Here is a 112352-nt window from a genome sequence, read left to right as displayed (position 1 = left end):
GCGGGTCGGCACGCGCAGCGGCCATTACATGCCCGCCACGCTGGTCGAGAGCCAGTTCGCCGCCCTCGAACCGCCGGCAGCCGACGAGGCGGCGCTGGTGCTCGATGCCACTGCCTCGCGCGATGCGCTGGTCCAGGCGGCGCTGTCGCGGCTGGCGGCCGGGCGGCGCTAGGGCACGTACTCAATAAGTGTATTTCCGTTTGTAGCGTGTTATGATTCACTTCTGCCAAAAGCGGAGGGTTTCATGGCGCGGTACGATCTGAGCGACGAGGAGTGGCAACTGGTGGAGCCGCTCATTCCGAAGCCTGGCAAGGGCAAGCGTCGGGTTGATGACCGGCGGGTGGTGAACGGGATATTTTACGTGCTGCGGACTGGCGCACCTTGGCGCGATCTGCCGGAGCGATATGGCCCATACACGACCGTCTACAACCGGTTCAACCGCTGGGCCAAGCGCGGTATCTGGCTGAAAGTGTTCGAGGAACTGGCACAACGATCGCCGCAGTCGCTGCAGTTGATCGACAGTTCCATCGTCCGCGCCCATCAGCACGCCGCAGGTGGAAAAAAGGGGGCGAGGCTCACGCCATCGGCCGTTCTCGTGGCGGACTGAGCACCAAGATCCACGCCGTGGTCGATCAGGACGGCTTGCCGGTCCGGCTGCACATTACGGCCGGACAGGCCTCCGACAAGACGGTGGCTCCGTTGCTCTTGGACGACCTGCCCCCCGGCATCGTCGTCGCAGACCGAGGATACGACAGCCTGGCCTTGGTAAAGCGCGTGGCGGCGCGGGGTGGCGAAGCACATATCCCGACCCAGAGCCGCGTCCGCCTGCAACGCAGCGTCCCGCCCGATCTCTACCGCCGCCGCAATCTCGTTGAACGATACTTCTGCAAAATCAAACAGTTTCGCCGCATCGCCACACGCTTCGAAAAGCATGCGGTCAACTTCCTCGCAGCAGTCGCCCTCGCCTCAACAAGGATCTGGTTGCGATCAATTGAGTACGTGCTCTAGCCGGGAAAGATCCGCACGCATCCGCTCCGCAGCGACGCGCCCGCGGCACCCGGCAGGTGCAGCAGCGCCTCGAGCCCGTCGTTGTCCTCGATCAGATCCTGGAGGGTCATCCCGTCGAGCACGCCATAGAACGCGTCGAGCGCCGCCTGGAGCGCGCCGCGCAGGCGGCAGGCGACCTTGAGAGGGCAGGTATTGTCCACGCCCGAGAAACATTCCGCGAAGGGAACGCCCGCCTCGAACTGCCGGAACACCTCGCCGATGGAGATCTCGCCGGCCGGGCGCGCCAGCACGAGCCCCCCGGCCCGGCCGCGGGTCGTCTCGATATAGCCGCTGGTCGCAAGCAGGTGCACGACCTGCGCCAGATGGTTTTCCGATGCGTTCGCCGCCTGGGCGATTTCCGCGCGGCGCACCATGCGGCTATCGTTGACCGCACAGGCCATGAGCACCCGCATCGCCAGATTCGTTCGGATCGTCAGTCGCATGTCACCTTCGCCCTCCCGGCGCCCTCCCGGTCCTTTCCGGCCAGCCTACAGGTCGGCCCTGCCCGCCTGCGTTGATCTGGATCAGAAAAGAGACATCTCAGATGGCGAAAAACCCCGGTGCAAAGGCCGTGGCGGCGCTGCGCCCCGCCGCATCGGCGGCGACGAGCCGGCCGGAGGCGAGCACGACCTCCGTCACCGGGCCGAATCCTTCGGGCGGGTCGAGCACGGCGATCGCGTGGCGGATCCTGTGCTGCCGGCCCTCCGCCAGCACGAGGCCCGTCGCCACGCCCTCGCGGGCGACGGCGGAGCCTCCTTCGGCGGCGGCGCGGTGGCCTTGCGCCCCGGCCGTCACGCCGTCCTCGACCGCGAGCACGCCGGCATGCCGCCCGTCCCAGGGCGCGTGATCCCGGCCGCCGTCGGAGATCCAGAGCATCGTGACCGGCAGGATCCGCGCCTCCTTGAGGATCACGAGGAGATCGCCGGCCTGCCGCCGCAGCAGCGCGGTCCAGCCGAGCCGCGCGCCTTCCGCCTCGACCAGGGTCACGAAATCCTCCTCCCGGCCCGCGTCGGGATAGCGCGTGAGATCCCGCGTCCCGCCGGCGGCCGCGGGAAAGACACGCGGATCCGCGGTCCGCGCCGGATAGGCGAGGCCATGGCGCGCGGCGAGCGGCGGGCCGGCGGTCAGCGCGGCACGCTTCGGGGAAAAGGTGATCGCGTCGCCGGGCGCGAGGCGGAACATCGGATGATGGGCGACGGGAAGCACGCCCGCCCCGTCCGCGATCCCGTGGCACTGGTAGAGCACGCTCTCGCCGCTGCGCAGCCGCACTTCCTTCGTCACCCGCGCGCCCATCACCCGCGCGCCGAGCGTGAGGCAGAGCACGGCAGACCCCGCGTCCTGCGCCCGCGAGGTGACATGCCAGGGGGAATTCGCGCTCCAGCCGTGCGGCGGATCGTCCAGAAGATCGGAACTGCCGAAGGGCGCGGCGAGGAAATCGCCGGCGAGCCCGGCATCGACGGCGCTGTCCGCCTGCTCCGCGGCGGGCGTGCCGACCCAATGGGCGGTATGGAAGATCTCGCGCCCACGGACACGGAACCTGCGGATATTGCCGATCGCCGGATCGAGCGCCACCTCCGAGGCGCCCGCGGCGATCCTCAGCCAGCCCTCCTGCCCGGCGCCGCCCATGGCTCAGCCCCGAAATCCGGTCGCCACGACGAATTTCTCCGAACTGTCGGCGCGCGAGGCGGGCGGTTTCACATTCACGACCTTCTCGAATTTCTGCTTCAGGAGCTTCTGCAACTCTCCCTCCGCCCCGCCCGCGAGCACTTTCGCCACGAAGGTTCCGCCGGGGGTGAGCACGTCGAAGGCGAGATGCGCCGCCGCCTCGCACAGCGCGATGATGCGCAGGTGGTCGGTCTGCTTATGGCCGGAGGAGGCCGCGGCCATGTCCGACATCACCACATCCGCCTCGCCGCCGAGCCAGCCCTTCACCTTCTCGTCCGCGCCGTCCTCCATGAAATCGAGCTGGTGGGTTTCCGCCCCCGCGATCGGCTCGACCTCCTGGAGATCGACGCCGAGGACCGTGCCGATCTGCTTGCCGGATTTCTCGCCAAGGGCGTTCACCCGCTTCACCGCGACCTGGCACCAGCCGCCGGGCGCACAGCCGAGATCGACCACCCGCGCGCCGGGCACGAGAAAGCGGAACCTGTCGTCGAGCTCGAGGATCTTGAAGGCCGCGCGGCCGCGATAGCCCTCGAGTTTCGCGCGCTTCACATAGGGATCGTTCAACTGACGCTCGAGCCAGCGCGTCGAGCTGAGCTTGCGCCCGCGGGCGGATTTCACCTTCACCCGCAGATCGCGCTGGCCGCGTCCGGAGGTCTTCTTCGTGCTCATGTCGCGCATCCCCTTGATCGGGAGCCTTATAGCAGCGCGCGCGGGGAAGGGTAAAGCGGGCAAGGCACCCCGTGGGGAGACGGGAGGCCCTGCCCGGCCCGGCACGGTCAGTGCGCGAGCATCTCCGCGACGACCTCCTCGCCCGACAGCGACGCCGGATAGTAGGTCGGCCAGTTGCTCAGCTCCTCGAGCAGCGCCGCGCGGTCGTCGCCCCAGTAGAGGTGATAGTGATCCGCCTTCTGCGGCGCGATGATATGGTCGCTGAACTGGATGAACTCCGGTGCCTCCGCATCGCCCCCGGCCTTCTCGAAGACGAAGCGCACGCCGCGATTGCCTGCCTCGTAGGTCAGAACCTCGTAGCCGTCGCTCTCGTAGCGCCCACCATAGGAGGTGTCGCCCTCGTGGAAGGTCACCCTGTCGCCGGCGATCTCGATCCGGTCCACCCCGGTCGCATAGCCGGTTTCGTAATAGGCGCGATACTCCGCGGCACTCTTCTCGCCGCTTTCGGCCTTGTGCGCCATCACCGGGTCGAGCGTGCCGTCGGTGAGATAGGGATAGACCGACTGCCACTCGCCCTCCCAGTCGGAGAGCGGGCGCGGTGCGATCCAATCGTCTTCGAAATGGCCGCTGTAGATCTGTTCGGCGCGCGGATCGTCTCCATGGCTGTGGCTGTGGGTGTGGGTGTGGTCATGGCCGTGATCATGGTCGTGGTCGTTCGCGACCGCGCCGGTCGCGGCCAGCAGGGCGGCGCCGAAAATCGCGCCGATCGGTCCGGGTGTCGTCAACCTCATGTGTTTCTCCTGTTCCTGTCCTGCGGCGTCGCGCGCCGCTGATTCCGTAATGTTATATCATAACACATCCCTCCTAGAGAAAAGCGCCGGGCGGTGCAACCCCGCCCGGCCGGGGTCAGCCGAGCGCCTTCAGCCGTGCCAGAAGGCTCGAGGTGTCCCAGCGCCCGCCGCCCATGGCCTGCACATCCTTGTAGAACTGGTCGACCAGCGCCGTGACCGGCAGGGCGGCGCCGACCTCGTCCCCCGCCTCGAGACAGATCTTCAGATCCTTGCGCATCCAGTCGACGGCAAAGCCGTGCTCGTAGTCGCCCGCGAGCATCGTCCGGTGGCGGTTCACCATCTGCCAGCTTCCCGCCGCCCCGCCGGAGATCACCTCGACGAGCGCCTCTCCGTCGAGCCCGGATCTCTCCGCAAGGTTCAGCGCCTCCGACAGCCCCTGCACGAGCCCCGCGATGCAGATCTGGTTGCACATCTTCGCGGTCTGCCCCGCGCCGACCTCGCCCAGGCGCTTCACGATCCTGCCATAGGCGGCCATCACCGGCTCGGCCTGGGCGAAATCCCGCCCGGAGCCACCGCACATCACCGACAGCACGCCGTTTTCCGCGCCCGCCTGCCCGCCCGACACGGGCGCGTCGACATAGCCGATCCCCGCCTCCGCCGCGACGGCGGCAAGCTCCCGCGTCACCTTCGCCGAAACCGTCGTGTGGTCGACGAAGACCGCGCCGTCGCCCATCCCGGCAAAAGCCCCCTCCGGCCCGAGGCAGACCGCGCGCAAATCTTCGTCATTGCCCACGCAGGCCATCACGAAATCGCATCCGTCCGCCGCGGCGCGCGGCGTCGGCGCATCCTTGCCGCCATGCGCGCGCACCCAGTCGCCGGCCTTTGCCGCGGTGCGGTTGTAGACCGTCACATCGTGACCCCGTGACGCCAGATGACCGGCCATCGGATATCCCATCACCCCGAGCCCCAGAAACGCGACTTTTGCCATGGCTTTTCCCTTTCCCTGCAATGTGCTTTAAGGCGAGGCCAGACGGTAAGGCCTTGTTCTGCGCCGTCAACGGATAACTCCGCATAGCTGACTTCACGGGGACAGGCCCTTTCATGGCGCGTATCTTCTCGATCCTTCTGAAACTCGTCTCCGGCCTCGTGCTGCTCGGCGTGCTCGGCATCTGGCTGACCTACTGGCTCGCGGCGCGCTCCCTGCCCGATTACAACGCCGATCACGACGTGGCCGGCATCGGCGCGGAGGTGGAGATCGCGCGCGACAATGCCAATGTGCCGCATATCTTCGGCAGCAGCGACGAGGACGTCTATTTCGGCCTGGGCTTCACCCACGCGCAGGACCGGCTGTTCCAGATGATGCTGCTGCGCCGCACCGCGCAGGGGCGGCTGTCGGAGGTCTACGGCCAGCGCACCTTCGCGACCGACACGCTGATGCGGCGGCTCGGCCTCTATCAGGCCGCCCAGGCTTCCGTGGAGGCACAGTCGGAGGAGACGCGCGCCGCCCTCGAGGCCTATGCGCGCGGCGTCAATGCCTGGATCGCGGAGGTGAACGAGGACGCGCTGGGGCGCGGGGCGCCGGAATTCTTCCTCTTTCCGACCGAGATCGCCTATTGGCAGCCCGCCGATTCCCTCGCCATCCTGAAACTCACCGCCGTCTCCCTGTCCGAACAGATCCCCGACGAGGTGCTCCGCGCGCGCGCCTCGCTGCTGCTCTCGCCCGAACGACTCGCCGACCTCATGCCCGATGCGCCGGGACGGGGCACCGCGCTTCTGGACGATTATGCCGCGCTCTTTCCCGATGTCCCGCCCGGCGCGCCCGGCACGCAGACCGACTACGCCATGGCGCCCTTCCCCGAACGCGGCCTCGCGGGGGCCTCGAACGTCTGGGCGGCCGCTCCCGGCCGCTCGACGAGTTCCGCCACGCTGCTGGCCAACGACCCGCACCTCGGGTTCACCGCGCCGGGGGCCTGGTATCTCGCGCGGCTCGAGCTCGAGAACGGCGGCGTGATCGGCGCCTCCATTCCCGGCGTTCCGGGCATCGTCTCCGGCCGGCGGGAGGATTTCGGCTGGGGCATCACCGCCTCCTATCTCGACGATGCGGATCTCTATGTCGAACGGCTCAATCCCGACAATCCGCAGGAGGTGCTGACGCCCGACGGGTTCAGCGCGATGCGCAGCCGCCCCTCGATCGTCCAGATCAAGAACGCGAAACCCGTCACGCTCACCCTGCAATGGACGGACAACGGACCCGTCCTGCCGAAGGAAGCCTTCGACGTCGGGACGATCACCCCGCCGGGGCATGTGATGTCGGTCGCCTGGACCGCCCTCCTGCCCGACGACCGCTCGATGAGCGCGCTCGTGGCGCTGAACCATGCCCATACGATCGAGGCGGCGATGACGGCGGCAGAGGAGTTCGCCGCCCCCTCCCTCAACCTCGCGCTCGCCGATCCCTCCCGCGTCGCGATGAAGGTCATCGGCCGCGCGCCCGCCCGCGACCCCGCCCACCAGTCCCGCGGCCGCATCCCCTCGCCCGGCTGGATCGCCACGAACCGCTGGCAGGGCTGGCGCCCCTTCGCCGACCTGCCGCTGTTCGAGGCCGGCCGCGACGGCATCATCGGCAACACGAACAACAAGACGGTGGAGGCACCCTTTCCCGATCACCTGTCCTACAACTGGGGCGACACGCAGCGCATCCAGCGCTGGCGACGGCTGATGCAGGCGCGCGAGGTCCATACGCGCGAAAGTTTCATCGAGGTCCAGAACGACGTCGTCTCCCCCTCCGCGCGCACCCTCCTCCCGCTCGTCGGCGCCGACCTCTGGTTCACCGGCGAGGCCGCCCCCGAGGGCACGCCGGAGCGGCTGCGCCAGCGCGCCCTCACCCTGCTCGCGGAATGGAACGGGGAGATGAGTGAACACCTGCCCGAGCCGCTGATCTACTACGCCTGGATGCACGCCCTCCAGGACCGGCTGATCCGCGACGACCTCGGCCCGCTCGCCCATGAGTTCACCCATGTCGACCCGATCTTCATCGAACGCGTCTTCCGCGACATCGACGGCGCCTCCGCCTGGTGCGACGTGATCCAGTCCGCCGCCGTGGAGAGCTGTACCGACGTGGCGCGGATGGCGCTCGACGATGCGCTCGTGTGGATCGGGGAGCAGTATTCCACCGATCTCGAATCCCTGCGCTGGGGCGACGCCCATGTCGCCACCCATACCCATCCCGTGCTCGGCAACACGCCGTTTCTCAAATGGGTGGTGAACATCCGCCAGTCGACATCGGGCGGCGACAACACGCTGATGCGCGGCGTCACCTCCGGCGAGGGCCCCAATCCCTTCGCCAATGTCCATGGCGCGGCCTATCGCGGGGTCTATGATTTCGCCGATCCCGACAGTTCCGTCTTCATCATCGCGACCGGACAGTCCGGCCATCCGCTCTCCCGCCATTACGACGACCTGGGCGGCTTGTGGCGGCGCGGGGAATATGTGCCGATGAGCCTCGACCCGGAACTCGCCCGCGCGGCAGGCGTCGGGGTCACGCATCTGCGGCCCCGCTGAGGCGCCCCGGCCTTCGCCCGGAAAACAGGCGCTCTCCGATCCCGCGCCTTTCCTGGTGAGAATATTTATTTCATGCCTCTTGCGCCCGGTCCCGCGGCGCAGCATCCTGAGGCAAAGGTACCGGACAGGGGTACCGGACAAACCCACGGGGAGACGGCACATGGCATGGATCTATCTCACGGTCGCGGGGCTGCTCGAGGTCGTCTGGGCCTATTCCATGAAACAGTCCGACGGGTTCTCCCGCCTCGGCCCCTCCGTCTTCACGATCCTGACCATGCTCGCCTCCTTCGGCCTTCTCGGCCTCGCCATGCGCCACCTGCCGCTCGGCACCGCCTATATGGTCTGGACCGGCATCGGCGCGGTCGGCGCCTTCGTCGTCGGGGTGATCGTGCTGGGCGAAACCGTCAACCCGATGCGCCTCGCGGCGGCCGGGCTGATCGTCGCGGGCATCGCGGTGATGAAGGCGGCGGGATGACCCGTTCCGGCACGGACGTCCGCGGCCAGGTCCCGCTCAGGCCTGGCGCGTGATCTCGTTGCGGTAGACGAGGAAGCCCGCGCCCTTCGCGAGGGCGGTGCGGGCGGTCCGGTCGAGATCGGCATCCTTAAGCCGTTTCCGGCCGGTGATGTCCATCTGGTGCTTCAGCTCCGGATCCTCCCAGCCGGTCATCCCGAGGCCCTTGAGCGCATTGGCGATGGCGATCTCCCTGCCGGGCGCCACCATGAAGACGGCGATGGCATGCAAGGCCCCCGGACGCAGGCGGGTCTTCGCCCCGGCCCTCGCCTCGAACAGCATCATGAACAGCCGCATCCCGTCCTTCGGCATCGCCTGTGCAGGCGCGCGGGCGGCGGCGGGTTTCCCCGGCTTCGGATCGCTCATGTCATCTCCCGGAACTGCTTTTCCTGACGCGGGGTCCAGAGGACCTTCAGGTCATACCCGTCCTGCGTCATCTCCTCGTTCAGCACAACCCCTTCCTCGAACAGCCAGGCGCGTTTCCGGCCCTCGGCATAGGGAAGCACGAGGTCGCGCTCGATCTTGTCCTCCTCGAACCACGCGGAGACGGCGGCGAGCAGCGCGTCGATCCCCTCGCCCGTGACCGCGGAGATCGCAAAGACATTCGGCTCCCGCCCCGCGCGTTCGAGCCGCGCGGCACGCGCCTCCTCCGGCAGCAGGTCGATCTTGTTCCAGACCTCGAACATCGGCGTGTCCTCCCGGATCCCGAGATCATGGAGGATCTTCAGCACGTCTTCCTTCTGCTCCTCCGTCTCCTCGGCGGCGATGTCGCGCACATGCAGGATCAGATCGGCGTCGAGCACCTCCTCGAGCGTGGCGCGGAAGGCGGCGACCAGTTGCGTCGGCAGTTTCGAGATGAAGCCCACCGTGTCCGACAGGATGATCTCCCGGTCGCCGCCATGGGCGTTCGGGATCGACAACTGCCGCATCGTCGGGTCGAGCGTGGCGAAGAGCATGTCCTTGGCGAACACGTCCGCACCCGTCACCTTGTTGAAGAACGTGGATTTCCCGGCGTTCGTGTAGCCCACGAGCGCGACGATCGGAAACGGCACCTTGGCGCGCGAGGCGCGGTGCAGCTCGCGGGTCTTCACCACCTTGTCGAGCTGCCGGCGCAGGCGCACGAGCTGCTCGTCGATGGCGCGGCGGTCCGCCTCGATCTGCGTCTCGCCCGGACCGCCGACGAAGCCGAGCCCGCCCCGCTGGCGCTCGAGGTGGGTCCAGGCCCGCACGAGCCGGGTGCGCTGGTAGCTCAGCGCCGCCATCTCCACCTGCAACACGCCCTCGCGGGTGCGCGCGCGGTCGGAGAAGATCTCGAGGATGAGGCCGGTGCGATCGAGGATCTTCACCTTCCACTCCTTCTCGAGATTGCGCTGCTGAACCGGGCTCACCGGCCCGTCGATCAGCACGAGTTCGACCTCCGCGGCCTTCATCCGCTGGTTCAGCTCCTCGATCTTGCCCGTTCCGAACAGGTGGCCGGGCTGGATCTTCGGCAGGCGCACGATCTCCGAGCCGACCACCTCGAGGTTGGGCAGCGCCTCGGCGAGCGCCACGGCCTCCTCCAGCCCCGCGACCGGATCGCGCCGGTCCCGGTCGGAGGTGATGTCCGGGTGGAGAACCCAGGCGCGCGTCGGCAGGATCTCGTGTTCGTGCAATTCGGCCAAATGCCGCTCCTTCAACAGACGTGGGCACCCGCCGCGGGATGCGGGGGGTGCGCGTCACGTAATCGGTGCAGGACGGAATGCAAGGGGCGCGGCCCCCTCACTCCTCGCTGTCGTAGAGGTTGATCGGCTGGGCCGGCATGATGGTGGAGATCGCATGCTTGTAGACAAGCTGGCTCTGACCGTCCCGGCGCAGCAGGACGCAGAAATTGTCGAACCATGTGATCACGCCCTGAAGCTTCACCCCGTTGATCAGGAAGATCGTGACGGGAACCTTGGTCTTGCGGACGTGATTGAGGAAGGCATCCTGGAGATTCTGTTTATCGGCGGCCATGAGAAAATTGCCTTTTTCTTGCGCTTTATGATGCGAACTGTCCCTCGGGCGACAGCACTTGCGCTCACGTTCGCAGGAGTTCTTGAGGAATGTCAAGATTGTGCATGGAAAATCGCGACGCGATGCCGCGGCGCGGCGCAAAATTACGTCATTTGTAGCGCTAACGCCTGTCGGCCCCGTCAGCGGCGCCAGAATTCGGGGTTGAGCAGCGCGATGATCGCCAGCATCTCGAGCCGTCCGAGCACCATCGTGCCGGCGAGGACGAGCTTCATCGGATCGGTCAGCGCGGCATAGCTCATCGGGTCGGTTCCCGCGACCCTCACCAGCGGCCCCGTCGTCGTCAGCGCGGAAATGGTGAAGATCGCCGCCCGCTCGAAATCGAGCCCGAGCAGCGCGAGCAGCATCATCACCCCCGCGATGGTGAAGGCGAAGACCATGAAGTAAACCCAGGCCACATAGGCGCCTTCGCGCCTTATCCGCCGCGCGTTGGCCCCGGCCCCGCCGACCGAATGGGGCGAGACCAGCTTCTCGATCTCCCGCTCGCCGTGCCGCACGAGGGCATAAAGGCGCAGGAGCTTCACGCCCCCCGCCGTGGTCGCCACCCCGCCGCCGAAGATCGCAAGCCCCATCAGCAGCACGCCCGGCGCCTGGAGCCCGGACCAGAGCCGCGCCTCCTCCCAGCCCATGCTCTCGAAGCCCGCGGTGCTGAGGAAGGAGAGCACCATGAACATCGACCCCCAGAGCGAGGACAGCGCGCGGCCGAAGGTCCAGTCGCCCGAGACCTCGAGCACCGCGACCCAATGTCGCAGGAACAGCAGCAGCGGCACCGCCACCATGAGCGCGAGCCCGATCTTCATCTCCGGGTCGCGCCAGAGCGGCGGTGCGTCGGGGCGCGGGTTGTCGGCGGTGAAGGTCTTGCGCGACAGGGCCAGAAAGAGGAAGGCGAAGATCAGCAGCTCCCCGACGAAGCCGGTGCGCGTGTTGGTGAGCCCGCCCACCGGCGAGATGCCGGAGGTGGACATGACCGACATCGCGTGGATCAGCGCGACGAAGGCGGGAGAGCCGACCATGGCGAGCGCGAACCACAACGCGAGCGTGAGGCCGATGTAGATCGGAAAGAGCTTCGTCGTGAACCGCGCCATCCGCTCCGGCGCGGCGGCGATGCGGGTGATCTGCGAGGCGCGCGCATCGCTCTGGCCGGGCTGGCGCGAGGAGATCACCTCAAAGCCGCCGAGGTTCAGCGGCGCGAGCACCGCGACCGCCGTCACCCAGGCGAAGAGCCCGCCGAGCCAGGCGACGAGCGCGGTCCAGAGATGCTCCGGGCGGCTCAGACGCGCCGGATCGTCGAACAGCGTCGCGCCGGTGGTGGTGAGCGCCGAGACCATCTCGAAATAACCGTTGAGAAAGGTCGTGTCCTGCGTCGCCTCGACGAAGGGCACGGCAAGCACGAGCGGCAGCGCCGTATAGGTGCCGAGCAGCGTCAGGAGCTGGTTGCGCCCCTCCCGGTCGCGGTCGCGCCGGCCGTCGCGGGCCTCCGTCGCCTCAGGCCGGAACAGCGCGATGGCGATGAAGCCCGCGAGGGAGCAGACCAGCACCGAGGGATAGAGAAAGGCCCGCGCGTCGTCCCATTCGCGCAGGATGAGCGCATAGAAGGCCGGGACCAGCATCGCGCCCCCCGAGACCAGCATCAGCTGGACAAAGAACGGCATGCGCGAAAAGCGGTTCATCAGAAGAAGTCGATCGAGACTTGCAACAGCCGCTCGACCTCCGGCACGTCGGCGGTGAGCGAGAAGATGGAAATCACGTCGCCCTCGTCGATCCGCGTCTCCCCGGTCGGCTTCACATAGACGTCGCCCTTGGCGATCGCGCCGACCAGCACGCCCTCGGGAAAGTCGATGTCGCGGATGCGCTTGCCGGAGATCGGCGAGGTCGAGAGCACCTGCGCCTCGATCACCTCCGCCTCGCCGTCGCCCACCGAATAGACGTTGCGCACCCGCCCGTGGCGGATATGGCGCAGGATCGAGGAGACGGTGGTCGCGCGCGGGTTGATATAGGCGTCGATGTCGAGCGCGGAGAGGATCGGCACGAGCGAGGGATCGTTCACGAGACAGATCGCCATCGCCGCCCCCGCCTGTTTCGCACGCACGGCGGCGAGCATGTTCACCTTGTCGTCGTCGGTGACGCAGAGCACGGCATCCGCCCGGCTCACCCCTGCCTCGGACAAGAGCTCGGGATCGAGCGCGTCGCCGTTCAGCACGATGGTGCGCTCGAGACTGTCGGCGGCCCGCTCCGCGATCCTGCGGTCCTTCTCGATGATCTTCGCGCGCACCCGCTCGGTGCGCGTCTCCAGCGCCCGCGCGACGCCGAGCCCGACATTGCCGCCGCCGAGGATCACGACGCGCTCCTGCTTGGAGTGGGGCTTGCCGAAGATCTCGAGCGTGCGGGCGATGTCGTCGGAATTGACGAAGACATAGACCGCATCGCCTGCAAAGAGCTGGTCCCCCGGCTCGGGGGCAAAGAGCTTGCCGTCGCGGCGCACGCCGACGACGGTGGCGCGCAGGGTGGAGAAGAGTTCCGTCAGCTCACGCAGCGAGGCGTTGAGCACCGGGCAATCCGCCTCGAGCGCGATGCCCAGCAGATGCGCGCGCCCCGCGAGGAAGACCTGCGTGTCGAAGGCCGCAGGCGCGGCGAGCCGCCGGAGCGCCGCCTCCGCGACCTCCTTCTCGGGCGAGATCACCACGTCGATCGGCATGTGGTCGCGCCGGTAGAGGTCGGAATAGATCGCGGTGAGATAGCTCTGCGCCCGCAGCCGCGCGATCTTGCGCGGCACGGCAAAGACCGAATGCGCCACCTGGCAGGTGACCATGTTCACCTCGTCGGAATAGGTGGCGGCGATGATCATGTCGGCATCCCGCGCGCCCGCCTTTTCAAGGATGTCGGGATAGGAGGCATGGCCCTCGATCCCCTGCACGTCGAGCGTGTCCGTCGCACGCCGCACCAGCGCGGGATTGTTGTCGACGACGGTCACGTCGTTCCTCTCGCCCGAAAGCTGCCTGGCGATCTGCCATCCGACCTGCCCGGCGCCGCAAATGATGACTTTCATTGCATCATCCCCTTTCGCTTCGGCTCAGCCTTCGCACTTAACGCGGGCACGGTCAATGCGCCTGCCGTGGGGACGGGCGGTCTTCGCGGCGCTATTGCGCCGCGTCTTCGGAGACATAGGCCACGCGCCCGCCCTGTTTCGTGCCGGTGACGACGCCCAGCGACTTGAGCTTGCGGTGCAGCGCCGAGCGTTCCATCCCGACGAAGGTGGCGGTGCGCGAGATGTTCCCGCCGAACCGGTTGATCTGGGTCAGCAGGTATTCGCGCTCGAACATCTCCCGCGCCTCGCGCAGCGGCAGGGTCGCGATGGCCGGCGACAGCATCGCGCCGCCCTCGTCCACCCCGCCCTCCTGCGCGGGCAGTTCGGCGGCGTCGATCTCCCCCGTGCTGTCGCCGAGGATCAGCACCCGCTCGATCACGTTCTTGAGCTGCCGCACGTTGCCCGGCCAGCTCATCGTCTGGAGCATCGCCGCCGCATCCTCCGACAGCTCCCGCAGCGGCAGGCCCTGCACGCGGTTAAGCTGCGCGATGAAATGGCGCGCGAGTTCGGGAATGTCCTCGCGCCGCTTCTCGAGCGCGGGCACCTCGATCGGCACGACGTTCAGCCGGTGATAGAGCTCCTCGCGGAAGGTCCCGGCGAGGATCTCTCCCTGGAGGTCGCGCGAGGTGGAGGAGATCACGCGCAGGTCGACGGAGACCTTGCCCGCCCCGCCGACGCGGGTGAATTTCTGCTCGACCAGGACGCGCAGGATCTTCGACTGGGTGCCGAGCGGCATGTCCGCCACCTCGTCGAAATAGATCACGCCGCCGCTGGCCTCCTCGAGAAGCCCCTTCTCGACCCCCCGCTCCGGGCTTTCGCGGCCGAACAGCACCTCCTCCATCCGCTCCGGCGCGATCGTGGCGGAGGAGACGGTCACGAAGGGCGCCTCGCGGCGGTCGGAATTGAGGTGGATGTAGCGCGCCGCAACCTCCTTGCCGACGCCCGCAGGCCCAGTGAGCATCACCCGCCCGTTCGAGCGCGTGACCTTCTCGAGATTGGACTTGAGCTGCTTGAACGCGGTGGAGATGCCGATCATCTCCACCTCCGCGCCGCCCGACCGCTTCAGCGTGGCATTCTCGCGCCTGAGCCGCGAGGTCTCCATCGCGCGGCCGATCACCACCATGAGCTGGTCGATGTTGAAGGGCTTCTCGATGAAGTCATAGGCGCCCTGCTTGATCGCCGCCACCGCGATCTCGATATTGCCGTGGCCGGAGATGATGATGATCGGCACCTCGGGGTGCTCGCGCTTGACATGCTTGAGGATGTCGATCCCGTCCATGTCGCTGTCCTTGAGCCAGATGTCGAGGATCATGAGCGAGGGCACACCCGCGCCGATCTCGCGCAGACATTCGTCCGAGTTCGAGGCCAGCCGGGTCTCGTATCCCTCGTCCCGGAGAATATCCCCGATCAACTCACGGATGTCGCGCTCGTCATCGACGATCAGAATGTCCGGCATGGCTCTGTCCCCACTTCAATACTACACTGCAAGTTTCTGTTCTTGTTGAACTTCACGTTCCTTCAAAAGCGCAAGGCGAATGGTCGCCCGCGCCCCGATCCGGCCCGAGGGATCGAGCGGCACGCCATCCGACAGCGTCAGCGTACCGCCATGCTCCTCGATGATCTTCTTGACGATCGGCAGGCCCAGCCCGGTGCCTTTCTCGCGCGTCGTGACATAGGGCTCGAACAGCCGCGACCGGTCCTCCGGCAGGCCGATGCCATTGTCCGCGATCTCGATCACCGCCTCCTGTCCTTCGCAGGCGAGCGTCACGCGCACGGTCGGCACATGGCCTTCCGGAACGCCGGTTTCGTAAAGCGTGTCAATGGCTTCCCCGGCATTCTTTATAAGATTGGTGAGCGCCTGACCGATCATCGTCGCATCGACCTCCGCCCAGGCCGTCGCCGGCGCGATCTCCGAGACGATGGTCACGTCGGGCTGGGCATTCTGCTGCAACAGCACCGCGCCGCGCACCAGCGCGACGAGATCCTGCTCCCGCCGCTCGGGCGAGGGCATCCGCGCGAATTTGGAAAACTCGTCGACGATCCGCCGCAGGTCGCCGGTCTGGCGCACGATGACGGAGGTATATTGCTCGAGATCCGCCCGCGTCTCCTCGTCGAGGCCCCGGCCGAACTTCCTCAGGATCCGCTCCGCCGAAAGCTGGATCGGCGTGAGCGGGTTCTTGATCTCATGCGCGATCCGCCGGGCGACATCGCCCCAGGCGGCGAGCCGCTGCGCGCTCACGAGGTCGGTGACGTCGTCGAAGACCACCACATAGCCTTCGAGCAGCCCCTCGACATCCCGCCGGGTGGCGATCCGCACGAGCAGGCTTTCCTGCGCGCCGGAGCGGATCAGCCGGATCTCCTCCTGGACCACCTCCCGCCCCTGCCCGCGCAGGGTGTCGAAGAGCGGGCCGAATTCCGGCACCAGCAGGCCCAGGTTCTCGCCGGTCACGTCGCGCGTTCCGAGCGACAGAAGCGTCTGCGCCGAACGGTTGGACAGCGTCACGCGCCCCGAGGCGTCGAGCCCGATCACCCCCGCCGTCACCGAGGAGAGCACGCTGTCGAACAGCCGGCGCCGCTGGTCGATCTGCTCGTTGCGCTCCAGAAGCTCGTTGCGCTGCACCTTGAGCTGGCGGGTCATCTGGTTGAAGACCCGCCCCAGCGTCGCGATCTCGTCCTGGCCCTCCGCCTCGGCGACGCGAACCGACAGGTCCCCCTCCCCGACCCGCTGCGCCGCGCCCGCCAGCCGCCCGATCGGACGGGCGAGCCGTTCCGCGAACCACAGGCCGATCCAGGTCGCCACGAGGATGAGGACGATGGCAAAGCCGATGTAGAGCAGGCCGAACTCGAACAGCAGCCGCCCGCGGTCGCTTTCGAGCTGGTTGTAAAGCGCGATGCTGTCCTGCGTCTCGTCGAGCAGGCTGAGGATCTTTCCGTCCACGTCGCGCGTGACATAGAGATAGCGGTCGGCAAACCCCGCAAGCCGTTGCAGGGCGCGGCTTTCGTTATGGTCCCAGTCGTCGATCAGCACGAGCTCGCCCGTCTCCGCGCGGGCGCGCTGCGCCTCGGTGGGACGTTCGTAGTTGAACAGGTAGGAGCGTTCTCCCCGCGCCCGGATCTCTCCCGCGCGGTCGATCACATAGGCTTCGCGCAGGCCGCGCTGGATCAGCCCCTGCCCCTGGTTGAGCACCTGGCGCAGCGCGCCGTCGGGCAGGATCGTGACCTGCCGGCGCCGCTCGATCAGGAAGCCGGCGAGCGCCCGCGTGTCCTCCGCCAGACCGTCGCGATGCTCCGTCTCATAGGCCTTCGCCGCCTCGAGCGAGGAGCCGACCACGTTGCGCACCCGGTCGGAGAACCAGCCCTCGAGCCCGAAATTCACCGTCACGACAGCAAAGACCGCCACGGTCACCGTCGGGATGAGCGCGAGAAGCAGGAACACGCCGGACAGCCGCAGGTGGAGCCGCGAGCCCTCCGAATGGGCGCGGCGGGCGGCGATCATCCGGGCGATGCGCTGCGCCACGAGGCCGGCGACGATGAGCACATAGACGATATCCGCCAGGAGCACGCCGCGCAGCACGTTGGAGGCATGGCCGTGGTCGAGCGGACCGAGCACGAGGACGGTGACGATGGCGAGCAGCGGGCCGAGCACGACCACCGCGACCGTCGCGGCATCCTGGAGACGCCGCTGACGGCGCAGGCGCATGAGCCTGTTCCAGCTTCGCTTGCCGACTGCCTGTGCCACTGCCCAACCTCGTAAAGGACCACATCCAGCCCCGCGCGCGCCTTGCTCGTTGACGTCTGCCCGCGGAACGCCGTGGCCTTGAGGACGCAGGGAACGTGCTTTCGCCGTCACTGAGCCCAAATCACCACGGATGTGTCCTATTTACATCAGCTTGCGGCGCCGTGTCACCTGAATATCGAGGTCATTGATCTTCTTGCGCAAGGTATTGCGGTTGATGCCCAGAAGATCCGCACATTTCGCCTGATTTCCGCCCACCGCGTCGAGGGCGATCTCTATGAGCGGCTGCTCCACCTCCTTCAGGATCCGCTGGTAGAGGCCCGGCGGCGGCAGCACCCCGCCGTGCAGGTCGAAATAGCGGCGCAGGTGCTTGGCGACGGAGGCCGACAGCTTTTCGCCGTCGCCGCCGCCCTGGAGCGGCTCGATCGCCGGCTGGTTGCCGAGCACGAGCTCCACCTCGGCGCGGGTGATCTCCTCCTCCGCCGAGGTGACGATGAGCCGGCGGATCGTGTTCTCGAGCTGGCGCACGTTCCCCGGCCAGCTGTAGGCGCGCACGAGTTCGAGCGCCTCGCCGGTGAAGCGGCGCGTGGACAGGCCGTCGCGCTCTGCCTTGGCGAGGAAGAATTCCGCGAGCAGCGGGATGTCGTCCACCCGCTCCCGCAGGCTCGGCACGGAGATCGTCACCCCGCCCAGCCGGTAGAACAGGTCCTGGCGGAAGGCGCCCGATTCCATCTTCGCCGCCAGATTGGCCTGCGAGGTCGCCATGATCCGCGGCGCATTGTCGGTGAAGCTGTCGAGCATGCGCACGATCCGCGCCTGCGCCTCCTCGTCGAGATCGCCGACCTCGTCGAACAGGATCGACCCGTTCTTCGCCCGCGAGATCACCGAGGCCGGGCCCTCCATCGTCGCGAGATCGGAGGCCGACACCACCACGAAGGGCAGCGTGCGCCGGTCGGAGAAATCGTGGATCGCGCGGGCGATGAGCGACTTGCCGGTGCCGCTCTCCCCGGTGATCAGCACCGGCAGATCGGTGTTCATCACGCGGGCGACAAGGCGATAGAGCGTCTGCATCGCCGGCGTGCGCCCGACGAGCGGCAGGTCCTCCTTCGGCCCTTCCGAGGGCGCCTTCGCCGTCGAGGGGGCGGGATTGGCGCGGCGCTTGACCTCGAGCGCCTTGGCCGCGCGCTTCATCAGGTCGGGAAGGTCGAAGGGTTTCGGCAGGTAGTCGAAGGCCTCCGCCTCCGCCGCCTGGATCGCGGTCATGATCGTGTTCTGCGCGGAGATCACGATCACCGGCAGGCCGGGACGCTGTTCGGCGATCTTCGGCAGCGCCTCGAGCCCGTTGCCGTCGGGCATCATCACGTCGGAGATCACCAGATCGCCCTTGCCCTCCTCCACCCAGCGCATCAGCGTGACGAGCGAGGAGGTCGCGTGCACCTTGCAGCCTGCGCGGGTGAGCGCCTGGGTCAGAACCGTGCGGATCGTCCGGTCGTCATCGGCGACGAGGATCGTGCCATCCATTGTCTTTCTCCTTGTCGTTCCCGCGCAAGGGGGCACATCGTCGTTCCGCCCGTGCGAAGCCCCTTCTGAACGGGGAATTTTACACTCTTATGACGCCTCCCCCTCAGCCACGGCGCGGCTCGCGCGGCGCGACCGGAAGTGAGATGCGAAACACCGTCTTGCCGGGGACAGAGTCCACGGAAATCCATCCCTCGTGGTCGGAAATGATCTTCGAGACGAGCGCGAGGCCGAGCCCCGTCCCGTTTTCCCTCCCTGACACGAATGGTTCGAAGATATCGGCTGCGATCTCCGGTGGCAAACCCGGACCGTCGTCGATGATCTCGACCTGGAGCGGCAGGGCCGCCCCGGTCCCGTCCTTGCGCCGCAGCCGCAGGGACAGATCGTAGAAGGTGCGGATCCGGATGGTGCCGCCCTCCCGCGCCGCCGCCTCGGATGCGTTCTTGAACAGGTTGAGAAGCACCTGGAGAAGCTGGTCGCCGTCGACGAAGGTCGGCGGCAGCGACGGGTCGAACTCCTCCACGAACTTCATGTTCGCGCCATAGGACAGCTCGGCGGATTTTCGCGCCCGGTCGATCAGGTCGTGGATGTTGATCGCGCGTTTTTCCGGCGGGCGCAGGTTGCCGAACTGCTCCACCTGTTCGAGCAGCGCGACGATCCGGCGGCTTTCGGCGACGATCAGATCCGTCAGCTCGAGATCCTCGGGGCTGAGGCTCATCGACAGGAGTTGCGCCGCGCCGGTGATGCCGGCGAGCGGGTTCTTGATCTCGTGGGCGAGCATTTCCGCCATGCCGATGGCCGAACGCGCCGAGCTCTTGACCTGGTGCGAGCGCCCGAGCCGGTCGGCGATCTGGCGCGGCTCCATCAGCAGGATGAGCCAGCCCTCCATGCCCTGAAGCGGCGCGATCTGGATGTTGCACTGCACCGGCGGCGCATTGCCGCCCGACACATCGACATTGTTGATGAACATCGCGGAATCGTCGCGGCGCACGCGGGAGAATGCCTCCTCGAGCGGCGCGTCGATGGCGAGCTTGTCGAACACCGGCACGCCGGTGAGCGATTTGGCCGAGGCGTTCAGGAACAGCTCGGCGGCGGAATTCACCTCCGCGATCCCGTCCTCCCGGTCGATGAGCAGGCCCGGCACCGGCAGGGAGGGCCATAGCGTGTCGAAGCGTCTGTCGCTCATGCGGCAACTCCTTCCAGGGCGAGAGCCTCCGGCAGCAGACCGGCGACCGCGCGCGGATCCCGTTCGGTCAGCACCCGGCGGCGCAGCGCCGCGGGCGTGCCCGCCCGGTCCATGTACCAGCCGAGGTGCTTGCGCATCACCCGCACCCCCAGCGCCGCGCCATAGAAGGCGAGCGCCGCCTCGTAATGGCCGGCGACGAGTTCCGCGAGGGCCGCCCCCTCCGGCGCCGCGGGGACCGGCCGTCCGGCGAGATTGGCGGCCACCTGCGCCAGCAGCCAGGGCCGCCCCTGCGCGCCGCGCCCGATCATCACCCCGTCGGCGCCCGAGAGCGCCAGCGCCTCGCGCGCCGCCTCGGGCGAGGTGATGTCGCCATTGGCCACCACCGGCACCGAAACCGCCGCCTTCACCGCGCGGATCGCCGCCCAGTCGGCCCGGCCCTTGTAGAACTGGCAGCGGGTGCGTCCGTGGATCGTGATCATCCGCACCCCCGCCGCCTCCGCGCGCCGCGCGATCTCCGGCGCGTTCAGCAGCCGGTCGTCCCAGCCGAGCCGCGTCTTCAGCGTCACCGGCACGGACACCGCGCCCACCACCGCCTCGATCAGCGTCAGCGCGTGGTCGGGATCGCGCATCAGCGCCGAGCCGGAATAGCCCGAGACCACCTTCTTTGCCGGGCAGCCCATGTTGATGTCGATGATCTGCGCCCCGTTCGCCTCTGCCATCTTCGCGGCGCGCGCCATCGGCTCCGCCTCGCGCCCCGCGAGCTGCACCGCCGTGCGCTCGACGCCGAATCCCAGCTCCGCCTTTTCCCGCGCGCCGGGGCGGGCGTTCAGCATGTCGTGGGAGGCCACCATCTCCGAGACGACGAGCCCCGCGCCGAAGGAGGTGACGAGGTTGCGGAAGGGCAGATCCGTGATTCCCGCCATGGGGGCGAGGAACACTGGCGGGTCGAGCGTCAGATGCGCCAATTCAAGAGGCAAGCGATTAATCCTTGAGCAGTCCAGACAGAGGTATCCGGCGCGCGGGCGAGTCGCAAAGAGTCGCGGCGCGAAATCCGGCGAAAAATGGCGTTTGCACAAAATTTACTCACACGCCCGCGCAAATTCGCGCCATTGCAAGCCCGCGCGCCACGGATTATGCCGAAGCGATGGGAAAAGATGCAGTCGTGATCGTCGCCGCCGGCCGCGGCACCCGCGCGGGCGGGCCCCTGCCGAAGCAATGGCAGAGCCTCGGGGGACGCCGGGTCATCGACCATGCCATCGCCGCCTTCCGCCCCTTCGTCGCGGAGATCGTCGTCGTGCACCACCCCGACGACCTCGCGCTGGCACAGACGCTTCCCGAGGTGACGCTCGTCGCCGGCGGCGATCACCGCTCCGCCTCGGTCGCGCACGGCCTCGCCGCGCTCGAAGGCCGCGGCATCGACCGCGTGCTGATCCATGACGCCGCGCGCGCCCTCGTGCCCGGCGCGGTGATCGCCGAGGTGCTCGCAGCCCTCGCCACCCATGCCGCCGCCGCCCCCGCCCTCGCGCTCACCGACGCGCTCTGGCAGGGCAGCGCCGGGCCGAGCGGCCTCACCGTCGACGGCGCCCGCGACCGCGGCGGGCTGTTCCGCGCCCAGACGCCGCAGGGGTTCGACTTCGCCGCGATCCTCGCCGCGCATCGCGCCTTCTCCGGCGCGGCCGCCGACGATGTCGAGGTCGCGCGCTCCGCGGGCCTGACCGTCGCCATCACCGAAGGTTCGGAAGAGAATTTCAAGATCACCCGTCCCGGCGACATCGACCGGGCCGAAGCCCTGCTGCGGCAGCGCGCGACACAGGAGACCGCCATGGATATCAGGCTCGGCAACGGCTATGACGTGCACCGTTTCGGCGACGGCGACCACGTCTGGCTCTGCGGCGTCAAACTGCCGCACGGGCGCGGTCTCCAGGGCCATTCCGACGCCGATGTGGGCATGCACGCGCTCACCGATGCGATCTACGGCGCGCTTGCCCGCGGCGATATCGGCCAGCATTTCCCGCCGTCCGACCCGCAATGGAAGGGCGCGGAAAGCCATATCTTCCTGCGCCACGCCATCGGCCTTGCCCGCGGGATGGGCTATGAGATGATGAACTGCGACGTCACGCTCGTCTGCGAAAGGCCAAAGGTGGGGCCGCACGCGCTTGCCATGCGCAGCGCGCTTTGCCAGATCATGGAGGTGGATGTCGACCGCGTCTCGGTCAAGGCGACGACCTCCGAGCGGCTCGGCTTCACCGGCCGGGAAGAGGGAATCGCGGCCCTTGCCACCGCGGCGCTGATCAAAGGATAGAGAGATGAGACAACTTGCCGAATTCGTCGCCACCCTCGCCCGCGTGGGCTATCTCACCCCGGCCTCCGGCACATGGGGCTCGGCGGCGGCCGTGGCGCTGTTCTGGGCGATCCACGAGATCGCCGGCCCGCTCGGCGTGCTCGTCGCCCTGGTCGCCGTCTTCCTCGGCGGGATCTGGGCCGTGGGCACGCTGACCGCGGGCGCGGCCGACCACGACCCCTCCTTCATCGTCATCGACGAGGTCGCCGGCCAGTGGATCGCGCTGCTGCCGGTCACCCTCGGGGCCGCGGCCATGGGCGTGCCCTCCTCCGCGCTCTGGCCGGGCTATCTCACGGGCTTTCTCGCCTTCCGCCTGTTCGACATCTGGAAACCCTGGATCATCGGCCGGGCGGACCGGCGCAACGACGCCTTCGGCGTGATGCTCGACGACGCGCTCGCCGGCGTCTTCGCCGCGGTGGTCGTCCTCCTCGCCGCCGGCATCGCCCACGGGGTGATGATGCGATGACCGACCTGCCCCTCGCCCTGGCCGAAGACGTCCTGTCCCGCGCCCGCGCGCAGGGGCTCCGGCTCGCGACCGCCGAAAGCTGCACCGGCGGGCTCGTCATCGGCGCGCTGACCGAGATCGCGGGCGCCTCGGACGTGGTCGACCGCGGCTTCGTCACCTATTCCAACGCGGCAAAGCGCGACATGCTCGGCGTCCGCGCCGACACGCTCGCCGCCCATGGCGCAGTCTCCGAGGAGGTCGCGCGCGAGATGGCCGAGGGCGCGCGCGCACACTCCGCCGCACAGATCGCCGTCTCCGTGACCGGCATCGCCGGCCCCGGCGGATCGGAGCACAAGCCCGAGGGCCGCGTCTGTTTCGGCCTCGCCGCGGCAGGCCGGGAGACGCGCACCGAAACCGTCGAATTCGGACCCCGCGGCCGGGCCGAGGTGCGGCGCGCGACCGTCGCCCATGCGCTCGGACTGCTGCGGGAGGCACTCGCCCTGCCCTGACGATGGAAATCAGGTCGAATATGGCGCATCGACCGGAAAAGACGGCATGGCCTCCCTCGCGGACCTCGACACCGGCACCATCGCCGGGCTCGCGTCGATCCCCCCGCCTCCGACTTCGCCGGCCCGCTCGGGGCACTGGCGATCGGCGCGGTCGCCGGCGTCCTCTGTCAGGAAATGGTGACCCTCATCCGCACCCGCCTCCGCATCGACGACACGCCCGACGTCTTCGCGGGACACGGGGTCGGCGGCATCTTCGGCACGGTGATGATCGCAGCCTTCGGCAAAGGCAGCTGGATCGTCCCGCTCGGCGCGTTCGGGATCGTCGGGCCGTTCACCTGCACCGTCACCGCCGCGCGCGTCCTCCTGTGCCGGCTGGCGACGGAGGTCCGCGTCGACCCGGAGACGGAACATCCCGGCCTCGACCTCGCCCGGCATGGCGAAAGCGCCTGGGATCACGCCTCGTGATCGCCCCGATGACGAGAAAGCGGCCTCGCGGGGCCGCTTTTCCTTTGCCCCGCGCGCCGCGCGCCGCTACGACACGGGACCGGACGGTCGGGAGGAGACTACCATGCTGGAACTCATCGCCGTGCTCCTCGCCGGGGTCGCGGGCGGCGCGCTGAACGCGGTGGCGGGCGGCGGCACCTTCCTCACCCTGCCGGCGCTGATCTTCGCGGGCGTCCCGCCGGTCTCCGCCAACGCGACGGCGACGCTCACCGCCCTGCCCGGCTATGTGAGCAGCGTCTGGGCCTATCGCCGCGACCTCGCGACCACCGCCACCATGCCCGCCGGACGGATGATCGCGCTCGCCTCGGCGGGCGGGCTGGCGGGCGCGCTCCTGCTGCTGGTGACGCCCAACGACACCTTCCTCGCGGTGGTGCCCTGGCTCATGGCGCTGGCCACCGTGCTCTTCGCGGGCGGGCCGCGGATCGTGCGCCGGCTGTTCGCCCGCGACCGCCTCGGCCCGCTCGCCGCCGCGGTGGCGCTGTCCCTCGTCTCCGTCTACGGCGGCTATTTCAACGGCGGCCTCGGGATCATGCTGCTCGCGGTGCTGGGCCTCATCGGCTTCACCGACCTGCATGCGATGAACGGGCTGAAGAACGCGCTCTCCGCGCTGCTGTCGCTCGTCTCCGCGGCGACCTATGTCGCGGCGGGGGTGATCGCCTGGGACATGGCCGCGCTCCTGGCCGCGGCGATGATCGCGGGCGGGTTCCTCGGGGCGCATCACGCGCGCCGGATCACCGATACGCGGCGGCTGAAACAGTTCATCACCGCGGTCGGCGCGGCGATGACCGTGATCTTCCTCGTCCGAAGCCTTGGCGCGTGATCAGCCGTAGAGCGCCTGCGCGCGGCGCTCGAAGGCGCGCACGATCCGCTGCATCGCGTCGTTGAACACCATGCCGATCACGCCTTGCAGGATCGCGTTCCTGAACTCGAAATCGACGAAGAACTCCACCTCGCAGCCGCCGTCCTCCGCGTCGCGGAACTTCCACCAGCTCTTCATGTAGCGGAACGGCCCGTCGAGATATTCCGTGTCGATGCGGCGCTCGTCCTTGTAGAGCTTCACGCGGGAGCCGAATTTCTCGCGGAACACCTTGAAGGAAATCACCAGATCCGCGTGCATCATCTCGTACGCGCCGCACTCCTCGCGGCTTCGGATGCGCGCGGCGGCGTTCCACGGCAGGAATTGCGGATAGCTTTCCACATCGGCCACGAGGTCGTACATTTGCTGGGCCGTGTAGGGGAGATGTCTTGTTTCCTGATGCGTCGGCATGGTCTCTGGGTTTTCTCTGTGCGCCCTGTTATGTCTAGGGCATCGGCGGAAAATGCAAGGGGATAGCATGACGCAGCGGCCTTATCACATCGAGACCATGATTTCGGCCAAGGCGATCGCCGCCCGGATCGAGGAGCTCGCGCGGGAGATCCGCAAGAGCTACAGGGACACGGACAAGCTCGTGGTGATCGGGCTGCTCAGGGGCTCCTTCGTCTTCATCGCCGATCTGGTGCGCGAACTGGACATGAACGTGGAGGTCGACTTCCTCGAAACCTCCTCCTACGGCAACGCGATGCAAAGCTCGCGCGAGGTGCGCATCCTCAAGGACATCCGCGGCCAGATCGAGGGGCGCGACGTGCTCGTCGTCGAGGACATCGTGGACACCGGCCACACGCTCGCCGCGGTGCTCAAGCTGCTCGCCGCGCGCAACCCGCGCCGGCTCGAGACCATCGCGCTGCTCGACAAGCCCACCCGGCGCGAGGTCGATCTCAAGGCGACATGGACCGGGTTCGAGATCCCCGACGCCTTCGTCGTGGGCTATGGCATCGACTATGCGCAGGCCAACCGCAACCTGCCCTATATCGGCTCGGTCGTGTTCGACGGGGAGGCCCCGGCATGAGCGAGCTGCGCTGGCTCCTGCGCGCGAAACGCTGGGCGCAGCGTCCGCCCTCGGCGGCGCGGGTCAGGCTCGTACTCGTGGTGATCGCCCTCTGCCTCGCGCTTTTCGCGGTGGAGCGGACGGCTGGCCTGCCGGACTGGATGCAGGTCAACGGCAAGACGCGGGTGAAGGTCACGCCCGCTTCGCCGTGACCGGCAGCCGCCCCATCATCCGCGCCTCCTCCCGCGCGAGCGCCGCGCCGATGCGCGCCCGTGCCTGCCGCAGCCGCGGCGCGTCGGCGAGATCGACATGGGAGGCGACATAGACCGGCACCGGCGCCGCCTCGATCGCCGGGGCGACGGGCACGAGCCGGGGTGAGGCATTGCCGAGGAAGGCCGGCAGCATCACCCGCCCCATCCCCGCCTCCGCAAGCGACAGCAGCGACAGGAAACTGTCGGCCGCGGCGGTGAAGGTGACGCGTCGCCGCTCCAGCTCGTCGCGCAGCCGCGTGGCCAGATAGGACCGCCCGATCGGGCCCGTGAGCCCGAGCCAGCGGTCGGCGGGCACCTCCACGGAGGCGGCATAGAAGCCGAAGGCCATCTGCACCGCGACCTCGCCATGCAGATCCTCGGGCAGTTTCAGCGTCGGGCGCACCGTCACGTCGGCATGCAGCCGCGCGAGGTCGAGATGGGCATTGGTCGACAGGAGTTCGAAGGACAGGGCCGGCGCCTGCGTCGAAAGCCGGGCGAGAACGGGCGGCAGGACCGCGTGACAGAAACTGTCGGTCGAGGTCACCCGGATCACCCCCGACAGCGGCGCCTCCCCCGCCCGCGCAAGCCGCTCGACGGCGCCGACAGCGGCCTCGACCTCGCGCGCCGCCTCGATCAGGCGCAGCTTTTCGGGCGGGATCTCGTAACCCCGCACGGATTTCACGAAGAGTTCGACGCCCAGCCGGTCCTCGAAGGCCGCCACCCGGCGCAGCACGGTCGCATGGTTGACGCCAAGCTCGCGGGCGGCCCCCGACACGGACCCCGACCGCGCCACGGCAAGCACGAAACGGAAATCGTCCCAGTTCGGCCCCTTCATCACTCATCCCTCCTGTCCGGACCCCGTTTCACGCTAGCACGGCCGGAACGCCCGTACCTTGAGGGAAATCAGTTGGCGATGCCGCGCCTCAGGGCAAGGCCGCGGTCCGGTAGAGGCGCACCCTGAGCCCGCCATGGGCGACCGGCGCGCCCACCGGCAGCCAGGGCAGCCCCGTCGCCTGCGCGAGTTGCCCGTCGGAGGTGATCATCCCCACGCGCCAGCCGGAGAACCGCTCCGCCATCACCTGGCCGAAGGCGCCGTAGAGCGCATAGAGATCCTTCTTCTTCCCGATCCGCGCGCCATAGGGCGGGTTCACGATCACGAGGCCGGGCGGCCCCGCCGGGCGCTCCACGGCAGAGACCGGGACAGGCGCGAACCGGCACAGATCGCCGACCCCCGCCCGCGCGGCATTCTCCGTCGCCATGCCGATCACGTTCACGTTACGGTCGGAGCCGTGGAAGGCGAGATCCGTCCCGGAAGACCGCCAGCCCTCCCTGAGCCGCGCAAGCGCCCCGGCGTCGCAGGGCACCAGATGCTCGAAGGCGAAGCGCCGCGCGCGGCCGGGCATCAGCCCCCGCGCCCATTCCGCCGCCTCGATCACGAACGTGCCCGAACCGCACATCGGATCGAGCACCGACTCCGTGCCGCGATAGCCGCAGGCGCGCAGGAACAGCGCCGCCATCGTCTCCCGCATCGGCGCCTTGCCGACACCCGCCTTGTAGCCGCGCTTGTGCAGCGCCTCGCCGGAGGTATCGACGGAAAGGATCACGGTATCGTCCTCGATCCGCACCTTGAGCACCACCTCCGCCTCGGGTGAGACCGGCGCGCCGAGCTCCTCGGTGATCGCCCGCTCGATCCGCTCCTGCGCGGCGCCCGCGTGATAGATCTTGTTGCGCTTGCCGGTCACGACCTCGACCCGGAACGGCACATCGGGGCGCAGCACCTCCCCCCAGGGGAACTTGCGCGCCCGCTTGTCGAGCTGGGCGAGGTGGAAGGCGCGGAACTCCCCGATCCGCGCCAGAACCCGCGCCGCCCCCCGCAGCGTGAGATTGGCGCGCATGACATCCTCCCAGCTTCCCTGGAAGGTCACGCCGCCGCCGACCGCCACCGGCGCGGGAAACCCCGCCTCCGCGGCCTCCTCGCGCAGACACGGCTCCAGCCCCGGCTGGGTGCCGAGGAAGATCTCGAATGTGGCGGACACTAGGCCCGACCGAGCTTCTTGAGACGGTTCTCGCGCAGGCGGGCGAAATCGTCGCCCGCGTGATAGGACGAGCGCGTGAGCGGCGTCGCGGAGACCATCAGGAAGCCCTTGTTATAGGCCGCCTTCTCATAGGCCCTGAACGCCTCCGGCGTGACGAATTCCGCGACCGCATGGTGTTTCGGCGTCGGCTGGAGATATTGCCCGATGGTCAGGAAGTCGATATCGGCGGCGCGCATGTCGTCCATGACCTGCAACACCTCCGCCCGCTTCTCGCCCAGACCCGCCATCAGGCCCGATTTGGTGAACATCGTCGGATCGAGCTCCTTCACCCGCTGCAACAGCCGCAGGGAATGGAAATAGCGCGCCCCCGGACGCACCTCGTGATAGAGGCCCGGCACGGTCTCGAGATTGTGGTTGAACACGTCGGGCCGCGCCTCGACCACCGTCTCCAGCGCGGAGGGCGCGCATTTCAGGAAATCGGGCGTCAGGATCTCGATCGTGGTTTCGGGGCTGCGCTTGCGGATCGCGCGGATGGTCATGGCGAAATGCTCCGCGCCGCCGTCCTCGAGATCGTCGCGGTCGACCGAGGTGATCACGACATGGTTGAGCCCGAGCTTCTGCACCGCGTCGGCCACCCGCCCCGGTTCGAACACGTCGAGCGCGTCGGGCCGCCCGGTGGCGACGTTGCAGAAGGTGCAGCCGCGGGTGCAGATCTCGCCCATGATCATCATCGTGGCGTGGCCCTGCGACCAGCATTCGCCCGCGTTCGGACAGCCCGCCTCCTCGCAGACCGTGACGAGCTTGTGCTCGCGCATGATCCTGTGGGTGTCCCTGTACCCCTTCGAGGTCGGCGCCTTGACGCGAATCCAGTCGGGTTTCTTCGGCTGGGCGTTGTCGGGACGGTGCGCCTTTTCCGGGTGGCGTTGCTCGGGGATCTTGAGATCGCGCATGACGGAGCCTTTCTCGCTTTGGCTCAGGATATAGGCAACCCGCCCGCAAATGTCTCGCGAAATCCGCGCATTTCGCAGATGCGGCATTTTTCCGGGCCGGCGCATTGAAGGCCGGTTTAGAATCGCTCTAGAGAGACCCCGGCAGAAAGATGCGCCTGGTCCGCATCCGGCGCAGAACCGCAAGGAGTTCAAAGATGAAAGCCGGTTACAAACTTCCCGAAGTGACCTTCCACACCCGTGTCCGCGACGACAGCATCGAGGGGCCCAATCCCTTCCGGTGGGAGGACAAGACGACGTCCGAGTATTTCGCCGGCAAGCGCGTGATCCTGTTCTCCCTCCCCGGCGCCTTCACCCCGACCTGCTCGACCTACCAGCTTCCGGGCTTCGAGAAGGGCTGCGCCGCGTTCCGGGAGCAGGGCATCGACGACATCTACTGCATGTCGGTCAACGACAGCTTCGTCATGAACAAATGGGCGGCCGATCAGGGCCTTGAGAACGTGAAGGTGATCCCGGACGGCTCCGGCGAATTCACCCGCCGCATGGGCATGCTGGTGCGCAAGGACAACCTCGGCTTCGGCCTGCGCTCCTGGCGCTATGCCGCCATCGTCAACGACGGCGTGATAGAGGCGTGGTTCGAGGAGCCCGGCCTGTGCGACAACCACGGCGAAGATCCCTATGGCATCTCCTCGCCGGAAAACCTGATGAAATGGCTCAAGGGCGAAAAGGCCGAAGCCGTCGCCTGAGCGCGCCCCGCTCCGCGAGAAAGGATGACAGGCCCGCGGGGACATCCGCGGGCCTTTTCGCATCCGCAGAAAACCGCCGCCGCGAAAGCCCTCCGCATAGCGGGAATTCCCGCCGCGCATGGCTTCGGACCGGTTGCGGCAGATGCGGCGGGCGGTCGGCCCCGCCCCGCCCTCATCCGCGCCGCCGCGCCTCGGCCAGAAGCTCTTCGCCCGCCTCGCTCAGCAGGTCGCCAAGCGCGGTGAACCATTCCTTCACCTCGGTCGATTGCCGCCGCACCAGCGCGACGGTGCGCGACGGCTCCGGCGCGGTGAATCGCGTGACCGCCATGTCCGGGCTCGCCGCCATCTCCGTGCAGAGCGCGAGCTCGGGCACGAGCGTGAGGCCGAATCCCTGCGCCACCAGCCCGCAGAGCGTGGCGAGCGACGAGGCGCCGAGATCCACCGTCCGGCGCTGCCGCCGCAGCCCGCAGACCTCGAGCGCCTGATCGGCAAGGCAATGGCCCTCCTCGAGCAGGAGCAGCGTGTCGGGCGACAGATCCGTCGGCCGCGGCGTGGTGGTCGCCGCCGCGATCCGGTCCCGCGATCCGGCAAGGAGGAACCGGTCGCGGAACAGCGGACGCGCCGTCAGCCCCTCGGTGTCGTAGGGCAGCGCGATCACCGCCGCGTCGAGATGGCCATGCGCCACGAGCGAGATCAGCTCCGCCGTCTGCGCCTCGCGCACGCGCATGTCGAGATCGAGCGCGGCGGCACGGATCCGCGTCAGCGCCCGCGGCAGCAGATAGGGCGCGATGGTCGGGATCACCCCGAGGGCGAGACGGCCGCGCAGCCCCTTCGACAGCCGGATCTCCGCCTCCAGGTCGCGGGTCATGGCGAGAATCGTGCGCGTCCGCTCGAGCACCACCTGCCCCGCCCGCGTCAGCCTGATGTCGCGCGGCAGCCGTTCGACGAGCTGCGTGCCGAGCGTCGCCTCCATCTCCTTGATCTGCTGCGACAGCGCGGGCTGGGTGACATGGACCCGCTCGGCCGCCGCCGAAAAGCTGCGCGTTTCCGCGAGGGCGAGGAAATAGGTCATTTGCCGGAGTGTGATCATGGGCGCAGTATATCGGAAAAAATGATCCATTAAAGATGTTTTCATAAGGCAACATTATGAACTCCGGCGACAGTCGGGACAGGCGGAAGGGCGTCCGGTCCGGGCGCCCCCTCCTTCGACGTCACGGCTAACCGATGAGGTTGCTGTAGCCCGCCGCCTCGTAATGCGTCCTGAGCCGTTGCAGGGCGATGCGCAGGACGATTTTGCCCGAGCGCGCCGACCATCCCATGCGCTTTTCGGCAAGCGCCATCCCCTCGAGATAGCAGCAGCAGCGCAGCGCCACATCCCCGAGGCCCGGCCCGAGATCCGCGAGGGCGGCGGCGACGCGCGCGGCCGCCGCCTCCGGCCCGGATCCCGCCGGGTCGCAGGCGACCTCTCCCCGTGCGCCGCCGGCGAGGAGGCGGTCCCAGTCCGGCGTCTCCTGCGGGCTCATCTGCGCCAGTTCGAAATCCTCGCGCAGCCGCTCCGCCGCGGCAACGAGCTCGGGCGACAGGAAGGCCGCGCCGCCCTTGTCGCGCAGGCGCGAGAGCACCATGACCGGGCTCTCCGCCACGCTGTAGCGGAGGCGGCGGGCCGTCTCGCTCTCCTCGCCCGCCTCCGGGCCGAAACCCGGCAGGCAGGCGGGGACGGGAAACGCCGCGGGCGCCTCGGAAAAGCCCGCGGGCCGGCGCAGGTCCTCGGCCAGCAGGTCGCGCAGCGCCGCGCGTCCCGCCGCGCTGATCCGGTAGCGCGTGACCCTGCCCCGCGCCTGCGGCACGATCCAGTCCTTGAGCGCCATCGCCTGCGCGACCGGACGGTCCAGCACGGCGATGCGTGTCACCCGCCCGTCGGGAAGGTCGCGCACCACCACCGCCCGGTCCATGTCGCGCGCCACGGCCAGGCAGGCGCCGGATTCGCAGAGGCGGCGCAGGATGCGGCGGGCCTCCCGCGCGATCGTGGCGTCATCGGGCGGGCTGCGGCGGTCGGGCGGGCTGTGTTTCGTCATGACGTCCTTCCTGGATTGGCTGTCGTCGGGGCCGTGCCCCTCCTCGCGCGCCGCGTGCGGCGATCCGGGGCCGGGCGCGAGGCGGCTCAGGCAGGCGAGCGCCTCGTCGACGAGCGGATCGTCGCGTTTCAGTTCCACCTTCCGCACCTGCCGCATCACGGTCGAGGGCGCGCAGCCGCCCTTGCGCGCCAGCGCCCGGATCGTATCCCCGTGTTCCGTATGGGCGAGATATCTCTGCGCATCCTGCGGAACCCATTCCGGGATGCCACCGCCGCCCGTCCGGGTCGGCCCTTTCCAAGTCTCCAACATCTTTCCCCCAACCTCGTTCTGAAGTCTGTTTCTGGTCATTCCGTCTTTCCGGATCCGGTCGTTTCCATTCACAGGAAATCCACAGGATTTCCCCGATATTGTCCCGAATCCAGAAACAACCATGAGTTGCATTTGTTACACAAAGGTTAATCGGCCCCGGTTTCGCCATATTACCTGCCAAAACGTAAACACCCGGCGAAACGACCGCGCGCCCGCCCCCGCCCTGGCGCAACACGCCCCCCGGCCGTGGCATTGTTCGTCCCGAACCGCGACGCCGGTCCCCGCCCCCCCGGCGGCGGACCCCGGATGCGGCAGACCCCGAACAGGAGACCCCCGATGACCGATGTCGCCACCCTTCTCTCGAACCTTCGCCGTCCGCGCCTGCTGATCCGCGCGGCGCGGCTGGGACTGGCCGATTACAACCGCAACCGCGACCTGCTGCGGGTGATGCGCAGCGCCACCGTCCCCTCGCCGCTCCGCGCCGTCTCCGCGCTGATCGAGGAGGAGGCGCGGATCGAGGAGAGCCGGCGCTCCGGCACGGGGGCCTATGACGTGGTGCGCCATGTGGACCTGCTGATCGCGCTGATGGCGGAGGCACGGCTGCTGCCGCCCGCGGGCGCGCCGCGCGCGCCGCTGCGCCGCCCCTCCGCGCCGCCGCCGGACCCCGGCGGGGGGTTTTGCGCGACGATCGCGCTGCGCCGGAGCGGCGAAACCGGAATCCGTCTTGCCTCGCACCGCGCGCGCGCATAAAGGCAGGTCATGACCCAGATTTCCCATGACCGCCTCCTCATCATCGACTTCGGCTCCCAGGTGACGCAGCTGATCGCGCGGCGCCTGCGGGAACTGAATGTCTATTGCGAAATCCACCCCTACCAGAACGTCACCGACGCCTTCCTCGCCGAATTCGCCCCGAAGGCGATCATCTTCTCCGGCGGACCGGATTCGGTGACGCGGGAGGGCTCCCCGCGGCCGCCGCAATCGGCCTACAGACTGGGCGTGCCGATCCTCGGCATCTGCTACGGCCAGCAGGTGATGATGCAGGACCTCGGCGGGCGCGTCGAGGCCGGCGAAAGCCATACCGCCGAATTCGGCCGCGCCTGGGTCGCGCCCACGGAGCGGCACACGGATTTCTTCAACGGCTGGTTCCTCGACGGCACCGGCCGCGAACAGGTCTGGATGAGCCATGGCGACCATGTCGCCGCGCTCGCCCCCGGCTTCGAGGTCTATGGCACCTCGCCGGGTGCGCCCTTTGCGATGACCGCCGATCTCGACCGCCGCTTCTACGCGGTGCAGTTCCATCCCGAGGTGCACCACACCCCGAACGGCAAGACGCTCTACGAGAATTTCGTGCGCCTCGCGGGCTTCACCGGCGACTGGACGATGGGCGCCTATCGCGAGGAGATGATCGCGAAGATCCGCGACCAGGTCGGCGACAAAAAGGTGATCTGTGCGCTGTCGGGCGGCGTGGACAGTTCCGTCACGGGCATCCTGCTGCACGAGGCGATCGGGGACCAGCTGACCTGCGTCTTCGTCGACCACGGGCTGTTGCGGCTCGGAGAGGCGGAACAGGTCGTGCAGATGTTCCGCGAGAATTACAACCTGAACCTCATCCACGCCGACGAGAGCGCGCTGTTCCTCGGCGCGCTCGAGGGCGTGTCGGACCCGGAAACGAAGCGCAAGACCATCGGCAAGCTGTTCATCGACGTGTTCCAGAAATACGCCGACAAGATCGAGGGGGCGGAGTTCCTCGCCCAGGGCACGCTTTACCCGGATGTCATCGAAAGCGTCAGCTTCTCCGGCGGGCCGTCGGTTACGATCAAGTCGCATCACAACGTGGGCGGGCTGCCCGAAAAGATGGGCCTCAAACTGGTCGAGCCGCTGCGCGAGCTGTTCAAGGACGAGGTGCGCGCGCTGGGGCATGAGCTGGGCCTGCCGGCAAGCTTCATCGGCCGCCACCCCTTCCCCGGACCGGGTCTTGCGATCCGCTGCCCCGGTGAGATCACCCGCGACAAGCTCGACATCCTGCGCAAGGCGGACGCGATCTATATCGACCAGATCCGCAAGCACGGGCTCTACGACGAGATCTGGCAGGCCTTCGCCGCCATCCTGCCGATGCGCACCGTGGGCGTGATGGGCGACGGGCGCACCTATGACTATGCGCTGGCGCTGCGCGCCGTGACCAGCGTGGACGGGATGACCGCGGATTACTATCCCTTCACCCACGAGTTCCTGGGCGAGACCTCGACCCGGATCATCAACGAGGTGAAGGGCATCAACCGCGTCTTCTACGACTGCACCTCCAAGCCGCCGGGCACGATCGAGCTCGAGTAAGGCGCGGCCTCCGCAAATTTGCAAGGGCGCATTCCGCCCGCGGAGGCGCCTTTCCGCTTCCCCGCCGGAAACGCCGCCGGGTAAAGGAGACCGACCGGTGAGGAGGAGCATACGGTGGCCAAGATCGTTCTGACAGGAACCCTGTCCTGCGCGCCCGACGAGGTGGAGGGCGTGCTCGCCCTCCTGCCCGACCACATCCGCCAGAGCCGCGCAGAGCCCGGCTGCCTCGATTTCGAGCTCTGGCAGGACGAGCTGACGCCCACGGAATTCCACGTCTCCGAGGTGTTCCGCGACGAGGCCGCCTTCGAGGCGCATCAGGAGCGCATGCGCGGCTCCGACTGGGGCCGGGTCACCGCCCATATGCGCCGCGATTTCCGGACCTCCACCGCATGAGCACGCCGCAGAGCCATCCGCTGCGCGCCGCCCTCTGGATGGCCGGCTCCATCACCGGCTTTTCCGCCATGGCCGTCGCCGGGCGCAAGCTCACCGGACAGTTCGACACGTTCGAGATCCTCGCCTACCGCTCCTTCTTCGGCCTCGTGGTCGTGCTCGGCGTCGCCACCGCGCAGGGGCGGCTCGCGGAATGCCGTCCGCGCGCCCTGCCGCTGCACCTGGGGCGCAACCTGGGGCATTTCTTCGCCCAGAACCTCTGGCTCTACGCCCTGCCGCTGATCCCGCTGGCGCAGCTCTTCGCGCTCGAATTCTCCTATCCGATCCTCGTCGGCCTCGGCGCGACGCTGTTCCTCGGGGAACGCATGACGCCGCTGCGCGCGCTGACGTCGCTCATGGGCTTCGCCGGCATCCTCCTCGTCGCCCGGCCCTTCGGCGCGAGCGGTTTTTCCGCGGGCCTCCTCGCCGCGACGGCCTGCGCCTTCGGCTTCGCGGCCTCGGCGCTGTTCACCAAGAAGCTCACCCTCACCGCCCATGTCTCCATCCTCTCGATCATGTTCTGGATGACCTTCATGCAGCTCTGGATGGGGATCGCCTGCGCGCTTGCGGACGGCTCCGCGCGGCTGCTGACGCCTGCGGCCCTGCCCTGGGCCGTGCTCATCGCGCTCGCCGGGCTCGGCGCGCATTTCTGCCTGTCGAACGCCCTCAGCCTCGCCCCCGCCTCGGTCGTGACGCCGATGGACTTCCTGCGCCTCCCGCTCATCGGGGTGATCGGCATGGTCTTCTACGGCGAGGCGCCCGATCCGGCGGTCTTCCTCGGCGCGGCGGTGATCCTTGCCGCGATCTACCTCAACATCCGCGGCGAAAGCCGCGCCGCCCGCGCCCGCGCGGCCACATGACGAGCCCGCTCTGCGACACAAAAGCCACGGCCCGCGCCGGGCAATGACGCCGCGTCAGAATTGCTTGAGAATTGGGGCACGCTTAGGCTTTATGGACGACAAGTGCACATAACGGCACATCAAAAAATCACGACGATCTGTTAGGATAACGGGCCCGGTGCTCGTTCAGGGATGGAGATCATGAAAAACACGACTTTTCTGACCGCGGTCTTCGCGGTCGGCGCCACCGGCGCCTTCGCAGGCGGCATGGACCGCTCGGGCCAGTCGATCGGAGCAATCTTCCAGACAGGCACCTATGTCGAGCTGAGCTTCGGCTCCGTGACCCCGGATGTCTCCGGCAACATCGGCGGGGCGACCTTTTCCGACAACATGGCCGACAACTACACCCAGATCGGCGCCGCCTATAAGCGCGACCTGACCGACCAGCTCTCCATGGCGATCATCCTCGACCAGCCGTTCGGCGCGGATGTCGACTACCGCGATGCCGACGCGACCTATCCGTTGGTCGGTGCGACGGCGACGGTGGACACGGTCGGGGTCACCGCGCTCCTGCGCTACAAGTTCAACGACCGGTTCTCCGTCCACGGCGGCGTGCGCAACCTCACCTCCGAGGGCGAGGTATCGCTGCCGGGCTTCCCGATCCCCGGCGGCTATTCCATGGAAACCTCGACCGAGAACGACTGGTCCTGGCTCGCCGGCGTCGCCTACGAGATCCCGGAGATCGCGCTCCGCGCGGCGCTCACCTACAATTCCGAGACGACGATCGACTTCGACATCGACGAAAGCACGCCGGGCGTCTTCGGCGACACCTCCTCCAACATGGAGGTGACCATGCCGCAATCGGTGAATTTCGATTTCCAGACCGGCATCGCCCCCGACACGCTCCTGATGTTCTCCGTCCGCTGGGCCGAATGGACCGAAACGGTGATCGCGCCGAACGACTACGGGACGCTCGTCAGGCAGAACCTGGTCGATCACAACGGCGACACGACCTCCTACAGCCTCGGCCTCGGCCGCCGGTTCAACGACAAATGGTCGGGCTCCGTCGCGATCGGCTACGAGGACGGCACCGGCGGCCTCTCCGGCAACCTCGCGCCGCGGGACGGCTACACCTCCCTCACCGTCGGCGCGCAATACCAGATCACCGAACAGACCGCGATCTCGGGCGGGATGAGCTATATCTGGATCGGCGATGCGGAAACCGGGATCGGCGCGGAATTCGAGGACAACGACGCCTTCGGCGTGGGTCTCAAGATCGCGCATCGCTTCTGACCGAGCCGACCGGCCCGACAGGTCCACCGGACAAGGCCCCGCCCCCCGCGGGGCCTTTTTCATGGGCGGCATCAAAAACCGTGATCCGCCTTTGCACAAAATCCGGTTTGCCTCCCGACGCGGCACAGGCGATTTTGACCAAAAGGCAAAGGACACACCATGGCGCCGCAGAAGACCATCTCCCCCGCCGCCTGGGCCGGGCTGTTCGCCATGGGGCTGCTCTGGGGCGGGTCCTTTCTCGCCGTCGCCTTCCTGATCCGGGAACTGCCGGTCTACTGGGTGGTCGCCGCCCGCGTCAGCCTCGCCGCCCTCATCCTCTGGGGCTACGTGCTCCTCGCGCGGCTTCCGCTGCCGCCGCTGCGCCGCTCTCTCTGGCGCTTCGTCGTGACCGGCTGCCTCACCTCGGCGCTGCCCTTCCTGCTGATCACATGGGCGCAGCACCGCATCCCTTCCGGGCTCGCAGGGATCCTCAACGCCTCCACCGCGCTCTTCGGGGTGGTGTTCGCGGCGCTCGTCTTTGCCGACGAGCGCCTCGGCCTGCGCAAGCTCGCGGGCGTCTGCCTCGGCCTTCTCGGCATCGTCACGGTGATCGGCCCCGGCGCGCTGCGCGCCCTCGACCTGACCTCGCTGAGCCAGCTCGCGATGATCGCGGCGACCATGTCCTACGGGCTGTCGAACGCGCTCGGGCGGCTCCTGCTGTCGGAGCTGCGCCCCGAGGTCGCGGCGGCGGGGATGCTTTCCGGCGCCGCGCTCTGCGCCCTGCCGGTCGCCTTCGCCCTCTCCGGTCCGCCGCCGCTTGCGCTGCTGCCGGCCACATGGGTCGCGCTCGTCTATCTCGCGGTGGTCGCCACCGGCTTCACCTATCTCATCTATTACCGCGTGCTGCGCGCCGCCGGCGCGGGCAACACCTCCCTCACCACCCTGATCGTCGCGCCCGTCTCCATCGCCCTGGGGGCGCTCGTGCTGGGCGAAAGCCTCCCGCCGCGCGCCTATGCGGGCTTCGCGCTCATCGCGCTCGGCCTCCTGACGCTCGACGGGCGGATTCTTCGCCTCCTCGCGGCGCGGAGGCCGGCTTAGCCCTTGCCAAGCCCCGCGCAGGCGTGGCACGAGAAGGGCCGTGTTTGGCGAGGGAGCGACATGATCTACCACACCGGCGACGACTGGCGCGGCTGCACCGCCCGACGCCTCATTCTCTTCGGCATGTCGGGACTGGGGAAGACCCATGTCTCCAACATGTTGCGCGCCACCGGCCAGTGGTATCACTATTCGATCGACTACCGGATCGGCACGCGCTATCTCGGCGAGGCGATCGACGACAACCTCAAGAAGGTCGCGATGCGCGAGCCCTTCCTGCGCGACCAGTTCCTGTCGGACAGCATCTACATCAAGTCGAACATCACCTTCGACAATCTCGCCCCCGTGTCGCATTTCCTGGGCAAGCCGGGCGATCCGGCGAAGGGCGGCATCCCGATCGAGGAGTTCCGCCGCCGCCAGGCGCTGTTCCGCGAGGCGGAGGTGGCCGCGCTCCTCGACACCGGCCATTTCATCGACCGCGCCGAAGAGCTTTACGGCTATCCGCATTTCGTCTGCGACACCGGTGGCTCCATCTGTGAATGGGTCGCACCGGAGGATCCGGCGGACCCGGTCCTGACCGCCCTCTCCGCGCGCGCGCTGCTCGTCTGGATCAAGGGTTCGGAGGCGCATACCGAGGAGCTGGTGCGCCGCTTCGACCGCGCGCCCAAGCCGATGGCCTACCAGCCCGAATTCCTCGACGCGATCTGGAACGAATACCTGGCGCAAAAGGGCGTCGCCGGGACCGCGGTCGATCCCGACGACTTCATCCGCTACACCTATGCCCGCGCGCTCGCCCACCGCCAGCCGCGCTATCGCGCCATGGCCGACGGCTGGGGCGTCACCATCCGCGCCGAGGACGTCGCCGCCGCGACCACGCCCGAGGCCTTCTGCGACCTCGTCGCCTGCGCGCTTGATACCAGGGCGGCAAGCTCGTAAATCTGCATCCCACCCTCCAGGAAAGAGAGCCTCCATGCCGATCACCCTGCCCGAAACCCTTCCCGCCTATGACGTGCTCTCCGCCGAGGGCGTCATGGTCATGGGCGAGGGGCGCGCGGCGCGGCAGGACATCCGGCAGATCCGGATCGGCCTTCTGAACCTGATGCCGAAGAAGATCCAGACGGAGACGCAATTCGCCCGGCTGATCGGCGCGACCCCGCTCCAGATCGACTTCCATCTCATCCGCATGACCGAGCACCAGACGAAGAACACCGCCGCCGCGCATATGGAGCAGTTCTACCGCCCCTTTGCGGAAGTGAAGGCCTCGGGCGAGAAATTCGACGGGCTCATCATCACCGGGGCGCCGATCGAACATCTGCCCTACGAGGCGGTGACCTATTGGGAGGAGATGAAGGAGGTCTTCGACTGGACCCAGACCCATGTCCATTCCACCTTCGGCGTCTGCTGGGGCGGGATGGCGATGATCTATCATTTCCACGGCGTCGGGAAACACATCCTGCCGGAGAAGGCCTTTGGCCTCTTCCGCCAGAACAACCTCGCCCCGGCCTCGCCCTACCTGCGCGGCTTCTCCGACGAATGCTGGATCCCGGTGAGCCGCTGGACGGAGATGCGCCAGACCGAGATCGACGCGGTGCCGGGCCTCGTGCCGCTGCTCGGTTCGGACACGACCGGCCCCTGCCTCGTGCAGGATCCCGGCCATCGCGCGCTCTATATCTTCAACCATTTCGAATATGACACGGGCATCCTCGACGAGGAATACCGGCGCGACCTGGCGGCGGGAAAGCCGATCGCGCCGCCGGTGAACTATTATCCGAACAACGATCCGGCCCTGCGCCCCTCGAACCGCTGGCGGTCGCATGCGCATCTGCTCTATGGCAACTGGATCAACGAGATCTACCAGACCACGCCCTTCGAGCTCGACAGGATCGGGGAGTAGATCCCCCTCCTCCGGGCCTCCCCGGCGCAGCGACCGTCACGCCCGGCCATGCGCCGCGCGCCTCCCGCGACGGACCGGCTGCCGCGCCGAGTTGCATGTGGCGCGCCATGGCGCCATAGTGTTAAGCGCGTTAACAACAGGTTTGCGACCATGACCGAACGGCCCTTCGACGGCGCGATCACCCGCTATTACGAGGACGAAGCGCCCGCCTCCATCCGCGAGGCGGTGGCCGAGGGCAGCAAGCGCGACATCCTCTCCCCCTCCTTTCCCTACGACAAATGGATGAAGAAGGACGCCTACGAGGCGGAGATGGCGGCGCTGCAACGCGAACTCGTGAAGATGCTCGCGGATGTGCGCGCGACCGGCAAGCGCGTCGTCGTCGTCTTCGAGGGCCGCGACGCCTCGGGCAAGGGCGGCACGATCAAGCGCTTTCGCGAGAACCTCAACCCGCGCTCGGCGCGCATCGTGGCGCTGGCGAAGCCGACCGAGCGCGAGGCCGGTCAATGGTATTTCCAGCGCTATATCGACCACCTGCCGACGGCGGGCGAGATCGTGCTCTTCGACCGCTCCTGGTACAATCGCGGCGTGGTCGAGAAGGTCTTCGGCTTCTGCACCGACGCGCAGCGGGAGAAATTCTTTCACCAGCTCCCGGAATTCGAGGAAATGCTCGTCTCCGAAGGCATCCACCTCTTCAAGATCTGGCTCAATGTCGGCCGCGCCGAGCAATTGCGCCGCTTCCTCGCCCGCGAAGGCGACCCGCTCAAGCAATGGAAGCTCTCGGCCATCGACGTCGAGGGCCTGCACAAGTGGGACGACTACACACGGGCGATCTCCGAGACGATGGAGCGCAGCCATACGCTGATCGCGCCCTGGACCGTGATCCGCGCCGATGACAAGTATCGCGCGCGGCTCAACGCGATCCGCGCGGTGCTCCGCGGGATCGACTACCGGGGCAGGATCTCCGGCGTGCTGGGGGAGATCGACGACAGCATCGTCGACGGGCCGCGGATCCTCGTCACCGGCGACAGGGACGAGTGAGCGCGGCAGGGATGGCGAAACGCGGCTATCACCACGGCAATCTCAAGCAGGCGCTCGTCGAGGCGGCCCTCGTGCTGATCGAGGAGAAGGGGCCGACGGGCTTCTCCCTCTCCGAGGCGGCGAAATCGGCGGGCGTGACGCCGGCGGCGGTCTACCGCCATTTCGAGGGGCGCGAGGACCTGATCGCGGAGATCGCGCGGCAGGGCTACGAGGTCTTCGCCGACCTGCTCGACTATGCCTTCGACACCGGACAGCCCTCGGCGCTCGCCGCCTTCGAGGCGACGGGACGCGCCTATCTCGCCTTCGCGCGCCGATACCCCGGCCATTACGTCGCGATGTTCGAAAGCGGCATCTCGATCCAGCGCACGCCGGAGCTGCACGCGGTCGCGACCCGCGCCCTCGGCGTGCTGGAACGCGCGGCCGAGAAGCTGTCGGAACATATTCCCCCCGACCGCCGGCCGCCGCCGCAGATGTTCGCGGCCCATGTCTGGGCGATGAGCCACGGTGTCGTGGAACTCTTCGCGCGCGGCTCTCCGGGGACGCGCTCGCCCTTCCCGCCCGAGGATCTCCTGGAAAGCGGGATCGGGATCTACCTGCGCGGACTGGGGCTTCTGCCGCCGGATGCGTGAGGGCGGAGGGGCCGGACAGGGGGCGCTGCCCCCTCTGGCGCGTGCCGCGCCATTCACCCCCGAGATATTTCCGAGCAGATGAAGGGCGCGGAGGCGGCGGGCTCAGCGCGGGAAGACGACGAGCGCGCCGGGCGACCAGCTGATCCGCGCGCGGGTGCCGACGTCGAGCACGTCGCGGCCGAAGAGGTTGCGCATCGACAGCCGCACCGGCCTGTCCACCCCGTCGAAGGTCACGTCGTAATAGGTCATGTCGCCGTAATAGACGACCTCCTCCACCGTGGCGGACGCCTCGCGATGGGTCGCGGTCTGGCCTTCGTAGAGGATGGTGAGGGTTTCCGGGCGAAAGCCGACGGTCGCCTCGCCCTCGGGGAAGCCCTCGGGACACTGGTCGGCGGTGACCTCGGCCTCGCCGAGGCCCTCGACCGCGACCATCCTCGTTCCGCCGGTCTGCGTGCAGGTGGCGGGCAGGAAGTTCATCACCCCGATGAAATCCGCGACCCGCTTCGTCTTCGGGCGGCGGTAGAGGATTTCCGGGTCGTCGCATTGCGCGATCTCGCCCTCGAACATCACCGCGATGCGGTCCGACATCACCAGCGCCTCCTCCTGGTCGTGGGTGACGAGGATGAAGGTGATGCCCACCTCGCGCTGGAGCTTGATCAGCTCCACCTGCATCTGTTCGCGCATCTTGCGGTCGAGCGCGGAGAGCGGTTCGTCGAGCAGCAGCACCTTCGGCTTCAGCACGAGCGCGCGGGCGAGCGCGACGCGCTGGCGCTGGCCGCCGGAGAGCGCATGGGCGGCGCGGTGGCCGTAGCCGGTGAGGCCGACCATGTCGAGCGCCTGCTCGACCGCCCGCGCCTTCTCCGCCTTCGGCATGTCGCGCTTGCGCAGGCCGAAGCCGACGTTCTGCGCGACGGTCAGGTGCGGGAAGATGGCGTAGGACTGGAACACCATGTTCGTGGGGCGCTTGTTCGCCGGGACGCCGCGCATGTCGCGCCCGGAGATCATCACCGCGCCGCTGTCGTAGTCCTCGAAGCCGGCGATGGTGCGCAGCAGCGTGGTCTTGCCGCAGCCCGACGGCCCGAGCAGGGAGAAGAACTCGCCCGTCCCGATCTCGAGGTCGATGCCGCGCAGGGCGTGATAGTCGCCGTAATGCTTCTGCACGTTCCGCAGCGTGATGAGTGCCGGTCCGGCCGGCCGTTTCTTGATCGTCATGTCAGAGGAAGCCCCCGGTGTCCTTGAGCCCCGCGCGTGTCGCGCCGCGGCGGCGGAAATATTCGGCGATCACGATGAGCAGCACGGAGATCACGACGAGGATCGTGCCGAGCGCCATCACCGCCGGAAGAAGTTTCGGGAAACGCATCATCGAGAAGAGATAGACCGGAAGCGTCGGATCGGCCCCGGTCAGGAAGAAGGCGATGATGAATTCGTCCATCGAGATGGTGAAGGAGATGAGCAGCGCGGAGATGATCCCCGGCATGACCAGCGGCAGCGTCACCCGCCGGAAGGTCGAGGCGGGGGTTTCGCCGAGGTCGTAGGCGGCTTCCTCGAGCGAGGGATCGAGCGCCGCGAAGGCCGAGTTCAGGATCGCGATGGCGAAGGGGGTGCAGATCAGCGTGTGCCCCGCGATCACCGACCAGGCGCCGGTGTCGAGCCCGATGCGCAGGATCACGACGAGGAGCGACACCGCGACGATGATCTCCGGCAGCACCAGCGGCAGCATGATGAAGCCCATGATCCCCTTCTGCCCCGGAAAGCTGTAGCGCGTCGCGGCCATGGCGGCGAAGATGCCGAGCGTGGTGGCGAGCACCGCCGAGACCACCGCGATCTCGAGCGAGTTCAGCAGCGCGCCGTGCATTTCCCTGAGCGTCAGGAGCTGGGTGAACCAGTCCGTCGTGAAGCTCTGGAGCGGAAAGGCGATGACCGTCGAGCTGTTGAAGGCGAAGAGCGGCAGCAGGAAGATCGGCGCGTAGAGGAAGATGAGGTAGAGAACGGCATAGAGCTTGAGACCCCTCATTTGCGGCGCCCTCCCGCCTTGCCGCCGCCCGAGGCGCGGTATCCGATCAGCATGAAGACGACGGCGATCACCGCGACGATGAGCATGGCCAGCACCGCGAGCGTCGCCCCGAGCGGCGCGTTGTTCAGGCGCAGGAACTGGGTCTGGATCATGTTGGCGATCATCAGCCCGCCGGGACCGCCGACGAGGCGCGGCGTGACGTAATCGCCGATGGTCGGGATGAAGACAATGAGCACCGCCGCCACGACGCCGGGCGCGGCGAGCGGCAGGGTCACGCGCAGGAAGGTCATGGTGCGGCTTTCGCCCAGGTCGCGCGACGCCTCGAGCAGGGAGCGGTCGATCTTCTCGAGCGCCACGAAGATCGGCAGGATCGCGAAGGGCGCGTAGGCATGGGCGAGCGTGATGATCACCGCATTCACGTTGTAGAGAATGAAGGTCAAGGGATCTTCAATGATCCCAATGGCCTGCAAGCCGGAGTTGAGAACTCCGTTGAAGCCGAGGATCACCTTCCAGAGGAAGACGCGGATCAGGTAGGAGGTCCAGAACGGGATGGTGATGAGGAAGATCCAGAGCGACTTGTGCTCCGCGCGCACCCCGAAGGAGACGAAATAGGCGATCGGAAAGGCGAGCACCACGGTGATCAGCGTCACCAGCCCCGACACCATCAGCGAGCGCAGCATGAGCTGGCGATAGAGCGGATCGGAGAGCGCCTCGCGGTAATTCGCCAGCGTGAGCGTGGTGTCGAAGTCCCGGATGCCGGTCTGGGTCCAGAAGGAGATCATCAGGATCGCGATCAGCGGCACGGCGAGCAGCAGCAGCGCATAGAGCGCGGTGGGGGAGACGAGCAGCAGCCCGGTGCCCTCCCCGGAGCGGAAAAACCGTCGCAGCCTGTCGCCCAAGATCGCCCCCTCGTTCCTTCCGGTCATCCGATGGTGTTCGGCTTTTGATCAAATTTGCAAGTGCTTTTCCCCCCGGCGCTTTCGCAAACCGGCGAATCCAGCGCCTCCGCCAGGTCGTCGATCAAAAGCGAGGCAAAGGCGGCATTGGCATGCAGCACATCCTCCGCTCCATGCGCCAAATTCCGGCGCTTGGCAAGCCGCACCGATCCGCGCAGGAACGGCTCCCGCGTGAAGATCCCGTCCTCGACGGTCTGAGCGGGCTGCGGCAGGAAGGTGAGGCCTTCGGCGGCGCAAAGCGCGCTGGCCGTGCGGTCGAACCAGTCGGAGACGAAGGGCCCGTCGCCCCGCTCCGAAAGCTGCGCGAAGCCGTGATATCGCCTGCCGGTCGCGCAGGCCCGGCGCGACGGACGCGGCTGGGACGCGATGAAGACGGGGACATCTCCGCCGGCGCGCAGCTTGTGCGCGAGCCGGAAGGCCATCGTGCGCGCGAGCCGGTCGGCCGTATAGGCGCGCAGCATCGGACCGGAGGCCAGCGGCCTGCCCTCCGCGAGCGCGGTCTCGTGGCCCGCCACGGAGGGCATGTCGAGGGCGGAGAGTTCGCGGAACACCCGCACCGGCGTGAAGATCGAGAAATGAAGCCCGGTCACGACGAAGGCATCGTAGTCGGACAATCGCAGGCTGTCGCGGCCGGTCAGACGCGCGATCCGCGCGCGCGCACCCTTGTCCTCGCTCACGAGCCATCCGTCGCGCAGGTCGTAGCGGTCGAGCGCATGGCCATGTGCCGCGAAGAAGGAGGGCGACACTCCCGGCCAGCGGTCGGGACAGGCATCGATGGCCGCGACGAAGGCCGCGACATGGGAATTCCCGAGGATGCAGACCCGCCGCGTCATTTCCGAAACGCCTCGAGCAGCGCCTCTTCGCAGGTGAACGTCTCTTCGCCCGCGCCGTCATCGCCGGCGGACGTTTCCCCGGCCTCGCCGGTCGCCGCCGGGGCGGGCGCCGGCGAAAGCCCGTGGGCCGCGAGAAAGGCGGACATCACGCGCGCGACCATGTCCTTGCGCACCGACCGCAGGTTGTCCTCGAACGCGCGCTCCGAAGGGGCGGCGGTCACGAGTTCGTAGGAGGGGAAATAGTCGACATTGCGATGCGCGGCGGAAAAATCGCCCGCCGCCGCGCGCAGCACCGCCTTCGAATAGCGGCTCGCGGTCAGGACATGCTCGCCCGAGGCCGTGGCGGTGAGCGGCACGGGCGAGACGGTGAGCAGCATCCTGATGCGGGGATTGCAGAGCCGCAGCATCCGACGGATCTCTGCCAGATCCTGCATCACCGCGTCATAGCCGAAATTGACGAAGCCATAGCGCCGTTCGCGATACCGTCCCGCGATCACGCCCGGCGCCAGCGCGAGCACCCGCCGCGCGCGCCGGTCGACCCAGCCCTCCGTCAGCCCGAGGGTGAAGACGAGGACATCGCTCACCTGCATCAGCGCCGTGACCTTCGCGAGATGCTCGCGCCGCATCTCCATCGCCTCTTCGAGCGTGTCGCAGCCCTCGGGCTCCACGCCGGGGCGCAGCGCGTCGTAATGGCGCCCGTCGCGCATGTAGAAAAGCTTGCGATTGACCTGCCCGCGCAGCGCATCCTCGAGCAGTTCGCGCATCTGCCTTGCGGTGTAGATATTGCCGTAGCGCGCGGAATAGAGGCCATAGCCGTAGCGCCGCGCCATCTCTCCGGTCATGCCCGCCGGCTTCGGTTCGGCATCGAGCACGGTCATCCCGCTCTCGCGCAGCGCGCGCCCGATATGCTGGGCAAAGCAACTCCCGGCGGTGGCCACCGCGCTGTCCGGGTCCAGCCGCCATTTCGGCCGACAGGACCCCGGCGTGGGCTCGCACCCCGCCGTCACGCCACGCCCGCGCCGGGCCGTGTCCTCCGCACTGTCCGATGGGTGGCTCAAGACCGCTCCTGCCGTTTCATCGCCCCCAACTATGACGCAGACGGGGAAAACCGCAAGACGGGGCGCGGTCGCGGGCGCTTGCCTTTCGGGACGGAACGGATATTTTCCCCGCGGCCCGGACAGGCGCGGCACGGGGCAGCGGCCTCCGGTGCGGTCACGGAAGGACACGGAGGTCAAAGGGCGGCCATGCGGATATGCTTTTTCGGCGACAGCTTCACCCAGGGGGTCGGCGACGACCGCGGGCTCGGCTGGTGCGGCCGCCTCACGCCTCGGATGCGCGGGCGTCATCCCGACCTGACGGCCTATGCCCTCGGCATCCGCCGCGACACCAGCGCCGAGATCCTCGCGCGCTGGGAAAGCGAAGCGCGGGCCCGCCTGCCGCACGGCCATCCGCATCGCCTCGCCTTCTGCTTCGGCACCAACGACTGTGCGGATGATGGCACGGGGCGCGGACGTGTTTCGCCGGCAGAGACGCTGCGGAACGCCACGGCGATCCTTGCCGGGGCCGCCGCCATGGCCCCGGTGATCCTTGTCGGCCCGCCCCCGGCCCTCGACGATCCGGCGGTGGACCGCCGCATCGCCGCGCTGGAACCGGGCCTGGGCGCGGTCGCGAAAGAGGCCGGCATTCCCTTCCTGTCCGTGTTCGGAACCCTGCGACAGGCCCCCGCCTGGACCGCGGGCGCCGCCGCCGGCGACGGCACCCATCCGGCCGGCGCCGGCTATGCCCTGCTGGCGGACCTGATCGGGGACTGGCCGGCCTTCCGGCACTGGGCGGATATCGCGTGACGCCGCCGCGGGTCGAGGGGGCCGCGCGGGGCCGGGGCGGATCCGCCACCCTCCTCCGCCGGTTGCCCGTCCTTGTCCCGCGCTGCGCAGCGCCACATCCCCGGACATGAAAAAGGGCCGCCCGAAGGCGACCCCCTGGTCCGCAAATCCGAAACCTCAGCGTTTCGAGAACTGGAAGGACCGGCGCGCCTTGCGCTTGCCGAATTTCTTCCGTTCGACCACGCGCGAGTCGCGGGTCAGGAAACCGGCGGCTTTCAGGGCGCCGCGCAGGTCCGGGTTGTAGAGTTGCAGCGCCTTGGAGATGCCGTGCTTCACCGCGCCGGCCTGGCCGGAGAGGCCGCCGCCCTTGACGGTCGCCATCACGTCGAATTCGCCTTCGACACCGGCGATCTGCGCCGGCTGCTTCACGATGAGCTGGAGCACCGGACGGGCGAAATACTCGGTCATGTCCTTGCCGTTCACGGTGACCTTGCCTGAGCCCGGCTTGATCCACACGCGGGCGACGGCGTCCTTGCGCTTGCCGGTGGCATAGGACCGGCCCAGCTCGTCGCGGACGGGTTCGCGGGGGGCGGCGGTTTCGACGACGGCGTCTTCACCACCGGCGACGGCATTCAGCGCGTCGAGGGATTTGAGTTCTTCGGCCATTGTCATGCGCTCCGGGTGTTCTTCTTGTTCAGGGACTTCACGTCCAGCACTTCCGGTTGCTGAGCCTCATGGGGATGCTCGGCACCGGCATAGACGCGCAGGTTGGTCATCTGCTGGCGGGAGAGTTTGCCGCCCGGCAGCATGCGCTGCACGGCCTTGGTGACCACGCGCTCGGGATGCGCGCCCTCGAGGATCTGCTGCATGGTGCGGGACTTGATGCCGCCCGGATGGCCGGTGTGCCAGTAGAACCGCTTGTCGGTGCGTTTCTTGCCGGTCAGCTGCACCTTGTCGGCATTGATGACGATCACGTTGTCGCCCATGTCCATGGACGGGGTGAAGGTGGCTTTGTGCTTGCCACGCAGACGCATCGCGACGATGGAGGCAAGACGGCCCAGCACCACGCCCTCGGCGTCGATGATGATCCATTTCTTGTCCACGTCCGCGGGAGTAGCGGAGAAGGTTTTCATTTGCTTTGCCCTTTATGGGTGGGAATTCGACTGGCGCTGTTCTAAGCATTTGACGCGCGCAGTCAAGCGGGGAATTTTCCGGTTTCACAAACAAAATCAGTCATTTGTAAAATAGGTATCATTTTACCCCAAAAATTTTGCGCCAAAACCGCCCTGCCCTGTGGCATGGTCGCGCCACGGGGGGCGGCGACGAGCCCCCTCCCGCCATCAGCCAGCAGGGATCTTCCATGCGAGCCATCTCGGAATACAGGCGCTACCTCAAGCAGATCGTCTACGGCGGAAACGACGGCATCGTGACCACCTTCGCCATCGTGGCCGGGTTCGCCGGCGCAGGGGCGGAAGGGGCGGAGCGGATCGGCACGCTCGCGGTGCTCGTCTTCGGCCTCGCGAACCTCTTCGCCGACGCGGCCTCCATGGGGCTGGGCGAGTTCCTCTCCGCCCGTGCCGCCCGCGACCTGATCCGCCGCCGCCGCCGCGCGCTCTGCGAGGCACCTTCGGAACAGGTTTCCCGCCTCGCCCGCCACCTGCGCGCGAAGGGGCTTTCCACGCTCGACGCCACGACCATGGCCGCGCTCGCGGCGAAATCCCCCGACCTGCTCTCCGGGATGATCCTGACCCAGGTCGAGGGGCGCGAGGATCCCGGCGAGGGGCCGCTCTGGCCGCGGGCGCTGGTGACCTTCGCGGCCTTCGTCGCCTTCGGCGCGATCCCCCTGCTGCCCTATCTCCTCGGCGCGCGCCCCGCGGTGCAGACCCTCGCGGCGACCGGCGCCACCGCCTTTGCGCTGACGCTCCTCGGGCTGCTGCGCCACCGGGTGACGCGAGCGGGACTGCGCCGCTCGGTCGGGGAGACGCTGCTGATCGGCGGGCTCTGCGCCAGCGTCGCCTATCTCGTCGGGCGCGCGGTCACGGGGCTTGGCACATGATCCGCCCGCCCTACCTGCGGCCTGTCGCGCGCGCCCGGACCGCGCGGCGGAATTTCGGTATGCAAAAGTATACAACCCCTTCCCGCAGCGCCGGGAATCCTGTATGAAAACCGCGACTCTCCCAATCCTCCAAGGAGCGCAAGGCATGTCCAAGATCAAAGTCGAAAACCCGATCGTCGAAATGGATGGCGACGAGATGACCCGCATCATGTGGGATTTCATCAAGCAGAAGCTCATCCTGCCCTATCTCGACATCGACCTGCTCTATTACGATCTCGGCATCGAGGAGCGCGACCGGACCGAGGACCAGGTCACGATCGACGCGGCGCTCAGGACCAGGGAGGTCGGCGTCGCGGTCAAATGCGCGACCATCACCCCCGACGAGGCCCGCGTCGAGGAATTCGGCCTGAAGAAGATGTGGAAATCGCCCAACGGCACGATCCGCAACATCCTCGGCGGCGTCGTCTTCCGCCAGCCGATCATCTGCCGCAACGTGCCGCGCCTCGTGCCCGGCTGGACCAATCCGATCGTCGTCGGCCGCCATGCCTTCGGCGACCAGTACAAGGCCACGGATTTCCGCTTTCCCGGCAAGGGCCGGCTCACGATGAAATTCACCGGGGACGACGGGACCGAGATCGAACATGTGGTCTATGACGCGCCCTCGGCGGGCGTCTACATGGGCATGTACAACCTCGACGACTCGATCCGCGATTTCGCCCGCGCCTCGCTGAACTACGGGCTCAATATCGGCTGGCCGGTCTATCTTTCGACCAAGAACACGATCCTCAAGGCCTATGACGGACGCTTCAAGGACATCTTCGAAGAGGTCTACGAGGCGGAATTCGCCGACGCCTTCAAGAAGGCGGGGATCTGGTACGAACACCGCCTGATCGACGACATGGTCGCCTGCGCGATGAAATGGTCCGGGAAATTCGTCTGGGCCTGCAAGAATTACGACGGCGACGTGCAGTCGGACACGGTCGCGCAGGGCTTCGGCTCGCTCGGCCTCATGACCTCGCAGCTCATGACGCCCGATGGCAAGATTGTCGAGGCCGAGGCCGCCCATGGCACGGTGACGCGCCACTATCGCCAGCACCAGGCGGGCGAGGCGACCTCGACGAATTCCATCGCCTCGATCTATGCCTGGACCGGCGGGCTGCGGCACCGCGCGAAGCTCGACGGCAACGAGGCGCTGATGCGCTTCGCCACGACGCTCGAGAAGGTCATCGTCGATACGGTCGAGAGCGGCTTCATGACGAAAGACCTCGCCCTTCTCGTCGGTCCCGATCAGGGCTGGCTCACCACGATGGGCTTCCTCGAGAAGATCGACGAGAACCTGAACAAGGCGCTCGCGGGGTAACGCGCCCCCGCGCAAGCCGCCGTCCTCATGGCCGGAGCGGCGCCCGCTCCGGCCTGTTCCCGTCAGCGATCCATCCAGGACCGCGGCGGAGGCGCCTCCGGCGGCAGGCCGATGTCGCGCCGGATATGGGCGCTCACCTCCCCGCCGCCGCGCAGCGTCAGCACCCTGCGCCGGCGGATCTCGCGACGCGCGGCGAAGACGGCGCGCAGCACATGCCACAGGCCGTGGCGCTCGATCAGCGGTTCGAGCGCGGCGCGCAGGCCCGCCGGCGGTTTCAGGGGCGGAGTCCGGGTCGAAACCTGCATGAAGTGTTCCCGGCAAATGCCGGTCCTCTCTTGAAAATTCGGAAAAATCATCGCGCGCGCCATGATTGCACGGACGCGGGCGGGCAAGGGGCTGCGCCGGCCTGACGGGATCAAGCCGCGGTCACGGTCTCGGATCTGGGGAGGCGCTCAGCCCCGGCGTCGGTCCTGACGGGGACGCGGGCCGAGAGGGGATCCCTTGCCGCCGTGACGGGCGCTCCCGTGAGCGCGGCCTCGGGAGGCGGTGAGCGTGATATGGATCATGTCGTCCCTCCTTCGGCTGTCGGGGTGCAAGAGAATGGCCGTATCTATGCCCGAGGCGGCAGGGATCTCCAAACGCTTTTTTCACGATGACTTGATCTGTGCCCTTTTCAGCTCATTCGATTAAAAAACAGGCAAATGCAACTGAACTGTCCCGCCGCATCTTGCCTTGCCCCCGCCGCTCTGGAAACGTCGCCGCGGTCGGCCCCGCCAATATCCGGTCGGCCGGGAAAGGATCACATGACACTGCCACGCCACCTTCTTCTCGCCGCCGGCCTCGCGAGCCTCGCATGGCCTGCCGCCGCGCATCTTCCGCCCGAAACCCACGGATCGTTCCTCGCCGGGGCGAGCCACCCGCTCTTCGGCCTCGACCATGTGCTCGCGATGGTCGCCGTCGGCGTCTGGGCGCTCCAGATCGGCGGACGCGCCCTTTGGGCGGTGCCCGCGGCCTTCGTCGGCGCGATGACGCTCGGCTATGTCGGCGCGGGCTTCGGCCTGCCCCTGCCCTTCGTCGAACCGATGATCCTCGCCTCCTGCATCGTGCTCGGCATGCTCGTCACCTTCGCGCTGCGCCCCGCGCTCGGCGGCGGCATCGCCATCGCGGCGCTGTTCGGCCTGTTCCACGGCCATGCACATGGCGCGGAACTCGGCGCGGCGACGGCCTTCTCCTTCGGCCTGGGCTTCATCCTCGTCACCGCGCTGCTCCATGCCGCGGGCGTGGCGCTCGCCTCCGGCGTCGCCCGCGCCCACCCCTCCGCACCGCGCATCATCGGCGCGGGCTCCACGCTCCTCGGCCTCTCGCTCGTCTTCGGATGAGCGAAAGACTGCGGCCTGCCCCGAGGCGGTAACCGCTCCTCCCGTCCCGGCCCGCCGCTCCCCGCGTCCTGTTCCAGGCGCGCGATCGGGGGGCCTTCCCTTCCGGTCGCGCAGGCATGACCTGCGCGCCATCGCCCTTTGCCGCTGGACAGGTCAGCAATGCTGCCCTAGTGTTTTGCCATGCCGGCCCCCGTCCCGATTCCGCAAACAGTCCGGAAACATTCGCTGCTCGAAGACCTGCAAGGGTTCTCGATCGCGCTCGTCACGACCGCGATCGGCCTCACCATCATCGCGCATCTGGGCTTCATCACCGGCCAGACCGCCGGGCTCGCGCTGGTGATCTCCTATCTCACCGGCTGGTCCTTTCCCTGGATCTTCTGGCTCATCAACGTGCCGTTCTACGCGCTCGCGTGGTTTCGCATGGGGACCGAATTTACCCTCAAGTCCGCCCTTTGCGTCACCCTCACCAGCCTGCTCGTCGCGCGCATGCCGGACTGGATGGACTTCGCCCACCTCGACCCGCTGTTCGGCACCGTCGCCTTCGGCATCCTGACGGGCTACGGCCTGCTCGGCGTGTTTCGCCACAAGGGCTCGCTCGGCGCGCTCGGCGTCATCGCCCTGGTCGCGCAGGACCGCTTCGGCATCCGCGCAGGGCTTGTGCAGCTTTGTTTCGACGCTGTGCTCTTCGCCGTCGCCTTCCTGCTTTTCGAACCCTCGCGGGTTCTGTATTCCCTCCTCGGTGCGGTGATCCTCAACGGGGTCATCGCCTTCAACCACCGCCGCGACCGATATATCGCCGACTGATCCGCCCCCCCCCCCCCCCCGCGCGGAGCGGCACGAGGACAAAGATGCAGAGCGCCGAGAAACACACCCTCTTCGAAGACGCCCAGGGCTTCGTCTTCGGCACCGCGATGTGCGCCTTCGCCATCGTGATGCTGCGCGACCTGGGCCTCATCACCGGACAGACCGCGGGGCTTTCGCTGCTGATCTCCTACCTCCTCTCCGCGCCCTTCGGCTGGGTCTTCTTCGCGGTCAACCTGCCCTTCTACTGGTTCGGCTACCGGCGCATGGGCCTGAAATTCGTGCTCAAGACCTTCGCCTGCGTCGCCCTCCTCTCCGTCTTCTCCGAACTCTTCCCGCATCTCGTCTCCTTCGAGCGGCTCGACCCGGCCTTCGGCGCGATCATGCTCGGCTTCTTCCAGGGCGCGGGGCTGATGGCGATCTTCCGCCACGGCGGCTCGCTCGGCGGCATCGGCATTCTCGCGCTCTACCTCCAGGACGCGACGAAATTCCGCGCGGGCTATGTCCAGCTCGCCTTCGACGCCGCGCTCTTTGCCGTCGCCGCCTTCCTCCTGCCGCTCGACCAGGTCGCCTGGTCCCTGCTCGGCGCGGTGGTCCTCAACCTCGTGATCGCGATCAACCACCGCCGCGACCGCTACATTGCGATGTGACCCATGCCCAAACACTACCTCTTCCTCCTCGCCGCCATCGTCTCCGAAGTGATCGGCACCTCCGCGCTGAACGCGAGCCAGCAGTTCACCCGCCCGCTGCCCACGCTCGTCGTCGCGATCGGCTACGGCCTCTCCTTCTACCTGCTCACCCATGTGCTGAAGGTCATGCCCGTCGGCGTCGTCTATGCGATCTGGTCGGGTCTCGGCGTCGTGCTGATCACCCTCGCGGGCCTCGTGCTCTTCGCGCAGAAGATCGACCTGCCCGCCGCGCTCGGCATGGCGATGATCGTGGGCGGCGTGATCGTCATCCACCTGTTTTCCGGCACGACGAGCCACTGAGCGGGGTTTTTCGCCCCCCGCACGCTTTCCCGCTGGCCTTTTGGCCCGTCGCGGGGTAGGCGCGTGGCCAAGAGATTTTCGAGACGGATACGCACCTCATGGACCTTCGCAACATCGCCATCATCGCCCACGTCGACCATGGCAAGACCACGCTCGTGGACGAGCTTCTGAAACAGTCGGGCACCTACCGCGAAAACCAGGCCACGACCGAACGGGCGATGGACAGCAACGATCTCGAACGCGAACGCGGCATCACCATCCTCGCCAAGGCGACCTCCGTCGAATGGAAGGGCCATCGCATCAACATCGTCGACACGCCCGGCCACGCCGATTTCGGCGGCGAGGTGGAGCGCATCCTCTCCATGGTGGACGGGGTCGTCCTGCTCGTGGACGCGGCCGAGGGCCCGATGCCGCAGACCAAGTTCGTGACCTCGAAGGCGCTCGCCCTCGGCCTGCGCCCGATCGTGGTGCTGAACAAGGTCGACAAGCCCGATGCCGAGCCCGACCGCGCGCTCGACGAATGTTTCGACCTCTTCGCCTCGCTCGATGCCGACGACGACCAGCTCGACTTCCCGCATCTTTACGCATCCGGCCGCTCCGGCTGGTGCGACGCCGAGCTCGACGGGCCGCGCAAGAACCTCGATGCGCTGTTCAACCTGATCCTCAACCACGTCCCCGCCCCGCGCCAGCTCAGGCACCAGGACGAGCCGTTCAGGATGCTCGCCACCACGCTGGGCTCCGATCCCTTCCTCGGACGGATCCTGACCGGCCGGGTCGAGAGCGGCCGGATCAAGCCCGGCGCGACCATCCAGGCGCTGACCCGCAACGGCCAGAAGATCGAGCAGTTCCAGGTGAAGAAGATCCAGGCCTTCCGCGGCCTCGGCATGCAGGAAATCCCCGAGGCGGTCGCGGGCGACATCGTCTCGCTCTCCGGCATGGCCAAGGCCACCGTGTCCGACACGCTCTGCGCGCTCGAGGTCGATGAACCGCTCGAGGCCCAGCCGATCGACCCGCCGACCATCACCGTCACCTTCGGCATCAACGACAGCCCGCTCGCCGGCCGCGAGGGCAAGAAGGTGCAGTCCCGCGTGATCCGCGAACGGCTCATGAAAGAGGCGGAATCCAACGTCGCGATCAAGGTGAAGGACACGCCGGGCGGCGAGGCCTTCGAGGTCTCCGGCCGCGGCGAGCTCCAGATGGGCGTGCTGATCGAGAACATGCGCCGCGAGGGGTTTGAACTGTCGATCTCCCGCCCGCAGGTGATCATGCGCGAGGAGAACGGTCAGCGCATGGAGCCGATCGAGGAGGTCACGGTCGATGTGGACGACGAATATTCCGGCGCCGTGATCGAAAAGCTCACCGGCACGCGCAAGGGCGAGATGACCGAGATGCGCCAGCAGAACGGCAAGACCCGGATCATCGCCCTCGTGCCCTCGCGCGGGCTCATCGGCTATCACGGCGAATTCCTCACCGACACGCGCGGCACCGGCGTGCTGAACCGCGTCTTTCATAGCTGGGCGCCCTACAAGGGGCCGATCCCCGGCCGCCGCCAGGGCGTGCTGATCTCCATGGAAGACGGCGAGACCGTCGCCTATGCCCTCTGGAACCTCGAGGAGCGCGGCAAGCTCTTCCTCGGCGCCCAGGCCAAGGTCTATCAGGGCATGATCATCGGCGAGCATTCGCGCGACAACGATCTCGAGGTGAACCCGCTCAAGGGCAAGAAGCTCACCAACGTGCGCGCCTCCGGCACCGACGACGCGGTGCGGCTGACCACGCCGACCACCCTCTCCCTCGAGGAGGCGATCGCCTATATCAACGACGACGAGCTCGTGGAGGTGACGCCGGAGAGCATCCGCCTGCGCAAGCGCTACCTCGACCCGCACGAGCGCAAGCGCCACGCCAAGGCCGCGGCGCAGTAACCGGAACGGACATTCGGAAGGCCCGCCGCGTGCGGGCCTTTTCGCGTCTTCCGCCCGTCGCGGACGCACCCTGTCCCGCAGCAGCGGACATGCGCCGATCTCGCAATCGTGCAACTTTGCGGGCCTCGCCACCCCGCCCGCGGCGCGCACCGGAAACGGCCCAAAACTGTGCGGATTTGCCGGCTCCGCCGCGCGTTTTGCAAGAAAAAGTTTTTATTTTTCAACCTTCAGGCGAACAACTTCACATGCGTCAATTGTCTCGTGTCGCAGGAATCCTAGTGTCAAGACCATAGCAAGCCGTCGGTCTTGCCCTGGGCGGCGTTTCGCCGCCGAGCGGGCAAGGACTTGCGCAGGAAGACGACCAAAGATGTGCGCAGGAAGGCTGCGTGACCCGGCCCGACCGGACAGGTCCGGCGTGTCATGTGGTCCGTGATGGCCCGTTCAAAAGGGAGAGACCATGAAACGTGCAACACCTCTGAAGATCGCCGCCCTGCTCGCGGGGATCGCCTTGATACCCCCGGCCCTGCCGGCCACCGCGCAACAAAGCCCTGTTTTGGGCATCGCGCAGCCGGTGATCCTGAACGTGCGCGAGGACGGATATTCCGTCCATCTCGTGCGGGTGAACAAGTTCGCCAGGGAAATGACGATCATCGCGACCAACAGCAAATACGAACGCCATGTCACCGTCGACAGCGCCACCGGCGAGGTCGTCCGGGACGAGTTGTTCCCGCTGGGACATTCGCTCGACATGGCCGCGATCGCCGCGGGCGGCTCCGGCTACGGAACCGGCGGCGGCGGCACCGGGGCTGGCGGCACGCCCGGCACCGGGACACCGGGCAGCACGCCGGGCGGTGGAACACCGGGCGGCGGCACCGGCACGCCGGGCGGTGGAACACCGGGCGGCGGCACCGGCACGCCCGGCGGCGGCAGTCTCCTGAGCGCCGATGTGGACGCCAATGTCGGCGGCGGACGCGGGATTGACGCAGATGTCGACGCCAACGTCGGCGGCCGCCGCGGTGTCGGGGCCAATGTGGATGCCAACGTCGGCGGTCGCCGCGGCATAGGGGCCAATGTCGACGCCAATGTCGGCGGTCGCGGCGGGCTCGGCGCGGATGTCGATGCGAATGTCGGCGGCGGGCGCGGGCTCGACGTCTCCGTCGGGTTGGGCCGGGACTGAGCCTCCGCAGCGGTTCCTCCGGCCCGGCGAGGGCACGGTCCGGCCCCCGCCGGGCCGTGTTCCTCCCGCGATCTCGGGGCGGCTACGCCTCGATCTCGACCACGAGCAGTTCCCGTTCCGACGCGCCCTTCGCATGGCTCAGCGCCTGCTGGTACGCGGGGCTTTCGTAACAGGCGACCGCGGCCTCGACACTGTCGAAACGCGCGACGACGTTGCGCGGCCGTTCCCTGCCCTCGAGCTGGACGAAACGCCCGCCCCGCGCGAGAAAGGTTCCGCCATGCGCCGCAATCGCCGGCCCGGCGAGTTCGGCATAGCGGCCATAGGCCTCCGGGTCGGTGACGGTGACATGGGCAATCCAGAGCGCGGGCATCGTCTTACTCCTCCAGCACTTTCTCTGCGGCGGCGATGGCGGCTTCGGCGCCGGAGAAATCCTTCCCCCCGCCCTGCGCCATGTCGGGACGTCCGCCGCCGCCCTTGCCGCCCACGGCGGGCACGGCGGCCTTCAGCACGTCGACGGCGGAAATGCGGCCGGTCAGGTCATCGGTGACGCCGGCGGCCACCGCGACCTTGCCCTCCTCCTCCGCGATGAGGAGGATCACACCGGATCCCAGCCGGGTCTTGTGCGCGTCGATCAACGCGCGCAGGTCCTTGCCCGAGACGCCGCGAAGCGCCTGCGCAAGGAAGGTGACCCCGCCGACCTCCTTCGCCTCCGGCCCGCTGCCGGCACCGCCGCCCATGGCGATCTGCTGGCGCAGGGCCGCGACCTCCTGTTCGAGCTTCCGGCGCTCCTCGGCCAGCGACTTCACCCGGTCCACCACTTCGGAAACCGGCGTCTTCAGCACGGTCGCGACCTCCGTCGCGCGCTGCGCCTCGCCCGCCAGATGCGCGAGCGCCGCGCGCCCCGTCAGGGCCTCGATCCGCCGCACCCCGGCCGAGGAGGCACTGTCGCCCAGCAGGACGCACAGCCCGATATCGCCGGTGCGCGTCACATGCGTGCCGCCGCAAAGTTCGATCGAATAGGTCTTTCCGTCGACCCCCTTGCCGGTATTGGCCCGGCCCATCGAGACCACGCGCACCTCGTCGCCGTATTTCTCCCCGAACAGCGCCTGCGCCCCAAGGGCGCGCGCGTCGTCGGGCGTCATGATCCGCGTCTCCACCGCCGTGTTCTGGCGGATGAAATCGTTGACGTCACGCTCGACCTTCGCGATCTCCTCGGGCGTGAGCGCCTTCGTGTGCGAGAAGTCGAAGCGCAGCCGGTCGGGCGCGTTCAGCGAGCCGCGCTGCGCGACATGATCGCCCAGCGTCTCGCGCAGCGCCTCGTGCAGGAGGTGGGTGGCCGAGTGGTTCGCGCGGATATCCGTGCGCCGGGTGTGATCGACCTCGAGCACCGCGGGATTGCCGACCCGGAGCGAGCCCTCGAGCACTTCGGCGAAATGGATGAACACGCCCGCGACCTTCTTGGTGTCGGTCACCTTCGCGATGCTCTTCTCGACGCGGATCACGCCCGCATCGCCCACCTGGCCGCCGGCCTCGGCATAGAACGGCGTCTGGTTGACGACGATCTGAACCGTCTCACCCTCTTTCACGCTCTCGACCCGCGCGCCGTCCCGCACCAGGGCGACGATCTCGCCCTCCGCCTTTTCCGTGTCGTAGCCGAGGAATTCGGTCGCGCCCTTTTCCTCCGCGATATCGTACCAGATCGTCGCATCCGCCGTCTCGCCCGAGCCGGACCAGGCCGCGCGGGCCTTCGCCTTCTGCTCGGCCATGGCGGCGTCGAACCCCGCGGTGTCGACCTCCCGCCCCTTCTCGCGCAGCGCATCCTGCGTCAGATCGAGCGGGAAACCATAGGTGTCGTAGAGCTTGAAGGCCGAGGCGCCGGGCAGTTTCGAGCCCGCATCGAGCCCCTCGAGCTCCTCGTCGAGCAGCTTCAGACCGCGTTCGAGCGTCTGCTTGAACCGCGTCTCCTCGAGCTTCAGCGTCTCCTCGATCAGCGCCTGGCCGCGGCGCAGTTCGGGATAGGCCTCCCCCATCTGGCGCACGAGTTCCGGCACGAGCCGGTACATCACCGGATCCTGCGCGCCGAGCAGATGGGCGTGGCGCATCGCGCGGCGCATGATCCGGCGCAGCACGTAGCCGCGCCCCTCGTTGGAGGGCATCACCCCGTCGGCGATCAGGAAGGAGGTCGAGCGCAGGTGATCCGCGATCACCCGGTGATGCACGTTCTTCTCGCCATAGGGATCGACGCCCGTCGCCTGCGCCGAAGCCTCGATCAGCGACTTGAACAGGTCGGTTTCGTAATTGTCATGCGTGCCCTGCAACAGCGCGGAAATCCGTTCAAGCCCCATGCCGGTGTCGATCGACTGCATCTCGAGCTCGGTCATGGAGCCGTCCGCGAAACGCTCGTTCTGCATGAAGACGATGTTCCAGATCTCGATGAACCGGTCGCCGTCCTCCTCCGGCGATCCCGGCGGTCCGCCCCAGATGTGATCGCCGTGGTCGTAGAAGATTTCCGTGCAGGGGCCGCAGGGGCCGGTGTCGCCCATCTGCCAGAAATTGTCCGAGGTCGCGATGCGGATGATCCGGTCCTCCGGCACGCCGACCTTCTTCCAGATCTCGAAGGCCTCGTCATCCGTGTGGAAGACGGTGGTATAGAGCCGGTCCTTCGGAATGCCGAAATCGCCGGTGATCAGCTCCCAGGCAAAGGGGATCGCCTCCGACTTGAAATAATCGCCGAAGGAGAAGTTGCCGAGCATCTCGAAGAAGGTGTGGTGGCGCGCGGTATAGCCGACGTTGTCGAGGTCGTTGTGCTTGCCCCCGGCGCGCACGCATTTCTGCGCCGACGTGGCCCGCACGTAATCGCGCCTCTCGAGGCCGGTGAAGCAGTTCTTGAACTGCACCATGCCGGAATTCGTGAACATCAGCGTCGGGTCGTTGCGCGGCACGAGCGGCGAGGAAGGCACGACCGTATGGCCGTTCTTCTCGAAATAGGAGAGGAAGGTGGAGCGGATGTCGTTCACGCTGGGCATTGAGGCTCTTCCTTGCGGGCGGTCTTGCGTTTCGGCATGGTTTAACGCCGCTGGTCATGGCTGTCCATAAGCGCCACGGGGAAAAGGCGCGCCACGGGAAAACGGGCCGGGGCGCGGGATGCCCTCCGGCCCCTTCGCCCCGGCATCGCGCCGCACGGGCCTATGCCAGGCGCGCGGCCATGCTTATCCGCGGGCCATGCTATTCGTCGCCCTCGATCATCTCGTCCTGATCGAACCCGTCGCCGAGATCGAAATCGAGCCCGTGGGCGGCGCGGATCTTGTCCTCGATCTCGAGCGCGATCCGGGTGTTTTCCTTGAGGAAGCGTTTCGCGTTCTCGCGCCCCTGGCCGATGCGCTCGTCACCATAGGAGAACCACGCGCCGGACTTGTCGACCACGCCCGCCTTCACGCCGAGATCGAGCAGCTCGCCGGTCTTCGAAATGCCTTCGCCATACATAATGTCGAATTCGACCTGCTTGAAGGGCGGCGCGACCTTGTTCTTCACCACCTTCACGCGGGTTTCCGACCCCACCACCTCGTCGCGATCCTTGATCGCGCCGGTGCGGCGGATGTCGAGGCGCACGGAGGAGTAGAACTTGAGCGCGTTGCCGCCCGTCGTCGTCTCCGGCGACCCGAACATGACGCCGATCTTCATACGGATCTGGTTGATGAAGATCACGGTGCATTTCGAGCGGGAGATCGAGCCGGTGAGCTTGCGCATCGCCTGGGACATGAGCCGCGCCTGCACGCCCACGGAGCTGTCGCCCATGTCGCCCTCGAGCTCCGATTTCGGGGTCAGGGCGGCGACCGAGTCGACCACCACGAGCGACACCGCGCCGGAGCGCACCAGCGTGTCCACGATCTCCAGCGCCTGCTCGCCGGTGTCGGGCTGGGAAATCAGCAGCTCGTCGAGATCGACGCCGAGCTTCTTCGCATAGATCGGGTCGAGCGCATGTTCCGCATCGACAAAGGCGCAGACGCCGCCCTTCTTCTGTTCCTCGGCCACGCAATGCAGCGTCAGCGTCGTCTTGCCCGAGGATTCGGGGCCGTAGATCTCCACGATCCGGCCCTTGGGAATGCCGCCGATGCCGAGCGCGATGTCGAGGCCGAGCGAGCCGGTGGAGGTCGCCTCGATCTCCTGCACCGGGTTGTCGGCGCCGAGTTTCATGATCGAGCCCTTGCCGAACTGCCGCTCGATCTGGGCCAGCGCGCTGTCGAGCGCCTTCTGCTTCTCGCTGTCGTTCTTCGCCATGTCTCTGGTCGCCGTTGCCATAGGTTCAGATCCTTATTTCACACCCGCGGGAGGGCGGCAAACGCCTTCTGCCGGGCCGCGCGCCGCGCTGCTCTTGTTCGCCTCTTGTTCTCACCGTCCTTTATGAGCACAAAAAGAGAACATTTCAACTCCAAAATCCATCTTCAGACAGTCCGCAGCATCGCACATCCGGGTTAACAACCGGTTGAGCCCCCGTGCGCCCGAAAGGCCATCAGCCGAATTGCCTCTGCACCGTCGCCGTCAGGTCCGACAGCGAGAAGGGTTTGGGCAGGAAGACCGAATTCGGGATCCGGGCCTGCTGCTGGCAGAAATGGTCCTCCGCATAGCCGGAGACAAAGACGACCCGGACGCCCGGACGCGATTTCAACGCCTCCAAGACCCAGCTCGGCCCGTCCATGCCCGGCATGATGACGTCGGAGAGGAAGACGTCGACATGCAGGCTTTCGTCCTCGAGCGTCGCGAGCGCCTCCTCGGCGCTCTCCGCCTCGATCACCGTATAGCCGCGCAGCCGCAGCGCGCGGGAGGCGAAGGCGCGGACCGGCGCCTCGTCCTCCACCAGCAGGATCACGCCGGAGCCGCGTTCGGCCAGGGGCTGCACCTCCGCGACCTGGCGCACCGCCGCCTCCACCACGGCCTCCGCCCGCGCCATGTGAGCCGGCAGGTAGATCGAGAAGCAGGTGCCCGTGCCCAGGACCGAATCGACGAAGATGAAGCCGCCGGTCTGCTTGATGATCCCGTAGGCGGTGGACAGGCCGAGCCCCGTCCCCTCCCCCGTGCGCTTGGTCGTGAAGAAGGGTTCGAACACCTTCTGGAGCCGCTCGGGCGGGATGCCCACCCCCTGATCGGAGACGGTGACCACGACATAGTCGCCCGGCGGCACCGTCGCGCGGTCGCGGCTGAACGGCGCGCGCAGCAGATCGTTGCGCGTCTCGATCCGGATCTCCCCGCCGGCGGGCATCGCGTCGCGGGCGTTCACCACCAAATTCATGATCACCTGTTCGAGCTGCCGCTTGTCGACGCGGATCGGCAGCAGCCCGGCGTCATGCGACAGGGTGAGCGAGACCTTCTCCCCCACCAGGCGGTTCAGCAGATGGGTAAGATCGGAGAGCGTGTCGCGCAGGTCGATCAGCTCCGGCTTCAGCGTCTGCTTGCGCGAAAAGGCGAGGAGCTGGCCGACGAGGGAGGCGGCGCGGTTCGCGTTCTGGTGGATCTGCACGAGATCGCCATAATCGCAATCCGCCTTGTCGTGCCGCAGGAGCAACAGGTCGCAATGCCCCGAGATCGCGGTCAGCAGATTGTTGAAATCATGCGCGACGCCGCCGGCAAGCTGGCCGATCGCCTGCATCTTCTGGCTCTGGACGAATTGCGCCTCGAGCGATTTCAGCTCGGTCGCGTCCGACAGCACCGCGATGAGCGCGATCCCGCCCTTCCGGCCCTCGATCCGGTTCAGCGTGATTTGCAGGAAGGTGTCGTTCTGCGGACGCGAGGCGCGGACGAATTCCGGCTTGCGCGCCCGCCCCGTCGCCACGTCGCTCACCCAGTCCTGAACCGGACGCCCGAGCCCCTCCACCAGATCGCCGAGGCTCATGCGGTCGTGCGAGCCGATCGCAAGGAGTTCGCGCGCGGGCCGGTTCGATTTCAGGATGCGCCCGTCCACCGCCACCTTCAGCAGCGCGACCGGCAGCGCGTCGAAGGCGTCCCAGTCCCCGACGGTCCGCGGCGCCTCCGGCAGGACATAGACTTCCCGGCGCCCGGAAGGCCCCGCCTCAAACAGGGCGAGGCGGGCCTGGATCTTCCCCTCCGCGGCGGCGAGCAGATGCACGTCGCCCGGCCGCAGCGGCAGGTCCGTCACGATCCGGTCGAGCGCCGCCTCGCGATGGCCGAGGAGGCGGCACAGCGCCTCGTTCATGAAAAGCACCGTGTTGGTCGCCGAGAGGGTCATCATCGGCAGGGCGAGCGCCGCCCCGTCGATCCCCGCCCCGCGCTCGGCCATCTCCTCGAGCCGCCAGAGGAAGCCGTCCCCGCCGATCTGATGCACCGCAAGGCGCATGTGGCCATGGCGCAGCACCACGTCCTCGCGGGCCGCCCCCTTCGCCAGCGCCCGCGATTGCAGCCGCGCGAGCGTGGCGGCCGGGGCGGCAAAGAGATCCTCGAGCGCGGTCAGCAGCCTCTCCCCGCCGCGGCCGCCGAACCGCGCGATCGCGGCCCGGTTCTGGTAGCCGATGACACCGTCGAGATCCGTGGTGAAGGAGGGGGCCGCGTCATGCGCCACGAATTCCGCCAGCATGTCGTGGAGCCGGCGCCGCCGCCGCGCCTGCCGGCGGGACAGGACCTGCACCAGCAGCGCCGCCCAGAGCAGCGCCGCGCCGGCGGCAAAGAGGAGAAGCCCGGTCCGGGGCAGCGGCAGCAGCAGCGCCGCGAGGCTGAGGCCCGCCCCGCCGAGCCCCAGCGCAAGGCTGAAGGGGGCAAGGCGTTGGGCCTGTTTCGTCAGGGGGCCGGCGCCCATGCTGATATGCGTCAATTGTCCCCCTTTCCGGTCATCCAGACCTCTCCTGCGACTCGCGTCCCGCAGTCGCAGGACGGACCCGTTGTCGCGCGCCGAAGTTAAGGGCGGCTTAAACCACGGGTTGTTCAGGACGATATGTCGCGGACAGCTCCCGGTAAAGTTGCATGATGGGAAAATTCACAACCGCTTTTGCAAAACTGCAATATAGAAACCGTCTCCGCCCTCGAGCGGGGAGATCAGCCGGTCCCGGACCGGCGTGAAGTCCGGCTGCGCGGCGAGGAAGGCCGCGATCCGCTCCTGATTCTCGCAGCGGAAGAGCGAACAGGTGGCATAGGCGAGATAGCCGCCGGGGCGCAGGCGGGGCGCCACCTCCGCGAGGATCTGCGCCTGGATCCGCGTGAGCTGGCCGAGCCGGTCGGGCGTCAGCGCCCATTTGCCCTGCGGGCTGCGCGCGAAGGCGCCCGAGCCGGAACAGGGCACGTCGCAGAGGACGAGATCGTAGCGGTCCGAGAGCCCGGAGGCGCGCGCCGTGGCGATGGCGATCCCGGCACGGGACGCCCGCGGCGCGATGTCCTGCATCCGGGCGGCGTCCACGTCATGGGCGGTGAGCCGCAGGTCGGCGCGCGCGCCCATGGCCAACGCCTTGCCCCCGCCGCCCGCGCAATAGTCGAGCACCGCCATCCCGTCCTCGAGCGGCAGCGCGTCGATGATCGCCTGCGAGCCGGCGTCCTGGATCTCCACGAGCCCCGACAGATAGGCCTGGGAGCGCGCCACCGCCCGCGCCCCGCGCGTCACCCTCAGCGCGGTTTCCGAGAGAGGATGCGGCACGGCCGCGATCCCGTCGGCCGCGAGCACCTCGAGCGCATAGGCCAGCGTCGCCTTGCGCCGGTTGACGCGCAGGAACAGCGCGGCCCGGTGGCGCAGCGCCTCGAGCACCGGCGCGGTCTCCGCCCCGAGCGTCTCGCGGTAGAGCGGCAGGAGCCAGTCCGGGCAATCGAGGCGCACGCCTTCGGGCGCCCCGGCCAGCGGCGGCACGGGCAGACGCTCCTCCGCGGTGAGCGGCGGCGGCGCGAACCGGGCCTCGCAGAACAGCGCGTCGGGATCGGCCTGCGCCGCCCGCAGCGCGCCGAGCATGAGCTGGCGCCCGGAGGCCTGCCCCTCTCCCGCACCGCCGAGCCAGCCATAGGAGCGCCGGCAGCGCAGCGCGTCGAACACATGGTCGCGGATCGCCGCCCGGTCCTTCGACCCGGCGAAGCGGTTGGCACGCGCCCATGACGTCAGCATGCGCTCGGCATTTTCGCCGGCGCGCACGTCGTCGAGGATGTCAATCGCGGCGGAGAGCCGGGCGGCAGGGGTCATGGGTCAAGAAAAATCAGCTTCCGGGAGAAAAAGCAACGGCGGCCGCGGCCCCCGTCGCGCCCTTTCTCAGCCGATCCGGTAGTTCGGGCTTTCGCGGGTGATCTGCACGTCGTGCACATGGCTCTCCTTGAGCCCCGCGCCGGTGATCTTGGTAAAGGTGCAGCCGCGGCGCATGTCCGGCACGCTCGCATGGCCGGTATAGCCCATGGCCGCGCGCAGCCCGCCGACCATCTGGTGCAGCACCGTGCCGACCGGCCCCTTGTAGGGCACCTGGCCCTCGATGCCTTCGGGGACGAGCTTGTCGGAGGCCGCATCCTTCTGGAAATAGCGATCCGCCGAGCCGCGCGCCATGGCGCCGAGCGAGCCCATGCCGCGATAGGATTTGAACGACCGGCCCTGATAGAGGATCACCTCACCCGGAGACTCGTCCGTGCCCGCGATCATCGACCCGACCATGGCACAGGAGGCCCCCGCCGCGATCGCCTTGGCGAAATCGCCGGAGAACTTGATCCCGCCATCCGCGATGACCGGCACCTCGCCCGCGGCGGCGGAACAATCCATGATCGCGGTGAGCTGCGGCACGCCGACGCCCGCCACCATCCGCGTGGTGCAGATCGAGCCCGGCCCGATCCCCACCTTCACCGCATCCGCCCCCGCGTCGATCAGCGCGCGGGTGGCTTCGGCGGTCGCGACATTGCCCGCCATCACCTGCACCTTGTCGCCGAATTCGCGCTTTGCCCGCGCGACCGCGTCGATCACGCCCTGGGAATGGCCGTGCGCCGTGTCGATCACGATGATGTCCACCCCCGCATCCACCAGCGCCGCGGAGCGTTCGAACCCCGCATCGCCCACCGAGGTGGCCGCGGCGACGCGCAGCCGGCCGAGCGCATCCTTGCAGGCCGAGGGGTTGAGCACCGCCTTCTCCGTGTCCTTCAGCGTCAGCAGCCCGGTGAGGCGGCGGTTCCGGTCGGTGACGAGCAGCTTCTCGATCCGCCGCGCCTTCATGAGCGAGATCGCCTCGTCGCGGTCGGCCGGCTCGGTCAGGATCGCGAGATTGTCCGCGGTCATCACCTGGGAGACCGGCGTGTCGTCGGAGGTGGCGAAGCGCATGTCGCGGTTGGTCACGATGCCGACGATGCGGCGGTCCTTGTCCACCACCGGAAAGCCGGTGAAATTGTATTGCGCCGAAAGCTCCCTGGCATCCGCGATGGTCTGGTCGGCGGTCAGCGTCACCGGATTGTAGACGATCCCGCTCTCGAACCGCTTCACCCGCCGCACCTCGATGGCCTGTTTCTCGGTGTCGAGATTCTTGTGGATCACCCCCACGCCGCCGGCCTGCGCCATGGCGATGGCCATGCGCGCCTCGGTCACCGTGTCCATCGCCGAGGACATCAGCGGGATGTTGAGCTGAATGGACCGGGTGACAAAGGTCTTCGTGTCCGCCATCGACGGCAGCACCGAAGAAGCGGCCGGAACAAGCAATACGTCATCGAAGGTAAGCGCCTCGCGAATCTCCATCGGGTCTCTCCATGGGGGATACGGGTTTGGCACGTCCCTATTGCATGTCTGTCCCCTGATGGAAAGGGTGTTTTGTGGTCGTCCCGCCGGTGCCCCCCAGATTTAGCGGTCCACCTCAGGCGGTCGCGGCATTCGTGGCCGTCGCCAGCCGGCCCTTCGCCCAGAGCTGCATGACCTTCGCCGCGATATAGGCAATGGCGAGCGTCGCGGCGGCAAGCTCGAGGCCGCCGAGGATGCGGAACACCGCGCCCCCGGCGGGTGCGAGCGCGAACATCAGGGCCGCGAAGGCGGCGAGCGGAAAGGTGAAGGCGCCGTAAAGCGCGGAGAAATCCGCCCGCGTGAGGTAGCGGATGCCCAGCAGGCAGACGGCAAGCCCGGTGATCCCGAGCCATCCGAAACCGAGCGCGAGCCTCTCGTAGCCGAGCAGCGCCGCGACGATCCCGAACAGCGCCACCGGCGCCATGTGGATCGCGAGCAGCGGGCGCAGCGGCGGCGGCACGTCGGCGCGGGCGAATTGCAGCGCCGAGACGATCCAGATCGCCGCCGCCACCGGCAGGGTCGTCGCGAAGATCGCAGCGGAGAGACCGACCCAGCCCAGCGGCACGGCGGCAACCGGCGCGATGATGAAGCCGGCGAAGGAAAGATGCCACACGGGCGTCACCCGGCGCTGTTCGGCGGGACCGCGGGCCATGGCCAGGACGATCGTCACCGCGACGACCGCATGCGCGGCCAGCGCCACGAACAGCACCGCCTGCGCCAGCACCGCATCATAGGAGGCCAGCGTCGCGGCAAGGAGAAAGCCCGAGGCGGACATGGCCGACAGGCCCGCGCGCCCCGGCAGGATCCGCGCATCGTCGAGCAGCGCGCCGAAGCGGCGCGCGAGCTTCGCCCCGTAGCTCACCAGCGCGAAGAGATAGAGCAGCGAGACCGCGCCCAGCATCATCTCCCCGATCCAGACCGGCGCGCCGAGCACATGCCCCGCCTGCCGCCAGGCGAGGCCCAGGCCGAACAGCCCGAGGATCGGCGGAAAGATCGCGGGCGGCGTCGCCCGCCAGAAGCCGCGGGGCGGCGTATTGAAGGGTTTCGGACGGATCCGTGGCGGCTGGTCGGACATGGCTGGACCCTTTCGCGCTCATATTCCCGCAGGGGAATACCACCCTCCCCCGCGCCCGGAAAGCCCGGCCCCATGTGCCGCAAGGTCGCGGACCTCCTCCGGTCCTCTTGCCCCGCTGGCTTTTTGCTGCCCCAAATACTCGAAAACGCGGCCGCAGGCCGCCGCCTCATCGCTTCGGCCGCAGCGACTGCCCCTCGGCGAAGAGATGCACCTTCGACGGATCCGCCGTGAGCCTCACCTCCGTGCCGCGCAGCCCCTGGTGGATCCCCGGCAGTTTCGCGATCAGCGGCTCGCGGCCCCGCTCCGGTACGAAATAGAGCAGCGTCACCTCGCCCAGGGCCTCGACGATGTCCACGGTCCCGTCGATGATCGCCGCCCCCTCCGCAAGCGTCAGGTCTTCCGGGCGCACACCGATGTTGACCCGCCGTCCCAGGTCGGCCTCCGTCGTCGGGATGGCGGAGACCGCGATGCCCTCGCCGTCGAGCTTCACCCGCGTCTCGGCGCCGGTGCCGACGATCTCGCCGGGCAGCAGGTTCATCGAGGGCGAGCCGATGAACCGCGCGACGAATTCGTTGTCGGGCGTTTCGTAGAGCTCGAGCGGACTGCCGACCTGGGCGATGCCCTTGTCGGCGAGCACCACGATCCGGTCGGCGAGCGTCATCGCCTCGACCTGGTCATGGGTGACGTAGATCATCGTGCTCTCGGGCATGGACTCCTTGAGCTGGGCGATCTCGATCCGCGTCGCGACCCGCAGCGCCGCGTCGAGGTTGGAGAGCGGCTCGTCGAAGAGATAGACCTTCGGATCGCGCACGATGCAGCGGCCGATGGCGACGCGCTGGCGCTGCCCGCCCGACAGCGCCCTGGGCAGCCGGTCGAGCAGGTCCCCGAGCTGGAGGATCCGCGCCGCGTTGCGGACCGCCGCGTCGATCTCGGCCTTCGGCTTCTTGGCGAGCCGGAGCGAGAAGGCCATGTTGTCATAGACCGTCATATGCGGATAGAGCGCGTAGGACTGGAACACCATCGCGATGCCGCGCTCCGCCGGGGGCACGTCGTTGACCACCGCGCCGTCGATCTCGAGCGTGCCGCCGGAGATCCGCTCGAGCCCCGCGATCATCCGCAGCAGCGTGGATTTCCCGCAGCCCGAAGGTCCGACGAAGACGATCAGCTCGCCGGTCGCGATGTCGAGGTCGATGTTCTTCAGCACCTCGACCTTGCCGCCGTAGACCTTCGAGACATGGTCCAGCCTGAGTTCGGCCATCTGCTCCTCCTCCTCCTCGTCGCCTCTCAGGCCCTTTCGCGCTGCATGATGCAGGGCTGCCAGGGGCCGAGATGCAGTTTGCCGTCCGCCATGGGCGATGCGGAATTGAGTTCGCTGCCCACCGTGTGCCAGGGCCCCTCCGGCGCCGCGATCGTGGCCGGCTCGTCAGAGAGGTTGAAGGCGCAGAACAGCTCCTCGCGATCGTCCTTGCGCGTGAAGCTCAGGCAGGTCCCCGCCACCGAGAGCCGCGAGATCTCCCCCGTCTTCAGCGCGCTGTGCGCGTGGCGGAAGGCGATGGCCCGGCGATAGTGGTGGATCAGCGCGCCGGGATCCTGCTCGGACTGCGCGACGGAGAGCGGGAGGTGTTCCTGGCTCACCGGAAGCCATGTCCGCCCCGCGTCCGAAAAGCCGCCATGGTGATGCTCCCGGTCCCAGACCATCGGCGTGCGGCAGCCGTCCCGGCCCTTGAACTCCGGCCAGAACTGGATGCCGTAGGGGTCTTGGAGGTCCTCGAAGGCGAGATCCGCCTCCGGCAGCCCGAGCTCCTCCCCCTGGTAGATGCAGGTGGAGCCGCGCAGGCACATCATCAGCGTGGTGAAGGCGCGCGCCCCCGCCTGCCCCAGCGCCCAGCGCGAGATGTGGCGCATCACGTCGTGGTTCGAATAGGCCCAGCAGACCCAGCCGCTCGCCGCGACTCTGACCACCTCCTCCATCACGTCGCGGACGTAGTCCGGCGAGGGGGTGCTGCCCGACAGCAGGTCGAAGGCATAGCACATGTGGATCATGTCGTCGCCGGAGGTGTATTCCCCGACGATCTCCAGGTCGCGCTGGTCGTCGCCCACCTCGCCCACGGCGGCGGCGTTGTAGGGCTCCATCACCGCGCGCAGCTTGCGCAGGAAGACGAGGTTCTCGGGCCGCGACTTGTCGTAGACATGGTCCTGCCAGGTATAGGGATTCACCGCCGGCGCGGTCTTCGCCCGCCGCGCCTCGGGGGCGAGCGGCGGGTTGTCGCGCAACAGCGCGTCATGGGTGTAGTAGTTGATCGTGTCGAGCCGGAACCCGTCCACCCCGCGTTCGAGCCAGAATTCCGCGATGTCGAGCAGCGCGGCCTGCACCTGAGGCTCGTGGAAGTTGAGATCGGGCTGGGAGGTGAGGAAGTTGTGCATGTAATATTGCTGCCGCTCGGTGTCCCATTGCCAGGCGGGACCGCCGAAGATCGACAGCCAGTTGTTCGGCGGCGTCCCGTCGGGCTTCGCCTCCGCCCAGACATACCAGTTCGCCCGCGGATTGTCGCGGGAGGAGCGGCTTTCGACGAACCACGGGTGCTGGTCGGACGTGTGCGACAGCACGAGGTCGATCAGCACCTTGAGCCCGTAGGAATGCGCCGTCTCGATCACCGCGTCGAAATCCGCGAGCGAGCCGAACATCGGGTCCACGTCCCGGTAATCCGAGACGTCATAGCCGAAATCCTTCATCGGCGAGGCGAAGAAGGGAGAGATCCAGACGGCATCGACGCCGAGGGAGGCGATATAGGGCAGGCGGTGGACGATGCCGAGCAAATCGCCCACCCCGTCGCCGTTGCTGTCCTGGTAGGAGCGCGGATAGACCTGATAGATCACCGCGCCGCGCCACCAGTTCTTCTCGCGCACGAAGGGTTGTTTTTCGGTCGTGGAAATGACGTTCATTGCGTTCGCTCTTTAGGTTGTTACTTCACCGATCCGGCCAGCAGGCCGCGGACGAGATATTTCTGCATGAAGAAGAAGACGACGAGCGGCACCGAGATGGACACGAAGGCCGCCGTCGCGAGGATTTCCCAGTTGCCGCCCCGCGTGCCGAGCAGCTCGACGATCTGCCGCGTCATCACGGTCGTCTCGCCCGAGCTGTCGATCAGGAAAACGAGCGCGACCAGCAGATCGTTCCAGGTCCAGAGGAACTGGAAGATCGCGAAGGAGGCTAGCGCGGGAAAGGACAGCGGCAGGATGATCTTCATGAAGATCTGGAAATCCGTCGCCCCGTCCACCCGCGCGTTCTCGATGATGTCCTTCGGCAGCCCCACCATGTAGTTGCGCAGCAGATAGATCGCGAGCGGCATGCCGAAGCCCGTGTGCGCCAGCCAGACGCCGAGATAGCCCTTGCCGATCCCGACCTCGAGGTGGAGCTTCAGAAGCGGGATGAGCGCCAGTTGCAGCGGCACGACGAGAAGCGCGACGACGGCCGCGATCAGGAGCGCGCGGCCGGGAAAGTCCATCCAGGCCAGCGCATAGGCCGCGAAGGCCGCGATGAGGATCGGGATGACCGTCGCCGGGATCGTCACGGTGAGCGTGTTGACGAAGGCGCGCCCCATGTTGTCGGTCGCGCTGCCCGAGAACAGGACCGTGCGGTAGTTGTCGAGCGTGAAGGAGGGCGGCGTCGTCGCGGTGAGGAACACCCGCTCCCCGCGCGAGCCGGTGAATTCCGCCTCGTTCACCAGCGTGTAGTCGCCGTTCTCCTCGACCGTCAGCCGCCCGTCCTCCCCCATGTCGGCGGTCTCGCCCGGTGCATAGGCCGCGATCTCGCGCGAGGAGGTGCCCCAGGCGGTGATCCGCCCCGCCGGCGCGCCCGCGCCCTCGAAGAGGTTGCCCTCGATCGCATGGGCGCCGTCGATCTCCTGCTGCGTCTCCGGCGCGGCGGTGCGCAGGATCATGGTCTGCTCCTGCGGGAACAGCGCCTTCCACCAGCCCGAGGAGGAGATCTGGTCGGCGGTGCGGAAGGAGGAGACGAAGAGCCCCAGCGTCGGCAGGAGCCACAGCAGCACGAGCAGCGCGACCGAGAGGTGCACGGCCCAGGCGAGTGCGGGTTTGCGTCCGGCGATGCTGTCCACGTCCCGCCCCCTCACCGCATCTCTTTGCGCGCATTGTAGACGTTCCAGACGAGGATCGGCGTGACGAGCAGCATGATCACCATCGCCGCGGCCGAGCCCACGCCCCAGTCGTTCGCGCGGAAGAGCTTGTCATACATGTAATTGGCCAGCACCTGCGTCTCCCATTGTCCGTTCGTCATGGCAAAGACGATGTCGAAGATCTTCAGCACCACGATCGTGATCGTGGTCCAGACGACGACGATGGTGCCCATGATCTGCGGCACCTTGATCCGAAAGAAGATCTGGAACGGGTTCGCCCCGTCGACGATGGCGGCCTCCACCGTCTCCTCCGGCACGCCGCGGAGCGCCGCCGAGAGGATCACCATGGCAAAGCCGGTCTGGATCCAGATCAGCACGATCATCAGGAAGAAGTTGTTCCAGAACGGGATCGTCAGCCAGTTCCGCGGGCTGTCGCCGCCGAGGGCGAGATAGATCGCGTTCAGGATGCCGATCTGTTCGGCGCCGAGCGGGCGCGCGTCGTAGACGAGCTTCCAGATCACCGCCGCGCCGACGAAGGAGATCGCCATCGGCATGAAGATCAGCGACTTGGCGAGGCTGCCCCAGCGGATCCGGTCGGTGAGCTGGGCCACCAGAAGTCCGAGGGCGGTGGAGGCGGCGGGCACGACGAGCAGCCACATCGCGTTGTTGCGCATCGCCTCCCAGAATTTCGGATCGTGCGACATCCGCACGTAATTCGATGTCCCGACGAAGGCCCCGCCCTGCGCACGGCTCGTGAGCGACAGGCGCAGCGTCTCGAAGACCGGATAGGCGAGGTAGAGCCCCAGCACGAAGAGCGCGGGAAAGAGGAACAGCCAGGGCCGGACCATGTTGGCGCGGTTAATGTTGCGCCCGGCGTGCCGGCCGCGGGCGGGAAAGATCACCCGGTCGAGCAGGATGTTGGAGACATAGAAATAGCCGATACAGGCGCCCACACCGATGACGATGGTCAGAAGGCCCTGGAGTGCCGGATGCATGTGCCGCGTTCCTTCCCTCTTGTCCTGGTTCCTCCGGGCGGACCGGCCGGTCCGCGCCGTCCTGCGCCCCCCGCCCCGCGCGGGCCGCCTGCCGCCGGGCCGGTCCCCCTGCGCCGCGCCCGGACGGGACGATCCCGCCCGGACCGCAGCCTTACCTGACCTGTGCCCAGCTGTTCTGGATCGCCGCCGCGACGTCTTCGGCGGAGGCGCCGCCGGTGTAATCCACCATGCCGGTCCAGAAGGAGCCCGCGCCCACCGCGCCCGGCATCAGGTCGGAGCCGTCGAAGCGGAAGGTCGTCGCCTCCAGGAGGATGTCGTTCATCTTCCTGAGCGTCGGATCGGAGAAGACGGAGGTGTCCACCGCCTTGTAGGGCGTCAGGAAGCCGCGCTGCGCCATCCAGGCCTCATGCGCGTCGGTCGTCTTCAGGAATTCGATGAAGGCATCGGCGGCCTCGCTTTCGTTCGTGATCGCCCAGAGCGTGCCCGCGCCCAGCACCGGCGTGCCGAGGTCCCTGCTCTCATAGGCCGGGAAATAGAAGAAATCCGCATCTTCGCCCAGCACCGCCCCCTCGGGGAAGAACGCCGGGATGAAGGAGGCCATCTTGTGCATGTAGCAGGCCGGCGGCGCGGCAAAGAGGCCCTTCGGGCTGTCGCGGTAATCGGTCGAGGCGACCGCGCCCGCGCCGCCGGAGACGAAATCGTCGTTGCGCACGAACCAGCCGAATTCCTCGATCGCCTCCACGATGCGCGGATCGTCGAAGGGGATCTCGTTGGAGACCCAGCCGTCATAGACCTCCGGCGGCTGCGTGCGCAGAACCAGATCCTCCACCCAGTCCGTCGCCGGCCAGCCGGTCGCCCCGCCGGCACCGAGCCCGATGCACCACGGCGTCTCCCCGTCCTCGACCATCTGCTCGGTCAGCGCCTTGAGCTCCTCCATCGTCTGCGGCACCTCATAGCCCGCATCCTCGAAATTCTCGGGCACGTACCAGACGAGCGACTTCACGTCGATCTTGTAGGGAAAGCCGTAAAGGTGCTCCTCCCCGTCCTCGCCCTCGTAGGTGCCGAGCGCCCTCCAGCTCTCGCCGGCGGCATAGTTCTCCTCGAGCCAGTCGGCCGTGCCTTCGGGCAGCGGGCTGAGAAAGCCGCGGCGCGCCATGTCGGCGGCGAGGCCGGGCTGCGGGAAGACGGCGATATTGGGGGCGGAGCCCGCCTCCGCGTCGATGACGATCTGCTGTTCGAAACTGTCGGAGCCGACATAGCGCACATCCGCGCCGGTCTGCTCGCGGAACACGTCGAGCACCTTCTCGACCATCACCTGGTCGGCGCCGATCCACGGCCCGGAAATCGTGAGTTGCTGACCCGAAAGATCCTGATCCTGCGCGAGCGCCGCACCGGCGCCGAGGGCGAGCGTGGCCGCGCCGGTGAACAAAGTCTTCTTCATCTAAACCTCCCGTATTTCAAACCCGAATAGGCGCATGGTAGACCACCGCCCCACAGGATCAACCCACTTCCCCCGTGCCTTGCCGCCACGGCCGTGCCGCATCCCCGCGCGCCCGTCCCGAGTGCCCCGGCCCCCCGGCCCCCCGGCCCGCCGCCGCGCCCGGCCCGGCACCGCCGGCCGGGGCGCTTTCCCGGCACCGCCTGCGCGCTATATCGAGGTCAAATGACCACATGTCAGACCGGCCGCCGCGCCCGCGGCGCGGAGGGTTCAGCCCCACCGCCCGGCGACAGGCACGCAGGGACGTTGCAGGAGAGACCGCAGGATGAACCTCAAAGAGTTGTCGGAATTTCTCGGCCTCTCCCAGACCACCGTGTCGCGCGCCCTCAACGGCTATCCCGAAGTGGCCGAGGCGACGCGCGAACGGGTGATGAAGGCGGCGCGCCAGCACCATTACACGCCGAACCCGCGCGCCCGCAGCCTTGCGACCGGGCGCAGCCATGCCGTCGGCCATATCCTCCCGCTCTCCGCCGAACACGAGATGCTGAACCCGGTGTTCACCGATTTCCTCGCCGGCGCGGCAGAGGTCTATGCGCGGGAGAGCTACGACATGCTCCTCTCGCTCGTCCCCGACCGCGACGAGGCCGGCAGCTACCGCCGGATCGCCGCAAGGGGGTCCGTCGACGGGGTGATCGTGCACGGCCCCACGGTGGACGATCCCCGGATCGGCCTGCTGCGCGAGATCGGCATGCCCTTCGTCGTCCACGGCCGCTCGGGAGGTGCCGGGGAGACGGAGTATTGCTGGGTCGACATCAACAACGCCCGCGCCTTCGAACGCGCCACGCGGCTTCTGCTGGAGCTGGGGCACCGGCGGATCGGACTGCTGAACGGGCTCGAGACGATGGATTTCGCGCATGAGCGCCGCACAGGCTATCGCAAGGCGCTGCGGGACGCCGGGATCGCGGAGGATCCCGCGCTCTGCCGCGCCTCCGAGATGACCGAGGGCTACGGTTTCGCCGCGGCCACGGACCTGCTGGCGCTCGCCGATCCGCCGACCGCCCTGCTCGCCTCCTCGATCCTGATCGGCTTCGGCGCGCGCCGTGCGCTCGACGCCGCCGGGCTGCGGATCGGGCGCGACGTCTCGCTCGTCGTGCATGACGACGAACTTTCCTACCTGCGCAACGGCAAGGTCGAACCGATCTTCACCGCCACGCGCTCCTCGGTGCGGCAGGCCGGGCGCATCTGCGCCGAGCTCCTGCTCGGACAGATCGCCGTGCCGGCCCTCCCGCCGCAACATGTGCTGCTCGAGGCCGAGCTCATCATCGGGGACACGACCGGCCCCGCCCCCGCACCCTGACCGCATCCTGTTGGCGCGACCACCGCGTTTGGGTTTCCCGCGCCGGCGGGCTAGAACAAGACCGGACCGAGAGACCCCGCGACGAGGAGCAGCCGATGACAGACCCGCTCACCCGCGCCGATTTTCCCGAAGGCTTCCTGTTCGGCGCCGCCACCGCCGCCTATCAGGTCGAAGGCCACCGCTTCGGCGGCGCCGGCCCGACCCACTGGGACAGTTTCGCGGCCGGCCCCGGCAACGTGGTGCACAACGAGGACGGCGCGACCGCCTGCGACCAGTATCACCGCTATGCCGAGGATCTCGACCTGCTCGCCGCCGGCAATTTCGACGCCTACCGCTTCTCGACGAGCTGGGCCCGGATCCTTCCCGAGGGGCGCGGCGCGGTGAACGAGGCCGGGCTCGACTATTACGACCGGCTCACGGACGCGCTACTTGCGCGCGGGCTCGCGCCGGTGCTGACGCTCTATCACTGGGACATGCCCTCCGCCCTCGCCGATCTCGGCGGCTGGACCAATCCGGACGTGCACAACTGGTTCGGGGATTTCGCGGAAATCGTCGATGCGCGGATCGGCGACCGGATGGAGAGGATCGCGACGATCAACGAACCGTGGTGCGTGGCCTGGCTGTCGCATTTCCTCGGCGGCCACGCGCCGGGCCTGCGCGACATCCGCGCCGGCGCGCGGGCGATGCACCATGTGCTCAAGGCCCATGGCGAGGCGATGACCCGCCTGCGCGGGCGCGGGCGCGACGGGCTCGGCATCGTTCTCAACTTCGAAGATGCCCAGCCCGCCTCCGATGCGCCCGGCGACCTGGAGGCCGCCGCGATCGAGGACGCGCTCCGCAACCGCTGGTTCATCGAGGCGATCACCCGCGGACGCTATCCCGCCGAGGCGCTCGAGGGCCTCGCCCCGCACCTGCCGGAGGGCTGGGAAGAGGATCTCTCCGGCCAGATCGGCGCCCCGCTCGACTGGCTCGGCGTCAACTACTACACGCGCAACCTGCACGCCCATGACCCGGAGGCGACGGGCTGGCCGCCGACCCGCACCGCGCAGGGCCATCGCGCGACCACCCAGATGGGATGGGAGATCTTTCCCGAGGGGCTACACCGCATCCTGACCCGGCTCGCGCGCGACCACGTCGGCGGCCTGCCGGTCGTGGTGACGGAAAACGGCATGGCCTGGGACGACCGCGTCCGGGACGGCAGGGTGGACGATCCCGAACGCTGCGCCTATATCCGCGACCACCTCGCCGCGATGCACCGCGCGCGCGCCGATGGCGTCAACCTCGCGGGCTTCTTCTACTGGTCGCTGCTCGACAATTACGAATGGGCCTTCGGCTACGAGAAACGCTTCGGGATCGTGCATGTCGACTTCGAGACGTTGCAGCGCACCCCGAAAGCCTCTTATCACATGCTCAAGACCTGTCTGGAAAGGACCTGACCCGATGAGCAAGCATCCCGCCGACACCCTCACCCTCGTGGCCGATATCGGCGGGACGAACACGCGCGTGGCCCTCGCCGACGGGGTGCGGCTGCTGCCCGACACCGTGCGCCGCTATTCCAACGACGGGCACGACAGCCTCGAGACCGTGCTCTGCCGCTATATCGCGGAGGAGGACGACGTGGACTGCCGCGCCGCCTGCGTCGCCGTCGCCGGCCCGGTGCGCGACGGCGTGGGCACGATGACCAATCTCGACTGGACGATCGACCGCGGAACGCTGGAACGCGCCGCCCGTGCCGAACGGGTCGCGATCCTCAACGACCTCCAGGCGCAGGGCCATGCCCTCGGCCTCGTCGCGGAGGCCGACATCCGCCAGGTGCTCCGCGGCGCCGGGGCGCCGCCCCATGCCACCCGCCTCGTCGTCGGGGTCGGCACCGGCTTCAACGCCGCGCCGGTGGTCGAGACCGGAACCGGCCGTGTCGTCGCCGCCTCCGAATGCGGCCATGCCAACCTGCCGATTCGCACCGACCGCGACCTCGCGCTCGCCCGTTTCGTCGAGGAGGCCCACGGCTTTCCGGCGATCGAGGACGTGCTCTCCGGGCGCGGCCTGTCGCATGTCTACCGCTTCCTCGCCACCGAGGCGGGCACCCCGCGCGACAGGGACGCGGCCGCGATCATGCGCGCCCTCGCCGACGGCGACGACCCGCTCGCCACCGAGGCCGTCCGCATCTTCGTCAGGACGCTGGGCGTCGTCATCGGCAATCTCTGCCTCATCCACCTGCCCTTCGGCGGCGTCTACCTCGTCGGCGGCGTCGCGCGCCACATCGCGCCCCACCTCGCCCGCTTCGGATTCGAGCACAGCTTCCGCGACAAGGGCCGGTTCAGCGATTTCATGGCGGATTTCCCCGTCTCCGTGATCGAGGACGATTACGCCGCCCTGACCGGCTGCGCCTCCCATATCTGCGAGGCTTTCGGCTGACCGTTGCCGCCGGAGGCGGCGGAAGGCGCGCGGTCGTAACCTCGTCTTAACTCCCTGCCCTTACACAGGTCGCGTGACCGCAGCTGTAAGGGATATTCGGATGTCTTTCCTCTGCCGCATTTCGGGAGGGCGCGCATGACCCGGCATGTGCCTCTCCATGACCGGCTCGACCACCGGTCCGCCCCGGCCCTGCTGGAGGCGCTGCGCGCCGGCGCCGGGGACGATCTCGTCCTCGATGCCGCCGATGTCCGCCATCTCGGCGCCCTGCCGCTCCAGATCCTCCTCTCCGCGGCAAAGACCCGCGCCGCCTCCGGCCGGAGCACGCGCCTCGTCAACGCCTCCGACGCCTGTCTCGAGATGCTGGACCTCTTCGGCTTCACCCCCGACACCCTGACCCGCCCGGAGACCTGGACATGAGCCTTGACGTCCTCGCCGTCGACGACAGCCGCACCATGCGCGACATGCTGACCCTCGCGCTCTCCTCTGCGGGCTTCACCCCGCATCTGGCCGAGGATGGCCTGCACGGGCTCGAACTGCTCGAGGAGGTCACGCCGGATGTCATCATCACCGACATCAACATGCCGCGCCTGGACGGCTTCGGCTTCATCGACGCGGTCCGCGCCGAGGAAAGGTGGCGCCGCGTCCCGATTCTCGTGCTCACCACCGAAAGCGCCGACGAACTCAAGGCGCGGGCACGGGCCGCGGGGGCGACCGGCTGGATCGTCAAACCCTTCGACCCCGCCAAGCTCGTCAAGGCGCTCCAGATGGTCGCCGGATAGGAGGTTCAGATGTCCGACCCGATGGCCGAAATCCGCGCCTCCTTCTTCATCGAATGCGAGGAACTCCTGGAAAGCCTCCAGGACGGGCTCCAGCTCATGCAGGACGGCGACGACGATCCGGAGACGATCAACGTCGTGTTCCGCGCCGTCCATTCCGTCAAGGGCGGCGCCGGCGCCTTCGGCCTCGACGCGCTCGTGCATTTCGCCCACCGTTTCGAAACCGCGATGGACGAGGTCCGCGCCGGACGGCTGACGCCCGACGCCGACGCGATCCGGATCTTCTATTCCTGCGCCGACATCCTCGCCGACCTCGTGCGCGCGGCGCGCGACGACGGCACCGTCCCGCCCGAGGTGACGGAGCCGGTGCTCGACGGGCTCGAAAGGCTCGTCGGCCTCGAGGAGGCGGAAGAGGAGGAGATCGACTTCACCCCCGCGACGCTCTCGCTCGACTTCGGCGCGCCGGATGCCCTGCCCCTCCTCCCGGCGCTCCCCGATCCCGCCGCCCTGCCCTTCGCCCCGCTTTCCACACGCGGATTCGCCATCCGCTTCAGGCCGGAGGAGGCGCTCTACACCTCCGGCAACGAACCCCTCTATCTCCTCCGCGCCCTGCGCGATCTCGGTGAGCTGAAGGTGCGCTGCGACTGTTCGGCCCTGCCCGATCTCGACGATCTCGACCCGGAGGGCGCCTATCTCGCCTGGACGCTCGAGCTCGCGACGGAAGAACCGGAACAGGCGGTGCGCGAGATCTTCGATTTCGTCGAGGGCCTGTGCCTGCTCGACATCTCCCCGCTCGCCGGCGATCTGGAGGGCGGGACATGGACCCCCGATCCCGCGCCCGGTCCCGCACAGGAGCCGCTGCGCGCGCGGGCGCCCGCCCCGGATCCCTCCGGCCTCGCACAGCCGGCCCCGGAAGATCCCCCGGACCAGGATCCCGACACGCCATGGCCCGCCCCACCGTCTTCCCCGCCCGCCGGCGAGGACCGCACATCGCCCGCATCGCCGCCGCCCCGCGCGACGGTGCGCGTCGATCTCGAACGGATCGAGCGGCTGGTGAACCTCGTGGGCGAACTCGTCATCAACCAGGCGATGCTCAGCCAGTCCGTCACCGAGGCCGGCCTGCCGCCGAATTCCCCCGTCTCCACCGGGCTCGAGGAATTCCTGCAACTCACCCGCGACATCCAGGAATCGGTGATGATGATCCGGGCCCAGCCGATCAAGTCGCTGTTCCAGCGCATGGGCCGCATCGTGCGCGAAGCCTCCGCCTCGGTGGGCAAGGATGTCCGCCTGCACACGGAAGGCGAAACCACCGAAGTCGACAAGACCGTGATCGAGCGCCTTGCCGACCCGCTCACCCACATGATCCGCAACGCCGTCGACCACGGGCTCGAGAAACCCGAGGCGCGCCTCGAGAACGGCAAACCCCGCGAAGGCCATGTCACCCTGACCGCGCGGCACAGATCGGGACGGATCGTGATCGAGGTCACCGACGACGGGGCCGGCATCAACCGCGAGCGCGTCAAGGCGAAAGCCATCGAAAAGGGGCTGATCGCCCCCGATATCCCCCTCTCGGATGGCGATATCGACAATCTGCTCTTCCTGCCCGGCTTCTCGACGGCGGCGGAAATCTCCAACCTCTCCGGCCGCGGCGTCGGAATGGATGTCGTCAAGAGCTCGATCCAGGCCCTCGGCGGTCGCATCGCCATCTCCTCGCAGGAAGGCCGGGGCACCACCTTCTCGATCTCGTTGCCGCTCACGCTCGCCGTGCTCGACGGAATGGTCGTGCGCGTCGCCGGCGAGACCCTGGTCGTTCCGCTCAACGCCATCCTCGAAACCCTCACCCTCGCCCCCGGCGATCTCACCGCCCTCGGCCCCGACACCCATATCGTCCAGATCCGCGGCGGCTTCGTCCCGCTGCTCGATCTCGGCGCGGAACTCGGCTACCGCTCGCCGCTCGACAGCTATGTCGGAGGGATCGTCCTGCTCATCGGCCAGGAGGACGGCAACCGCGCCGCCCTGGCCGTGGACGCGATCGAGGACCAGCGCCAAGTGGTGATCAAGGGGATCGAGGGCAGCTATGGGCGAAGCCCCGGCATCGCCGCCGCGACGATCCTGGGCGACGGGCAGATCGCGCTCATCCTCGATCCGGCCGATCTCGTCAGCCAGGCCTCGGGCCGCACCGGATCATCACAACCGCATCTTTCACTCGCAGGACAAGCCCATGAGTACCAGTGAAAAACAGTCCGACTCCACATCGGTCGAACTCCTGTCCTTCCGCGTCGGCGGGCAGGATTATTCGGTCGACATCATGTCCGTCCGCGAAATCCGCGGATCGGCGAAAGCCACCACCCTGCCGCGCTCTCCCTCCTTCATCAAGGGCGTGATCAACCTGCGCGGGACCGTCCTCCCGATCATCGACCTCGCCGCCCGGCTCGGGTTGCAGACCGGCGAGAACAGCGCGCGCAACGTCATCATCGTCGTCGATCTCGGCGGGCGCACGGTCGGCCTCATGGTCGACGCCGTCTCCGATATCCTCGCGATCCCGACGGACGACATGCAGCCGCCGCCGGACCTCGCCGCGGACCAGACCCGCACCTTCGTCTCCGCCCTCACCATCGTCGACGGCCGGATGATCCGCATCCTCGACCTCGAAGCCGTCATGCCTCCCCAGGGCGAGGAGGCTGCTTGAACGACATCTCTCCCCTGGCAGGCCGCGCGCCTGTCGAGACGACCCTCTCGGACAGGACCTTCGCCCGCATCGCGCAGATCGCCCAGAAGGAGGCGGGCATCGTCCTGCCCCCCTCGAAGATCTCGATGGTCCGGTCCCGCCTGACCCGCCGGCTGCGCGCGCTGACCCTCGGCAGTTTCGATGCCTATCTCGACTATCTCATGTCCGGGAGCGATCCGTCGGAAATGGACAACTTCATTTCCGCCCTCACCACGAACGTCTCGCATTTCTTCCGCGAAAACCATCATTTCGACACGCTCACCCACCGCATCCTGCCGGCCGCGCAACAGAAACTCGCGCGCGGCGGCAAGGTCAGGATCTGGTCCGCCGGCTGTTCGAACGGCCAGGAACCTTACTCCATCGCCATGACGCTCCTGAACGCGGATCCCTCGCTGAGCGGAAAGAACATCAAGATCCTCGCGACGGACATCGACCCGGAAGTCCTGAGGCTCGCCAGATCCGGCTGTTACCACGGCGCGATGGCCCAGGGTCTGAACGAGGAGACGATGGCCGCGTATTTCACGAGATCCGGACCTGCCGACCAGACCGCCCTCACCCTGAACGCCAACGTCCGGCGCCTGGTGACCTTCCGTCATCTGAACCTGCATGCGGACTGGCCGATGCAAGGCAGGTTCGACGTCATCTTCTGCCGAAACGTCATGATCTATTTCAACGAAGAGACGCAGATCCGGCTCTACCGCCGCTTCGCGCAGATCCTCGAACCCGAAGGCTGGCTGTTGCTTGGCCATTCCGAACGCGTGCACGAAACCGTCTCTCCGCTCTTCAAACCTGCCGGGGTGACAACCTACCGGACCCTCGCCGCCCGAAATCAGACGCCATCCGGGGACCGCATGTCATGAAAGGAGCAACATGATGGCTTTGCGCGACCAGCTACGCGTGATGGTGATCGACGACATGTCGACAAGCCGCGGCCTCATCACCAATGCCCTCGATTCCTTCGGCATCCGGAACGTCCTGAGCGCCGGCGACGGTCGATCCGCGTTGCAGACGCTCGCGGCATCACCGGTGCATCTCGTCATTTCCGACTACAACATGCCGGGGATGGACGGCCTCCAAATCCTTCACACCCTGCGCTCGAACGCTCCGACAAGAGCTGTCGGCTTCCTGCTCATCACCGGGCGGGCCGATCGCGACATCATCGAGCTGGGAAAACGCCTGGGCATGAACAATTTCCTGAAGAAACCGTTCGATCCTGCCGGGCTTCGCGCGGCCATCGAGGCCATCGTGGGAACGCTTTGATGGAGTTCACGCCACAATCCGCAAGCCCCCCGCCTGCTGCGGAAGCGCCTCAGAGGATCCCTCTGGCGACCCTGAGCAGGCGGATCCGGGAGGAAATGACGGTCCTCGTGGCGCTGGCCGCGGACGTGCAGACCGCACTCGGCCCGACCCTTGCAGCCGCGGGGTCCCTGCCGCCGGCGGTCCAGCGAAGCCTCCAGGCGCTCGACCGACTTCACCAGACTCTGGACGATCTCCAGCGGGTGATGGACCATCTCGCCAAAGAAAACGGATCCGACATCGCGATAGCGCCGCTTCGGGACGTGATCCGCCTGCGCCACCTCTCCCAAAAGCTCTTCGACGATATCGACGCGCCCTTTGCACTTTCGGAGGAGGAGGCAGGCGAGATCGCCTGGTTCTGAGCCTGGGCGGGGATCATCCGGCGCTATCGCCCTCTGCGACCTGCGGGACATGATTTCCCCGATCGCAACAGGAAACAGGTTCTACCCGGATCATTCGCGCTGCATCGCCGGCGTGGGGGCGAAAGGCCAGCATGCGGAGAGAACGATCGCCAGGCAAGGATCCGTGGCTTCTTTCCCGGATGACGATCGCCGCTGACGGATTGACTGGCACATTTCCGCGCTCCCGGACCGACGCCGAACTGACACCGTCCACCGGCTTTGGCGGCATCAACCCGGCCGGCCAATGAACACAACATGAGCCGTCGAAACGCTTTCGCAGGAGCGCCGCCATCGGCACGGATGGTGGTCGAGACCGAAGCGACCTTGGCACTGCGGGAAAGGAGAGGCCATGGGCGCGCTCAGGACTTTGCCAACTGCAAAAAAGGTCAACCGGAAGAGACCCGGCCGGACCGGCAATCCGCCCCCGGCGCCAGATTTTATCGCTGGCAGCCAAGACATGTCACAGCATAGGCGAAAAGGCCGCAGGCTTGCGTTGGCCGTTGGTCCGGGGATGATCGGGTTTGATGAGGTGCCCGATCCCGTTGGCTTCGCAGATCATGTCGAAACGCATTTGGCGTGAACAGGGGGTGTTGCGGTTTCTGGGCTGCTCGCCAAACCGGATGCCCTTGTCGGTCAGGATCGTGTGGATATGGTAGGGAACGGCTTCGAGCAAATGCTCCAGACACTCCCAGGCGGTGCGTCTGTCGGCCTTGTCAACGAGTTGGGTGACCGCGAACGTGCTTTCGGTCGATGGTGACAAGGAGGTAGAGCTTTCCGTCGGTTGTCTGCACTTTGGCGATATCCATGGGAAAGACACCGATGGAATATCGCTTGAAGCGCTGACGCCTGGGGAATGTCCCGTCGACATCTGGTCACCGCGAGATGCCATGGCGCTGAAGCCACGATGCCGCGCTGATCGGGTCCGGTATGGGAGTGCCGGCTGAAGGGCATAGTCGAGCGGCAGCAGCATGTGCCGCCGAAAAGAGATGAGAATCGCCTCCTCGCTTTCGCTCAAACCGGGGGCATGTAGCCCCTACGGGTCCGTCTGGCGATGCTCGGCCGCCTCGCACTTGCGCCACTTTGCGACCATTTTCGGGGTGATCCGCCCGCTCCCGGCTCAGCGCCGCGGTCGAAGCCTGCGATCTCGGTATGGCTGCTCGGATCGCGTGTGTGCCCGTGGTGCTCCGGTGACGAACCGTCCCCCAGGGCTTCCTGCCAATCCCGCGAATGGATCGCACCATCAGGCCGTGGGCTCGAACACTGTCAGAAAAACTCCACATCCGGCGTCTTTGCGGGCACGGGCAGGGTTTCGACGACCCTTGCGTCGGACACGAACTTCTGCCGGGCACGTCCTTCCGCCGGGACGAATTCGACACGCCGGGCGTGATATCCGCCGAGGCTCTGGCCATCGCAGGGGATCCCCTCCCGGAAGAGGTAGGACAGCACAAACAGGCCGTTCCGGCTCCCGGCGGAGGTCAGGCCCTTGTACATTTCCGCGCCGCCGAACACTTTCGCGCGCAGCCGTCCTCGCGCAGCACCGGAGCGCGCCAATGCGTTGATCAGCAGTTCCATGGCATTGGCGCCGAAGGAACTCACGACCGTGCCGGAGGGAGGCCCCTCGGGCAGCAGAAAATGATTCATGCCTCCGATCCTGGCGACGGGATCCCAGAGGCAGGTGGCGACGCAGGATCCGAGAAGCGTCGAAATCACCGCGTCCTCCTGGCCCGAGATGGCATATTCGCCCTGGGCGATATAGGTTCGGCCATGCGCGGCGCATTTTTCCGCGATCGTCGTCATCGGGTCTTCGCCCGCGCCGGTGTCGTGGCGAGGTCGAGCATCGCCTCGCCGAACTCCTCGATATCCGCCCATCGCTCGACACCGCCGAGCTCCCCGGCGACGCGGGGCATCCCGAAGACCACACAGCTCTCCTTGCTCTGCCCGACCGTGCGCGCGCCGGCCTGCCGCAGCAGGCGCATTCCCTCGGCACCGTCACGTCCCATGCCCGTGAGAATGCCGGCAACGACCTTCGGCGCTATGGCTCCGGCCGACAGAAACATCGCATCGACCGACGGACGATGGCCCGAGACCGGCGGTGCCGCCAGCAGCCTCGTGCGCAGCGGGCCTCCGGTATCGACGTTGAGATGAAACGGACCGCCGGGCGCGATCAGCACCTCCCCGGCCCGGAGGAGATCGCCGTCGCCGGCAATCCGCACCCGAGGGCGGACCAGCGGGTCGAGACGCGCCGCGAAGCTCACGAGAAAGGGCTCCGGCATGTGCTGGGTGATCAGCGTCGGGGGACAATTGGCGGGAAAGGCCCGCAGCGTTCTCTCGATCGCGTCCACGGCCCCTGTCGATCCTCCGATCAGGCAGATCCTGCGAAACTGCCGGTCGTCTCGCGGGACCGTCTCCGGCCGCACCGGGCGGCGGGCGCCGACGCGCGCCCCGGCCGCGAGAACGATCGTCTGTGCAAGCTTCGCGAATTCGTCCGCGCCGCCTCCCGCCCTGGGCTTCTCCACGCAATCGACCGCGCCGAGCGCCATGGCCTCGATCGCGATGTCGCTGCCGCGCTGCGTCAGCGTGGACACCATCACGACCGGCATCGGACGGTGCCGCATGAGCCGCTGAAGGAATTCGAGGCCGCTCATGTTCGGCATCTCGACGTCGAGCGTCATCACGTCCGGACGGTACCGGTTGACCGCGTCCCGCGCCTCGCGCGCGGTACCGGCTTCGGCCACGACGGACAGGCGTGGCTCCGTTTCCAGAATGGCGCGGATCAGGCGCCGCATCGTTGCGCTGTCGTCTACGATCACAACCCGTATCGGTGGCACTCCGGCAGTCCCCTTTCCTGTGTCGCGGCCCGGAGCCGGGACGCTCAAAAGTCTTCCCAATCGTCTTCCGCCAAGGTCTCGGCGGCGACCGGGGCGGCGTTGACGGCCCGCCTGACGGGGGCGGCGATACGGGCGGGCTTCGGCCTGGCCGGCGCGGCGCGCGGCTCGACGGCCGGGGGCGCCGCGACGGGGCGCGGTGCCGCGGCCAGCCCGATCGAAAACCGCGATGTGGTTCCCGTCAGTGTCTCCGCCTCGCGGGTCAGCGCGTGGCTGGCCGCGGTCGTCTGTTCGAACATGGCGGCATTCTGCTGCGTGACCTGGTCGAGCTGGTTGACGGCGGCGTTGATCTCCGCCAGGCCCACCGACTGCTCCCGCGCGGAGAGGGCGATCTCCGAGACGTTGCGGGAAATGTCGCTCACCGAGGAGACGATCCCGCGCAGCGCCTCGCCGGTCTCGCCCACGAGCCCGACCCCGCGGGTCACCAGCGCGCCGGACTTCGAGATCAGCTCGTTGATTTCCCGCGCGGCCTCCGAGGAGCGCTGCGCCAGCGCGCGCACTTCGGAGGCCACGACGGCGAAGCCCCGCCCCGCCTCACCGGCGCGCGCCGCCTCGACACCGGCATTGAGCGCGAGCAGGTTCGTCTGGAAGGCGATGTCGTCGATCACCGAGGTGATCTTCGAGATCTGGTGCGAGGCGCTCTCGATCTCGCTCATCGCCGCCACGGCCTCCTGCACGACCTGGCCGGAGGCTTCGGCATCGGCCCGCGCGGTTTCGACCATCCGGCTGGCCTGATCCGCCCCTTCCGCCGCCGAGCGGACGGACGAGGTCAGCTCGTCGAGCGCGGTGGCGGTCTCCTCGAGCGTCGCGGCCTGCTTTTCGGTGCGCCGCGACAGGTCGTCTGCGGCGTTCGAGATCTCCGAGGCTTCGCCGCGGATCATGTCGGCGTTTTCCACCACCCTGCGCATCGCGAGGAGGAGGGTCTCGATCGCCTGGTTGAAATCCTTGCGCAGCGTCTCGTATTCCGGGGCGAAGGTATTGGTGATCCGTGTCGTCAGATCGCCCGCCGCGAGGGTCCTGAGCCCCACGCGGAGGCCCTCGACGACCTGGTCCTGCTCCGCCTTCATGCGCGCGCGCTGCTGTTCGGCTGCGACGAGCGCGGCTTCGCTGCGGGTGATGTCCGTGCCGAGCAGGATGATCCGGAACGGCCGTCCCGCGGCATCCTTCACCGGGCTGAACGTCCCCTCGACGGTCGAGACCGTGCCGCTGCCGTCCTGCACGCCGAACCGGCCGGTGACGCTCGATCCGGTCCGGAGCCGGTCCCAGACGGGCCCGCCCTCCGCCACGAGTTTCGGATCGAAGGTGAAGATCTCCTCGTGGTGCCGGCCGACGAGATCCGCCGGCCGGACGCCCCGCAGCCGCGCGAAATTCTCGTTCGCCTTGACGACATGGCCGTCCACGTCGAACTCGACCTTGGCCTGGTTTTCGTCCAGCGCCGTGATCACCGCCTCGTTGGTCCGGATATCGGTCACGTCCTGCCATTCCATGACGCAGCCGATCTGCTCGCCCTCCGCGTCGAGGATCGCGTTGACGGAAAGGGCGAAATGGACGTCGCCCAGGCGCATGTCCGTCTGGAACGGCATGCCCGCGGGATCCGCGAGCATGCTGCGGATGCGGCCGGGCGTGGCGTGGAAGATGTCGATATTCTCGCCGACGATCCGGTCCGGGTCGAACGCCGCATACATCCGCGTGAACACCTGGCGGTGCCGTTCGAAGAGGGCGTGCATCGCGACATTCGCATAGGAGACGACGAAATTCCGGTCGATCATCATCAGTGCGGCAGAGGATCCTTCGAAGGCCGCGCTCTTGAAGAGGCCATCGCGGGAGGTGGCCTCCGCCTCCCCGAGGGTGCGGCGGAAATCGTCGAGCGCGGTGGCGATCGCCCCGATCTCGTCGCCGCGCTCCGTTCCGGGCACGTCGATCGCATAGTCTCCTTCCGCGACCGCGCGCATCGCGCGCTCCACCCGGCTCAGCGGCCCGGAAACGGTGCGCGCGATGGCAAGGCCAAGCATGGCCGCGATCGCGGTCATCAGCACGCCCTGCCAGATCATCGTTCGCGAGAGCCGGGTCGCGGGTTCGAGGATCTCCCCGATCGACTGGTCCGCGATCAGGCCCCAGCGCACGTCCTGGTAGTCGACCGGGAAATAGGCGGAGAGGCGGTCGTCCCGCGTGCCCTCCGCCTCCCCCGTTTCGCGCAGGACGCCGGAGCGGCCGGAAATCGCCGCCCGTGCGGCGGGCGTGTCGTGGTCGAGCCGCAGCGTCTCCTCGGCGCTGCCGTGGATGCGGCGGGAGCGCAGCAGGAAATCCTCCCCCAGAAGATAGGCGTCGCCGGTGCGCCCGAGGCCGGTCGGGCGGGTGGTGATCGCGTCGATCCGGCTGGCCGGCATCTGGAAGGCGATCACGCCCTGCACCACGCCGCCGCGATCGGTGACCGGCGCGGCAAGGAAGGCCGCCGGCGCGTCCGAGAAGGGGCCGTAGCGGGTGAAATCCTCGAAGACGACGCCCGTTCCCGTCGCCGCGAGGGCGCGGCGGAACGCCCGGCCGAGACCGGTGTCGGCATGGGTGCCCTCGACGAAATTCGTCGCGAAATCCTCGCGCTTGAACACGGAGTAGAGCAGGTCCCCGGCGGGGGAGAAGACGAAGACGTCGTCATAGCCCTTTTCGTCGACGAGTTCGCGGAAATAGCCGTGATAGAGCTTGTGCACCTGGCTGTAGGCCGAGCCGTCCGCGGCATATTCGAGATCGTGACGGCGGTCCGCCGGGTTGGGGTTGTCGTCGATATACCATGTCCTCAGATAGGCGGATGGCGACTCCCCGATCCCCTTCCAGGCCTCGCCGAAGCCGCGCAGCGCCGACAGCATGGTCGGGTTGTGCGCCTGGCTGCGCAGATCGACGTCGACGCCGTCGAGCCAGGCCCCGAGCTCGAGCTTGCGCGCCTCCGCGACGGTCGCGAGCGCCTGCTCCGCCTCCGCGAGGAGGAGACCGGATGCGCTTCGATAGGACATGAGATTCGCGACGAGAATCGACGCGGCGGTCAGGCCGATCATGATGGCCGGCAGTTTTCGCGCCAGCCTGATCCTGCGGAAAAAGTTCATTTCACTCCTCCTGGCGATGTCCGGCACGGGTGATTGTCCGGCATCGGTCACGGGCGATTGACGGGTTGCGGCAGGCCCATCGCGGCCCGCTCGCATCCATTAATGCCCCCCAAGGAATGAAGATTCGTTTAAGTCCCCGCGCGCCCCTCCCCCCTCGCCCGCAGTCAGGCGGTCCGGGCCGCGCCCGAAGTCCGGCTGCGCCGCCTGTTGTAGCGCAGCGAGGAGACCAGCGAGAGCGCGATGAAGGTCACGCCGATCAGGCCGGTGGCGAGTTCGGGAACATGCACGAGGCCCTGGGCGAACATCACGCAGGAGAGAACGAGGATGGAATAGAAGGCCCCGTGCTCGAGATAGCGGAACTGCGCCAGCGTGCGCCGTTCCACGAGCATCACCGTCATCGACCGCACGTACATGGCGCCGATGCCGAGGCCGATCACGATCAGGAACAGGTTCTGCGTCAGCGCGAAGGCGCCGATCACCCCGTCGAAGCTGAAGGAGGCGTCCAGCACCTCGAGATAGAGGAAGGCGCCGAACCCGCCCGCGGCGAGCGACGGGCCGCTGTCGAGCAGATGTCCGAGCGTTTCCACGGCGATATGGGTCACGAGCCCCGCGACGGCGGCGAAGAGGAAGGTCGCCCGCGCGCCGGTGTCGAGCAGGCCGGAAAAGACCAGGACGACGCCGAGGACGAGCCCGGTGGCGAGGCCCCGCACCGAGGCCCAGCGCCGCAGCAGGTCCTCCAGCGGGCGCAGCCAGTCGACCTCCTTCTCCGGGTCGATGAAGTAGTTCAGCGCGACCATCATCAGGAAGGTGCCGCCGAAGGCGGAGATCGGCAGATGCGCCTCCGCGATCAGGTGCGCGTAGCGCGCGGGCTCGGTCGCGGCGAGGCGCACCGCCTCCAGCGGCCCGATCCGCGCGGCGACGGAGACCACCGCGAGGGGGAAGACGATCCGCATGCCGAAGACCGCGATCAGGATGCCCCAGGTGAGGAAGCGGCGGCGCCATTTCTCGTCCATCGCCCGCAGCTTGTTGGCGTTCACGATGGCGTTGTCGAAGCTGAGGGAGATCTCCAGCGCCGACAGGATCAGTCCGATCGCGGCAAAGGCGACCGTGCCGCGCACCTGCCCGGTCGTGGCCCAGCCGAGCCAGGCGCAGAGCGCGACACCGGCGAGGGTGACGAGAAAACTCCAGCGGAAATATCCGAACAGGGACAGGAACATGCCCGGCCTCCTTCTGGTTGCGAACCGGCGCGCGCAGGCGGCGGCGGGGTCAGAGGTTATGGGCGAAATGGAAGCAATCGGCGTAGATGTGATTGGCGCTCGCCCCGGCCTCGAGGAAGCGGGTCCGCGCCTCCGCGATCATGGCCGGCGAGCCGCAGAGATAGATGGCGTGGTCCGGCAGGTCGGACAGATCCGCCAGCACGGCCTCCTGCACATGGCCCCTCCGGCCGGTCCATCCCGCGTCCGCCCGCGACAGCACCGGGACGAAGGAAAACGCCTCGAGCGCGGCGCCGATCTCGGCGATCTCCGCGGCGAGGTAGAGCTCGCTTTCCTCCCGCATGCCCCAGTAGAGCGCGACGGGCGGGCAGTCGGGATCGTCCCGCAGCGCCGCGAGCATCGCCCGGATCGGCGCGATGCCGGTCCCGGTGGCGACGAAGAGCAGCGGGCGGAAATCGCCGGGATGCAGGCGGAACAGCCCGTGCGGGCCGTGAAGCCGGACCGGATCCCCCGGCCTCACCTCCGGCAGCAGGCCCGAAGTGACCATTCCGCCGGGGATCCTGCGGATATGCAGCTCGATCTCCCCCTGGGCGGGGGCCGAGGCGATGGAAAAGGAGCGCGTCGCGCCGGTTTCCGTCACCAGGTCGAGATACTGACCCGGCAGGAAGGCGGGCATTCCCCCCTCCGGTGCGAGGCGGAGGCGGGTGATGTCGCCGCAGACCCGCTCCGCCGCCACGACCCGCGCGGCGATCCCGGCGGGCTCCGGCCGGTCCGCCGGCATGCGCTCCGCCTCGATGCGGAGCGCCATCCGGACCCGCGCCTGGCAGGCGAGCGCAAAGCCGCAGCCGCGCTCCTCCCCGCTCAGGCCCGCGGGCTCCTCGTCATAGGCGATCTCGCCCTCGAGCACCCGGATCCGGCAGCTTCCGCAATAGCCGCTCTTGCAGTCATGGGCGAGGTCCACCCCGGCGTTCAGCGCCGCGGCGAGCAGGGTCTCGTGGGGCTCGACGGCAAAGCTTTCCCCGGTCTCGGCCAGGGTGACCTGCGCGGCCGGGACCGGCGCGCCGCGGGACGTCGCCCCGTCCAGCTTGTGAAGGGCACGGATGATCGTCATGGCTGCCTCACTTCTTGATGTCCGCCGCGACGATCACCTCGTGACCCTGCGGTCCGAGCAGATCGGCCAGCGCCTGAAGGGCCGCGACACCCGCGGCCGTGTCCTGTTCGCCATTGCCGCCCGACAGGCCGACCCCGCCGACCACCTCGCCGTCCACGACGATCGGGAAGCCGCCGACGAAGACGGCGAATTTCCCCTCGAAGGACAATTGAATACCAAATGCCTCGTTGCCGGGCAGCGCCGGCCCGTCCGGCGCCTTGTTGAAAAGATGGGTGGACCGCTTGTGGGTCGCGGCGGTGAAGGCCTTGTTCCAGGAGATCTGCGGCCCGGTGACCCGCGCCCCGTCCATCCGCTCGATCAGGATCGGGAATCCCCCGTCATCCGCGATACATATGGTCTCCAGGACACCGATTTCCCTGGATTTTTCCACGGCGGCGGCGATCATCGCGCGCGCCTCTCCGGTTTGCAGTCGAAGAACTGTTCTCAATGGTCCGTCTTTCAGCTTGTGCGGTTTCTCTTTCCTTTTTGTATACCGTTATTCCGCAAACAAAAGGTGCAGCTCGGAAATATCGGCGAATTCCGCGGAGAAATATCGTATTCCCTGTCTTTTGCATAAATTTTAGTATACAGAATATGAAATCGCCCCCTCTGTCGCGCGGTCCGCAGCCGGCACCGGGGCACAGGCGCGGCGGACACCGGGAAGTTCCCGGCGAATCTCCTGCAAGGCCACCCCCGTGCGCGCGGGCCCGGCTGGACGCTTGGCAAATCTCGCCGCGCTCTGGTATACAGAACGAAAGAGCATGTGGCGCCCGCCGGGAGCTGCGCGACGCACGTGACAGGACATACGGACAGGACAGGCAATGACTCTGGCAATCGGCGATGCACACACACCTTTGACGAAAATGGTCAAGGATGCGCTCAGGCAGCGGATTCTCAATGCGGAATTCGAACCCGGCACGCGCCTCGTCGAGGGGCGGATCTCCGAGGAGATGGGCGTGTCGCGCATGCCCGTGCGCGAGGCGCTGCGCGAACTGGCGGCCGAGGGGCTGGTCAAGATCATTCCGCGCCGCGGGGCCACCGTGTCGCTGCCCGCGGCCGATCAGAAGATGGATCTCATCGAGGTGCGCGCCACGCTCGAGGCGCTGAACGCCAAGCTCGCCGCGCGCCGCAAGGATCCCGAGCGGATCGCGGAGCTGCAACGGGTTCTCGCCGCCGGCGAGGCCGATATCGAGAAGGGCGATTTCAGCGAGATCCGCGCCCATAACGACGCCTTCCATACCGCGCTCGGGCAGGTGTCGGGCAATGCGACGCTCCAGGACCTGATCCGAACGCTGCGCGACCAGACCGCGATGCTGTTCAAGCAGGACGATCCGGTGAAGGTGCGCGAGAGCTGGCGCGAACATGCCGAGATCCTGCGCGCCGTGATTTCGGGGGACGAGGAGCTGGCCTCCCTGCTCGCCTCGCGCCATGTCTACAATTCCGTGGAGGCGATCGAGGAGCCCGCGGCGGCCGGTCAGGCCGGCTGACCGGCGGGCTCAGAGCGCCGCGCGCAGGAGCAGGCCGAAGGCGCTCAGCGCCGAAAGGCCGAGCAGGAAATGCCGGATCGCACCATTCGGCACATGCCGCGCGATGCGGGTGGAAACCGTGAAGCCGAGCAGCAGCGCGGGAAAGAGCAGCAGCCCCAGCAGGAGCTGGCGCAGCTCGAACCGCCCGATGGCCGCCAGCAGCACGAGCGAGGTGGTCGCCCCGAAGAAGAAGGTGAAGTTGAGCGTCGAGCGCAGGGTTGCCGGCGGCGCGTTCTGCATCACGATCGCATAGGGCGGCGCGCCGGAGGAGGTGATCGTGCCCATCACCCCGGACATGACCCCCGCCGCCCCGAGGGTGCGCCAGTTCGCCACGATACGCCAGCCGCTGTAACTCAGCGCCACGCCGAAGAGGATCAGCGCCGAGAACAGCACGTAGAAGCTGCTCGGGCTCAGCATCGCCATGACCAACACGGCGATGAAATTGCCGATCACCCGCCCCGAGATCATCGAGCCGGCGGAGCGGAAGTCGATGGCGGAGCGCTCGCGCAGCACCACCATGACCGACAGGCAGCCCCCGAGCACGAGCAGCGGGCCCGGCGCGAGTTCGGGAAAGAACAGCGCCGAAAGCGGCGCGGAGAACATGGCAAAGCCGAGCCCCCCGACCCCCTGGAGCACCGCCGCGACGAAGATCATCGCGATCATGCCGAGGAAGTGGACGGTCAGAAGCTCGCCGCCGATCAGATCGTGCACGAAATCCATTCAGCCCCCCAGGTAGACGCTCTTGATGCGACTGTAGAAATCCATGACATTCGCCCCGCCCTGTTCCTTCGCGCTCTGGTTCGAGGAATGCTTGAACCCGCCGAACGGCGCGTTGAGCGCGACGCCGGTGGTGGGGCTGTTGACCTTCACGACCCCGTGCCGGGTCTTTCCGGCCAGCCTGAGCACCGCCGCGAGATCGTTGGAGACGACCGAGACCGCGAGCCCGTATTCCGTGTCGTCGGCGATGGCGATGGCCTCGTCGACATCCTCCACCGCCCGCACCGCCACGACCGGCGCGAAGATCTCGTCGCGCAGGAGCCGGCTGTCGGCGGGCAGATCCGAGACCACGGTCGGGCGCACGAAGAAGCCGTCGCCGGGCGCGTCCGAGGCGTCCGGCACCCCGCCCGTGGTGATGCGCCCGCCCTCCTGCGCGGCGATGCCGAGATAGGCCTTCACCTTCTCGAGCTGCGCCCCGGTGGCGAGCGGCCCCATGTCGATCCCCTCCCGCGTGCCCGCGCCGATGGCGATGCCCTCGGCGGCGGCGGTGAGCCTGTCGACCAGGGCGGCGTAATGCCGGCGCGCGACCAGCACCCGGCTCGTGCCGGTGCAGGCCTGCCCCGTCAGGCCGAAGGCGCCGCGCCGGATGATCGCGGCGGCGCGGTCGAGATCGGCGTCGTCGAGCACGATGGTCGCGTTCTTGCCCCCCATCTCGAGCTGGCAGCGCGTGTCGGTCGTCAGCGCCTTCGCGATCTGCGCGCCGACGGCATAGGACCCGGTGAAGGTCAGCGCGTCGATGCCCGGCGTCGCGGTGATCGCCTTGCCCACGCCCGGCCCGCGCCCCTGGATCAGCGCCAGAAGCCCCTGCGGCAGACCCGCATCGAGCAGCACCTCGACCAGGCGCTGGCCCATCAGCGGCGTCATCTCCGACGGCTTGAAGATCACCCCGTTGCCCGCGGCGAGGGCCGGCGCGATCTTGCGCGCGGCCATGGACAGCGGGAAGTTCCACGGCGTGATCACCGCCACGACGCCCACGGGCTCGCGCAGGCTGAGCGCGACCTGCCCCTCTGGCATCGGATAGGTCTCCCCCCTCAGCCGCAGCGCCTCCCCGGCGTAGAAGCGGAAGTTCGCGGCGATCCGGCCGGTCTCGTTGCGTGCCTCCGTCAGGGTCTTGCCCTCCTCGCGCGTCAGTTCCGCGGCGATGGGGCCGATCCGCTCCGAGATGATGTCGGCGGCCTTGTAGAGCACGTCGGCGCGCGCCTCCGGCCCCCTGGCTGCCCAGTCCGGCCAGGCGGCCGAGACGGTGTCGACCGCGGCGGCCACATCGGCCGCGCCCCCGTCGGGAAACAGTCCGATGAGATCGCTCCGGTCCGCAGGATTGCGGTTCTCGAACGTGTCGCCGGAGAGGGCGGGGATCCATTCCCCGCCGATGAAATTGAGATAAGACATGACTGTTCCTTGTCCGAAGGCGCGCGGGCCCCTCTCTGCGTGGTCCTGGGACCGGGCGGCGGCGTCAGCCCCAGGAGATCTTCACATCGCCGTTGACGAAGGTCTGGCAGGCCATGCGGAAGCCGTTCGCCACATCCTCCTCGCTGAGATGCCTGCGTTCCTTGGCCTTCACGTCATCGGCATGTTCCCGTCCCTCGACGATCCGGCAGCGGCAGGTGCCGCAAAATCCGCCGCCGCACCTGAAGGGGATCCCGCCCTTTTCGCGCAGCGAGGCACGCAGCAGGTTGCTGCCCGGATCGACGGAGACGGTCTTGTTCCCGTTCGGAATGAAGGTGATGCTGATCTTGTCCATGGCCCGGTGTGCGTTTCTTCTGACTGTCAGGCGGCGGCGCGGCAGGTGCGCCTCAGACGAGGCGCAACTCGATGTCCATGCTGCCGTAATGGGTGAGCGTGTCGAGTTCGGCGCGCGCCTCCTCGAGCGTCCCGAAGCTCTCGAACAGCTTGCTCGGCACCTTGTTGACGATGTTGGGCGGCGTGTCCTCGACGATGGTGATCCGCTCCGCCCCGTCGATCTGCGCGATGGTGAAATTCGCGCGCTTGCGGCCGTAGAAGATGTAGTCGTAGGATTCGACGGAGGTGACGCCGTCTTCCATCACGGTATGGAATTCATCGGGTTTCGTGGTCAGGATGACATACATGGGAGATCCCTCGGATTGAATGATGTGGGGGCGCCGGACACGGCGGCCCCCGCGGGTCACAGGTCCTGCGTCAGCTCGATGTCCTCGGAGACCCAGAGCTGGCAGGCGAGGCGATAGCCCTCTTCGAGCTTCTCGCCCAACTGGCGTTTTTCCTTCCAGTTCGGCGCCTCGAGATGGTCGCCGCCCCGGAGGATCCGGCAGGTGCAGGTCGAGCATTTCCCCATGCCGCACTTGTAGGCGAGATTGGGGAAGGGGAATTTCTTGATCCCCGCGCGCACGACCAGGTTGGTGTTGGGATCGACCTCGCCCTCGAACACCTCACCGCCCTTGTGCAATATGACTTTCGGCATGAGATTTCCGGCCTCGGAGGACGCGGACGCGGCCCCGCCCTCCTGCGGCATGGATCAGGCGGCCAGACCCAGCTCGGCGAGCGGGATCTCGGAACCGACGTAATCGTTATAGAGCGAGGTGGTGTAGAGCAGGCGCATCTGCGCCCCGATCTCGCAGATCTTCAGGCATTTCTGCTGAAGCTCGTAGGTCCGGGCATGTTCGAGGACGATCTGGTAGCCGCGTTCGCCGTGGATCTCGTCGGACACGATATGCAGGTCGAAGAATTCGACCTCCTCGTCGGTGAACCCGTATTGCTCGCGCAGCGTCGGCGTCTGCTTGCGGTAGATCGACGGCACCTGGCTTTCGAGACCGACCACGAGCCCGGCGATGGCGACGATCGGATCCTCGCGCATCGCGACATTGTAGCACCAGGCCTGGAGGCCGCGGGTCGTCGGGTTCATGTTGTCGGGGTCGATGATCCGCGCGCGGGTGGTGCCGCAGGCCTCGCCGAAGCGGATCAGCAGGTCGGTATGACGATCGGCGGCAAGCTCCTCCTCATACATGTTCTGGAGCATGAAGTCCTTCGCCTCCTCGTATTCGGCGGGCAGGCGCGCGTAGACATAGGCGAGATATTCGGCAAAGGGGCCGACGTAATGGTAGTGGTTTTCCGTCCAGCGCGCGAGATGCTCGCGCGACAGCTTCCCGCGCGCCCAGGCAAGGCTGAACGGCGATGCGTTGGCGGTATTGCCCCGGATGGCGGTCTCGAGGGCGGTGCGTAGTTCGTCGGGATTCAGGACCTTGTCCATTTCCGTCTCCGTGTTGGGAATGCGTCTTTGGTTTTGCGTCTGTCAGAGACCCTGTCGGCGTGAGGGGACTGCGAGAGTCTTTGGGCCTCAAAATCACCATACTGTATACAAAATTACGGGTCCAGATCTTATTTGCAGAAGGCCGTCTTTCGAGGTTTTTCGTTATATCTTTGTTTTATTGATATTTTATTGGATGTTGCAAAATTTTCCATCTCATCTAGAAATACAGAATACAGATATTTCGCATCCCGATCGGGGACTCGGCCCGACGGAGTCTCCACGAGAGGACGCATATGGCGACGAGCGACACCCCTGCCCCGCACTCCTCCGCCGCCGCGACGGAAGCGGTCGCGACCGGCCATCCCCTCGCGGCGCAGGCCGCCATGGACATGCTCGCGCGCGGCGGAACCGCCGTGGACGCGGCGATCGCGGCGGATGCGATCCTCGGCGTGGTCGAGCCCATGGCCACCGGGCTCGGCGGCGACAGCCTCGCGATGCTGCTGCCGCCGGGCGCGCCGCCCCTCACCTATAACGGCACCGGCCGGAGCCCGAGCGCGCTCTCGCCGGACCATGTCGCGGATCTGCCCGGAGGGACGATCCCGGAACGCCACCCCTATTCCGTCACCGTGCCGGGGCTCGCGCGCGGCTGGGCGGACCTGCACGGCCGCTTCGGCCGCCTGCCCCTTGCCGATCTTCTCGCCCCCGCGATCCGCCTCGCGCGGGAGGGTTTTGCGGTGGCGCCGGTCTGCGCGCGGGAATGGCAGATCTTCGCGGGCGTCATCCGCAGCGATCCCGCCTCCAACGCCATCTACAGCGGCGATGCGATCCCGGAGGCCGGCGCGCGCTTTGCCAACCCGGCGCTGGCCGGCCTTCTGGAGGCCATTGCCACGGAGGGGCCGGACGCCTTCTATGCCGGCCCCGCCGCCGCCGCGGTCGAACGGGCGGCGAAGGCGCGGGGCGCCCTGCTCACCGCCGGGGATCTCGCCGCCCATGCGGGATTTTTCGACCGCCCCCTGCGGCAGCGGTTCAAGGGCATCGAGGTGCTCGAATGCCCGCCCAACACCCATGGCACCGGCGTTCTGAAGGCGCTCGAAACCCTCGATCCCCTGCCCCTGCCGATGGCGGATCCGCACACGATGGTCGAGGTGGTGAAGGCCACGCGGGACGGCATGAGATATGCGCGCGACACCGTGGCCGATCCCTCCGGCAACACGGTCTGCACCGCCGTCGTGGATCGCGACGGGTTTGCCGTCACGCTGATGAGCAGCGTGTTCAAGCGGTTCGGCTCCGGGATCGGCGTGCCCGAACTGGGCATCTGCCTGCAAAACCGGGGGCACGGGTTTTCCGCCCCCGGCCACATCAACGGCGTGGCGGGCGGCAGGCGGCCCTATCACACGGTGATCCCGGCGGCGGCACTGAAGGACGGCAGGTTCCACGCCGTCTTCGGCGTGGTCGGCGGGCTGATGCAGCCGCAGGGCCATGTCCAGATGATGCTGCGCCTCGCCGCCTGGGGACAGGAGGTGCAGGCGGCAATCGACGCGCCACGCTGGCGGCTGGAGGACGACCGGCGGATCGCGCTCGAACCCGGCAGCGACCCGGCCTTCGCGGCCGCGCTCGCCGCGGCGGGGTTCGAGGAGGCGACGGGCGCGGGGGAGCTTGGCGGGCGCAGCGATTTCGGCGGCGCGCAGATCGTGATGCGCGCGCCGGACGGCGGGCTCGTCGCGGGATCGGACCCGCGCAAGGACGGCACGGCGCTTTTGCGCTGAGCCCGGCGAAGACGGGGGCCCGGCTCAGCGCCCCCTCCGCTCAGTCGGTGGAGACGTGCCAGCAGGAGGCCCAGCGCCCGCCGCCGTGCCTGGCGAAGGGGGGCGCCTCCCGCTGGCAATGGCCGCCCGCCTTTTCGCAGCAGTCGCGGTAGCGGCAGCCCGGCCCCTCCTCGTTCAGCACCGGCGGGCGATGCGCCTGCGGGGCGTTGCCGCCGTTGCGCCGCAGCGCGGGATCGGGTTCCGGCACGGCGGATAGCAGGATCCGGGTATAGGGATGCTCCGGCGCGTCGTAGATCGCGTCCCGCCCGGCCATCTCCACCATGCGGCCGCGGTGCAGGATCGCGATCTCGTGGGAGATATGGCGCACGACGGAGAGGTCGTGGGCGATGAAGACATAGGTCAGCCCCAGCTCCTGCTGGAGATCCTGCATCAGGTTGACCACCTGCGCGCGCACCGAGACGTCGAGCGCGGAGACCGGCTCGTCGGCGATGATCAGCCGCGGCCGGAGCGCGAGCGCCCTGGCGATGCCGATCCGCTGCCGCTGCCCGCCGGAGAAGCCGTGCGGGAAGCGGTCGAGCGCCTCTGGCGGCAGGTTCACGAGGCGCAGGAGCTCGCCCACCTGGTCGCGCGCCTCCTCGAGCGAGGACACGAGGCCATGCACCAGAAGCGGCTCGGCCACGAGTTCGAGCACCTTCATGCGCGGATTGAGGCTGGTATAGGGATCCTGGAAGATGAGCTGGATGTCGCGGGTGAGGCGGCGCAGCGCCTCGCCCTTCACATGGGAGATATCCTTGCCGTCGAAGATCACCCGCCCCTCCGACAGCGGCAGGCGCCGCAGGATGGCGCGGCCCAGCGTCGATTTGCCGGAGCCGGATTCGCCCACCAGCCCGAGCGTCCGGCCGCGGTCGAGGTCGAAGGTGATGTTCTCGAGCGCCGGCACCTTGTGCGGCGGGCCCCAGAGCCCCTCGCGCCCGCCCTCGAAGGTGACGCCGAGCCCCCGCACCGACAGGAGGGGCTGCTGCGGCGCGACGGCGCGCGCGGTGGCGAAACGGTTGGACAGGTCGGTCATCGCGCCCGCGCCTCCGGTGCCGGTTCCGACCATGCCGGGACCGCCGGTGTCCAGCAGGAGACCGATCCGCCCTCGGGCGTCCGTTGCCGCACGGGCGTGGTGTCGCATTTGCGCGAGGCCACCGGGCAGCGCGACTGGAAGGCGCAGCCCTTCGGCGGGTCGAGCAGGCTCGGCGGCGCCCCGTCGATGGCGACGAGCCGCTCGCGCCGGTCGTCGAGCCGCGGGGTCGAGCGGATGAGCCCCTGGGTATAGGGATGTTCGGCCTGTCCGAAGACCGTCCGCGCCGTGCCCGCCTCGACGATGGATCCGGCATACATCACCGCCACCTTTTCGCACAGGCCCGCGACGATGCCGAGGTCATGGGTGATGAGCAGGATCGACAGCCCCATGGATGTCTGGAGATCGGCCAGAAGATCGAGCACCTGCGCCTGGATCGTCACGTCGAGCGCGGTGGTCGGCTCGTCCGCGATCAGCAGCTCCGGCTCGCAGGCGATGGCGAGGGCGATCATCACCCGCTGGCGCATCCCGCCGGAGAATTCGTGCGGATACTGTCCCATGCGGCGGCGCGGCTCGGTGATGCCGACGGCATCGAGCAACTCGACCCCGCGCGCGAAGGCGGCGGCCTTCGACAGTTTCATGTGCCGGCGCAGCACCTCGACGAGATGGGCGCCGATCGTCATCAGCGGGTTGAGCGAGGTCATCGGGTCCTGGAACACCATCGACAGCGACTTGCCCCGCAGCCTTTGCGCGGTCCTTCGTCCCTCGGCGGTCAGGAGCGACTGCCCCTTCCACAGGATGTCGCCCGAGGCGATGCGCCCCGGAAGCCCGATCAGGCCCATGATCGCCTGTGCGGTGACGCTCTTGCCGGAGCCGCTTTCCCCGACCAGCGCGAGCGTCTCCCCCGGCATGAGGGACAGCGAAACCCCGCGGAGCCCCTGAACGAGCCCCGCCATCGTGTCGAATTCCACGCAGAGGTCGCGGAGTTCGAGGATCGGAGTGGGATGTGCGTATGCCATTGCTTTATCTCTTTCCGGCCTGCCCGGAGGTCAGACCCGTTTCATGCGCCGCAGCTTCGCGGCACGGCCGCGCGCATAGCGCTTCTCGCGTTCGGCGGGTTCCGTGGTGACCCGCAGCCAGTTGGCGAAGAGGTTGATGGAAAGCACCGTCAGCGCGATGCAGAGGCCGGGAAAGGTGATCGGCCACCAGGCGATCATCATGTAATTCTTGCCCCCGGCCACATCGAGGCCCCAGCTCGTCGCCGGCGGCTGGACACCCAGGCCGAGGAAGGACAGCGCCGCCTCCGCGAGGATGATGTTGGTGAATTCGAGGATGCCGAGGGTCAGGAGCGGCGCGATCAGGTTCGGCAGGATATGCCGCAGGATGATGCGCGAGCTCTTGCAGCCCACCACCTCCGCCGCCTCGATGAACGGGGTCTGGCGCAGGCTCAGGACGATCCCGCGCACGACGCGCGTGTAGATCATCCAGTTGGAGAAGGCGAGCACGACGATGATGGTCGGCGTCGACGGCCCGATCACCGCCACGAGCAGGAGCGTCAGGAGCAGGCCGGGAAAGGCGACCTGCACGTCGACGATGCGCATGATCACCGCCTCGGTGAGGCCGCCCTTGTAGCCCGCGACGAGCCCCGCGATCACGCCGAAACTGCCCGCCAGCGCGACCACGGAGACGGAGACGAGCAGCGAGGAGCGCGCGCCGTAGAGAAGCCGGGAGAAGATGTCGCGCCCGAGCATGTCCGTGCCGAGCAGATGCCCCGCGACACCGCCCTCCATCCAGACCGGCGGCTTCAGCCGCGCCATGACGGATTGCGCCGCCGGATCGTGCGGCGCGATGAGCGGGGCGAAGATCGCGGCGAACGTCAGCAGGACGAGAAAGGCGAAACCGGCAAAGCCCGCCTTGTCGCGCCAGAGTTCGGCAAGGAACCGCCCCGCGGGGACGAGCTGCGTGCGGAGGCGCTGCCGGAGCGGCGCCGCGCCAGGGGTCGTCAGGGTGGATGTCATGGCTCAGGCCTCCCTGATGCGCGGGTCGATGAGCTTGAAGACGACATCGAGCGCGATGTTCACGAGCACGATGCCGACGGCGACGACGAAGACGATGGCCTGGAGCAGGAACAGGTCGCTCTGGTCGATGGCCTTCATCGCCGTGAGCCCGAGGCCGGGCCAGGCGAAGACCGTCTCCACCACCACCGTGTAGCCCGCCCATGCGCTGATCACCTCCCAGCCGGTGAGGGTGAGCACGGGCACGAGCGTGTTGCGCATCGCGTGCCGGAACAGCACCCGCAGGAAGGGCAGCCCCCGCGCCTTCGCGGTGCGCACGTATTGCTGGTTCAGCTCGTTGATCACCGAGGACCGCACCAGCATCATGATCCGCGCCATCGCCGGCACCGCGAGCGTGACCGCCGGCAGGACGAGATGCGCGGGACTGCCCGTCCCGGAGGTCGGCAGCCAGCCGAGGCTCACGGCAAAGACCATGATGAGCAGGAGGCCGAGCCAGAACTGCGGCACCGAGAGGCCGAGGAGGCTCAGCCCCACGATCCCCCGGTCGAAGATCCCGTCCGGCCGGATCGCGGCGAGCGCGCCGAGCGGAATGCCCACCACGGCCGCCAGCAGGAGCCCCGCCGCGATCAGCTCCAGCGTCTTCGGCAGTTTCCCCGTCACCACGTCGAGCGCCGGGCGGCGCTGCCACATGCTGTCGCCGAAATCGAAGGTGAGCAGATCGCCGATGAAGCTGAAGAACTGCTCCCCCATCGGCCGGTCGAGGCCGAACTGCGCCTCGAAGGCGGCGCGCTGCGCATCGCTCGCCGACAGCGGCAGCATGACCTTGGCCGGATCCCCGATCAGCCGTGTCGCGACGAACACGACGATCGTCACGCCGAGCACCACGAGAAGGCCTTGGAAAGCTCTTCTCAAAATGAACGTCCCCATGAGTGCGTCCCATATCTCTGGATTGCGGGAGGCAGAGCGGCCCCGGCCGCTTTGCCTGCGGGTTCGCGGGCCGGCCGGGATCACTCCGCGACCGACATCTCCTTGACCAGGAGCTTCGCGTCGATGCGCGGCGTCCACTCCAGCCGGTCGCTCAGGCCGTAGATGTCCTCCTGGTTGAGCAGCGGCGCGAGATAGTCGAGCTCGAAGGCTTTCGAGGTGATCTCGGCATAGAGCGCCTTGCGCGCCTCGACGTCGGTCTCCGACCGCGCCGCCCGGATCTTCGTGGCCATGTCCTCGTCCTCGTTGGACGCATAGCTCGCGCCGTATTCGAGCGCCGCGGTGAGCGGGCGGTCGGCGTCGAGCAGTTCGTCGGAATTGGTGACGAAGATCGCGTCCGGCCGGTTCTCCTTGTCGAAGAGCTGGTCGAGATAGGTGCCGAATTCCTCGATGCGGATATCGACGTTCAGGCCGATTTCGGACCAGTAGGCGCCGACCGCCTCGATCAGCTCGCGGTCCTTGAGCCAGCGGCCGGATTCCCCCACGAGCGTGATGGTCTTGCCGGCCGCGCCCGCCTCCTCGATCAGGGCCTTCGCCCCCTCGGGATCGTAGTCGTAGTCCGGCAGGCTCTCGTTGAAGCCGAAACTCCGCGGATTGACGAGCTGGCCCTTCGCGGGCAGGGCATTGCCGACGAACAGGCTTTCGGCCAGCGCCTTGCGGTCGATGGCGAGGTTCATCGCCTTGCGCACCCGCGGGTCCTGCGTGACCGGGTTCGCGGTCGACAGGACGAGGGTCGAGGTCTCGAGCCCCGGCGCCGTGATCGCGTCGGGCACCGCCGCGGCGAATTCCGGATAGAGGTTGCGGATCAGGTCGAGCTCGCCCGCCATCAGCCCCGAAAGCCGCGTCCCCGCCTCGCTCACGAAGCGATAGGTGACATCGTCGATCGCCGGCGCCTCGCCCCAGTAGTCCTCGTTGCGCACGAGCGTGATGCCCTCGCCCCGCGCCCAGTCGGAGAACATGTAGGGCCCCGTGCCCACGGGACTGGTCCCGAAGCCGGGATCGGAGGAATAGGTGGCGGGCACGATCTTCATCCAGTACATCCGGGCGGGCAGCACCGGATCGGGCTGGGTCGTGCGGACGCGGACCGTCAGCTCGTCCACCGCCTCCGCCCCCTCGATCGTGCCGAGATAGGCCATCTGTTCAGAGTTGTATTCGGGGTCGATGATGCGCTCCACCGAGGCCACGACGGCCGCGGCGTCCAAAGGTTCGCCATTGGTGAAGGTCACATCCGGGCGGAGCCGGAATTCCCATGTCAGATTGTCCACCTGCGTCGGCATCTCCGCCGCGAGCCCCGGCTCCAGCGCGCCCTCCGGCGTCCGCGCGAGCAGCGTCTCGAAGATATTGTCGGTGACCGCACGTTCGGCGCCGTCGTCGCGTTGCTGCGGATCGAGGGTGGTCGGCTCGGACCCGATGGCGATGGTGATCCCGGCGGCCTGGAGCGGCACGGCCGGCACCGTCAAGAGGGCCGCGACGAGCGCACGCGACAGCGTGGCCCGTAATACAGTGCGATTGAGTGCGTTCATGTGTTTTCCCGTTGGCTGAGGAGGTCCGTCCCGATTTGGCTCGGGGTCTTTTCTCGAGTGCCGACATTCCCTTCCCGAAGCGTAGGAACGGCCGCGAAACCCTGTCAACGACTTCCCCCGGAGATTCGCCCCTTAAGCGCGCGCAGGCACGCATGCGCCACCGAACGCCCATATATTGCGCGCGAAACGCTCAATAATTACGCGGCCTGCGAGAATTTGGTATTCCAAAATCCTGATCCCGCCTCCCACCTGGGGCGAGTCACGCAACCGGGCGGACCGCGCGTCCGCCGGAGAAGACAGCCCGAGGAAACCAGAATAAACGCAGATATATTGCGTTTGAACCCTGCGCAGCGAGTGATCCTCCGGCTGGATTCCCACCCCGGTGCGAATTGCGAAAAGGCGCCTTGCATCTTATTTTAGTATACCATATACCGAACTGGAGTTGAGACATTCCCACCTCTAACTCACGCGCGCCGCGCCGTCCGGAGGCGCCGACCCGCCACGGGAGAGCCGGCCACGCCCGGTGCCCCCGACAGCGGTCCGGCTCCCGGCGGCGCGGCGCGCAACCGGATCGGAACGCATGACAAAGACCCATACACGCAGCCTCCTCATCACCGGCGCGGCAAGCGGCATCGGCGCCGCGATCGCGCGACGGTGCGCCGGACCGGGCACGGCGCTCCTGCTGCACACCGGCACGAATGCCGGCGCGCTCGACACGGTGGCCGCCGACTGCCGCGCCGCCGGCTCCGACACGATCACCGCGCTCGGCGATCTCGCGGAGCCCTCCACCGCCGCCGGGCTGGTGGAGCAGGCCAGAAAGAGCTTCGGACGGATCGACCAGATCGTGAGCAACGCCGGCAAGGCCGCAAAGGCCCCGTTCGGCGCCTTCACCCAGGACGATCTGATGCGCGACCTCGCGAGCATGCCCGGCGCCTTCGCCGCGCTGGTCACCGCGGCGCTGCCGGATCTCGAGACCTCGCCTCAGGGACGCGTGGTCGCGATCAGCTCCTTCGTCGCGCATGTGCACGGCAAGGCGGGCACGCTGTTTCCGACCACCTCCGCGGCCAAGGCGGCGCTCGAGGCGCTAGTCGCTGCCCTCGCGCTCCAGCTCGCCCCCCATGGCACGACGGTGAACGCCGTCATGCCCGGTTTCACGCGCAAGCAGGGCGGTGGGCACCTCGCGGTGAGCTCCGACACGCTGTCCGCCGCCATCGCGGCGACCCCGACCGGACGGCTCACCGAACCCGGCGACGTCGCCGCCGCCGTCGCCTTCCTGCTGTCGCCGGAGGCCGCCCAGATCACCGGCACGACGCTGCGCGTCGACGGCGGCCTGACGCTCGGCTGACCCGGATGACGGCATGACGCTTTATCTCGAACTCGGCGCGCTGCTCGTCGTCACCGGCTTTGTCGCGGGCCTCATCGCCGGGCTGCTCGGCCTTGGCGGCGGCATCGTGCTGGTGCCCGCCTACTACTTCCTCTTCTCCGCCCTGGGCTACGACAGCGCGCATCTGATGCAGATCTGCGTGGCGACCTCCCTCGCGACCATCGTGGTGACCTCCCTGCGCTCGGTACAATCCCATCGCCGGCGCGGGACGGTCGATATGGAGATCCTGCGCCGCTGGGCACCCGGCATCGTCGCCGGCGCGGTCATCGGCGCCCTCGTCGCTGCCCGCCTGTCCTCCACCGTCCTGCTCGCGATCTTCGGCCTGCTCGGCATGGTCGTCTCCGCCCAGATGGCCTTCGGCGGCCCGAAGGAGGTGCCGGAGGCCCACCGCCTGCCAGGCGAACCGCTCCGCTCCGTGCTGAGCGCGGCCATCGGCTTCCTCTCCGTTCTGATGGGGATTGGCGGCGGCTCCTTCGGCGTGCCGGTGCTGACGCTCTCCGGCCTGTCGATGCACCGCGCGGTCGGCACGGCGGCCGGCTTCGGCCTGCTGATCGCGATCCCCTCCACCGTCAGCTTCGCGCTGCACGGCTGGGGGCTCACGCCGAAACCGCCGCTCTCGCTCGGGCTCGTCAACGTCCCGGCCTTCGCCGCCACCATCGCCATGACCCTGATCTCCGCCCCGCTCGGCGTCACCCTCGCCCACAGGCTGCCGGCCCGGCAGCTCCGGCGGATCTTTGCGGTCTTCCTGTTCCTCACCGCCGCGCGCATGCTGATGAAGGCCTTCGGCGGCTGAGCGCGCCGAGTGTCAGGCGGCAGGCGTCAGGCGATGGTGACGCCCGCGCCGCCGAGGATCCGGCGGACCGAGCCGACCGCGGAGCGCGGCGTATAGGCCCCGCTCACGCCGCCCAGCGCGTGCGAGGCCACGCGGATGTCCCACGCGAGCCCCTGCCCCTCGACATGGATGTGATGCTCCATCGTCGCCTTGCCCGGCTCGGCCACGACGCGGCTCTCGGTCCGGTCGAACCCGATGCCCGCCAGCGCCACCGCGGCATGGACGTTGACATTGCGCGGGAACCGGCGACAGGCCTCGCGCGCGCTCCCCTCGAACAGCGGCCCCTCCGCATCCTCCGCCAGCCCGAGGCTCGGGCCGCTCTTGACGGTGGTGACCGCCACCCGCCCGATCGCGTCGCGCCCGTCGCACAGCCCGTCGAGCGCCATCACCGCCCCGTGCGGCACGAAGAAGCGGGTGCCGTGCGCGGCGCAGGCCGCGCGCACCGCCGTTTCGGTTTCCGGCAGGGAGAGGGCGGTCGCACTGAAGGCGCAAAGATCGCTCTTCGCCAGGATCGCCGCTGCGTGGTCACGGATCAGCTCCGGCACCGCCGCCTCGATCACCAGATCGACCTCCTGCGACAGGGCCGCACCAGGATCGGTCAGGATCCGCCCCTCAGGCACCGCCTCCGGCCGCCGGCGCCCGGCGAGCATGTAGACGACCTCGACCCCCTCCGTGGCCGCGAGCGCATCATGGATCGCGCAGCCGATCTTCCCGGCACCGAGGATGCCGATCCGGCGTGGAGGGAGGGTCATGGCAGAGGCCTTTCGCGGGAATTGAAACTCCCTGGAGTTTCCTGTAAATATTGATTTTTGTCAATAAATTACAGACCGACTCTAATGTTTTACATTCGCCCTGATTCAGGGCATTCCTGCCCGGTCTCCGGGCAATGGCCGCCCTGGTCCGTCAGCGCGACCGGCCCCGCCTCGGGATAGCGGTCTCCCGGTCCCGGATTGGCCGGATGCGCCGCGCCGCCGAGATGGGCGACGACGCCCCAGACCGCGTTCAGCGCGGTCTGCACCGCCCCCTCAACCCAGGCCGGGGTCCAGCTCACGCTGTCGCCGGCGAGGAAGAGGCCGCGCTGCGCCTCGGGCAGGTCCGCCTGCATGAAATGGCCGTAAACGCGGTGGTTATAACGGTAATGGCCGGGCAAGGCGCCCTTGAACGCGCCGAGGAAATTCTCGTCCGCCTCCCAGCTCACGCATTTCGGCGCGCCCCGGATATGCGCGGCGATGTCGACATCGGGATAGATGCGCCGCAGCGCCTTCAGCGCCAGGTCCACCCGTTTTTCATCCGCAAGCGGCAGGATCTTGAGCGCGTCGGTCATCCAGGCATAGGACAGGCAGATGACGGCGGGTCGATCCGCACCATTGTCGAAGAGATAGGTGCCGCGGGTGATGCGGTCGGTCAGCGTCATCGACATCAGCGGACGCCCAGTCTGCGGATGGGGATCGGTCCAGAAGGGCCGGTCGACCATGACGAAGGTCTTCGCCGCCTGCATGTAGCGCGTGCGGTCGAGCGCCATCCAGAGCGGCTGGGACAGGAGGTCTTCGTCCACATCCATCGCGGTGGTGAGGAGATGGCTCTGGCAGGTGACGAGCACCGCCTCGAAACGGTCCTCATTGCCCCAGCGGTCCGTGACGCGGAGCGGTCCCGCCCCGCCCGGCCGGGAAATTTCGCAGACGCGGGAACGGGTTGCGCCGCCGTTCAGGCTGGCGAGCGAGGTTCCCGCCGGCCAGTGGGCGCAGTCCGGCGCGGCCTGCCAGAGGCGCCGCAGGACCGCCTCCGCGCCGCCGATCACGAGGCGCTGGTCCTCGTCGAACCCGAGCAGGTTGACGCGCAGGATCTCCAGCATGGAGTTCGGGAAATCGGAATCCCACCCGCCGGTGCCGAAGCCGACCTGGCCGAAAAGCTCGCGGTGCCGGAAGCTCAGCGTGCGGAAGGCGTCGGAGGTGGTGACGAAGTCGTAGAAGGTGCGTTCGTCCCAGGCGGCGACGAGCGGCGACCACAGCGCCCGGACGCGGGCCGCGTCCTTGTCGCGGATGGCCTGCCGCAGGTCGCGGAAGGCGGCGCCCTCGTCGAGGGCGCGGGCATAGGCTGCGGCGATGTCGCGATACACCTTCGGCAACTCGCTGATATCCCTGGCGAAAACCGTCTCTCCCTCGAGGTCGATCACGGTCGAGCCGGCGGCGGGGGTGAGCGGATTCGGGAAGGGTGCGGTCTTCAGCCCGGTGAGGTCGAGATAGTGGTTGAAACAGGCGGCGGAGGCCGGGAAGCGCATCGCGCCCAGTTCCGCGACCACGTTCGCGGTGCCGTCGAACGGCTCGGAGCGCAGCCGCCCGCCGAACCGGGATGCCTCGTACACCACGGGTTTCAGACCGATTTTCATCAGCTCATAGGCGGCGACCACGCCCGCCGCGCCCGCTCCGATCACCGCGACGGGCGTGCCCAGCATGTCGCGGGGCACGGCACCGAGACCCGCGGGATGGGCGAGCCAGTCGTCATGGGCGAAGGGAAAATCGGGGCCGAAGGCGGTCAGGGGACGGGCGGTCATGGGCGGTCTTTCCGGGGGCCGGGGAGCTGTCGGATTTGCGTCGGACATGCGTCGGACTTCTGTCGGGCAGAGAAGCGGCGGAACCGCCGCGGCGAGAAGGGCGCCGGATCGCGGGCGGGAGGCCGACCCGCGAGCAGGTCCGCGACGATCTCCGCCGTCGCCGGCGCGGAGGCGAGGCCGACATGGCCGTGCCCGAAGGCATGGATCACGGCGGCGCAGCCGGAGGCCCGGCCGATCACCGGCTTTCCGTCCGGCAGCGAGGGGCGGCATCCCATCCAGCGCCGCAGGTCGTGAGACCTGCCAGAAAGGACGGGATAGGTGCGTTCCAGATGGGACAGAAGCACCTCCGCCCGCGCCCAGTTCGGCGGCGCCTCGGGGGCGGCGATCTCCACCTGCCCCGCGGCCCGCAGCGCGCCCCGGATCGAGACATTGGCCATCTTGCCGTCCTGCGGCATGATCGGGACGGCGAGGCTCACGGGCGCATCCGCGATCTCGACGTGATAGCCGCGCTCCGCCGCGAGCGGGACGCGGTCGCCCGCCTGGGCGGCCAGCGGAGCGGAGGCGATCCCCGCCGCGATCACGGCCGCGTCGCAGGCAAGGAAGCCGCCGGCACAGGACAGGCCGCGAAGCTGCCCGCCGGAGATCCCGATCGCCTCCACCCGGTCGCACCGGACCTCCGCCCCCGCCGCGCCGAGGAACCGGGCGAGTGCGGCAAGATAGCCGCCGGGATCGGCGCACCAGGCGCCCCCGGTGACGAGGATCGCAAAACGGCAGGCGGGCGAGAGGTCCGGCGCCAGCGCCCGCAGCTCGGCCCCCTCGCAGGCGCGCCAGGCCACACCGCACTCCGCGCGAAGACGCCAGCCGGCGCGCTCCGCCTCGAAGGCGGCGCGATCGCGGAAGGCATAGAGCAGGCCCGTGGCGCGGATCAGATCCGCCGCCCCCGCCCGCGCGGACAGCGCCGCATGCCGCGCCGGTGCGTCGTGGAGCAGCAGGCGCAGCGCCTGCGCGATCCGGGCGACGCGGTCGGGGCGCGATCCTGCGCGCAGGAAGGCGAGGAGCCAGGGGGCCAGCCGCGGCAGGTCGCGCAGCCGGATCGACACCGGCCCCGCCGGGTCGAGCAGCATCGCCGGCACCCGGCGCCAGAGCCCCGGCGCGGAGAGCGGCAGGACCGAGGCGGGACTGATGAAGGCGCCGTTGCCATAGCTCGCGCACCGGTCCGAGCCGGGCGGATCCGGGGCCAGGACCGTGACGCGATGCCCCTCCGCGACCAGCCGTTCGGCCACCGCGAGGCCGACGATGCCGGCGCCGATGACCGCGACATGCCGGGGATGCGATATGCTCATGGGCCGGGCTCCTCCTGACCGCACCGCCCGCCCCGTCGGACCGGCGGGCGGGAGAGTTCGTGAAAGATTGCGGGCGTTTCGCCGCATTCGGCGCACCCGCTGCCTCAGGATGGCAGAGCCGCCGGCGAAGGGAAGGGTTGAAATCCGCGGTCCGGCATGACTTTTATTCATGGCACTGTCCCCGGATCCCGCCATGCGCCGCTTCATCCCCTCGCTCTCCGCCCTCGAATGTTTCGACGCCGCGGCGCGTCACCGCAGCTTCACCCGCGCGGCGGAGGATCTCGGCCTCACCCAGAGCGGGGTCAGCCGCCAGATCGCGGCGCTCGAGGCCTTTCTCGGCCTGCCGCTGTTCCGGCGGATCGGATCGCGGCTCGTGCTCACCGAGGCGGGCGAGGGCTACCTGCGGGAGACGCACCGCCTGCTGGGGGAGCTCGAGACCTCGGCGATCGACACGGTGCGCGGGCGGAGCCTCAGGGATGCGCTGGTGATCGAGGCGCCGGTCTCCTTCGCCGCGCACTGGCTGGTCCCGCGGCTCGCGCGGTTCACGGCCGCCCGTCCCGACCTGCTGGTCGAGATCGTCGGCGCCGCGGGCGGCGCGGAGCGGGTGCCGGAGCGCGTCGACCTGGCGATCCGCCGCGGCCGCGGCGCCTGGGCGGAGGCCCGCGCCGATCCGCTCTGCCCGGAGGTGCTGACCGTCATCGCCCCGCCGGGGATGCCGGCGGAGGATCTGTCGCCCGGACCGCTCGATTTCGGGCGCGTGCCGACGCTCCAGAACGCCGCCCGTCCCGATCTCTGGATGACCTGGCTGCGCGGGTCGGGGGTGAAGCATTCCGGCGCGATCCGGGGTCCGCGTTTCGACACGAGCGCCCTGCTGATCGCCGCGGTCGGCGCCGGTCTGGGGCTTGCGGTCGTCCCGCGGCTCTACGTCGCCGACGCGGTGAAGCAAGGGCTGGTGCGGGAGCCCTTCGCGCACCGGCCGGCCACGCCGGAGAGTTTCTGGGCGCTGCGCCCCGAGAGCAGGTTGCCGCATCCCGAGACGTCCCGCTTCCTCGCCTGGCTCGCGGAGGAGCTGGCCCCGGAACGGTGAGGGCGGCAGGCTCAGCCCGCCGCCGGACATAGTTTCGGAAAGGCGGGACCGGCGATGGAGGCCCCTGCCCGCGTCGCGACCGGATGGTGGTCCCAGAACTGCGCCACCGGCCAGGGCCGGGGCGTCACCGTCGTGTCGGGATGGGCGTAGCGGATCGAGATCCGGCGGAAGGTGCCGTGACAGGGGCCGCCGGCGGCGTGCAGGGTGCGGCTGTCCATCAGCACGGCATCGCCGCGCGCGGCTGGCGGGGTGATCACCCGCCAGCCCTGCGGATCGCCGCCGATGTCCGGGACCGGTTCGAGCGCCTGCCCGCTGTCGCCCAGCGTCGCCGCGCCGGCGGAGAATTCCACGGGTCCGTACATCCTGCGGCCGTGGCTGCCGGCCGCGACGCGCAGCCCCACCGGGCCGGGCGGATCGTCGAGCGGGATCCAGATCGTCAGGAACCAGGGGTCCAGCGGGTGATAGGGGTGGTCCTGGTGCCAGGGCGAGGGCGTGGACGCGCCGGCCTCCGACCAGAACCACTGGTCCTCCATCAGGATGACCTCGGGCGTGCCGAAGGCTTCGGCCGCGAGCGCCGGCAGCGCGCCCGTGTGGGTCAGGGCGCGGATCGCGGGCGTGTCGGTCCAGCGGAAGAGTTCGGACTGCACCAGCGGCGCGCCTTCGGGCGAGAGCGTGCGGAAGGTCTCCCCCGGCGCCGCGCGGCAGGCCGCGATCGCCGCGGTGAGCGCGTCGCAGGCCGCCGCGTCGAGCACGCCGGGCACGAGCGCATAGCCGTCTTCGGCGAGCCGGGTCTTCAGCGCGGCCATGGCGTCACCCGATCTTCAGCGCGCCGAGCTGGTCGTAGACGGCGAGCCCGTCCCACATCGACCAGCATTCGACGATCTTGCCGTCCGCGAGCCGCAGCAGGTCCATGCCG

At 68.1% G+C, this 112352-nt stretch carries 109 protein-coding genes and 1 pseudogene (2 of these 110 cut by a window edge); 46 read left to right on the top strand and 64 right to left on the bottom strand.

Going from position 1 to position 112352, the window contains the following annotated elements:
• Both P73_RS11410 and P73_RS24955 read left to right on the top strand, forming a co-directional pair.
• Positions 1-172, top strand: partial view of a gluconokinase gene (locus P73_RS11410; RefSeq protein ID WP_043871647.1) — the 3' end only. It extends 356 nt beyond the left edge of the window; the window shows 172 of its 528 coding nt (coding positions 357-528); its start codon lies off the left edge, out of view; the stop codon is at positions 170-172.
• A 72-nt stretch (positions 173-244) separates the two neighbouring features.
• Positions 245-1008 (top strand): IS5 family transposase gene (locus P73_RS24955; RefSeq protein ID WP_202966905.1). Its coding sequence is split into 2 segments (ribosomal slippage): positions 245-575 and positions 575-1008, totalling 765 coding nucleotides; the frame shifts between segments, so codons are not numbered across the junction.
• On the opposite strand, the gene P73_RS11395 is transcribed toward P73_RS24955, so the two are convergent.
• From P73_RS11395 to P73_RS11375, 5 genes are all read right to left on the bottom strand, one after another.
• Positions 1005-1490 (bottom strand): RrF2 family transcriptional regulator, encoded by a 486-nt coding sequence (locus P73_RS11395; protein WP_052453209.1) that lies wholly within the window; start codon positions 1488-1490, stop codon positions 1005-1007. The genes P73_RS24955 and P73_RS11395 overlap by 4 nt on opposite strands.
• Before the next feature lie 97 nt (positions 1491-1587).
• On the bottom strand, positions 1588-2673 hold the full coding sequence (locus P73_RS11390; protein ID WP_052453208.1) for a hypothetical protein: 1086 nt from the start codon (positions 2671-2673) through the stop codon (positions 1588-1590).
• A 3-nt stretch (positions 2674-2676) separates the two neighbouring features.
• Positions 2677-3381, bottom strand: coding sequence for an RlmE family RNA methyltransferase (locus P73_RS11385; protein ID WP_174446908.1), 705 nt, complete (start codon positions 3379-3381; stop codon positions 2677-2679).
• 107 nt (positions 3382-3488) lie between these two features.
• A complete protein-coding gene (locus tag P73_RS11380; RefSeq protein ID WP_052453207.1) occupies positions 3489-4172 on the bottom strand; it encodes a ZinT family metal-binding protein in 684 nt (227 codons plus the stop codon).
• A 115-nt stretch (positions 4173-4287) separates the two neighbouring features.
• Positions 4288-5160 carry an NAD(P)-dependent oxidoreductase gene (locus P73_RS11375; RefSeq protein WP_043869643.1) on the bottom strand — a complete coding sequence of 291 codons (873 nt, stop codon included), beginning with the start codon at positions 5158-5160 and terminating at the stop codon, positions 4288-4290.
• Between the two features lie 113 nt (positions 5161-5273).
• On the opposite strand from P73_RS11375, the gene P73_RS11370 reads away from it, so the two are divergent.
• Together P73_RS11370 and P73_RS11365 are read left to right on the top strand one after the other, a co-directional pair.
• The gene (locus tag P73_RS11370; RefSeq protein WP_043869642.1) at positions 5274-7730 is read left to right on the top strand and encodes a penicillin acylase family protein; all 2457 of its coding nucleotides are present in this window, start codon (positions 5274-5276) and stop codon (positions 7728-7730) included.
• A gap of 160 nt (positions 7731-7890) precedes the next feature.
• Positions 7891-8205: a DMT family transporter gene (locus tag P73_RS11365; RefSeq protein WP_043869641.1), complete on the top strand. Its 315-nt coding sequence runs from the start codon at positions 7891-7893 to the stop codon at positions 8203-8205.
• Between the two features lie 36 nt (positions 8206-8241).
• Here P73_RS11365 and P73_RS11360 read toward each other — a convergent pair whose 3' ends face one another.
• The 10 genes from P73_RS11360 to dusB form a co-directional block, all read right to left on the bottom strand.
• On the bottom strand, positions 8242-8607 hold the full coding sequence (locus P73_RS11360; protein ID WP_043869640.1) for a hypothetical protein: 366 nt from the start codon (positions 8605-8607) through the stop codon (positions 8242-8244).
• A complete protein-coding gene (gene hflX, locus P73_RS11355) occupies positions 8604-9902 on the bottom strand; it encodes a GTPase HflX (RefSeq protein ID WP_052453206.1) in 1299 nt (432 codons plus the stop codon). Before hflX ends, P73_RS11360 begins: the two co-directional genes overlap by 4 nt.
• A 97-nt stretch (positions 9903-9999) precedes the next feature.
• Positions 10000-10233, bottom strand: coding sequence for an RNA chaperone Hfq (hfq, locus tag P73_RS11350; RefSeq protein WP_043869639.1), 234 nt, complete (start codon positions 10231-10233; stop codon positions 10000-10002).
• A gap of 179 nt (positions 10234-10412) precedes the next feature.
• The gene (locus P73_RS11345; RefSeq protein ID WP_043869638.1) at positions 10413-11960 is read right to left on the bottom strand and encodes a TrkH family potassium uptake protein; all 1548 of its coding nucleotides are present in this window, start codon (positions 11958-11960) and stop codon (positions 10413-10415) included.
• The gene (gene trkA, locus P73_RS11340) at positions 11960-13336 is read right to left on the bottom strand and encodes a Trk system potassium transporter TrkA (RefSeq protein WP_043869637.1); all 1377 of its coding nucleotides are present in this window, start codon (positions 13334-13336) and stop codon (positions 11960-11962) included. Before trkA ends, P73_RS11345 begins: the two co-directional genes overlap by 1 nt.
• A gap of 91 nt (positions 13337-13427) precedes the next feature.
• On the bottom strand, positions 13428-14831 hold the full coding sequence (gene ntrX, locus P73_RS11335) for a nitrogen assimilation response regulator NtrX (RefSeq protein WP_043869636.1): 1404 nt from the start codon (positions 14829-14831) through the stop codon (positions 13428-13430).
• Positions 14832-14852: 21 nt separating this feature from the next.
• Positions 14853-17075 (bottom strand): sensor histidine kinase NtrY-like, encoded by a 2223-nt coding sequence (locus tag P73_RS11330; RefSeq protein ID WP_043869635.1) that lies wholly within the window; start codon positions 17073-17075, stop codon positions 14853-14855.
• Positions 17076-17255: 180 nt separating this feature from the next.
• The gene (locus tag P73_RS11325; protein WP_043869634.1) at positions 17256-18632 is read right to left on the bottom strand and encodes a response regulator; all 1377 of its coding nucleotides are present in this window, start codon (positions 18630-18632) and stop codon (positions 17256-17258) included.
• A 103-nt stretch (positions 18633-18735) separates the two neighbouring features.
• Positions 18736-19815: a two-component system sensor histidine kinase NtrB gene (locus P73_RS11320; protein WP_043869633.1), complete on the bottom strand. Its 1080-nt coding sequence runs from the start codon at positions 19813-19815 to the stop codon at positions 18736-18738.
• The gene (gene dusB, locus P73_RS11315; protein WP_052453567.1) at positions 19812-20738 is read right to left on the bottom strand and encodes a tRNA dihydrouridine synthase DusB; all 927 of its coding nucleotides are present in this window, start codon (positions 20736-20738) and stop codon (positions 19812-19814) included. Before dusB ends, P73_RS11320 begins: the two co-directional genes overlap by 4 nt.
• A 221-nt stretch (positions 20739-20959) precedes the next feature.
• Between dusB and P73_RS11310 the strand changes: the two genes are divergently transcribed.
• The 5 genes and pseudogenes from P73_RS11310 to P73_RS11290 all read left to right on the top strand — a co-directional run bounded on the left by P73_RS11310 (position 20960) and on the right by P73_RS11290 (position 24434).
• Positions 20960-22117 (top strand): bifunctional 2-C-methyl-D-erythritol 4-phosphate cytidylyltransferase/2-C-methyl-D-erythritol 2,4-cyclodiphosphate synthase, encoded by a 1158-nt coding sequence (locus P73_RS11310; RefSeq protein WP_043869631.1) that lies wholly within the window; start codon positions 20960-20962, stop codon positions 22115-22117.
• Between the two features lie 4 nt (positions 22118-22121).
• Positions 22122-22622: a phosphatidylglycerophosphatase A family protein gene (locus P73_RS11305; RefSeq protein WP_043869630.1), complete on the top strand. Its 501-nt coding sequence runs from the start codon at positions 22122-22124 to the stop codon at positions 22620-22622.
• The gene (locus P73_RS11300) at positions 22619-23110 is read left to right on the top strand and encodes a CinA family protein (protein ID WP_043869629.1); all 492 of its coding nucleotides are present in this window, start codon (positions 22619-22621) and stop codon (positions 23108-23110) included. The genes P73_RS11305 and P73_RS11300 overlap by 4 nt, the downstream gene beginning before the upstream one ends.
• Positions 23111-23147: 37 nt before the next feature.
• Positions 23148-23575, top strand: a pseudogene (locus tag P73_RS24405) (ammonia channel protein); the annotation flags it as partial.
• Between the two features lie 103 nt (positions 23576-23678).
• On the top strand, positions 23679-24434 hold the full coding sequence (locus P73_RS11290; RefSeq protein WP_043869628.1) for a sulfite exporter TauE/SafE family protein: 756 nt from the start codon (positions 23679-23681) through the stop codon (positions 24432-24434).
• On the opposite strand, the gene P73_RS11285 is transcribed toward P73_RS11290, so the two are convergent.
• Positions 24435-24881, bottom strand: a complete 447-nt coding sequence (locus tag P73_RS11285) for a type II toxin-antitoxin system RatA family toxin (protein WP_043869627.1) — start codon at positions 24879-24881, stop codon at positions 24435-24437.
• Between the two features lie 67 nt (positions 24882-24948).
• On the opposite strand from P73_RS11285, the gene hpt reads away from it, so the two are divergent.
• Positions 24949-25500, top strand: a complete 552-nt coding sequence (hpt, locus tag P73_RS11280) for a hypoxanthine phosphoribosyltransferase (RefSeq protein WP_043869626.1) — start codon at positions 24949-24951, stop codon at positions 25498-25500.
• Positions 25497-25691, top strand: a complete 195-nt coding sequence (locus P73_RS11275; RefSeq protein WP_043869625.1) for a hypothetical protein — start codon at positions 25497-25499, stop codon at positions 25689-25691. Before hpt ends, P73_RS11275 begins: the two co-directional genes overlap by 4 nt.
• Here P73_RS11275 and P73_RS24400 read toward each other — a convergent pair.
• The 3 genes from P73_RS24400 to lipA form a co-directional block, all read right to left on the bottom strand.
• The gene (locus P73_RS24400) at positions 25672-26565 is read right to left on the bottom strand and encodes a LysR family transcriptional regulator (RefSeq protein WP_052453204.1); all 894 of its coding nucleotides are present in this window, start codon (positions 26563-26565) and stop codon (positions 25672-25674) included. The two genes, P73_RS11275 and P73_RS24400, sit on opposite strands and share 20 nt — an antisense overlap.
• Before the next feature lie 88 nt (positions 26566-26653).
• The gene (locus P73_RS11265) at positions 26654-27766 is read right to left on the bottom strand and encodes a THUMP domain-containing class I SAM-dependent RNA methyltransferase (protein WP_043869624.1); all 1113 of its coding nucleotides are present in this window, start codon (positions 27764-27766) and stop codon (positions 26654-26656) included.
• Positions 27766-28716 carry a lipoyl synthase gene (gene lipA, locus P73_RS11260; protein ID WP_043869623.1) on the bottom strand — a complete coding sequence of 317 codons (951 nt, stop codon included), beginning with the start codon at positions 28714-28716 and terminating at the stop codon, positions 27766-27768. The genes P73_RS11265 and lipA overlap by 1 nt, the downstream gene beginning before the upstream one ends.
• 194 nt (positions 28717-28910) lie before the next feature.
• Between lipA and P73_RS11255 the strand changes: the two genes are divergently transcribed.
• Positions 28911-29459, top strand: a complete 549-nt coding sequence (locus tag P73_RS11255; protein WP_043869622.1) for a peroxiredoxin — start codon at positions 28911-28913, stop codon at positions 29457-29459.
• A 172-nt stretch (positions 29460-29631) separates the two neighbouring features.
• Here the strand turns inward: P73_RS11255 and P73_RS11250 are convergent, their stop codons facing one another.
• Together P73_RS11250 and P73_RS11245 are read right to left on the bottom strand one after the other, a co-directional pair.
• A complete protein-coding gene (locus tag P73_RS11250) occupies positions 29632-30549 on the bottom strand; it encodes a hydrogen peroxide-inducible genes activator (protein ID WP_043871641.1) in 918 nt (305 codons plus the stop codon).
• 127 nt (positions 30550-30676) lie between these two features.
• Positions 30677-31843 (bottom strand): DUF6456 domain-containing protein, encoded by a 1167-nt coding sequence (locus P73_RS11245; RefSeq protein ID WP_052453566.1) that lies wholly within the window; start codon positions 31841-31843, stop codon positions 30677-30679.
• 336 nt (positions 31844-32179) lie between these two features.
• On the opposite strand from P73_RS11245, the gene P73_RS11240 reads away from it, so the two are divergent.
• The 10 genes from P73_RS11240 to P73_RS11195 all read left to right on the top strand — a co-directional run bounded on the left by P73_RS11240 (position 32180) and on the right by P73_RS11195 (position 41370).
• Complete coding sequence (locus P73_RS11240) at positions 32180-32593, top strand: DUF6477 family protein (protein ID WP_074743198.1); 414 nt, start codon at positions 32180-32182, stop codon at positions 32591-32593.
• 9 nt (positions 32594-32602) lie between these two features.
• The gene (gene guaA, locus P73_RS11235) at positions 32603-34174 is read left to right on the top strand and encodes a glutamine-hydrolyzing GMP synthase (protein ID WP_043869621.1); all 1572 of its coding nucleotides are present in this window, start codon (positions 32603-32605) and stop codon (positions 34172-34174) included.
• Between the two features lie 114 nt (positions 34175-34288).
• Positions 34289-34567, top strand: coding sequence for a putative quinol monooxygenase (locus P73_RS11230; RefSeq protein WP_043869620.1), 279 nt, complete (start codon positions 34289-34291; stop codon positions 34565-34567).
• On the top strand, positions 34564-35463 hold the full coding sequence (locus P73_RS11225) for a DMT family transporter (protein ID WP_043869619.1): 900 nt from the start codon (positions 34564-34566) through the stop codon (positions 35461-35463). The genes P73_RS11230 and P73_RS11225 overlap by 4 nt, the downstream gene beginning before the upstream one ends.
• Before the next feature lie 180 nt (positions 35464-35643).
• Entirely contained in the window at positions 35644-36735 is a 1092-nt protein-coding gene (locus tag P73_RS11220; RefSeq protein ID WP_043871638.1) for an OmpP1/FadL family transporter, read from the top strand.
• 159 nt (positions 36736-36894) lie between these two features.
• Entirely contained in the window at positions 36895-37812 is a 918-nt protein-coding gene (locus P73_RS11215; protein ID WP_043869618.1) for a DMT family transporter, read from the top strand.
• A gap of 60 nt (positions 37813-37872) precedes the next feature.
• Entirely contained in the window at positions 37873-38745 is an 873-nt protein-coding gene (locus P73_RS11210; RefSeq protein WP_043869617.1) for a hypothetical protein, read from the top strand.
• A 34-nt stretch (positions 38746-38779) separates the two neighbouring features.
• Complete coding sequence (locus P73_RS11205; RefSeq protein WP_043869616.1) at positions 38780-39703, top strand: homoserine O-succinyltransferase; 924 nt, start codon at positions 38780-38782, stop codon at positions 39701-39703.
• A gap of 150 nt (positions 39704-39853) precedes the next feature.
• A complete protein-coding gene (gene ppk2, locus P73_RS11200) occupies positions 39854-40741 on the top strand; it encodes a polyphosphate kinase 2 (RefSeq protein ID WP_043869615.1) in 888 nt (295 codons plus the stop codon).
• A gap of 11 nt (positions 40742-40752) precedes the next feature.
• Entirely contained in the window at positions 40753-41370 is a 618-nt protein-coding gene (locus P73_RS11195; RefSeq protein ID WP_043869614.1) for a TetR/AcrR family transcriptional regulator, read from the top strand.
• 102 nt (positions 41371-41472) lie between these two features.
• On the opposite strand, the gene P73_RS11190 is transcribed toward P73_RS11195, so the two are convergent.
• The 5 genes from P73_RS11190 to P73_RS25975 are packed head-to-tail and all read right to left on the bottom strand — an operon-like array spanning position 41473 to position 46231.
• Entirely contained in the window at positions 41473-42582 is a 1110-nt protein-coding gene (locus P73_RS11190) for an ABC transporter ATP-binding protein (RefSeq protein WP_043869613.1), read from the bottom strand.
• 1 nt (position 42583) lies between these two features.
• A complete protein-coding gene (locus P73_RS11185) occupies positions 42584-43384 on the bottom strand; it encodes an ABC transporter permease (protein ID WP_043869612.1) in 801 nt (266 codons plus the stop codon).
• Positions 43381-44310 (bottom strand): ABC transporter permease, encoded by a 930-nt coding sequence (locus tag P73_RS11180; RefSeq protein ID WP_052453202.1) that lies wholly within the window; start codon positions 44308-44310, stop codon positions 43381-43383. Before P73_RS11180 ends, P73_RS11185 begins: the two co-directional genes overlap by 4 nt.
• A complete protein-coding gene (locus P73_RS11175; RefSeq protein ID WP_043869611.1) occupies positions 44307-45173 on the bottom strand; it encodes a hypothetical protein in 867 nt (288 codons plus the stop codon). Before P73_RS11175 ends, P73_RS11180 begins: the two co-directional genes overlap by 4 nt.
• On the bottom strand, positions 45170-46231 hold the full coding sequence (locus P73_RS25975; RefSeq protein WP_158401937.1) for a GSCFA domain-containing protein: 1062 nt from the start codon (positions 46229-46231) through the stop codon (positions 45170-45172). Before P73_RS25975 ends, P73_RS11175 begins: the two co-directional genes overlap by 4 nt.
• A 186-nt stretch (positions 46232-46417) precedes the next feature.
• Between P73_RS25975 and P73_RS25970 the strand changes: the two genes are divergently transcribed.
• On the top strand, positions 46418-47017 hold the full coding sequence (locus P73_RS25970) for a GDSL-type esterase/lipase family protein (RefSeq protein ID WP_043869610.1): 600 nt from the start codon (positions 46418-46420) through the stop codon (positions 47015-47017).
• A gap of 156 nt (positions 47018-47173) precedes the next feature.
• On the opposite strand, the gene rpsI is transcribed toward P73_RS25970, so the two are convergent.
• Complete coding sequence (gene rpsI / locus P73_RS11160) at positions 47174-47662, bottom strand: 30S ribosomal protein S9 (RefSeq protein WP_043869609.1); 489 nt, start codon at positions 47660-47662, stop codon at positions 47174-47176.
• Between the two features lie 2 nt (positions 47663-47664).
• Positions 47665-48129 carry a 50S ribosomal protein L13 gene (rplM, locus tag P73_RS11155; RefSeq protein ID WP_043869608.1) on the bottom strand — a complete coding sequence of 155 codons (465 nt, stop codon included), beginning with the start codon at positions 48127-48129 and terminating at the stop codon, positions 47665-47667.
• Positions 48130-48356: 227 nt separating this feature from the next.
• Between rplM and P73_RS11150 the strand changes: the two genes are divergently transcribed.
• Both P73_RS11150 and P73_RS11145 read left to right on the top strand, forming a co-directional pair.
• Complete coding sequence (locus P73_RS11150; protein ID WP_043869607.1) at positions 48357-49052, top strand: VIT1/CCC1 transporter family protein; 696 nt, start codon at positions 48357-48359, stop codon at positions 49050-49052.
• A 145-nt stretch (positions 49053-49197) separates the two neighbouring features.
• Positions 49198-50412: an NADP-dependent isocitrate dehydrogenase gene (locus P73_RS11145; protein WP_043869606.1), complete on the top strand. Its 1215-nt coding sequence runs from the start codon at positions 49198-49200 to the stop codon at positions 50410-50412.
• A 62-nt stretch (positions 50413-50474) separates the two neighbouring features.
• Here P73_RS11145 and P73_RS11140 read toward each other — a convergent pair whose 3' ends face one another.
• Positions 50475-50717 (bottom strand): hypothetical protein, encoded by a 243-nt coding sequence (locus tag P73_RS11140; protein ID WP_043869605.1) that lies wholly within the window; start codon positions 50715-50717, stop codon positions 50475-50477.
• Between the two features lie 498 nt (positions 50718-51215).
• Here P73_RS11140 and P73_RS11135 point away from each other — a divergent pair, with 498 nt between their 5' ends.
• From P73_RS11135 to P73_RS26650, 6 genes are all read left to right on the top strand, one after another.
• On the top strand, positions 51216-51791 hold the full coding sequence (locus P73_RS11135) for a HupE/UreJ family protein (RefSeq protein WP_052453200.1): 576 nt from the start codon (positions 51216-51218) through the stop codon (positions 51789-51791).
• 180 nt (positions 51792-51971) lie between these two features.
• Positions 51972-52595, top strand: a complete 624-nt coding sequence (locus P73_RS11130; RefSeq protein WP_052453199.1) for a YitT family protein — start codon at positions 51972-51974, stop codon at positions 52593-52595.
• 44 nt (positions 52596-52639) lie between these two features.
• Positions 52640-53242, top strand: coding sequence for a YitT family protein (locus P73_RS11125; protein ID WP_043869604.1), 603 nt, complete (start codon positions 52640-52642; stop codon positions 53240-53242).
• A 3-nt stretch (positions 53243-53245) separates the two neighbouring features.
• On the top strand, positions 53246-53581 hold the full coding sequence (locus P73_RS11120; RefSeq protein WP_043869603.1) for a DMT family transporter: 336 nt from the start codon (positions 53246-53248) through the stop codon (positions 53579-53581).
• Between the two features lie 98 nt (positions 53582-53679).
• On the top strand, positions 53680-55500 hold the full coding sequence (gene typA / locus P73_RS11115) for a translational GTPase TypA (protein WP_043869602.1): 1821 nt from the start codon (positions 53680-53682) through the stop codon (positions 55498-55500).
• A 457-nt stretch (positions 55501-55957) separates the two neighbouring features.
• Positions 55958-56677 (top strand): hypothetical protein, encoded by a 720-nt coding sequence (locus tag P73_RS26650; RefSeq protein ID WP_052453198.1) that lies wholly within the window; start codon positions 55958-55960, stop codon positions 56675-56677.
• Between the two features lie 82 nt (positions 56678-56759).
• Here P73_RS26650 and P73_RS11105 read toward each other — a convergent pair whose 3' ends face one another.
• The 12 genes from P73_RS11105 to P73_RS11050 all read right to left on the bottom strand — a co-directional run bounded on the left by P73_RS11105 (position 56760) and on the right by P73_RS11050 (position 74045).
• Complete coding sequence (locus tag P73_RS11105) at positions 56760-57047, bottom strand: DUF1330 domain-containing protein (RefSeq protein ID WP_043869601.1); 288 nt, start codon at positions 57045-57047, stop codon at positions 56760-56762.
• A 4-nt stretch (positions 57048-57051) separates the two neighbouring features.
• Positions 57052-59703 (bottom strand): alanine--tRNA ligase, encoded by a 2652-nt coding sequence (gene alaS / locus P73_RS11100; RefSeq protein WP_043869600.1) that lies wholly within the window; start codon positions 59701-59703, stop codon positions 57052-57054.
• Between the two features lie 199 nt (positions 59704-59902).
• A complete protein-coding gene (recA, locus tag P73_RS11095; RefSeq protein WP_043869599.1) occupies positions 59903-60976 on the bottom strand; it encodes a recombinase RecA in 1074 nt (357 codons plus the stop codon).
• A 211-nt stretch (positions 60977-61187) separates the two neighbouring features.
• Positions 61188-63482 carry an ATP-binding response regulator gene (locus P73_RS11090; protein ID WP_043871632.1) on the bottom strand — a complete coding sequence of 765 codons (2295 nt, stop codon included), beginning with the start codon at positions 63480-63482 and terminating at the stop codon, positions 61188-61190.
• A gap of 177 nt (positions 63483-63659) precedes the next feature.
• Complete coding sequence (locus P73_RS11085; RefSeq protein WP_043869598.1) at positions 63660-64841, bottom strand: RsmB/NOP family class I SAM-dependent RNA methyltransferase; 1182 nt, start codon at positions 64839-64841, stop codon at positions 63660-63662.
• A gap of 66 nt (positions 64842-64907) precedes the next feature.
• Positions 64908-66359 carry an IMP dehydrogenase gene (guaB, locus tag P73_RS11080; RefSeq protein WP_043869597.1) on the bottom strand — a complete coding sequence of 484 codons (1452 nt, stop codon included), beginning with the start codon at positions 66357-66359 and terminating at the stop codon, positions 64908-64910.
• A 115-nt stretch (positions 66360-66474) separates the two neighbouring features.
• Positions 66475-67473 carry a TDT family transporter gene (locus P73_RS11075; RefSeq protein ID WP_043869596.1) on the bottom strand — a complete coding sequence of 333 codons (999 nt, stop codon included), beginning with the start codon at positions 67471-67473 and terminating at the stop codon, positions 66475-66477.
• 166 nt (positions 67474-67639) lie between these two features.
• Positions 67640-68731, bottom strand: coding sequence for an ABC transporter ATP-binding protein (locus P73_RS11070; RefSeq protein ID WP_043869595.1), 1092 nt, complete (start codon positions 68729-68731; stop codon positions 67640-67642).
• A 26-nt stretch (positions 68732-68757) separates the two neighbouring features.
• Complete coding sequence (locus P73_RS11065) at positions 68758-70416, bottom strand: alpha-amylase family glycosyl hydrolase (protein ID WP_052453197.1); 1659 nt, start codon at positions 70414-70416, stop codon at positions 68758-68760.
• Positions 70417-70436: 20 nt separating this feature from the next.
• Positions 70437-71591 (bottom strand): carbohydrate ABC transporter permease, encoded by a 1155-nt coding sequence (locus tag P73_RS11060; RefSeq protein ID WP_043871630.1) that lies wholly within the window; start codon positions 71589-71591, stop codon positions 70437-70439.
• 11 nt (positions 71592-71602) lie between these two features.
• Positions 71603-72604 (bottom strand): carbohydrate ABC transporter permease, encoded by a 1002-nt coding sequence (locus tag P73_RS11055; RefSeq protein ID WP_043869594.1) that lies wholly within the window; start codon positions 72602-72604, stop codon positions 71603-71605.
• Between the two features lie 151 nt (positions 72605-72755).
• Positions 72756-74045 carry an ABC transporter substrate-binding protein gene (locus tag P73_RS11050; protein WP_043869593.1) on the bottom strand — a complete coding sequence of 430 codons (1290 nt, stop codon included), beginning with the start codon at positions 74043-74045 and terminating at the stop codon, positions 72756-72758.
• 322 nt (positions 74046-74367) lie between these two features.
• On the opposite strand from P73_RS11050, the gene P73_RS11045 reads away from it, so the two are divergent.
• The 10 genes from P73_RS11045 to P73_RS11000 all read left to right on the top strand — a co-directional run bounded on the left by P73_RS11045 (position 74368) and on the right by P73_RS11000 (position 82976).
• The gene (locus P73_RS11045) at positions 74368-75399 is read left to right on the top strand and encodes a LacI family DNA-binding transcriptional regulator (RefSeq protein WP_043869592.1); all 1032 of its coding nucleotides are present in this window, start codon (positions 74368-74370) and stop codon (positions 75397-75399) included.
• 95 nt (positions 75400-75494) lie between these two features.
• Positions 75495-76835, top strand: a complete 1341-nt coding sequence (locus P73_RS11040; RefSeq protein WP_043869591.1) for a GH1 family beta-glucosidase — start codon at positions 75495-75497, stop codon at positions 76833-76835.
• A gap of 4 nt (positions 76836-76839) precedes the next feature.
• Entirely contained in the window at positions 76840-77814 is a 975-nt protein-coding gene (locus tag P73_RS11035; protein ID WP_043869590.1) for a glucokinase, read from the top strand.
• 135 nt (positions 77815-77949) lie between these two features.
• Complete coding sequence (locus P73_RS11030; protein WP_043869589.1) at positions 77950-78231, top strand: STAS domain-containing protein; 282 nt, start codon at positions 77950-77952, stop codon at positions 78229-78231.
• Positions 78228-78593, top strand: coding sequence for a response regulator (locus P73_RS11025; RefSeq protein WP_043869588.1), 366 nt, complete (start codon positions 78228-78230; stop codon positions 78591-78593). Before P73_RS11030 ends, P73_RS11025 begins: the two co-directional genes overlap by 4 nt.
• 9 nt (positions 78594-78602) lie before the next feature.
• Positions 78603-80825 (top strand): chemotaxis protein CheA, encoded by a 2223-nt coding sequence (locus P73_RS11020; protein WP_043869587.1) that lies wholly within the window; start codon positions 78603-78605, stop codon positions 80823-80825.
• Positions 80812-81279, top strand: a complete 468-nt coding sequence (locus P73_RS11015; RefSeq protein ID WP_043869586.1) for a chemotaxis protein CheW — start codon at positions 80812-80814, stop codon at positions 81277-81279. Before P73_RS11020 ends, P73_RS11015 begins: the two co-directional genes overlap by 14 nt.
• Positions 81276-82178 (top strand): CheR family methyltransferase, encoded by a 903-nt coding sequence (locus tag P73_RS11010; protein ID WP_052453196.1) that lies wholly within the window; start codon positions 81276-81278, stop codon positions 82176-82178. Before P73_RS11015 ends, P73_RS11010 begins: the two co-directional genes overlap by 4 nt.
• Positions 82179-82191: 13 nt before the next feature.
• Positions 82192-82578: a response regulator gene (locus P73_RS11005; protein WP_043869585.1), complete on the top strand. Its 387-nt coding sequence runs from the start codon at positions 82192-82194 to the stop codon at positions 82576-82578.
• A 95-nt stretch (positions 82579-82673) separates the two neighbouring features.
• Positions 82674-82976, top strand: a complete 303-nt coding sequence (locus tag P73_RS11000) for a hypothetical protein (RefSeq protein ID WP_043869584.1) — start codon at positions 82674-82676, stop codon at positions 82974-82976.
• 499 nt (positions 82977-83475) lie between these two features.
• On the opposite strand, the gene P73_RS26345 is transcribed toward P73_RS11000, so the two are convergent.
• From P73_RS26345 to P73_RS10965, 7 genes are all read right to left on the bottom strand, one after another.
• Positions 83476-84030, bottom strand: coding sequence for a hypothetical protein (locus P73_RS26345; protein ID WP_139267129.1), 555 nt, complete (start codon positions 84028-84030; stop codon positions 83476-83478).
• A gap of 248 nt (positions 84031-84278) precedes the next feature.
• Positions 84279-84812 carry a chemotaxis protein CheD gene (locus P73_RS10990; RefSeq protein WP_052453194.1) on the bottom strand — a complete coding sequence of 178 codons (534 nt, stop codon included), beginning with the start codon at positions 84810-84812 and terminating at the stop codon, positions 84279-84281.
• Positions 84809-85801, bottom strand: coding sequence for a chemotaxis-specific protein-glutamate methyltransferase CheB (gene cheB, locus P73_RS10985; RefSeq protein ID WP_052453565.1), 993 nt, complete (start codon positions 85799-85801; stop codon positions 84809-84811). Before cheB ends, P73_RS10990 begins: the two co-directional genes overlap by 4 nt.
• A gap of 86 nt (positions 85802-85887) precedes the next feature.
• Positions 85888-88995: a methyl-accepting chemotaxis protein gene (locus tag P73_RS24385; RefSeq protein ID WP_052453193.1), complete on the bottom strand. Its 3108-nt coding sequence runs from the start codon at positions 88993-88995 to the stop codon at positions 85888-85890.
• Positions 88996-89159: 164 nt separating this feature from the next.
• On the bottom strand, positions 89160-90212 hold the full coding sequence (locus P73_RS10975) for a DUF475 domain-containing protein (RefSeq protein ID WP_043869582.1): 1053 nt from the start codon (positions 90210-90212) through the stop codon (positions 89160-89162).
• 49 nt (positions 90213-90261) lie between these two features.
• The gene (locus P73_RS10970; RefSeq protein ID WP_082033206.1) at positions 90262-91320 is read right to left on the bottom strand and encodes a 2Fe-2S iron-sulfur cluster-binding protein; all 1059 of its coding nucleotides are present in this window, start codon (positions 91318-91320) and stop codon (positions 90262-90264) included.
• A 7-nt stretch (positions 91321-91327) separates the two neighbouring features.
• A complete protein-coding gene (locus tag P73_RS10965) occupies positions 91328-91807 on the bottom strand; it encodes a GlcG/HbpS family heme-binding protein (RefSeq protein ID WP_043869581.1) in 480 nt (159 codons plus the stop codon).
• 373 nt (positions 91808-92180) lie between these two features.
• Between P73_RS10965 and P73_RS10960 the strand changes: the two genes are divergently transcribed.
• Positions 92181-92846, top strand: coding sequence for a GntR family transcriptional regulator (locus tag P73_RS10960; protein WP_052453192.1), 666 nt, complete (start codon positions 92181-92183; stop codon positions 92844-92846).
• 9 nt (positions 92847-92855) lie between these two features.
• Here the strand turns inward: P73_RS10960 and P73_RS10955 are convergent, their stop codons facing one another.
• From P73_RS10955 to P73_RS10930, 6 genes are all read right to left on the bottom strand, one after another.
• Complete coding sequence (locus tag P73_RS10955; protein ID WP_074743204.1) at positions 92856-93605, bottom strand: sulfite exporter TauE/SafE family protein; 750 nt, start codon at positions 93603-93605, stop codon at positions 92856-92858.
• Positions 93606-95051 carry an aldehyde dehydrogenase family protein gene (locus P73_RS10950; RefSeq protein WP_043869579.1) on the bottom strand — a complete coding sequence of 482 codons (1446 nt, stop codon included), beginning with the start codon at positions 95049-95051 and terminating at the stop codon, positions 93606-93608.
• Positions 95052-95115: 64 nt separating this feature from the next.
• Positions 95116-95403, bottom strand: a complete 288-nt coding sequence (locus P73_RS10945; RefSeq protein WP_043869578.1) for a 2Fe-2S iron-sulfur cluster-binding protein — start codon at positions 95401-95403, stop codon at positions 95116-95118.
• A gap of 52 nt (positions 95404-95455) precedes the next feature.
• Entirely contained in the window at positions 95456-95749 is a 294-nt protein-coding gene (locus P73_RS10940; RefSeq protein ID WP_043869577.1) for a hypothetical protein, read from the bottom strand.
• Between the two features lie 56 nt (positions 95750-95805).
• A complete protein-coding gene (locus tag P73_RS10935) occupies positions 95806-96099 on the bottom strand; it encodes a 2Fe-2S iron-sulfur cluster-binding protein (RefSeq protein WP_043871624.1) in 294 nt (97 codons plus the stop codon).
• A gap of 54 nt (positions 96100-96153) precedes the next feature.
• Positions 96154-96885 carry an iron-containing redox enzyme family protein gene (locus P73_RS10930; protein WP_043869576.1) on the bottom strand — a complete coding sequence of 244 codons (732 nt, stop codon included), beginning with the start codon at positions 96883-96885 and terminating at the stop codon, positions 96154-96156.
• Positions 96886-97178: 293 nt separating this feature from the next.
• Between P73_RS10930 and P73_RS10925 the strand changes: the two genes are divergently transcribed.
• Positions 97179-98651: a gamma-glutamyltransferase family protein gene (locus tag P73_RS10925; protein WP_043869575.1), complete on the top strand. Its 1473-nt coding sequence runs from the start codon at positions 97179-97181 to the stop codon at positions 98649-98651.
• Between the two features lie 40 nt (positions 98652-98691).
• Here the strand turns inward: P73_RS10925 and P73_RS10920 are convergent, their stop codons facing one another.
• The 5 genes from P73_RS10920 to P73_RS10900 form a co-directional block, all read right to left on the bottom strand.
• Positions 98692-99720, bottom strand: coding sequence for an ABC transporter ATP-binding protein (locus P73_RS10920; RefSeq protein WP_052453562.1), 1029 nt, complete (start codon positions 99718-99720; stop codon positions 98692-98694).
• Positions 99717-100736 (bottom strand): ABC transporter ATP-binding protein, encoded by a 1020-nt coding sequence (locus P73_RS10915; RefSeq protein WP_043869574.1) that lies wholly within the window; start codon positions 100734-100736, stop codon positions 99717-99719. Before P73_RS10915 ends, P73_RS10920 begins: the two co-directional genes overlap by 4 nt.
• A gap of 30 nt (positions 100737-100766) precedes the next feature.
• Entirely contained in the window at positions 100767-101735 is a 969-nt protein-coding gene (locus P73_RS10910; RefSeq protein ID WP_043869573.1) for an ABC transporter permease, read from the bottom strand.
• A 3-nt stretch (positions 101736-101738) separates the two neighbouring features.
• The gene (locus P73_RS10905; RefSeq protein ID WP_043869572.1) at positions 101739-102659 is read right to left on the bottom strand and encodes an ABC transporter permease; all 921 of its coding nucleotides are present in this window, start codon (positions 102657-102659) and stop codon (positions 101739-101741) included.
• 80 nt (positions 102660-102739) lie between these two features.
• Positions 102740-104239, bottom strand: coding sequence for an ABC transporter substrate-binding protein (locus tag P73_RS10900; protein ID WP_052453191.1), 1500 nt, complete (start codon positions 104237-104239; stop codon positions 102740-102742).
• Positions 104240-104819: 580 nt separating this feature from the next.
• Here P73_RS10900 and P73_RS10895 point away from each other — a divergent pair.
• Together P73_RS10895 and P73_RS10890 are read left to right on the top strand one after the other, a co-directional pair.
• Positions 104820-105584: an SDR family NAD(P)-dependent oxidoreductase gene (locus P73_RS10895; protein WP_043869571.1), complete on the top strand. Its 765-nt coding sequence runs from the start codon at positions 104820-104822 to the stop codon at positions 105582-105584.
• Between the two features lie 13 nt (positions 105585-105597).
• The gene (locus P73_RS10890; protein ID WP_043869570.1) at positions 105598-106416 is read left to right on the top strand and encodes a sulfite exporter TauE/SafE family protein; all 819 of its coding nucleotides are present in this window, start codon (positions 105598-105600) and stop codon (positions 106414-106416) included.
• A 26-nt stretch (positions 106417-106442) separates the two neighbouring features.
• On the opposite strand, the gene P73_RS10885 is transcribed toward P73_RS10890, so the two are convergent.
• The 3 genes from P73_RS10885 to P73_RS10875 all read right to left on the bottom strand — a co-directional run bounded on the left by P73_RS10885 (position 106443) and on the right by P73_RS10875 (position 110349).
• Complete coding sequence (locus P73_RS10885) at positions 106443-107207, bottom strand: aspartate dehydrogenase domain-containing protein (protein ID WP_043869569.1); 765 nt, start codon at positions 107205-107207, stop codon at positions 106443-106445.
• A gap of 89 nt (positions 107208-107296) precedes the next feature.
• Positions 107297-109006: a flavin monoamine oxidase family protein gene (locus P73_RS10880; protein WP_052453190.1), complete on the bottom strand. Its 1710-nt coding sequence runs from the start codon at positions 109004-109006 to the stop codon at positions 107297-107299.
• Positions 109003-110349 (bottom strand): NAD(P)/FAD-dependent oxidoreductase, encoded by a 1347-nt coding sequence (locus P73_RS10875; RefSeq protein WP_043869568.1) that lies wholly within the window; start codon positions 110347-110349, stop codon positions 109003-109005. The genes P73_RS10880 and P73_RS10875 overlap by 4 nt, the downstream gene beginning before the upstream one ends.
• 169 nt (positions 110350-110518) lie before the next feature.
• On the opposite strand from P73_RS10875, the gene P73_RS10870 reads away from it, so the two are divergent.
• Complete coding sequence (locus tag P73_RS10870; RefSeq protein WP_052453189.1) at positions 110519-111436, top strand: LysR substrate-binding domain-containing protein; 918 nt, start codon at positions 110519-110521, stop codon at positions 111434-111436.
• An 11-nt stretch (positions 111437-111447) separates the two neighbouring features.
• Here the strand turns inward: P73_RS10870 and P73_RS24380 are convergent, their stop codons facing one another.
• Complete coding sequence (locus P73_RS24380) at positions 111448-112242, bottom strand: phytanoyl-CoA dioxygenase family protein (protein ID WP_052453188.1); 795 nt, start codon at positions 112240-112242, stop codon at positions 111448-111450.
• A gap of 4 nt (positions 112243-112246) precedes the next feature.
• Positions 112247-112352 carry the final stretch of an ester cyclase gene (locus P73_RS24375; RefSeq protein ID WP_052453187.1) on the bottom strand. 332 nt of this gene lie beyond the right edge of the window, so 106 of the gene's 438 nt are visible here — the last part of the coding sequence; the start codon falls outside the window, past its right edge; its stop codon occupies positions 112247-112249.

The organism is Celeribacter indicus, assembly GCF_000819565.1.
GTDB classification, from domain to species: Bacteria; Pseudomonadota; Alphaproteobacteria; order Rhodobacterales; family Rhodobacteraceae; genus Celeribacter; species Celeribacter indicus.
This window is presented reverse-complemented; position numbering and strand designations above follow the sequence as displayed.

Bases quoted from the DNA above. Each gene is read 5' to 3' on its own strand.
- P73_RS11395 (WP_052453209.1), bottom strand. From the start codon at position 1,490: ATGCGACTGACGATCCGAACGAATCTGGCGATGCGGGTGCTCATGGCC.
- P73_RS11390 (WP_052453208.1), bottom strand. From the start codon at position 2,673: ATGGGCGGCGCCGGGCAGGAGGGCTGGCTGAGGATCGCCGCGGGCGCC.
- P73_RS11385 (WP_174446908.1), bottom strand. From the start codon at position 3,381: ATGAGCACGAAGAAGACCTCCGGACGCGGCCAGCGCGATCTGCGGGTG.
- P73_RS11380 (WP_052453207.1), bottom strand. From the start codon at position 4,172: ATGAGGTTGACGACACCCGGACCGATCGGCGCGATTTTCGGCGCCGCC.
- P73_RS11375 (WP_043869643.1), bottom strand. From the start codon at position 5,160: ATGGCAAAAGTCGCGTTTCTGGGGCTCGGGGTGATGGGATATCCGATG.
- P73_RS11370 (WP_043869642.1), top strand. From the start codon at position 5,274: ATGGCGCGTATCTTCTCGATCCTTCTGAAACTCGTCTCCGGCCTCGTG.
- P73_RS11365 (WP_043869641.1), top strand. From the start codon at position 7,891: ATGGCATGGATCTATCTCACGGTCGCGGGGCTGCTCGAGGTCGTCTGG.
- P73_RS11360 (WP_043869640.1), bottom strand. From the start codon at position 8,607: ATGAGCGATCCGAAGCCGGGGAAACCCGCCGCCGCCCGCGCGCCTGCA.
- hfq (WP_043869639.1), bottom strand. From the start codon at position 10,233: ATGGCCGCCGATAAACAGAATCTCCAGGATGCCTTCCTCAATCACGTC.
- P73_RS11345 (WP_043869638.1), bottom strand. From the start codon at position 11,960: ATGAACCGCTTTTCGCGCATGCCGTTCTTTGTCCAGCTGATGCTGGTC.
- trkA (WP_043869637.1), bottom strand. From the start codon at position 13,336: ATGAAAGTCATCATTTGCGGCGCCGGGCAGGTCGGATGGCAGATCGCC.
- ntrX (WP_043869636.1), bottom strand. From the start codon at position 14,831: ATGCCGGACATTCTGATCGTCGATGACGAGCGCGACATCCGTGAGTTG.
- P73_RS11330 (WP_043869635.1), bottom strand. From the start codon at position 17,075: ATGCGCCTGCGCCGTCAGCGGCGTCTCCAGGATGCCGCGACGGTCGCG.
- P73_RS11325 (WP_043869634.1), bottom strand. From the start codon at position 18,632: ATGGATGGCACGATCCTCGTCGCCGATGACGACCGGACGATCCGCACG.
- P73_RS11320 (WP_043869633.1), bottom strand. From the start codon at position 19,815: ATGAGCGACAGACGCTTCGACACGCTATGGCCCTCCCTGCCGGTGCCG.
- dusB (WP_052453567.1), bottom strand. From the start codon at position 20,738: ATGGCGGGAATCACGGATCTGCCCTTCCGCAACCTCGTCACCTCCTTC.
- P73_RS11310 (WP_043869631.1), top strand. From the start codon at position 20,960: ATGGGAAAAGATGCAGTCGTGATCGTCGCCGCCGGCCGCGGCACCCGC.
- P73_RS11305 (WP_043869630.1), top strand. From the start codon at position 22,122: ATGAGACAACTTGCCGAATTCGTCGCCACCCTCGCCCGCGTGGGCTAT.
- P73_RS11300 (WP_043869629.1), top strand. From the start codon at position 22,619: ATGACCGACCTGCCCCTCGCCCTGGCCGAAGACGTCCTGTCCCGCGCC.
- P73_RS11290 (WP_043869628.1), top strand. From the start codon at position 23,679: ATGCTGGAACTCATCGCCGTGCTCCTCGCCGGGGTCGCGGGCGGCGCG.
- P73_RS11285 (WP_043869627.1), bottom strand. From the start codon at position 24,881: ATGCCGACGCATCAGGAAACAAGACATCTCCCCTACACGGCCCAGCAA.
- hpt (WP_043869626.1), top strand. From the start codon at position 24,949: ATGACGCAGCGGCCTTATCACATCGAGACCATGATTTCGGCCAAGGCG.
- P73_RS11275 (WP_043869625.1), top strand. From the start codon at position 25,497: ATGAGCGAGCTGCGCTGGCTCCTGCGCGCGAAACGCTGGGCGCAGCGT.
- P73_RS24400 (WP_052453204.1), bottom strand. From the start codon at position 26,565: ATGAAGGGGCCGAACTGGGACGATTTCCGTTTCGTGCTTGCCGTGGCG.
- lipA (WP_043869623.1), bottom strand. From the start codon at position 28,716: ATGCGCGATCTCAAGATCCCCGAGCAACGCCACCCGGAAAAGGCGCAC.
- P73_RS11255 (WP_043869622.1), top strand. From the start codon at position 28,911: ATGAAAGCCGGTTACAAACTTCCCGAAGTGACCTTCCACACCCGTGTC.
- P73_RS11250 (WP_043871641.1), bottom strand. From the start codon at position 30,549: ATGATCACACTCCGGCAAATGACCTATTTCCTCGCCCTCGCGGAAACG.
- P73_RS11245 (WP_052453566.1), bottom strand. From the start codon at position 31,843: ATGTTGGAGACTTGGAAAGGGCCGACCCGGACGGGCGGCGGTGGCATC.
- P73_RS11240 (WP_074743198.1), top strand. From the start codon at position 32,180: ATGACCGATGTCGCCACCCTTCTCTCGAACCTTCGCCGTCCGCGCCTG.
- guaA (WP_043869621.1), top strand. From the start codon at position 32,603: ATGACCCAGATTTCCCATGACCGCCTCCTCATCATCGACTTCGGCTCC.
- P73_RS11225 (WP_043869619.1), top strand. From the start codon at position 34,564: ATGAGCACGCCGCAGAGCCATCCGCTGCGCGCCGCCCTCTGGATGGCC.
- P73_RS11220 (WP_043871638.1), top strand. From the start codon at position 35,644: ATGAAAAACACGACTTTTCTGACCGCGGTCTTCGCGGTCGGCGCCACC.
- P73_RS11215 (WP_043869618.1), top strand. From the start codon at position 36,895: ATGGCGCCGCAGAAGACCATCTCCCCCGCCGCCTGGGCCGGGCTGTTC.
- P73_RS11210 (WP_043869617.1), top strand. From the start codon at position 37,873: ATGATCTACCACACCGGCGACGACTGGCGCGGCTGCACCGCCCGACGC.
- P73_RS11205 (WP_043869616.1), top strand. From the start codon at position 38,780: ATGCCGATCACCCTGCCCGAAACCCTTCCCGCCTATGACGTGCTCTCC.
- ppk2 (WP_043869615.1), top strand. From the start codon at position 39,854: ATGACCGAACGGCCCTTCGACGGCGCGATCACCCGCTATTACGAGGAC.
- P73_RS11195 (WP_043869614.1), top strand. From the start codon at position 40,753: ATGGCGAAACGCGGCTATCACCACGGCAATCTCAAGCAGGCGCTCGTC.
- P73_RS11190 (WP_043869613.1), bottom strand. From the start codon at position 42,582: ATGACGATCAAGAAACGGCCGGCCGGACCGGCACTCATCACGCTGCGG.
- P73_RS11185 (WP_043869612.1), bottom strand. From the start codon at position 43,384: ATGAGGGGTCTCAAGCTCTATGCCGTTCTCTACCTCATCTTCCTCTAC.
- P73_RS11180 (WP_052453202.1), bottom strand. From the start codon at position 44,310: ATGACCGGAAGGAACGAGGGGGCGATCTTGGGCGACAGGCTGCGACGG.
- P73_RS11175 (WP_043869611.1), bottom strand. From the start codon at position 45,173: ATGACGCGGCGGGTCTGCATCCTCGGGAATTCCCATGTCGCGGCCTTC.
- P73_RS25970 (WP_043869610.1), top strand. From the start codon at position 46,418: ATGCGGATATGCTTTTTCGGCGACAGCTTCACCCAGGGGGTCGGCGAC.
- rpsI (WP_043869609.1), bottom strand. From the start codon at position 47,662: ATGGCCGAAGAACTCAAATCCCTCGACGCGCTGAATGCCGTCGCCGGT.
- rplM (WP_043869608.1), bottom strand. From the start codon at position 48,129: ATGAAAACCTTCTCCGCTACTCCCGCGGACGTGGACAAGAAATGGATC.
- P73_RS11150 (WP_043869607.1), top strand. From the start codon at position 48,357: ATGCGAGCCATCTCGGAATACAGGCGCTACCTCAAGCAGATCGTCTAC.
- P73_RS11145 (WP_043869606.1), top strand. From the start codon at position 49,198: ATGTCCAAGATCAAAGTCGAAAACCCGATCGTCGAAATGGATGGCGAC.
- P73_RS11140 (WP_043869605.1), bottom strand. From the start codon at position 50,717: ATGCAGGTTTCGACCCGGACTCCGCCCCTGAAACCGCCGGCGGGCCTG.
- P73_RS11135 (WP_052453200.1), top strand. From the start codon at position 51,216: ATGACACTGCCACGCCACCTTCTTCTCGCCGCCGGCCTCGCGAGCCTC.
- P73_RS11130 (WP_052453199.1), top strand. From the start codon at position 51,972: ATGCCGGCCCCCGTCCCGATTCCGCAAACAGTCCGGAAACATTCGCTG.
- P73_RS11125 (WP_043869604.1), top strand. From the start codon at position 52,640: ATGCAGAGCGCCGAGAAACACACCCTCTTCGAAGACGCCCAGGGCTTC.
- P73_RS11120 (WP_043869603.1), top strand. From the start codon at position 53,246: ATGCCCAAACACTACCTCTTCCTCCTCGCCGCCATCGTCTCCGAAGTG.
- typA (WP_043869602.1), top strand. From the start codon at position 53,680: ATGGACCTTCGCAACATCGCCATCATCGCCCACGTCGACCATGGCAAG.
- P73_RS26650 (WP_052453198.1), top strand. From the start codon at position 55,958: ATGAAACGTGCAACACCTCTGAAGATCGCCGCCCTGCTCGCGGGGATC.
- P73_RS11105 (WP_043869601.1), bottom strand. From the start codon at position 57,047: ATGCCCGCGCTCTGGATTGCCCATGTCACCGTCACCGACCCGGAGGCC.
- alaS (WP_043869600.1), bottom strand. From the start codon at position 59,703: ATGCCCAGCGTGAACGACATCCGCTCCACCTTCCTCTCCTATTTCGAG.
- recA (WP_043869599.1), bottom strand. From the start codon at position 60,976: ATGGCAACGGCGACCAGAGACATGGCGAAGAACGACAGCGAGAAGCAG.
- P73_RS11090 (WP_043871632.1), bottom strand. From the start codon at position 63,482: ATGGGCGCCGGCCCCCTGACGAAACAGGCCCAACGCCTTGCCCCCTTC.
- P73_RS11085 (WP_043869598.1), bottom strand. From the start codon at position 64,841: ATGACCCCTGCCGCCCGGCTCTCCGCCGCGATTGACATCCTCGACGAC.
- guaB (WP_043869597.1), bottom strand. From the start codon at position 66,359: ATGGAGATTCGCGAGGCGCTTACCTTCGATGACGTATTGCTTGTTCCG.
- P73_RS11075 (WP_043869596.1), bottom strand. From the start codon at position 67,473: ATGTCCGACCAGCCGCCACGGATCCGTCCGAAACCCTTCAATACGCCG.
- P73_RS11070 (WP_043869595.1), bottom strand. From the start codon at position 68,731: ATGGCCGAACTCAGGCTGGACCATGTCTCGAAGGTCTACGGCGGCAAG.
- P73_RS11065 (WP_052453197.1), bottom strand. From the start codon at position 70,416: ATGAACGTCATTTCCACGACCGAAAAACAACCCTTCGTGCGCGAGAAG.
- P73_RS11055 (WP_043869594.1), bottom strand. From the start codon at position 72,604: ATGCATCCGGCACTCCAGGGCCTTCTGACCATCGTCATCGGTGTGGGC.
- P73_RS11050 (WP_043869593.1), bottom strand. From the start codon at position 74,045: ATGAAGAAGACTTTGTTCACCGGCGCGGCCACGCTCGCCCTCGGCGCC.
- P73_RS11045 (WP_043869592.1), top strand. From the start codon at position 74,368: ATGAACCTCAAAGAGTTGTCGGAATTTCTCGGCCTCTCCCAGACCACC.
- P73_RS11040 (WP_043869591.1), top strand. From the start codon at position 75,495: ATGACAGACCCGCTCACCCGCGCCGATTTTCCCGAAGGCTTCCTGTTC.
- P73_RS11035 (WP_043869590.1), top strand. From the start codon at position 76,840: ATGAGCAAGCATCCCGCCGACACCCTCACCCTCGTGGCCGATATCGGC.
- P73_RS11030 (WP_043869589.1), top strand. From the start codon at position 77,950: ATGACCCGGCATGTGCCTCTCCATGACCGGCTCGACCACCGGTCCGCC.
- P73_RS11025 (WP_043869588.1), top strand. From the start codon at position 78,228: ATGAGCCTTGACGTCCTCGCCGTCGACGACAGCCGCACCATGCGCGAC.
- P73_RS11020 (WP_043869587.1), top strand. From the start codon at position 78,603: ATGTCCGACCCGATGGCCGAAATCCGCGCCTCCTTCTTCATCGAATGC.
- P73_RS11015 (WP_043869586.1), top strand. From the start codon at position 80,812: ATGAGTACCAGTGAAAAACAGTCCGACTCCACATCGGTCGAACTCCTG.
- P73_RS11005 (WP_043869585.1), top strand. From the start codon at position 82,192: ATGGCTTTGCGCGACCAGCTACGCGTGATGGTGATCGACGACATGTCG.
- P73_RS11000 (WP_043869584.1), top strand. From the start codon at position 82,674: ATGACGGTCCTCGTGGCGCTGGCCGCGGACGTGCAGACCGCACTCGGC.
- P73_RS10990 (WP_052453194.1), bottom strand. From the start codon at position 84,812: ATGACGACGATCGCGGAAAAATGCGCCGCGCATGGCCGAACCTATATC.
- cheB (WP_052453565.1), bottom strand. From the start codon at position 85,801: ATGCGGCGCCTGATCCGCGCCATTCTGGAAACGGAGCCACGCCTGTCC.
- P73_RS24385 (WP_052453193.1), bottom strand. From the start codon at position 88,995: ATGAACTTTTTCCGCAGGATCAGGCTGGCGCGAAAACTGCCGGCCATC.
- P73_RS10975 (WP_043869582.1), bottom strand. From the start codon at position 90,212: ATGTTCCTGTCCCTGTTCGGATATTTCCGCTGGAGTTTTCTCGTCACC.
- P73_RS10970 (WP_082033206.1), bottom strand. From the start codon at position 91,320: ATGACGATCATCCGTGCCCTTCACAAGCTGGACGGGGCGACGTCCCGC.
- P73_RS10960 (WP_052453192.1), top strand. From the start codon at position 92,181: ATGACTCTGGCAATCGGCGATGCACACACACCTTTGACGAAAATGGTC.
- P73_RS10955 (WP_074743204.1), bottom strand. From the start codon at position 93,605: ATGGATTTCGTGCACGATCTGATCGGCGGCGAGCTTCTGACCGTCCAC.
- P73_RS10950 (WP_043869579.1), bottom strand. From the start codon at position 95,051: ATGTCTTATCTCAATTTCATCGGCGGGGAATGGATCCCCGCCCTCTCC.
- P73_RS10945 (WP_043869578.1), bottom strand. From the start codon at position 95,403: ATGGACAAGATCAGCATCACCTTCATTCCGAACGGGAACAAGACCGTC.
- P73_RS10940 (WP_043869577.1), bottom strand. From the start codon at position 95,749: ATGTATGTCATCCTGACCACGAAACCCGATGAATTCCATACCGTGATG.
- P73_RS10935 (WP_043871624.1), bottom strand. From the start codon at position 96,099: ATGCCGAAAGTCATATTGCACAAGGGCGGTGAGGTGTTCGAGGGCGAG.
- P73_RS10930 (WP_043869576.1), bottom strand. From the start codon at position 96,885: ATGGACAAGGTCCTGAATCCCGACGAACTACGCACCGCCCTCGAGACC.
- P73_RS10925 (WP_043869575.1), top strand. From the start codon at position 97,179: ATGGCGACGAGCGACACCCCTGCCCCGCACTCCTCCGCCGCCGCGACG.
- P73_RS10920 (WP_052453562.1), bottom strand. From the start codon at position 99,720: ATGACCGACCTGTCCAACCGTTTCGCCACCGCGCGCGCCGTCGCGCCG.
- P73_RS10915 (WP_043869574.1), bottom strand. From the start codon at position 100,736: ATGGCATACGCACATCCCACTCCGATCCTCGAACTCCGCGACCTCTGC.
- P73_RS10910 (WP_043869573.1), bottom strand. From the start codon at position 101,735: ATGACATCCACCCTGACGACCCCTGGCGCGGCGCCGCTCCGGCAGCGC.
- P73_RS10905 (WP_043869572.1), bottom strand. From the start codon at position 102,659: ATGGGGACGTTCATTTTGAGAAGAGCTTTCCAAGGCCTTCTCGTGGTG.
- P73_RS10900 (WP_052453191.1), bottom strand. From the start codon at position 104,239: ATGAACGCACTCAATCGCACTGTATTACGGGCCACGCTGTCGCGTGCG.
- P73_RS10895 (WP_043869571.1), top strand. From the start codon at position 104,820: ATGACAAAGACCCATACACGCAGCCTCCTCATCACCGGCGCGGCAAGC.
- P73_RS10890 (WP_043869570.1), top strand. From the start codon at position 105,598: ATGACGCTTTATCTCGAACTCGGCGCGCTGCTCGTCGTCACCGGCTTT.
- P73_RS10885 (WP_043869569.1), bottom strand. From the start codon at position 107,207: ATGACCCTCCCTCCACGCCGGATCGGCATCCTCGGTGCCGGGAAGATC.
- P73_RS10880 (WP_052453190.1), bottom strand. From the start codon at position 109,006: ATGACCGCCCGTCCCCTGACCGCCTTCGGCCCCGATTTTCCCTTCGCC.
- P73_RS10875 (WP_043869568.1), bottom strand. From the start codon at position 110,349: ATGAGCATATCGCATCCCCGGCATGTCGCGGTCATCGGCGCCGGCATC.
- P73_RS10870 (WP_052453189.1), top strand. From the start codon at position 110,519: ATGGCACTGTCCCCGGATCCCGCCATGCGCCGCTTCATCCCCTCGCTC.
- P73_RS24380 (WP_052453188.1), bottom strand. From the start codon at position 112,242: ATGGCCGCGCTGAAGACCCGGCTCGCCGAAGACGGCTATGCGCTCGTG.